Genomic DNA, 100,772 nt, shown 5'->3' with positions numbered 1-100,772 from the left:
CTGCACCACATCGTCCACAAACGTAAAATCACGCCGCATATCACCATTAATGCCACTGTTGCAAACGGCTTTATCTCTATCGGTGGCAATTGTAAATGATTGTCTGTGTGCGCAAGTATTTTAAGTCACCGTTGTGACCTTTTTTGCAACAGCCGCCTGACGCCCCAATCCCGGCATCAGAATTTCTCCATGATTGCTTTTCAGCGCGTGCGGCTTCCAATCCAGCATAATGCGACTTATGGTCCCTATCGTCTGCCTATATGATCGCGGACGGAACTCGCCATATCTTCTTTTGTCCCATTCCAGGGTGGGCGCGACCCTGCTATTTCATGAAGCCAAGTCGTGATCGGAAATGAAGAACAATACAGAGAAGAAAAATACAGAAATGAAGAACGCTGCAAATGTAGAGATAGCCACAGATGTGGAGAATTCCGGTGTGAGCGGGCAAATGCGCGGATCTACGCGGCAGGGCGGCCCGGCGCAAAAATCAATGGGTTTGCATCGTATGCGAATGTTGATCTCCGCCCTGGCAATCGCGGCGATGAGCGCTGTTTGGTTCAACGTTGCGCCCGCCTCAGCCCAGGAACCGCAGCAATTCGGAGACTGGATCTTGCGCTGCGAATCTCGCGGCATCGACAAAGCCGATATCTGTTATCTCCACCAGACGATCAATTATTCGAAGGACGATGTGTCGGGCATGTTGCTCGACGTTAAGATTGGCGCACTCGGCGAAGGAAGAGAATTGTTTGCCCTGCTGATGCTACCGTTGGGCGTGAACTTCCAATCCGGGGTGGTCCTACAGGCCGATGCCGGCGATCCGACGCCCGTCACCATCCAGACCTGTACCAATGAGGGGTGCCGTTCGGTGGCCCCGGTATCCACCGACCTGCTCTGGGGATTTCGTCAGGGCAAGGTTCTCAAGGTCGGCTTTATCCCGTTTGGCGGCACGCAGGTGGTCGTGGTGGAAGCCTCTTTGACCGGCTTTACGGCCGCCTATCGTATGCTCGAGCTTAAAACACAATAAACTAACTTCAGGCCGCGCCGAACGGGCGCTCTGTCTTAAGCGACAAGCAGGGCAGTCCGAGAAAAATTGTTGAGGGCCGTCTCGGTCAATTGCCTGATCACGAGACGGCGTTGCTCCGTATCGGCAATCTCTTTACCGTCGAGTTGAACGCCGAGAGCCCCCTTGCCGACTTGCTCAACCATGATTTGGCAAAGATCGTCGAGGCTGCGGGTGCCGTCCAAATATTCGATCAGGGTACGGGTGAAATGGTCGAGATTGATTTTCTCGTGCCGCGCATTGGTCGCCCAGCCCTGTTGCGATGTCTGATATCGCGCCAATCGCGACGCCGCGGGCGTCTCTGATATGTCGGAAACATAGTCGCCCTCTTCCGTGTTCAAGGAAATAAACCCCTTGAGGACCAACTGCAGGCCAATTTGTTCAAGCAGCCCACGCAACGCTTCGCGGTCGGTACCGGCAAAATTCTTTGTAATTCTATTGATCAAAACGTCGCTTTTGATCCGCCGCGGACTTTCGGACAACTGGCTGAACAAAACAGCCGCGTCTCTGGTGTGAGCAGTGAAGACCACCGTACCGACGGGATCACGAAAACGCGTGTCAGCGGCCTCGACCTTAACGTCTTCCGGGTCCGGCGTGATCGAACTCGACAGATAAAAATCGTGGATCAGTTCGCTTCGCAAATTGCGGTTTAGCGCAGTCGCTGAGGGGCAGACGATGCTGGACCGAAACCGTCGGTTGGTGATGAAATCCATATACTGTTCTTGGCGCAGGATGTCCGTCACTGCTTTCAGTTTTTCAGCGGCATTTGCCGGCATATTATCGACATACATTTGGGTGATATTGCTATCGCCTACATATTGCAGGCCGTGCTGCTCTAAAGCCGCCGCGAATTCATGGAAATAGAATGGGGTATTTTCGGCTTCCATGTGATCGTGCGCAATGTAGGCGACCGTTTGTTCGCTTAACATAGTGATTTCATTGTCAATGACGGCGCGGTAGGCGCTGCCTTCTGGGTTGTTGTCACGGACAAAGCGCAACAATTCCATGGCCTGACTGACTTTCTCAACCGGGTCTTCGAACAAATTGGCTTGGTAGAGCATCATCTCACGCAGGCTGCGGACCATGTTCCAACCGGGCAACGCATTGTAGCTGATAACGGCGAGACCGTTCTCGACCAAATGGGTCCGGCAAATTTCGAGAATTTGTTTGCGGGCGTCCTGATCGACCCAGGAATAGACACCGTGGCAGATGATATAATCGAACTTATCCAAGGGCGGGATGTCGGCGAACGGGCGGGCGATAAATTCAATGTTTTTTAGACCGAGATCCGAGACCGACTTGTCTGCCATCCCGATCTGGCGCTCGGAAGCATCGATGCCGGTGTACCGGCCGTCCGGATATTGAAAGGCCAGAGGGATCAGATTGCCGCCGCTGGCACAGCCCAATTCCAAAACCCGTGCGGTGCGAATATTAGGCGCCGAGACACCAAAAAGAGTCCCGACGGTATAGATATTGGCCGGCCGCGTCGCCGAATAAGGGAAGCTTTGATAGGGGACCGCGTCGTAGGTGAATGGGGTAGCAGAATTCATGAGTCCTAGCTTACCGATCGGCGCTCATCGCAATGAGGCGCATGTGATTGAACCGTTATTAAAACTCAAGCTAAATCCAGGCCCGGTCATACTCCGTGATAGCCCCGGTACCAGGCAACAAAGCGTGGAATTCCTTCGTCAATACTGGTTTTTGGTTCGAACCCGTGGTCACGCCTGATTGCGTCGATGTCGGCATAGGTTTCCTTCACATCTCCGGGCTGCATCGGCGCAAGTTCCTTTTGGGCGCTCCGACCAATCGCTTTTTCCAACAGCTCGACATAACGTAAAAGCGGCTCTGAGCGGTTGTTTCCAATGTTGTAAATACGGTGTGGTGCTGATACGCCGGCGCCAGAAGGCGGTGCATCTAATACCGTGAGAACGCCCTGCACCACATCGTCCACAAACGTAAAATCACGCCGCATATCACCATTGTTGAATATTTTTATTGGCTCACCAGAAAATATCGCACGGGTGAATATATAGGCGGCCATATCCGGCCTGCCCCAAGGCCCGTACACGGTGAAAAAACGCAAGCCCGTCAGGGGAATTCGGTACAGATGAGCGTAGACGTGGCCCATCAGTTCGTCGGCCTTCTTGCTCGCGGCGTAAAGCGATACAGGTGAATTCACAGGATCCGATTCCGAGAACGGCAGCGCCGTGCTGCCGCCATAAACGGAACTCGAACTGGCATACACCATATGCTCCAAATTCGGCAGCTGCCGGCAGATTTCAAGAATATTGAGCTGGCCGACGATATTGGTATTCACATAAGCGGCGGGATTGATAAGCGAGTAGCGCACGCCCGCTTGGGCGGCCAAATGAAGTACCGCACGCACGTCGCCAGCATCTGCAACCGCATGATTTAGCCCATCGACATCACATATATCCACCAACGCGAATTTGAAGCCGCCATGCTGCTGCAGCCGTGCGAGCCGCGCCTTTTTGAGCGCGACATCGTAGTAATCGTTGAGATTGTCTATACCAAACACGCTGTTGCCGCGTGCGAGAAGGGCCTCGCACATGTGATATCCAATAAATCCGGCGGCACCGGTGACGAAAATGGTCATCATTTCTCAATTGAAACAGGGGCTGATGCGAACGACGTGACGCGGCACGCGGATGGGTTCCGGTGTCACGCCACGCGCTAGGGGAAATCAACATACTTGCCGCGTAAAATCCAGTCCGACGGACAGGTAAATCCGCAGATTTATTGACAGCGGCCCGATTTCGCGCGAATAGCTCGTGGTCACCTGTCTCGCCCTCCGCAAATATTTGCGCCCAAGTTTCGGAGAACTTTATTGTGAGCCGCACATGAGCGCTATCGCCATCATCGGCCTCGGATATGTCGGCTTGCCGCTCGCTGTCGCTTTGGCGGAGAAACATGACGTCATCGGATTCGATATTGATGCGGGGCGAATTAGCGAATTGAACAGCGGGTATGACCGCACCGGTGAAGTTTCGCCCAAAATCCTCAATCAGGAGCGGGCCAAATGGCATACGAATTCCAATGCCATCAAAGGCGCAGAATTTTTCATTGTGACCGTGCCCACGCCGGTGGATGAAAATAACGAACCTGACTTGACCGCCATTATTGCTGCCTCTCAATGCGTCGGCAGGGAACTTCAGCCGGGCGCGATCGTGATCTACGAAAGCACCGTTTGGCCCGGCCTAACCGAGGAAATTTGCGCGCCTGAACTGGAGCGCGCTTCGGGGCTGAAATGTGGCACGGATTTTCATCTTGGCTATTCTCCGGAACGCATCAATCCCGGCGATAGCCAGCACACCCTGCGCACCATCACAAAAATTGTCGCTGGAGAATCGCCGGAAATCACGCAGCGGATCGCGGCGCTATATGGCTCAATCAATGACGGCAATATCCATATCGCGCCAAATATTCGCACTGCCGAGGCGGCGAAAGTCATCGAAAACGCCCAACGCGATATCAATATCGCTTTCGTCAACGAAATCGCGCAAATCTGCCACAAGCTCGATATTTCGAGCGCCGATGTGCTTGAAGCCGCTGGGACCAAGTGGAATTTCCTTAATTTCACCCCGGGCCTTGTCGGCGGTCATTGTATCGGCGTCGACCCTTATTATCTGGCGCATCGCGCCAAGCAGGCCGGCTACCCGCCAAAAATGATTCTCGCGGGCCGGGAAATTAACGACGGCATGGCCGAATTTGTAAGCAGCCAAATTTCTACTCGTCTGCCCGCGTCAGGAGCAAAAGTCCTGGTGCTCGGCCTAACCTTCAAAAAGAATGTGCCTGATCTGCGCAATTCCTTAGTGGCCAGAGTGGTCCACATGCTGCGGGCGAAAGGTCACCTCGTCGAGGTGCACGACCCTCATGCCAACCCCGGTGAGGCGCAAGCACTTTACGGCATCGAGCTGTTGGCGAATCTGCCCGACACAGCGCCCTACGATTGCGTCGTCGGTGCCGTGGCGCACGACGATTACACTATGTTAAATGCACCGCGCATCACCGGCCTGTTACGTGACGGCGGCTTGCTCGCCGATGTCGCTGGTATGTGGCGAAGCCTGACACTTGCCCCAGGGCTGCAGCGCTGGCAGCTTTGAGTTACAGTACGTCCACCCGCGCCAAAGGGGATACTCATGACACATGCTGAAAAAGACAATTCCGCGCCTGGTTTTGCCAAGCACCCGGGCTACCGGCTGGAACTGATGCCGTGCGCAAAACGGGTGCGGGTAAAATTTGGCGGCGAAACGATCATCGACAGCACGAATGCAGTACTGATGCTGGAGAACACCTACGTCCCCGTCTATTACTTTCCCTGGCAGGATTTTAAAGCCGAGTTTGCTGAGAAAACTACGCATCGCAGCCATTGTCCATTTAAAGGGGATGCCTCTTATTGGACATTGAAGGCAGGCGGCAAGACGGCCGAAAACGTGGTGTGGGGCTATGAGTCGCCTTATGACGAAGCGCAACAAGTAACCGGGCACGTGGCGTTCTATTGGAAAACCATGGATGGTTGGTACGAAGAAGATGAGGAAATACTTGTTCATGCGCGCGACCCGCATGTGCGGCTGGATATTTTGAAAAGCACGCGTCCGTTGCGGATTGAAATTGGCGGCATGGTCATTGCCGAGAGCAACCGCGCGCACTTTCTTTTCGAGACCGGCCTGGCGCCACGTCATTATATTCCGCGCGACGATGTGCGTATGGACCTGCTGAAGCAATCTGAGCGGCGAACGCGATGCCCGTATAAGGGCGAGGCGCAATATTTTTCATTTTCGAACGGTAGCAAAACCACCGACGACATTGCTTGGAGCTACGCCGCACCCTTGCCCGAAGCCGCGCCGATCGCCGACCATATATGCTTTCACAAACGATATGCGGACGGCATCTATGTAGATGGCGAGCGCCTGGACGTCTCACCTCCAGATTGAGAGCGCACGGGGTACGCTTGAGCACCCCATAGTCGAATTAGGCAGGCTGAATCAAACGGCTCGGAGCAATCCACCAATCGCCATGCTGCGCGCGCAGGATTTCCGCAGCCACAACAGCTTCGCCCGCGTCCTCGAACAAAGCAAAACAAGTGGCGCCACTACCGGACATTCTGGCGAGATGGCAGCCGGGTAGCTCACCCAACGCATGCAATACGTCGTCGATCACTGGCGCCAGCGCCTTTGCGGGAGTTTCGAGATCGTTCCGTCGCGCCGCCAATAATTCGGCGAAGGCGCCGACATCCTTCGGCGCTTCAGTAAAGCGCGCAGGAGCAGAATATGCGCCGCTTCGGGCACGAAACACATCCGGCGTCGCCACAGACACGCCGGGATTAGCTAGCACCAACGCGCAATCCGGCAATGCCGGCGCCGCGTCCAGCTTTTCACCGATACCGCCCGCAAAGCATGTTCTGCCGTGCAAGCACATCGGCACATCGGCGCCCAGAGAAAGCGCCAGAGTTTGCAGCGCATCCGAACTAATATTCAAGCGCCATAGTGAAATAAGAACGCGAAGCGCGGCCGCCGCATCGGAAGATCCGCCGCCGATACCTGCGGCAACAGGAAGCTGCTTGTCCAGGGTGATGCGCGTCGCAGGCTTAATATTTGCCAATTCAGCTAAGCACCGGGCTGCTTTTTCAACCAAATTTTGCCCGCCCGCTGATTTCAAATCAGCCGCAAACGGGCCATTCAAATGTAGTGAAAATTCTTTCGCCGGAGCTGCCGAAACTCGGTCAAACGGCGCCGCAAAAGCGATCAGGCTATCAAGCTCATGATAGCCATCGGCGCGTCGTCCGGTAACGTGAAGATAAAGGTTGAGCTTGGCGGGCGCTTCGGACGAAAAAAACCGTTCGGTGCCGCCCGTCACTGCGTTTCTTCGTGAGTGTCCGACAAGCCCTCTTTCAGCTTTTGCCGAATGAGAATAACCGCTTCCTCTTCGGCACCTAGGACCAAGGAGCGTTCCCACTGGAACCTGGCTTCATTTCGCCGGCCGACTTTCCAGTAAATATCGCCTAGATGGTCAGTAATGATGGGATCGTCGGCACGTAATTCCACGGCGCGCTCAAGTTGCTTTACGGCATTTTCAAAGTCACCCAATCGGTATTGCGCCCAGCCCAGACTGTCGACGATATATCCGTCAGTCGGGCGCAGCGCCACGGCGCGCTCTATCAAACCCATGGCCCGTTCCAAATTAATGCCCTGCTCGACCCAAGAGTAACCCAAATAATTCAACACCAGGGGCTGATCGGGTTGCAATTCCAGTGCATGAAGAAAATCCGCTTCGGCGCGCGGCCATTGTTTGGTGCGCTCCAACATAACGCCGCGCGAGTAGAAAAGCGTCCAATGCCGCGCATCGAATTCAGCGGTGCGACTGATCGCGATATCGTAGAACTTAACGGCTTCGTCAAAGCGTTCGTTTCGCCGTAACACGTCGGCCAAGGCGATCGCGGCGTCGGCGCGATTTATATCTGCGTCAACCATTTCGCTGAGTATATTCACCGCGTCGTCAACGCGCTCGACACTTGCCAAATCCGAGGCGGCGCGTAGCCGCGCTGACCAGGAATAAGGACTGCTCTTGGCAATGCCGCTGTAGGCCTTTATCGCGTCCTCGTAACGTTCCAGCACATCGAGGATTTCACCCACCAGGAGCCGGACGACGGAAAAATTAGGCCTGAGATGAAGCGCGAGATAGGCGTAAATCAAACCGGTATCACCGGCACTTTCGTTTGGAAGCGCGCTCGCCGCACCGAATAAAGCTTCGGCCATGCCCTCTTTGGCCGTCGAAACAATCGGCTTGGGGCGCACATCTGAATTGATCATGGACAGTATCGGTTCGAGCCAAGGTGAATCCGGGTGATTCTCGCTGTAACCCTGATAAACCGCATTTGCCTCATCGATACGCCCAGCACGCCGCAACGACGTGGCATAGGCGACCACCACCCGTAGCGTCCCGCCAGGAACTGCCGTCAAGGCAAGGCGATATTTCTCAGCCGAGAGGTCTTGCTGGCCAGCTATATCTGTCATCAGCGCGCCGTGATAGGCGTGATACATTTCGAAGTTCTGTTTGGCGGACAAAGGTTCGAGAGCGGAAAGCGCGGCATCGAAATTGCCACGGCCCAATTCCACCCATCCCTCCAGAATAGGTGCCATCAACTCGTAGATACCGTCGCGATCTAAATCCCTTACCCTCAGCAACGCGGCATCAAGGCGGCCATCCGCAACCGCAGCGACAATCAAAATCAGCTGACCGATCTTGGATTTGGGATCGAGCTCGACCAAATGCCTGGCCAGCGGTATCGCTTCATCGATTTGCCCGTTCTGAACGGTAAGGGCCAGCGCTCGCTGCACGAGAGCGCGGTTCTCATAGTCCTCCGCCAGCACTCGCCGATAAAATTTTGCCGCCGAGGCAACGTCGCGCTCTTCGTAGGCGAAGCGGCCAGCGAGATAATTGCCGGGCAGGTCGCTATAGCCGGGATGTTCTGTGCTCGGTTTTGGCGGTGCCGGATCAGGCGGCGTTTCAGCACCGGCATAGCCAGCCCCGGCGAATATGAGCGCTGCGAAGACGATCGCCGCTCGGGCAATCGTTCTAAAGAAGTTTCCGCGCCGATAAAGGCGGTATGAATGCATAGCCGTCATGAAAGCACTGTGCCGCGAAGTTTTTTTTCGGATCTGATCACCACCGCAGTCTAGCGTATCTCAGGCCTTACCGCCAACGCCCCTGTTCCGCACGAGCCAATCACAAATTCGCGCGCCAAACCGAATTACATGTTCGGATAGGTCGGTCCGCCGCCGCCTTCGGGGACCGTCCAATGAATATTTTGGGTCGGATCCTTGATGTCACAGGTTTTACAATGCACGCAATTTTGCGCGTTGATCTGCAAGCGTGGAGCGCCGGCGGTGTCCTCGACAATCTCGTAAACCCCGGCCGGGCAATAGCGCTGCTCCGGCGCATCGTAGAGCGCCAAATTATGACTGATCGGAACCGAATCGTCTTTCAGTTTGAGATGGCCTGGCTGGTCTTCTTCATGGTTGGTATTGGAGATGAACACGGAGGAGAGTTTATCGAATGTGAGCTTGCCGTCCGGTTTGGGGTAATCGATCTTGCGGCTTCGGGCGGCAGGTTTCAGGCTCTTGTGATCCTCATGATGGCCGAGGGTCCAGGGCAACACGCCACGGGTCCACAATTCGAATCCGCTGACCAATGTGCCGACGAGCAATCCCCAATGGAAGGCGGGGCGGCAATTCCTTACCTCTTTCAGCTCTTTGAAGATCCGAGATTTGCGAACGGCATTGGTATAGCCGGTTAATTCCTCTTGCCCGTCCGATCCCGCGCGCAAACTGTCAAACGCGGATTCAGCGGCCAACATGCCCGATTTCATCGCATTGTGGCTGCCTTTGATCTTCGGCACGTTCAGGAAGCCGGCGCTGCAACCGATCAGAGCACCGCCGGGGAAAGTCAGTTTGGGAATGGATTGCAATCCCCCCTCATTGATGGCGCGAGCGCCGTACGCAATGCGCGTACCGCCGCTGAGATGCCGTGCAATGGCGGGATGGGTCTTGACCCGCTGAAACTCGTCAAACGGAGAGAGATATGGATTTTCATAGTCGAGCGCGATGACCAGACCAATGGCCACCAAATTCTCTTCCAAATGATAAAGAAAGGTGCCGCCGTAGGTTTTTGAATCGAGCGGCCAGCCAAAACTATGCTGCACCAGTCCAGCACTGTGTTTGGCAGGGTCGATCTGCCATAACTCCTTGATTCCGATGCCGTAAGTTTGCGGCGCCACGCCGTCGCGGAGGCCGAATCGATCCATCAATTCCTGACTGAGCGATCCGCGCGCGCCCTCGGCGAATAGGGTGTATTTTGCGTGCAATTCAATGCCGGGCTCAAACGTCGATTTCTCAGTACCGTCTTTGGCGATACCCATATCGCCGGTAGCGACGCCTTTTACCCGGCCATCGTCATGAAAAAGCACCTCATTGGCAGCGAAACCTGGGTAAATTTCGACGCCGAGTTCTTCCGCCTGGGCCGCCAGCCAGCGGCAGAGATTACCCAAACTGATGATGTAATTGCCTTTGTTGTGCATTTGCGGCGGCAGCAGGAAATTTGGCAGCTTGAACGAGGCAGAGCGGCGTAAGAACAGAAAAATGTCCTTCTTCACAGGTGTGTTGAGAGGCGCGCCTTTTTCTTTCCAGTCGGGAATCAACTCGTCCAGTACCTGCGGCTCAAATACGGCACCCGATAGAATATGTGCGCCAACTTCCGAGCCCTTTTCGATCACCGTGACGTTGACGTCGTGATTTTTCTCCAAACCGAGTTGTTTGAGTTTGATGGCCGCCGCCAGGCCAGCCGGCCCGGCACCGACGATCACGACATCATATTCCATCGATTCTCGGGTCATGATTGGTTTCCGCTGCTGTGTCCGAACTTCACTTATGCGGCGATCCATCCCTTCGGTCAATTGCTGCCAGTACATGCATCGATCTGCTAAACTTGGATCCGTGAATCATACGGAAAACATGCGCGCCCTCCTCCAATGGTACATCGCCGCGGGAGTCGATGAGGCGCACGACGCCGAGCCGCGCAACCGCTTTGGCCTGCGTAGCCAACCCGAGATAATCGTTGAGCCGGAGAATTCAGCGCCACCGGCCGTTCCCGCCACGGTTGCCGTATCGAAGACCGCGCAATCGCACGGCGCCGCGGAGATCGCCGCCGCCTGCCGCACGCTGAGTGAACTGCGTGCCGGCATCGCCGCTTTCGACGGCTGCGCACTCAAACGAACGGCAACCAACACCGTCATTGGTGACGGCAACGAATCAGCGGGGCTCATGGTGATCGGCGAAGCGCCGGGTGCGGAAGAGGACCGTCAGGGCGTGCCATTTGTTGGCCCCGCCGGGCAATTGCTGGACCGTATGCTGGCAGCCATCGGACTCGATCGGAGCACAGTCTACATTAGCAATATCCTGCCGTGGCGGCCCCCAGGCAATCGCTCCCCGACGGCCGAAGAGATCGCCTTGTGCCAGCCCTTCATCGAACGCCAAATCGCGCTGGTTCAACCGCAAATTTTAGTTTTGGTAGGCGGAATCTCGGCCAAGGCTCTGCTAGACAAACGCGAGGGAATTACCCGCTTGCGCGGCACGTGGCGCGAAATCACGCCGGCTGGCATGACGCAACCGATCCCAACCATGGCGACTTTTCACCCCGCCTATGTGCTGCGCCAACCTTCGGCGAAACGCGAAGTGTGGCGCGATTTGCTCGCCATTCAAAAAAAACTGCGCGACCTCGGCCGATAAGGGGTTGATACCGACCAACCGTGATATTTGCCGGTTTTTGGCAAGTGATCTATAAAACTGCACTCAAGTTGACGATGATCACTGGCCGGGCGGCCGTGATCAGGAGCACGAAGGAGGCCTAAAAAGGTGCCGGGAAAAACCGGCGCGGGGGATTCTTTCTTCAGGACGTTCGGCATCATGTTGGGCGCTTGTCTGGCAGTATCGGCGTTGCTCTCGACGCCGGCCTTCGCGCAGAAAATCACTAATGCGACGGTCGAGATGGAAGAATTCCACCTCGCCGCCTTGTCGCAACCGACTCCACTGGACGCAGGGGCTATTGTCCTGCCCCCAGTGCTCGGCGAAAGCGACAGACAGCTCTATCGGCAGATATTTGCGCTGCAGGAGAAGGGCAATTTGGACGCCGCTGCCAAGCAAATCTCAGAGCTTAATGATAAGATATTGATGGGCCACGTATTGGCACAGAAATACCTTCACCCCACTGCCCATCGCTCGAAGTTTAACGAGCTGAAACTCTGGCTTGGCGAATATGCCGACCACCCCGATGCCCGCCGGCTCTACCGCCTAGCAATGAAACGCAAACCTGCCAGCGCCAAATCGCCCAAGTTGCCTGTTACGACAAAGGGGGCTGGGCTGTCCTCCGGCAAAAGCCAATACGCGTCGCCGCGCATTCCAGGACGCGGTATCAGCCGCGATCAACGCAATCGGCTGTTAGATTTGCAGCGCGATATGCGCGCGCGCATTCGTAGCGGCTGGCCGACCGGTGCGCGCCAAATTCTTGCCTCTAAACCTCATTCGGCGCTCGCAAGCGAGGCGGAGTATGATGCCTATCAGGCGCGCATTGCGTGGAGCTACTATCTCAACAACAAGGACGCGTTAGCCTTAGAATTGGCATCCGCTAGCGCCGAGCGCTCACGACAGCTTGTGCCCGGCGCGGATTGGACCGCTGGCCTCGCCGCGTGGCGACTGGGCCGGCTGGAAGAAGCCGTGGGCCATTTTGCCAAGCTCGCCCAATCGCTCAGTGCGTCGCCTTGGCTGATAACTTCGGGCGCCTATTGGGCGGCGCGCGGCGAGCTCCGCTTACGTCGCCCGCAGCATGTCTCGTCCTGGCTGAGGATTGCGGCTCAGGACCCGCGCACGCTTTACGGTCTTCTCGCGACCCGCGCCCTCGGCCTCAAACCGAATTTAAACTGGCGTTCATCCATATTAACGGAAGCCCATCTGGCCGTGCTGGACAACAGCGCGGCTATGCGGCGGGCGCGCGCGCTCGCCGAAGTGGGGCAGGGCGAACGGGCAGAACGGGAAATCCGGACACTTTGGCCGCGTGCCACCTCTGCATTGGCCAGCGCTATTTTGCCGCTGGTCGATCGGCTCGGATTGGCTGCGGTTCAAATTGCGCTGGGTACAGAATTAGGCAAGATCGACGGAGAGACCCACGACGCGGCGGCCTTTCCAGTACCCGGCTGGCAACCCGAGGGCGGCTATTCGGTTGACCGGGCTCTCATATTTGCGCTCATCCGCCAGGAATCAAAATTCAGGGCATCGGCAAAAAACCGAAGCGGCGCAACGGGATTAATGCAGTTGATGCCGGCCACAGCACGTTTCGCCGCACAGCAAGAGCGCATCAAGGGTGTGAATAGCCACACTCTCTTAAACCCTGAACTGAATATCGCCCTTGGCCAATCCTATGTGCAGCATTTGCTCACTCAAGATATGATAGACGGTAATATTTTTTTTCTCCTCTGCGCCTACAATGCAGGACCAGGAAATTTGAAAAAATGGCTGCCGAAAACCAATTTTGACGAAGATCCACTGCTCTTCATCGAAAGCATCCGTTCGCGCGAAACTCGCCAGTTTATTAGGCGCGTTATCGCTAATTATTGGATTTACCGCATGCGCCTGGGGCAGCCGACGCCATCTCTCGACGCCACCGCTTCGGGGCTGTGGCCAGGCTATGCGCCGCAGGAAAGGAGCTTCGCTGACAATGAGTAAAATATCCGGAGACGGGGAATTTCTGCCGGTCAATATCGCGCTTTTAACGGTTTCGGATTCGCGCACGCTTGCCGATGATAAATCCGGCGATGTGCTAGAGGCGCGGATAACTGAAGCCGGTCACAATTTGGTTGCCCGGCTTATCGTCAAAGATGAGCAGGCGCTTATTTCCGCACAATTGCGAATCTGGATCGCTAATCCTGAAATCGATACCGTGATCGCCACCGGCGGAACCGGGCTGACTGGCCGGGACGTCACGCCGGAGGCCTTCGCCGACGTCTATGAAAAGGAGATCAGCGGCTTCGGAGAATTATTCCGCCAGCTCAGCTATGAAACAATCGGCACCTCGACGATGCAATCGCGCGCCACCGGCGGCCTCGCCGGCGGCACTTACCTCTTTGCCTTGCCCGGATCGCCGGGCGCCTGCCGCGATGGCTGGGACAAAATCCTGAAAGCCCAACTCGATAGCCGGCAAAAACCTTGCAATCTGGTGGAACTGATGCCGCGCCTGCAAGAGCATCTCACCTGACGGGCAATTGACGGGCGATGAGGTGGTTAAGGCGAATATTTTTGTCGCCAACGCTGCTTATTTCAACATCATCAGCGGTGTTTATCCGCGGTATTTTCCGCATGAAGCGTCGGTTGCCGCTTTAGGCTTCGGCCAGCGCCCGTTCGATAGCGGGGACCGCCAGACCTAATTGTTTTTCCCGCGCCAACGCCAACAGGCGACGCAACTCCTCTTCGCCGTCCCGGTTGCCGCGTCCCCAATCCGCCAGAGCCCGCGACCAGGAGATATAGAAATTGCTCCATGGGACGGGTTCCGCCCGAGTGTAGGCTTCCAGCGCATTGGCGAAGCGTTCCGCGTCGGCCCACTCACCGGCGTTCAATGAGGCCTCCATGGCGTCGCGGTAAAACCAGAAATAATTGTGACTGACACAGCCGCGGGCGAGCACCGCTTGCGCTTCTTCAAAAGCAGTGTGTCGCTTGTCAGCGTCACCGCACAGGAATGCAAAAATGCCGAGGGCCAGCGGACCACAAAACGTAATGCCGGTTTCGCGGGAGATCTCTACGCCGCGTCCGGCAAGTTTGATGGTTTCGACCTTCTGCCCTTTTTTGGCCAGAATTCGCGCCTTGAAGGCAAGACACCAAGGCTCGAAACGGCGCACCGATGCGCGCGATAATTTCAGGCGCCTTCTCGATATCGCGAAGCGCACCCGCATTGTCGCCCAAATCCAATTTGGTATCGCAACTCATCAGCCCGATGACGTGCGGTCTTTGCAGGCCCAAGCGATCGGCCAAGCCAGGCACGGCAGCTGACGCCATCATCCGCAGCCAATTCACGGGCGCTTTCGAAGGCCTGTGTCGCTTCATTGATTTGGCCAAGTGTGTGCAGCATATCGCCCCTCAGCCAAAGCAATTCAAACGCGATGTCTGCTGCCGCAATGGTCGCAAAAACGGTGCCCGTCGGGATTTTCGCCCTGGCATTCGGCGCATCTCATACTTCGGCCTCTTGGCGCTGGCGCGCGCGCCACATCGCATGGTCAGCGCCGACATCTATATCGCTCAGCATATCCACCATGGCGACGGAGTAACTCTTCGGCAAGTTCGCCACCGTGTCGGCAAGAGCGCGAGGGCTCGACCAGGCAACATTGGCGAAGGGATTGGCACGGAGCGCACCGGGCGAAAGGCCAACCAGCCAAAAGCCGCCATCCTCGGCCGGTCCAAAAACCGCATCGGCGCGGCCGAGGGCGGCGAATGCCTTGGCAATGTGGCACGGCATCAGATCGGGGATATCGCTGCCCACAAGCACGGCCGGACCGGACGGCGCTCTCTCCAAGGCGCGCTGCATACGCTTGCCCAAATTTCCCGCGCCTTGCTTGACCACCGGGCAAGAGAGCGGCCAAAAGCGCTCGCGGCCATCAAAGGAATCGGGCGTTACGACGAGTTGGCAATGCCAACGGGGGTCACGCGCGAGGCGGAGGATGAGCCGGCGCGTGGTACGCCGATAAAAGCTCCAGGCTTCCGCGCCGCCGATGTCGCGCCCAAGCCGGCGCTTGACTTGCCCCAAACGGGGCGCTTTGACGAATATCAGGAGTGTTCGCGCCATCGCGAGGCTTAGCCGTAGAGCCGAACCAGAAAGCTCGATTTCACGCCCAGGAAAAACAAGGTGAGGCATACCAGATTGCGCGCCGAGCGGCGGATATATCCGGAGCGGCGATAGCGCTCTGCCGAAGTGAATGCCGCGGCGCCAAAATGGACGAATCGCCGGCGCCCGATGCGGCGCGCAATATCGACATCTTCCATAAGCAGAAGTGGACGAAAACCACCGACCACATCGTAAAAGCCGCGCCCGATCAAAAGTCCCTGATCACCATATGGCAAGCCCAATGCCCGCGACCGCCAGGCCGCTATGGTTTCTAGACGCCGCGCCGCCGGGGCGCGATCATTAAAACGCAGGCGAAATACGCCAGCGTGCTCGGCACTCTCGGCAACGGCCATAAACGCCTCAGCTTCGATCCGCCAATTTTCGCCTAAGATGGTGTCGGCATGTAGGAACAGCAGCCAATCGCCGCGGGCGGCATCGCCGCCAGCCGCCAGTTGCGCCCCTCGGCCACGTGCAACGGAAATAAGTTTGACGCCTTTCGCCTCAGCGATGGCGCAGCTGGCATCGCTGGACGCGCCATCGGCAACAACCACTTCGTAGTCAACGCCAACGAGTTGCGACTGAAGACTGTCTAGTGTCGCGCCTAACGTCGATGCCGCGTTAAAGGTGGGGATCACGACACTGAGCAATGCCCTCTCCATTCGTAAATCTAGCCGGCACCATGCCCGGAATCGTGGTCTGCGTCAAAATGTTCTTTATTTGTTCTATACCTTGGCTATGATGCGCTATGGGCAGCCTAGTCTATTCAAATAACCGAGATTCGGCAGGCAATCCCGTGGTGCGCGAGGCGCGCAAAGGGCGTGGTGCCGCGAGCAATAAGGCGGGACGCTACGAACGCCATGCCGGCGAGGCTTACGACGATGGCTGGGGCAGTCTTGAAGAGCCGCTAGACAAGCTGCAGACCATCGTTCAAGCGGATCACAGCCGTACCGCGATAACCCGCAACACCTCGCCAGATCTTGGATTTGATCGTTCGATCAATGCCTATCGTGGATGCGAACATGGCTGCGCTTATTGTTTCGCCCGGCCCACGCACGCCTTTCTCGGCCTCTCTCCGGGACAGGATTTCGAAAGCAAGATCTTTGCCAAGCATGACGCACCTACGCAATTGGCGCGGGAGTTGTCGAACCCGAGATATCAGTGCCGGATGATCGCGCTTGGCACCAATACAGACCCCTATCAGCCGACCGAACGTCGCCTTGAAATCACGCGCGACGTCCTTTCCGTTCTTTCGCAACATGAACATCCGGTGGGAATTGTCACCAAATCCGCCTTAGTAACGCGTGACATAGATATTCTGGAATCGATGGCGCGGCGCAATCTGGTCAAAGTTGTGCTCTCGGTTACCACGCTGGACAGCGAATTGGCACGGCGCTTGGAGCCGCGCGCCGCGACCCCCGCAAAACGCCTTGCCGCTATCCGCGCTTTGAGCGAGGCGGGAATTCCCACCGGCGTCAATTTTGCCCCTGTCATCCCGGCGCTCAATGAAAGCGAATTGGAGGCCGTCTTGGAAGCAGCCGCCAATGCGGGAGCGCGCGAAGCCGGATACATCCTGTTGCGCTTGCCGCTTGAAATCAAAGAATTGTTCGAGGAATGGTTGCTGCTGCATGTACCGAAGCGCGCCAACCACGTCATGAACCGAATTCGCGACATGCATGCCGGACAACTTTATCGCGCTGGCTTTGGATTGCGCCAGACCGGTTCAGGCCCGAGCGCCGAACTGCTCGCCCAGCGTTTTCGCTTGGCAAAGAAGAGGTGTGGACTGAACAACCCTGCTTTGCGACTCGACTCGAGTCGTTTTTGTCCGCCACCAAAACAAGGCGATCAGCTTACGCTATTGTAACTCAATAATTTAAAGGCGAAGGCTAACTTTTGACATAAATATGTGGCACGATCTGCCTCATATGCTGGTCCATTCCGAACTTGGCCAATTGGCCGTCGTCGCCTTGGCAGCTCTTTTGTGCGGCCTCGGTTTCGCGCGCTTCAAGCAACCCGCCATCGTCGGCTATATCTTGGCTGGCGTCATACTTGGCCCCAGCGCCTTGGGACTGGTGGAGAATCGCGACTGGGTCGCGATGCTGGCCGAGCTCGGCGTGCTTCTGTTGCTGTTCGTCATCGCCATGAAGCTATCCTTGCGCGCCTTTCGCACAATCTGGAAAGTCGCCCTCATGGCGGCGGCGATGCAAATTGCCATCGCCACCGTGATCACCCTCGCTCTCTCAAGACTTTTCGGCTGGCCGCTGGAACTCGCGGTGCTGCTCGGTTTCGTCGTCAGCCTATCGAGCACGGCGGTGGCCATAAAAATGCTGGAAGAAATTGGAGAACTGCGGAGCGAGACCGGCCGCATCGTGGTCGGCGTCTTGATAGCCCAGGATCTGGCAGTGGTGCCAATGCTGTTGCTCCTGAACGGCATGGCGGCAGAAGGCGGCTTGGATTGGAGCACGATTCCGGTATTTTTCGCCGCCATCGGCTTGCTTGCGACGCTCATCTGGTATCTCAGCCGGCGCGAAAAGCTGAACCTTCCGTTCAGCGCCCTGGCTCAGCAGCACCGGGAGATTGTGCCCCTTGCGGCGCTTGGCTGTTGCCTGGCGCTCGCCGCGATTTCAGATTTCATAGGACTTACCGCGGCCTTTGGGGCCTTTATCGCCGGCCTCGTGATAGGCTCGACACATCAGCGCCGCGAAATGATCCGCGCCACCGAACCGATTCAGGGCGTCCTCGCGATGGTCTTCTTCCTGTCGATCGGACTGCTCATCGATCTTGCATATATTTGGGAGAATTTGGCCACGGTGCTCGTCCTTCTCGTCTTCGTGCTGTTGGTGAAATCGGGCGTGAACGTGGTCATCCTGCGAATTCTTGGCGAGCCTTGGCCGCGCGCTTTTTTGGCCGGTATTTTGCTTAGCCAGGTCGGCGAGTTTTCCTTCGTGCTTGCTGGCGCCGGCGTCGCCCTGGCGGCGGTCGGAATCGAAGGGCACCGATTAATCGTCGCGGTGATCGCGCTTAGCCTAATGGTGAGCCCGATCTGGCTGATGACAGCGCGGCGCTTGCAACATCTGACGGCAGGCGGAATTTGGCGCCTAGACGATTTGCTGCTCGGCATCTATGAAAAAGAGGCACGTTTGTTTGCACGCGGTTCCAGATTTGTGGCGCTGGCAGGCATGTCCATGTTCAAGCGAATGCGCGCTTATTCATGGCGCTCGGGAGTAATTTTTGTTGGCCTGACGCGCTTGAGAAACCGTCTCCAGGCATGGCGCGCGCGCCAGAACCCCATTAGTGGCGACGAAGCCGCAGCGCTCAACGGAGAGGTACTGCCGCCGAGGCGCCCAGCCGAAAAACGCCGTGCCTGATTTCTGTCTCGAGCGCGAATTGGGCGGCAGCGTCGCCGGCATCGATGAAGCTGGTCGGGGGCCGTGGGCCGGTCCTGTTCATGCCGCGGCGGTGGTTTTTCCGGCAGCCGGCCCTAGCGCCGCTCTGGCCGCGCGGGTGAACGATTCAAAACAGCTATCCAAAGCCCAACGCGAAGCGGTTTTTCCCGAACTGTTGCAAGCCGCGCTGGTTGGGCAAGGCCAAGCCAGCGTCGCGGAAATTGACGAATTAAATATTCTCGTCGCCACACATCTTGCCATGGCGCGCGCCGTGAATGCGCTTACCCTGCTGCCGGACGCGGCGCTGGTCGACGGCAATCGTGCCCCCGCCCTGCTTTGTCCCGTTCGATGTGTGGTCAGAGGCGACGCCAAGAGTTATTCCATCGCCGCGGCTTCCATCGTCGCCAAGGTAACGCGGGACCGATACATGACCGAGCTTGCCGCTCGCCATCCGGGATATTATTGGGAACGCAATTTCGGCTATGGCACTAAGCTGCATCGCCAAGCATTGGCACGGCTCGGCGTGACGCCGCACCACCGCCGGTCTTTCAAGCCGATCCGGATGCTCTTGGAAGAGTCTGCCGAATCAAAGGCTTGACGTGCCGAGTCTCGGTGCGCCATGGTGCCGCCCATGAACAATGAGAAAACCGAAATGGGAGATGAAAGCGGGCGCCTTCTGGTTGGCGACTGCTGCCGGGAAATGTCGCGACTAGAGGCAAACTCGGTCGACCTGATCTTTGCCGATCCGCCCTACAATCTTCAGCTCGGCGGCGAGTTGCTGCGCCCTAACAATAGCCGCGTCGATGGCGTCGACGACGCGTGGGACAAATTCGAGAACTTTGCGGCCTATGACCAGTTTACGCGCAACTGGCTGCTGGAAGCGCGCCGCGTACTTAAGGGCACGGGCACGCTCTGGGTAATCGGCAGCTATCACAATATTCACCGCATTGGCACGGCACTCCAGGATATCGGCTTCTGGCTGCTCAACGACGTGATATGGCGCAAGACCAATCCGATGCCGAATTTTCGCGGGCGGCGCTTCACCAACGCGCAGGAAACGCTGATCTGGTGCGCAAAAAGCGCTGAGGACAAAGGCTACACATTCAATTACGACGCCATGAAATCGCTCAACGAAGATATCCAGATGCGGAGCGACTGGCTGCTGCCGCTATGCACCGGGGCCGAACGGCTGAAACGCGATGGCCGCAAGGCGCATCCGACGCAAAAACCCGAAGCACTTTTGCACCGGGTTATTCTCGCTGCCAGCAAACCGGGTGATGTCGTGCTCGATCCGTTCCTCGGCTCCGGCACCACTGCCGCCGCCGCAAAGCGTCTTGGACGGCGCTGGATCGGAATCGAACGCAGCGCCGAATATGCCGAGATTGCTCTGCAGCGGATCGCCAGTGTAACGCCGGTCGCCGACACCGACCTCGAAACCATGCGGGCCAAGCGCAGTCAACCGCGGGTGCCGTTCGGAAATTTACTTGAGCGCGGCCTGATCGCACCGGGCGAGACGCTGTACGACCGCCTGAAGCGTGTCAAAGCGCAGGTACGCGCCGACGGCAGCCTAGCGCACGGCCCGCTCACCGGTTCGATCCATCGGATCGGCGCTCTGGCCCAAGGTGCCGAGGCATGTAATGGCTGGACCTATTGGTATATCGCTGATGAAAACGGCGCCCTCACCTCTATCGACCGCCTGCGCGACCAAATCCGCGAAGAGATGAATTAGCCGCTACTTTGCGCGTGGCGAATTACTTTTCGGCTGAGCGTGGATAGCGCCTGATCGGCGAATTGCTCCGGCGCGCACCAAATGCCCTCGACGGCCGTGCGGCCATCTGCTTTGCCGGCGTAAACGGTGATCTCAAGTCGAAAATGCGTGAAGCCGTGGGCAACCATGCCGGGCAGCGCGCGCCAACGCGCCTCGACCGGTGCTTCGCGCCGGGCCGAGCGCGGCTGCCACGGGGTTTCGCACCAAGCGCTTGTCGGCACCTCCATTAGGCCCCCCAGCAGGCCGTTTTCGGGCCGTCGGCGAAGCAGGATTCGACCGTCGCCGCGCACCGTCCAAAAGGCCATGCCGTGGCGAAGCGGGCGCTCGGGCCTCGGTGTTTTGCGCGGCAGTATCTCTTGAACACCTGCGCCAAAGGCGCGGCAAGCGCGCTGCCACGGACAAAGGGCGCAAGCCGGTTTCCTCGGCGTGCAGATCGTCGCGCCGAGATCCATGATCGCCTGGGCATAGTCGCCTGGTCGTTTGGCGGGTGTGATCTCCGCTGCGAGCCGGCGCAATTCCTTCTTGGCCGCCGGCAACGGCGCTTCAACCTGGCGAAGGCGCGCGATCACCCGTTCGACGTTGCCGTCCAGTATGGTGGCGGGACGCTCAAAGGCGATCGCCGCGATTGCCGCCGCCGAATACGGGCCAATTCCCGGCAACTTCAAAAGCGCCGCTTCCTCCTGTGGAAACTTACCGCCATGATTCTGCACGATCTGCTGCGCGCAGCGCAGCATGTTCCTCGCCCGGGCGTAGTAGCCGAGACCCTGCCATGCGTGCAGTACATCGTCCATCGGCGCGGCAGCGAGGTCGAGAAGGCGCGGCCAGCGGCCGAGGAATCTTTCGAAATAAGGCCCGACCGTGGTGACTGTCGTTTGCTGCAACATGATCTCGCTGAGCCACACGCGATAGGGATCGGGGCGCACGCCAAGCGGCGCCCGCCACGGCAAATCCCGGCCTTGAACGCCGTACCAGGCAAGCAATTCCGCCGCCAGGGCCGCTGGTTTCAACGCGCCGCGCCCAATTGACGGCGCGCCAACGATGGGCTCAACAGTAAAATCATTGTGGATTCCAAAATAATCCTCTGGGCGCTTATAGTATGCCAATGACACGCCCGTCGCGTCCCGTGGCTTCCGCCCTACACAAGGTAACGGAGAAAATTTACCGCAAGCGCGGCTTCGCGTCCGCGGGCGTGCTCGACAATTGGCCGGCCATTGTCGGCGAGAACTTGGCGCGCCATTCGATGCCCGAACGTCTTGGCGGCGACGGGACATTGCGTCTGCGCGTTGACGGACCGCTGGCCACCGAGCTCAAGCATCTGGAGCCGCAGATTCTAGAGCGTATCGCCAGTTATTTCGGTTATCGCGCGGTAAATCGGCTGAGCCTGATTCAGGGGCCGCTCGAAAAGCCTCCGGTGGAAAAATCCAAGCCGGCGCGCGTCCTCGACTCGGATTCGGCGAAAACACTCGCTGATACCATTCATGGGACCCAGAACGCAGAAGTTAAGCAGGCTCTCGCACGCCTCGGCGCGGCTGTGCTGAGCCAGCCGGACGATACCTAACCCATTGAATTCACGGCGCTCAGAGGTCAGGCGTGCGTCCCAGGGCAGATCGACCATGCGGCCTCCACGCTTGAGACAGCGTGAGCGCCACTTTATACTGGGGCGTTCGGCCTAATTGAGGTTTGCCATGATCACCAGACGATTCTTGATAGCAGGGATGGCCGGTTTTACCGGTACTGTGGCGGCGGCGCCCCTGCTGCATTTGGCGTCCTTGCCGGCAGCAGCGAGCAGTTGGGAGAAAGCCGGCGACATGGCCATCGGCGCGCCTGAGGCGCCGATCTCGGTCATCGAATATTTTTCGCTTACTTGCCCGCATTGTCGCGATTTTCATACCGAGACGTTTCCGCGTTTGAAGACTGAATATGTCGACACCGGCAAGGTGCGGTTTATCGCCAGGGATTATCCGCTAAATCGGCCCGCTTTAGACGCCGCCATTCTCGCCCACTGTGCCGGACCAGAGCGCTATTTTGCCTTCATCGAGACACTGTTTAATACATTCGATAATTGGACTCGGGCAGCCAACTACCTCAACGCACTCGGCCAGATCGGCCAATTGGGCGGCATCAGCGAAGCGCAGTTCCAGGACTGCCTTGACGACCAGACTCTTGAGACCAAGATATTCAGTTCCATTCTCGAAGCTCAGGAGAGTTACGATATAAAGTCCACGCCTTCCTTCGTCATCAATGGTCAAAAGCATGAGGGCGGCATGCGCTTTGAGGCCTTCGCCAAGACTCTCGACCGCTACCTGCCCGAATCCTAGCAGGCAGCACATGTTCATTTTTTTCCACTGAGCGGAACGCCTAGCCGGTGCATTTTACCAAGCTCAAATTGGTCGGCTTCAAGTCCTTCATCGAAACCAACGAACTGGTAATCGGGCCTGGTACCACGGGCATCGTTGGACCGAATGGCTGCGGTAAGTCGAACCTGGTCGATGCGTTACGTTGGGTGATGGGCGAAACTGCGCCGAGCCAAATGCGTGGCACCGCCATGGAAGATGTCATCTTCAACGGCACCGACTCGCGCGCTGCGCGCAATTTCGCTGAGGTCGCGTTGCTGGTCGACAATGCCGAACGTACCGCGCCCGCTGCCTTCAACGAAGACGAAGAAATCGAGGTGACGCGGCGCATCGAACGTGGCATGGGCTCGGCTTATAGCGTCAACGGGCGGGAGTTGCGGGCACGTGACGTACAATATTTGTTCGCGGATTTCGCCAGCGGCGCACATTCCTCCGCGCTCGTGGGCCAGGGGCGTATCAGCGACATCATCAATGCCAAGCCGACGCAACGGCGCGGTATTCTCGAGGAAGCCGCGGGCATCAGCGGCCTACACGCGCGACGTCACGAGGCGGAATTGCGCTTGCGCGCGGCCGAGACCAATTTGGAACGCCTCCAGGATGTCGTCGGCGCCCTAGATACTCAGCTTCACGCACTCAAACGTCAGGCGCGCCAGGCCAGCCGCTATCGCCGTATTGCGGAAAACCTGCGCAGCGCTGAGGCGCTGCTGCTGCACATCCGTTGGAGCGCCGAACAGCAGGCGTTGGAAGCGCGGGCAGCGGAGCTAAACGGTGAAACGGAGCGCGTTGCGGAATTGACCGGCCTCGTCGCTGCGGCGACCAGCGCACAAAATAGAGCATCAGAAGCGCTCCCTGGATTGCGGCAGCAGGAAGCGGCCCAGGCCGCCGCTCTCCATCGCCTCGCCGTGGCGCGCGACCGTTTGGATGAAGAAGAACGCCAAGCTGGCGAACAGCGACGAGAAATCGAAACCAGATTAGCCCAAATTGCAGCGGATTTGACGCGCGAAAGAACCCTTGCGGAAGATGCTGAAAATGCCGTCTCGAGGGCCGATGAACAGCGCAAAGAGCTGTTGCGGGCGAGCGACGATTCTGCAGACGCAGAGCGAAATGCAAAAACCGCGCACGTCGCGTCGAGCGCCGCAGTGGCGGCACTCGAGGAACGCCTGACGCAGCGCACAGAAGAAGTCGCCGCTGACGAGGCGCGCCGCGCAAATCTCCAGCGCCGCTTGGAAGAACTCGACGCCCGGCAGCAAACATGCGCGACGCGAAAAATCGAGGTCGAGGGTGAGCTTGCCGAACTCGGGAAACGCAGCTCTCATCAGAACGTCATCGCCGCAACCGAAGACAGCGTTGCCAAAGCGCGCACGGCCGCAGCTGAGGCGCGTCAAGCGCTTGGCGCTGCCGAGGCTGCCCGCGAGACGGCAGTGGCAGATGAGTTGACGTCGCGAGATACGCTGCAGACGGACGATGCCAAACTTTCTCGCCTTCATGCCGAGGCGGCGGCGCTCACTGAATTACTCGGCCATGGCGAGGCTCGCCATGGCCCCGGAATCGTCGATTCGCTTGACGTCGAGCCCGGCTACGAGGCCGCGCTCGGGGCCGCGCTTGGCGATGATTTGGAAGCACCGGAAAACGGTGAAGCGGCCATCCACTGGACGTCTTTGGCGCCGCTCGATGAAAATCCGACGCTTCCGGATAACGTTAAACCGCTTGCTGATTTCGTCCGGGGGCCCGCCGCCCTCGCCCGCCGATTGGCGCAGGTGGGCGTTGTCGAAAGCGGCGGCGCGGAATTGCAGAAAGCGCTTCGGCTTGGCCAGCGCTTGGTTGCCAAAGATGGCGCGATGTGGCGTTGGGACGGCTTTACCGTGAACGCCGGTGCGCCCACCGCTGCGGCAAGCCGCCTCAAACAGCGAAACCGCTTGGTCGAGCTGGAAAAGGAATTGCTGGCAGCGGATCAGATCCGGCAAGAGGCCGAGAAGAACTTCCAAGCAGCGCGGGATTTCCTCCAGGAGGCGGTAAAACAGGCGACATCGGCGCGGAACAATTCAGAAAGCGCGGAAGAAGCCCTCAATCAGGCGCGCGACCGTTTGGCTGAATTGATCGGCAAGGCCGTGGCGGAAAATTCACGCCTGACAGCGCTCGCTGAAGCGGCAGAACGCCTTGGCGATGAATTGATTGAGACAACGCGTGCCGCCGACGAGACTAGAGAAGCCCTTAGCGGCGCCGCATCGTCTGAAGACGGGCGAGCGGAAATCGCGCGCTTACGTGAGGAAATGGCACAGTTGCGGGCAACTCACGAGGAACACTCCCGTGCACATCACCGCCTCGCTAGCGAGGCTGCCCAGCGCGTGCACCGAAAGGACGAACTGGACCGCGAAGTAACAGGCTGGAGTGAACGGGTAACGGGCGCTCGACAAAGGCTTTTAGAACTCGCTACACGACGCGACGAAGCTGACCGGCAACTCGAAGCGCTGGCCGACCGACCAGATGAAATCACACGTCGCCGCTCCGGCTTATTGGAGCAAATCGCTACCTTAGAGGGCGAGCGCAACACCGCTGCCGAGGCGCTTGGCCATGGCGAGAATGAGCTAGCGCAGCGCGATGGCGCGCTCAAAGAGGCCGAGCGGACTCTCGCGTCAGCCCGCGAGGAGCGCGTGCGCATTGAGGGTCTGCTGGAACAGGCTAGGCAGGCGATGAATATGGTGGTCTCACAAATCAGCGAGCGCCTGTCTTGTCAGCCGGAAGAGGCGTTGGCGCTTGCCCAAGTAACCAACGAAGAAAATTTGCCCGAAGCCGATGAAGTGGAAGCGCGCATTCAGCGCCTCACGCGTGAGCGTGAAAACATTGGCGCGGTAAATCTGCGCGCTGAGGAAGAGGCAACGGAACTTGATGAGCAGATTACCACATTGATCAACGAACGGGCCGATTTGGAAGCCGCCATCGCACGCCTTCGCCAAGGTATTTCGAGCCTCAACCGAGACGGCCGCCAACGCGTCACTGCGGCCTTCAAGCGCATCGATAACCATTTTCGCGAGCTCTTCACCCGCCTTTATGGCGGCGGCCACGCCTATCTCGAATTGATTGAATCTGACGATCCCCTGGAAGCAGGCCTTGAAATCATGGCCAGCCCGCCGGGCAAACGGCTGCAATCCCTGACCCTGCTATCGGGCGGCGAAAAGGCACTGACTGCTCTCGCCCTGCTGTTCGCGGTCTTTCTCACCAACCCGGCGCCGATCTGCGTTCTCGATGAGGTCGATGCGCCGCTCGACGACAGCAATGTCGATCGATTTTGCACGTTGGTGTCGGAATTAGCGGAAAAGAGCGGCACCCGTTTCTTGGTTGTGACCCATCATCGAACGACGATGTCGCGGATGGATCGGCTGTACGGCGTGACCATGGTAGAGCGCGGCGTGTCGCAGCTTGTTTCCGTCGATTTGACGCAGGCCGAACAGTGGCGCGAAAGCGCCTAACCAGGCACTGATAAATTATCATTTTGTTCAAATATATCAATTTGTTACCCGCTTTTTGGAAGTGGTTGACAGGCTCGGGGGCAAACACTATGGTTCACCCGCTTTTTCGATTGCGGGCTCGTGCATGGGTGGAGTTCGAAGGCTGGTTTTCATGAGCGATGACAAACCACCGCCTTCGCTTGAAGAACTCGATTCGCGTCTCAAGAAAATCCAGGGAGAGCGGCAGCGTCCAGAAGGGTTGGGTATGCCGCCAACCCGGACGGGACAGTCCCTGCATCTTGGAATCGAAATGGCGGCGACGTTGATGGTTGGGGCCGGCATTGGCTGGTTTCTCGATCGTTGGCTAGGTACGACACCATGGCTGTTGATCATATTCATGTTTCTGGGTATTGGAGCGGGATTGAGCAACGCCTTTAGATTGGCGAGAAGATACACCGCGGAAGTGACGCGGCGCGAACAAGACACTGGCGGCAAGCCGCCACGAAAAGACGAATAGGGGAGCGGCAAGCCCGTGGCATCGGCAGAAAACGCGGAACATCACGGTCCGCTCGATCAATTTACGATCCAGCGTTACGTTGAAATTGACCTCGGTGGATTTGACGCTTCGTTCACCAACTCATCCTTGATGATGGTGGTGGCGGTGGTCGTTATTTTCCTGCTCACGACATTGGGCATGGGGCGCGGGCGCCTGGTGCCTGGACGTCTGCAGTCGGTCGTCGAAATGCTTTATGAGATGGTCGCCGGCATGCTGGGCGACATCGTTGGCGGACGCTCTGCCAAGAAATTCTTTCCGTTTGTGTTTAGTCTTTTCACCTTCCTTCTGCTCGGCAATCTGCTCGGCCTAATCCCCTACAGTTTCACGTTTACCAGCCACATCATCGTCACCCTTACCTTTGCGCTCGTGGTCTTTGTTGGCGTGACAATTCTCGCGATCATCATTCACAAGCACAAATTTCTGACCTTCTTCCTGCCTCCGGGCGTGCCGATGTGGATGGCACCGCTCTTGGTACCGATTGAGATCGTCTCTTATATCGCCCGGCCCATCAGCCTTGCGGTCCGCCTGTTCGCCAACATGATGGCGGGGCATAGCATTTTGCATGTGTTCGGCGGCTTCGTCTTCGCACTTGGATTTTTCGGATTTTTGCCTTTCGCTTTCATCATCGCGCTTTACGGACTGGAAATTCTCGTCGCCGTTCTGCAAGCCTATGTGTTCGCGATCCTGACCTGCCTCTATATCCGCGATGCAATATTTCTGCATCACGAGTAACCACCGACAACTTACACGTCGCTTACAAAACACAATCAAGGGAACGAAATCATGGACGCTGAATCAGCAAAACTTCTCGGACAGCTCATCGGCGGCGGCTTGGCCACCATCGGTGTGGCGGGCTCCGGCGTGGGCATCGGAATTATTTTCGGCAATTATGTTTCGGCTGCCGGCCGCAACCCGGCCGCCGCGCCTAAGTTGTTCGGCAACGTGCTGCTCGGATTTGCGCTGACAGAAGCCATCGCGCTGTTCGCGCTCGTGATGGCCTTCATTATCCTGTTCGGCAGCTGAGGCCGCTTGATTCCCGGCGCCGGCGGGCAAGCTCCGCCGGACCGGTGACTCATACGGAGAGGTAATATGCCACAGCTTGAAATCCCTGATTATGCGCCGCAGATCTTTTGGCTGATCGTAACCTTCGTTGTTCTCCTCATTCTCATGTGGAGTCTGGCATTGCCGCGCATTGGCCGTGTCCTGGAACAGCGCCAAAAGCATATCTCGGATGATTTGGAACAGGCCGAGAAATTCAAGCGAGACTCAGAAGACGCGATCAAGTCTTATGAGGCATCGCTTGCTGAGGCACGCTCCAAATCGCATCAATTGCTGGCGGAAACCCAAGCCCAGCTTGACGAGCAGGCGAGCGCACAGCGCGCCCGCTTAGATGCTGAATTGGCGACTAAGCAGGCCGAGGCTGAGCGCCGTATCCGAGAGGCTCGCCAGCAGGCACTTTCGAGCGTGCGCCAGGTGGCGGCGGAAGTAGCGCGTGCGGCGACGCACCGCCTGATCGGCGTGGAGCCGAGCCAGGCCGACGCCGACGCCGCGATCGACGGAAAGGCCTGAAGCCATGGGCAAGCTCAAACGCATGGCCCGGGTGCCGGAGAATTGGCTGCTGGTTGGTGTCTTTGCCTTCGTGATCGCCGGTTACTCGATCACCGAAGACGCAAATTTCTGGATCTTAATCGCCTTTGCCACATTCGCCGGCGTATTCGGGCGCAAGGCATGGGCTGCAATCAAGAAAACGTTGGACGGACGGCGCGACAAAATTCAAGCAGAATTGGACGAGGCTCAACGCCTGCGAGAAGAAGCGCAAAGTTTGCTGGCGGAGTATGAGCGCAAGCGTCGCGAGGCCGAGGACGAAGCCAAGCAAATGGTCGAGCATGCCAAAGTAGAGGCAGAGCGTCATGCCAATAGCGCCAAGCAGGCGCTTGAGGAGACCATGCGCCGGCGTGAGGAAGCAGCGATGCAACGCATCCAGCAGGCCGAAACTGACGCCCTCCGCGAGGTGCGGGAAACCGCCGCCAGCTTAGCCGTCGCGGCCACCGCGCAGTTGATTCGCGAAAACCTCGACGAGGCCCGAGCCGACGCCATGATCGAGCGCTCAATCGTGGAAATGAGCGAAAAACTGCACTAATCCGAGAGACGGATAACAAATAAAAAAGCCCCGTCTGAGCGATCCGGCGGGGCTTTTTTATGCCCTATCTCAATAGGCGTTGGCGATCGGCAGCTCCTCAGACGGAAACAACGTGATGACGCGGCAGCCGTCATTGGTCACCACGACCTCTTCCTCGATGCGTGCGCCCGAGAATCCGTCACTTGCCGGGCAATAGGTTTCGAGCGCAAATACCATGCCTTCCTTGATCTCCATTGGATTGTCGAGCGACACCAGGCGGCTGATGATCGGCCGTTCATGCAAGAACAGGCCAAGGCCGTGGCCGAATTGCAGGCCGAAACATTCCATTTCATTGGCAAATCCAAGCGTCTCAGCGGTCGGCCAACATGACGCAACCTGGTCCGTGCCCACTCCGGGCCGGATCAAGGCGATGGACGCATCGAGCCATTGCCGCGCTTGCTTGTAAGCGTCGCGCTGCGAATCGCTCGCGCGGCCAACATTGATGGTGCGGTAGTAGCAGGTCCGGTAGCCCATATAAGATTGAATGACATCAAAGAAGGCTTGGTCCCCCGGGCGGAACAGGCGGTCGGTGAAATTGTGCGGATGCGGATTGCAGCGCTCACCCGAGACCGCGTTGATCGCCTCGACGTGATCAGAACCCATCTCGTAAAGCCGCTTCGTCGCGCTGGCGACGATATCTGCTTCACGTATTCCGGGTTTCAACTCTTCAAAGATCTGATGATAGACGCCATCGACCATGGCGGCTGCCTGGTTCAACAGCACGATCTCGTCGATGTTCTTGATCTCACGCGCATTCAACATGGTTTGCTGCGCGTCGCGCACTTCCAGGCCAACCGCCTGCAACTCAAAAAATAGCGGTGGCTCGATGATGTCGACACCAAGCGGCATATCCGCCACGCCATGTTCGATCATGATCGCTTTGATTTCCTCCGCAGCACGGCGCATCAGGCCCGCTTCCACCGGCACCGCACCTCTCAGCCCGAGCATCCCGGCGTGGCAGCAGCCGGGATCAAGCCACGGCATATGTATCCGGTGATGGGTCGCAGCCGAGCCGAAATCCCAAATATGTGGATCGCCATTGCCGGTCAACAACGCATAGCGGCTCATCTTGTCGCGCGACCATTCGCCAATGACCGTGCCACTGATATAGCGAATATTGTTGGCGTCGAGGCAAAGAATGGCGCCGAGATCCGATTCCGCGAGCGCCTGCTTGGAACGGGCTAGGCGGTAATTGTGCAGACGGCGGAAATTCACCCGCTCTTCGAAATCAACGGCGCTATGGCCAGGTGCAGGAATCGCACGGTTCCAATTAAATCCGGGATCTATATCCTCGGCCTTAATAACCGTGGGTTCGGCATATGGAATTTTCATCGCCAATTCATCCTTGCAGCTGACTTACACAAAACTATCACCAGCCGGCGTTAGTCCGGCGTGGCACTCAGCATGGTAAAAAATTCAAGCACGACCTCACCATCGAGAAGCTCATCGGTCCGACTGAGCAGCGGGACTAAATGGGGCTTGGTAAGATGAGCGTCCAAGTCTTTTTTAGAATGCCAGTTCTCGTAAAACATGAAGCGGCGAGGGTCTTCAGTGCTGCGGTGAAGATGGTAATTGATGCAGCCCGCCTCCTGGCGCGTCGGCCCGACCAACGACAAGAGCGTGTCCACAAGCTCCTGCTCCTTGCCGGGTTTGGCCTGCAAATGGGCGACCAGAGTCACTCTTTCGGACATGTTCCGTTCTCCTCAAGCGGCCCGGCTCACTGCCCTCTATCCGAGGGTGGTCTGGCCAATGCCAGGATTATTCATTCCGCAGCGTTTTGGTACGTCTCAATCGGTGGGCAGGCGCAAATTAGATTGCGGTCGCCATGAACCTGATCGATACGCCCAACCGGCGGCCAATATTTTCCCTCGCGCAAGGAATCGACGGGAAAGGCTGCCTCCTCCCGGCTATAGGCATGCGGCCAATCGTTGGCAACAACCTCTTCCAGTGTATGCGGCGCGCCACTTAGCGGATTATCCGCCAACGTCCATTCCCCGTTCTCGATCCGCTTGATCTCACCGCGAATAGAAATCATGGCTTCCACGAAACGGTCCAGCTCGGCGCGAGGCTCGCTTTCGGTTGGTTCGATCATCAGGGTGCCGGCCACCGGGAATGACATGGTGGGTGCGTGAAAGCCGTAATCCATCAGGCGTTTGGCAACATCATCAACGCTTACGCCAGTGCTTTCCTTGAGCGGCCGGAGGTCGATGATGCATTCATGCGCGACCCAACCGTTTTCTCCGCGGTACAACACGGGATAGTGGGGGCTCAGCCTACGCGCAATGTAGTTCGCGCTGAGGATGGCGGTCTGGGTTGCTTTCTTCAGGCCGGCACCGCCCATCATGGCGATATAGGCCCACGAGATCGGCAGGATACCAGCCGAGCCCCAGGGCGCTGCGGATACCGGACCAGAAACGGGTGAGACAGCCAGCGGATGGCTGGGCAGATGTGGCGCCAAATGCGCGCGCACTCCGATTGGCCCGACGCCGGGTCCACCGCCGCCATGAGGAATGCAAAATGTTTTGTGCAAGTTCATATGCGCGACGTCGGGGCCGAAAGCGCCCGGCAGACTGACGCCCAAAAGCGCATTCAAATTGGCACCGTCGAGATAAACCTGCCCGCCTGCGGCGTGAATTATCTCGCAAATATCCACGATCGCCGCCTCGAAGACGCCATGCGTAGAAGGGTATGTCACCATCAGGGCGGCCAAGCGCTCGCGATGTTCCGCCGCCTTGGCGCTGAGGTCGGCGACATCGACATTGCCGCTTTCATCGCAGGCGACGACCACCACTTTGAGGCCGGCCATGACCGCACTCGCTGGGTTGGTGCCATGCGCTGAACTGGGAATGAGGCAAATATCCCGTTCGCCCTCGCCGTTGGCCGCGTGGAAATCTCGAATTGCCAGAAGACCGGCATATTCTCCCTGGCTGCCAGCGTTGGGCTGAAGCGATACGGCGGCAAACCCGGTCACTTCACATAACATGCGTTCCAGACCCTCGATCATTTCGATGTAGCCAGGTACCTGATCAAGCGGCGCGAACGGATGAATTCGACCAAAGCCCGGCCAGGTAACCGGAATCATCTCCGCCGTCGCGTTCAGTTTCATGGTGCACGAACCGAGCGGAATCATGGAATGATTGAGTGTGATGTCTTTGCCTTCGAGACGATGCAAATAACGCAACATCTCGGTTTCGGAGTGATGGGTGTTGAATTGGGGATGGGCGAGAATCTCGGATTGGCGGCGAAATTCCTCAGGCACGCCGCCGCCACTCGTTGACTCCAAATCCGCGACGCCGAACCCGGGCGCACCATTCGGCGAAAAGATCTCAAACAGCGCATTAACGTCCTCCGGAAGCGTCGTCTCGTCGAGCGAAATTCCAAGCCTGTCGCCACCGATGCGACGGAAATTGATGCCCGCTTCGGCGGCTCGCGCCAACACGGCCTCCGCCTGACCCGGAAGATCCAGCGTCAGCGTGTCGAACCAGCTTTTGTTGGCAACGGAAATGCCAAGGCGGCTGAGGCCCGATGCTAAAATGGATGTCAAGCGATGCACCCGCGCTGCGATGATGCCAAGCCCTTTGGGACCGTGATAAACCGCGTACATTGCCGCTATGACGGCAAGCAAAACCTGCGCCGTGCAGATGTTGCTGGTGGCCTTCTCTCGGCGGATATGTTGCTCGCGGGTTTGCAGCGCAAGACGCAGCGCCGGCCGACCGCTCTTGTCCACGGATAGGCCGACGATGCGGCCTGGCAAGGATCGGCGATATTTCTCATGGGTGGCAAAAAATGCCGCGTGCGGCCCGCCAAATCCCATCGGCACGCCAAACCGCTGAGCGCTGCCAACGACGATGTCGGCGCCGAATTCACTCGGCGGGGTGAGACACACGAGACTGAGGAGATCGGCCGCGACCGTCACCAGCATGCCCTTTTCATGCGCAGTTTCGATGAACGCCCTATAGTCGTTGATCGCCCCTCCGCTCGCAGGATATTGCAAGAGAGCGCCGAAAAAGGCGCCGTGCTCAAACGCCGTTCGGTGATCGCCGACGATAATCTCAATGCCGGCTGAGCGGGCGCGCGTCCGTAAAACAGCGATGGTCTGAGGGTGGCAATCTTCGGAAACGAAATACGCCTGGCCACTTCCCTTCGTGATCGCCCGGCTCATATGGAGGGCCTCGGCGGCGGCTGTCGCTTCGTCCAACAGCGACGCATTGGCGCAGTCCATGCCCGTCAAATCCATGACCATGGTCTGGAAAATCAACAGCGCCTCGAGGCGGCCTTGGCTGATTTCCGGCTGATACGGCGTATAGGCGGTGTACCAACCGGGGTTCTCCAGAAGATTGCGCAAGATAACTGGCGGCGTGAAGGTATCGTAATACCCCATACCGATCATCGATTTGGCGACCACATTGCGCCGCGCCAAGCCCGCGAGCTCCGCGAGCACATCTTGCTCCGTGCGGGAACCAGCAAGGGTGCTGGGAAATTCACCGCGGATGGCCCGCGGCACCGCTTGATCGGTCAATGCATCTAGAGAATCGAGCCCAAGACCATCCAACATATCGGCGATATCTGCTTCGCTGGGGCCGATGTGGCGATGAACGAAAGCATCCTTCGCTTCTAAGGTGGCTAAGTCCGGCGTGCCATCTGTCATCTTTCGTTCCCTCGGTATCTCTCTTGCCTGCTCACTCCAGCCCGGCGATAAGTTCCCGGTAGCTGGCCTCGTCCATAAGAGCTTCTAGTTCCGCCGCGTCGTCGAGTTTGAGTTTGAAGAACCAGCCTTGGCCGGTGGCATCGCTGTTCACCAGCGCTGGGTCATCATCGAGCGCATTGTTAACTTCAATGATCTCACCGCCAACGGGCGCATAAATCTCGCTCGCGGCTTTGACCGATTCGACGACAGCTGCTTGGGCGCCGGCAGAGAATTTTTGTCCTATTTCCGGCAACTCCACATAGACCACGTCGCCCAACTGTTCCTGGGCATAGTCGGAAATTCCGATCGTGGCGGTATCACCCTCAACGCGAAGCCATTCATGGTCTTTGCTGAATTTGAGATCGCTCATGGCCTTCTCCCCTGTCTAAATCTTGTGATAGCGATGTGCGGCAAAAGGCAGTTTGACAACGCTGGCCGGGATGGTTTTGCCGCGCACCTGGAGGCCAAGGGCGGTGCCGGATTTGGCATGCACCGCGTCGACATAACCCATCGCCACCGGGCCGCCCGTGCTCGGCCCGAAGCCGCCGCTTGTAACGACGCCGATAGGCTCTCCGGCAGCGCTCAATATTTCCGTGTTTTCGCGTGCCGGTGCGCGGCCCTCAGGCAAAATACCAACTCGCCGGCGTTTGGGGCCGTTGGCGATTTCGTCGAGAATTCTCTGTTCCCCTGGAAAGCCGCCTTCCTCACGCCGGCGCTTTCCGATCGACCACAGCAGGCCGGCTTCCACTGGGGAAGTCGTTTCATCGATATCATGGCCATAAAGGCAAAGCCCGGCTTCTAGGCGAAGCGAATCGCGGGCGCCGAGCCCGGCCGGCAAAACCTCGGGTTCGGCCAACAAGATATTCCAAACGTCGATTGCGGCCTCGGCATAAACGGATATCTCAAAACCATCCTCGCCGGAATAGCCGGACCGCGTCACGACGGCATCCGCGCCGGCGATTTCCATCGCCGCGGCGTGCATAAACCCGAGATTCGCGGCCATTGGCGCATGGCGCGCCAATGCAGCCGCGGCTTGCGGGCCCTGAAGGGCGATCAACGCCTTGTCAGCATGCAACGCAACATCGACCGACCCCTTAAATCCGGCCTCCAGCAGCTCCAGATCAGCATCTTTACAGCCCGCATTCACCACCAACATCAATCGTCCATCCGCATTAGTGACAATGAGGTCGTCGCGAATTCCGCCCTGATCGTTTGTGAATTGGGTATACCTCAGCGCCGAGGGCGCCAGGCCGATGATATCTCCCGGTACCAGCTTTTCCAGCGCATGCGCCGCTCCCTCGCCCCAAATACTGATCTGGCCCATGTGGCTGACGTCAAACAGGGAGGCACTGTCGCGGGTATGAAGATGTTCAGCCAGAATTCCGGTGGAATAGTTGAGCGGCATGGAATAGCCGGTAAAAGGCACCATTTTCGCACCCAGTGCGACATGCCTGTCATGCAATGCTGTAGTTTTAGCCGGTTCGGTTTGGGATCCGTTCGTCTGACTCATCGACAACTCCAGCTACGAAAAAAAAAGCGCCGCAATCCCCGAAAGGATCGCCCGGCGCCCCCTCTGTCTCCGTACCTGAAAGATTGACCAACGCGGACCGGTAAACTGTCCTGCGGCTTTCCCCTTCGGTGAGGCCAAAAACCCAATTTGGATCTTCGCCTGCTTTCCAGAGTCACATCCCCTTGCGGTCCCTGCTGCCTGAGAGTTTTTGGGACTTTTGCTCCTTCGGCGTCTGGCGGTCTCCCGACCGCCAAATCTCTCCCGCGAGGTTCAACTGTGTCGACCAGACAAGCGCGAGTTTAACGCTTGAACCACGCCGGTCAACTAAGTCATTCACCGCGCTCGCTTTTCAAGTCCTGAAGCTGTGTTGGCGTGAGTTGCAGGCCAATGAAAGTTCTGTAAGCCGAGCCATTGGCGCCCACCGGAAAGGGGATGGTTTGCGACAATTCCTCAACCGCCTGGGCGCGCACGGTGTTGCCTTCAAACTCCATCTCCAAAGTGAACAATTTTTTGGCGAGAATGTGCCGATACGGATTGGTCACGGCGACGAAGTAAGGCACCTCAATCTGGTTCTGCTCGGCGGCAGGGCCACGCTGGGCAACAAACAACACATTGACGCTAACTGCGACGCTGTTGCCGTCATCGTCAAAATCATAACTGCACTCGTACGCGATATCCCCGATATGAACATCAAACGCGACATCTGTCAGGTCCCGCCCCGGGCCCGGGCGATAGAACGTAGCTTTTTTTGCCTGATCCATGATCGAGACTTGTGGGCACGGCGGTGGCGGATCGCTGAACAATCCGCATGCGGACAGAACAAGGGAAAGAGCGATCAATGCCGAGAGCGGCGCCCCTGCGCCCGCGGCCAGACGGCGTATGGCTGAACGCGTGAACGACAAAGTCTAGAGCTTTCCGTGCGTGCCGTCGCAAAATGGTTGGCCGGCGGTGTGCTTGCAGCCGCACAGCCAATGCGTTCCCGCTTCCTCGGCCGTGAATACCAAAGGCTCAATGTCCGTCGTCGAATGCGCGCCGTCGCAGAACGGTTGTCTAGAGCTCAATCCGCACCGACACCACGCATATTTCTTGCCCGCTTTCAGCTCGACTTCGTAGGGTGCTTTTTGGGCGATGTTGACTTCACTCATGTTCGTCAGGGCTCCCGATTGTCCGATTACCGCGTGCGTCGTGCGTCTACGAATGTAGCTATAGGCTAGGGCACGTACAAGAGCGTGCCGTCGACTAACGTTCCGGCCAGATGGGCAAAGAGCCGGGTAAACTTACTCCATGCGCCAGATTGCTCCGCCCCCCAAACCATGCGCTCGGGGAGGAACGGCAAGGGGTGCTGCGGATTGAAGGAGATGGGGCTATTTCCGAAACCGATTCACCGATTGTGCAAAGCACTCTAAGATAGCGGCGCTTGCACGACGCCACGCGGCGCGTTATGCCGTTCGGCGAACATCAAACAATCATTAAGAACCACCCATGGCCGTCTACACCGTTGTTTCGGATCAGGAACTCGCACTCTTTCTCGCCGATTACGATATCGGCCGGGCCGTCTCATTCAAAGGGATCGCAGAAGGGGTGGAGAATTCGAACTATTTTCTGCTGACCGATCGGGGACCGTACATCCTTACGCTCTATGAGAAACGAGTAGCGCCAGAGGATCTGCCGTATTTTCTCGGATTGATGGAGCATTTGGCGCGACGAGGACTGGCCTGTCCGACACCAATTCATGGTCGCGACGGAGCGGTACTGCGTGAGCTGTGTGGCCGACCTGCAGCAATAACTAGTTTTCTCTCAGGCGTATGGCCGCTCCGGCCGGCGCCGTCGCATTGCGGGCCGCTCGGAGAAGCGCTCGCAAAGATGCATGTCGCCGGCCTCGATTATCCAGCGCGGCGCGAGAATGCGCTGTCGGTGGCCGGCTGGCGTGCACTGTTCGCCCATTCGAAATCACGCGCCGACGAGGTTGCGCCGGGCCTCTCCGCCGAATTATCCGAGGAACTGGAAGAACTGGCGGCGCGCTGGCCGCGTGATCTGCCGGAAGGGGTCATTCACGCTGACCTTTTCCCGGACAACGTATTTTTTGACGAAGATAAGCTATCCGGTTTGATCGATTTTTATTTCGCGTGCAATGATTTCCTGGCCTACGATTTGGCCGTCTGCCTCAACGCTTGGTGCTTTGAACCCGACGCCAGCTTCAATGTCACCAAGGCCCGCCTCATGACCAATGCCTATCGCAAAGTTCGTTCGTGCAGCGCAGCAGAGTTGGATGCCTTGCCCCTGCTGGCGCGCGGCGCCGCCTTACGCTTTCTGCTTACCCGTCTTTACGACTGGCTCAACCAAGTCGATGGCGCCATGGTCAAGCCCAAGGACCCCATGGAGTATGTCAAGAAACTGCGCTTTCACCGGGGCCTCACAGGGCCGGGCGCCTACGGCATCACATGACGGTGCACGGCAAATCTTCCGGTGAGGGCGGCACGCGCGTGCGAATTTATACTGACGGCGCGTGTAGCGGAAATCCGGGGCCAGGAGGCTGGGGCGCAGTCCTCCTCTACAATGGCCAGCGCAGAGAAATCTGCGGCGGACAAGCTGACACCACCAACAATCGCATGGAGCTCGAAGCAGCGATCCATGCACTTGAAGCGCTCAAACGGCGGAGCACCGTCGATCTATTTACCGACAGCCGCTACGTGATGGACGGCATAACCCGGTGGATCATCGGATGGAAAGCCAAGGGTTGGCGCACCGCCAGCAGAAAGCCGGTAAAAAACGTGGATCTGTGGCGACTACTCGATGTGCAGGTCGGCGAACATGACATGACGTGGCACTGGGTCAAAGGGCATGCCGGTGACCCGGAAAATGAGCGCGCCGACGAACTCGCGCGGCGTGGCATTCCCGGGCCGGCAAAAATTTAACGCACCACCAACTTGGTCAGATCAGAGTTGGCCCAGCATGTGCTCAGCGCTGCTCACATCCATTTCAGAAGGGTTGCTCTCGACATTTAGCTGACTGAGCTTGCCATCATCGACAATCATGGAAAAACGCGTCAAGCGTTCACCCAGCCCAAAGCCACTACCGTCCAAAGTAAGGCCGGTGGCGCGTGCGAACTCGCCATTGCCGTCGGCGAGCATTTCAACCGCGTCGCCAACACCCTGTGCTTCGCCCCAGGCCTTCATGACAAATGCGTCATTCACCGAAACGCAGGCAACCGCGCTGACCCCTTTGGCCTTGAGCGCATCCGCATTGCCGATATAACTCGGCACATGTTTCGCCGAGCAGGTCGGTGTGAAAGCGCCCGGGACCGAAAACAATGCCACTTTCCGGCCCTTGAAATAGTCGTCGCTGGGAACGTCGACAAGACCATCCGCGGTTATTTTCTTGAAGTTTACCGAAGGCACCTTGTCACCGATTTTAATTGTCATCTTCTTGCTCCCTGCAAAACGTTACAACATGAATATGGAATATGTCGGCTTCCGCTATGCCGGCTCAGTACCCGAGCGCGGCAGGGCGTTAATATGCTGGCCGAAACGCTGGATGGCAATTACCAAAAGACGTCTGCCACGAGGTAAAAACACGCATTTCCTCGAGGAAACTATTGTCACTTATATAGTGAATTGAGACACTGACGGATGTTGCTTTATCAGGCCGGTCCGGGCTGGAGAATATTGGCATGAAAGTGCCATCGCTTTTTTTCGAGGGCCAACTTCTCGTGGCCATGCCGACCATGCCAGACCCGCGATTTGAGCGGTCGGTTATTTACGTATGTGCCCATTCAGAAGACGGCGCGATGGGAATCGTTGTCAACAAGCCTCTAGAATCTTTGAGTTTTTCGGAACTTTTGGAGCAATTGGAAATTGAGACGTCCCATGTTGACGAGCGCATTCGCGTACATTTCGGCGGACCGGTCGAGGCCGCACGCGGCTTCGTCCTGCACTCGTCTGATTATTTTCATGACGCCACCATGGTGGTCGATGACGAGTTCGCCCTGACGGGGACCGTCGATGTTTTGAAAGCCTTAGCGGAGGGCAATGGGCCGCGCGACAGCCTGTTGGCGCTCGGCTATGCGGGCTGGGCGCCCGGTCAACTCGACGAAGAAATCCAGAATAATGGGTGGTTAACCGTTCCCGCCGATGAAGAAGTCGTTTTTCACCTGCAAAATGACATGAAATGGCAAACGGCGGTCGCGCGATTGGGTGTAGATATATCCAATCTTTCCGCCGAAGTGGGGCATGCCTAGGAAGTCTTTCATGTGCTGGCGCTCAGAAAGGACGGCGCCACTCTTCGTCGATCACGGCGAACAGCAAATGGTCGCGCCAAGCACCGTTTATTTTCAGATATCTTCTCGCATACCCCTCACGGCGAAAGCCACAGCGCCGCAACAAGGCCTGGCTTGCATCGTTGTTCGGCATGCAGGCCGCGTCAATGCGGTGCAGTCCGAGGCTGGAGAAACAGTGGCCGAGCACACATTTTAGGCCTTCGGTCATATAGCCGTCGCGCGCGTAGGGCTCGCCAATCCAGTACCCGACACTGCAACTCTGAGCGACACCGCGCTGGATACTGCTTAGGGTGATGCCGCCCATCAGGGCCTCGTCGGAACGGCGAATGAGAAAATAGGAATAGCACACATCGTCACTGGCATCGCGCTGTTGACGGCGCAAACGGCGGCGAAAGGCGGCGCGGCTATGTGAATCGCTGGCCCAGGCCGGCTCCCACGGCACCAAAAAATCTCGCGACGCGGTGCGCAGCTCTGCCCAAGCCTGCCAATCGCGCTGTTCGGGCGCGCGCACCCGCACGTTTGGGCCGAGCAGATGGGAATCGTCCCGCTCCGGGCGCGCTGTCCGGAGAACCGACATTAGGCAAATCGCTCCGCGACTCGGTCATAACTTTCAAGACCGGAAACCGGTCCGAGCGCTGCGAGGCTCGGCCGGCTGCCACGAAAAATTCGCACGGCTACCCGCACGACATCCTCGGCGGTGATTACGTCTATTTCCGCGACCATTTCTTCGATTGGGACGGAGCGGTTAAAAATTAGCATTTGCCGCCCCAGGCGCTCGCAGCGCGACGAGCTGGATTCGAGCGACATGAGAAGACCCGATTTCAGCTGAGCGCGGGCGCGGTCGATTTCTTCCGATGTCACTTTTTCGCACACCTTCTGCAATTCATCGGAGATTACCGGCGTGAGCTCAGCCAGTTTATCGGGGCCAGTGCCGCAATAAACGCCGAACACGCCACCATCCGTATAGGACGAAGCGAAGCTGAAGACCGAGTAGGCTAACCCGCGCCGTTCGCGAATTTCTTGGAACAGGCGCGACGACATGCCGCCCCCCAACAGAGTTGAGAGCAACTGAGCCGTATAATAATCCGCATCGCCATACGCGATCCCGTCGAAGCCGAGCACCAGATGGGCCTGCTCCAATTCCCGGCTTGTTCGTACATCGCCGCCTTCATATTTGGCTGTGAGATCGTCGGTCGATCCGGCCGTCGGCAGGTCGATAAAAGCGTTTCCCGCCATTTCCACCAACACGTCATGTTCGAGCCGCCCGGCGCCGACGACGACCATGCGCTGAGCGTTATAGTGCCGGCCCATATAATCGGCCAGGACATCGCGCGAATAGTTCTCGACCTGCGCAGCCGGACCGAGAATGGTGCGCCCGAGCGGTTGGTCCGGATAAATTATTTCTTGAAATTGATCGAAGACGACATCATCGGGCGTATCATGGGCTTGGGCGATTTCCTGAATAACCACCTCGCGTTCACGCGCCAATTCGTCTTCCGCAAACGTCGAGTGCTGAAGAATATCGGCCAAAATATCGACCGCGAGCGCGGTATCTTCCTTCATCACCTTGGCGTAATAGGCGGTCTGCTCACGCGAGGTATAGGCGTTGACGTGGCCACCAACCGCCTCGATCTCCTCAGCAATGGCCAAAGCACTGCGGCGCTTCGTGCCTTTGAAAGCCATATGCTCCAGCAGATGAGACACGCCGTTTATGTCAGCGCTTTCGTAACGCGCGCCGACATCGACCCAAACGCCAATGGATGCCGTCTCAATATGCGGCATTTCCTCACTCACCACGCGCAAGCCGTTTGCCAGGGTTGAAATTTGTGTCGTCACGCAACGTTCCCTTCATGTTGGCCCGCTGCTGTAGCACGGACATATGCTTTCACCGCGGCCAAATCATTTGGCAGTTGCGTCACCTGCTCCGGACGCCGGAGCAAATCGGTCAACGCCGCCGGCAACGCCGGGCGGACACCAGTCGCCTGCTCAACCGCATCGGGGAATTTAGCCGGATGTGCGGTCGCAAGACAAATCGTCGCGGATTGGCCGCCTTTACCTTCACGCTCTTCTGCAGCATCCATTGCGGCGGCCAGGCCGGCCGCACTGTGCGGATCAATCAACATGCCGCAATTCCGCCAAGTTTCTGCCATGCATTGAAGCGCGCGCGCATCGTCTACCCGACGGGCAGAAAACAGGCGGTGGGCGTCTTGGAGTTTTTCTGGCGCCACATCGAAGCCGCTATCCGAGTCCAGGCTTTCGATCAAAGCCCGGACCTCGGTTCCGTTTCGGCCCTGGAGTTCAAACAACAGGCGCTCGAAGTTGCTCGCCACTTGGATATCCATACTCGGGCTTATGCTCGGGATGACCTCACTTTTTCGATACCCGGCGCCGGCAAAAAATCGCGCTAAAATATCATTGGCGTTTGTCGCCACGAGCAGATTTTGGATAGGTAGGCCGAGCCGGGCAGCAACGTAGCCAGAATAAACATTACCGAAATTTCCCGTTGGCACGGCAAACGAAACGGGGCGCGCCGGCGAACCCAAGGCGAGAGCGGCATAGGCGTAATAAATGGTTTGCGCCATGATTCGTGCCCAATTGATCGAATTTATCGCGGCCAGATTGAGCGAGTCGCGGAGCGGCAGATCGGTGAACATTGCTTTTACCAGGGCCTGGCAGTCGTCGAACGTCCCCTCGATGGCAACATTGTGCACGTTTGGAGAATCGACGGTGGTCATCTGCCGGCGTTGCACTTCCGACACACGGCCATGCGGATGCAGAATAATAATGGAGAGAGAGTCACGCCCACGACACGCTTCGATCGCGGCGGACCCAGTATCGCCGGACGTCGCGCCGAGAATGGTCAACCGTTGTCCGCGCCGCGCCACGACGTGATCAAACAGGCGACCAAGAAATTGCAGAGCATAGTCCTTAAACGACAATGTCGGCCCGTGGAACAACTCCATCAGCCAGAGGCCGTTACCGAGTTGGCGAAGGGGCGCCGTCGCCGGATGATCAAATGCCGCATAGCTTTCTCGAGCAATAATTTCGAGCGCCGCAGGTTCCACCGCGTCTCCCACAAAGGGTCGCGTCAATCGGGCCGCGAGATCGGCATAATCGAGTGCGGCGAGCTCATCAAGTTCGCCGCTTGAAAATGGCGCTGGCCAGCTTTTTGGAACAAACAATCCGCCGTCGCGCGCAAGGCCGACGAGCAGCACATCTTCAAACGACACCCCAGCACCGCCTTCGCCGCGCGTGCTCACATAACGCATGGGCGATATCTCACGGGCATGATCAAATTGATGCCAGACTGTACGCCGCACATGGCCGAGCGCAAGCGGCAGTCATCAGCCAAGATAACGCGCCTGTAGATGAGCCTTAAAGGCATCGGTGCTGAGCGGGCGGCCGGTCGCGCGTTCTATAAGTTCATGGCTGGAATAGCGCGATGCCTGACTGTGAACGGCGCCGCGCAGCCAGGTCAACAAATCAGCAAATTCGCCCGCGGCAAGCCCTGATCGTAGGCCTGCGATACCGTGGCAGGCGCTTTCGAAAAGCTGGGCCGCGATCAAAGCACCCAAGGTATAGCTCGGAAAATAACCGATATCACCCCCAGCCCAATGGATGTCTTGGAGACAGCCTTCACCGTCGTTGCGCGGCGTCAAACCGAGAAATTCCCGCATGCCCTCGCGCCAGGCGTCGGGCAGGTCGGTCGCCTGAAGATCGCCTGCTATCATTGCTTTCTCGAGGCGGTAGCGCAGCATGATGTGCGCCGGATAGGTGACCTCATCGGCGTCGACCCGAATAAAATCAGGCGCCACGATGAGCGCCATTCGTTGCAGATTGTCGGGTGCGAATGCGGGGTCGGCCTCAGACCCGTTCGCAGCGAAGGCCTCGCGCATCAGCGGCGCGGCAAAACCGATAAACTCGCCGCCGCGGCAAACTTGCATCTCCATTAGCAGGGATTGGCTCTCGTGCAGGCTCATGCTGCGCGATTCCCCGACCGGCTGCGTCCGCCACTCTGCCGGCAACCCACGCTCATAAAGCGCGTGGCCGGTTTCATGCAACACGCCCATCAGCGAAGATGTAAAATCGAGTTCGTCATAGCGCGTGGTGATGCGGACATCTTCCGCAACGCCGCCACAAAAGGGATGATGGCTTTCGTCCAACCTGCCATGGCCAAAATCGAATCCGATGCGCTCCATAAGAGTCCGGGAGAGTGCACGTTGCTGTGCAACGGCAAACGGGCCGGTGGGACGGAGCGGCGCTGTTTCATGCGCCTGCTTGTCCAAGACCTGGGCCAGAAAGGCGGGCAAAAAACCCGCCAGATCATCAAAAATGACGTCAATCTCCGCGCATGCGAAACCCGGATCATAGCCGTCGATCAGGGCATCGTAGGGGGCAAGACCGAGCGCCGCCGCTTTGGCCTCAGCCTTTTCCCGGATCAAGCCGAGGAGCGGCTCAAAAGCTTTCTGAAAGGCCGGGAAATCGTTCGACGCACGGGCCTCGCGCCACACAAGTTCGCAAGTTGAGGCCGCAGTGCTGGACGCCGCCACCAAATCTGCCGGCAGCGCATTGGCATGGGCCCAGCGATGGCGCATTTCGGAGAGATTGGCGTCCTGCCAAGGGCCCAGGTCGGCGCGCGCTAACTCCGCCGCGCCGAGCAAATCGCCTAGTTTTGGATCGGTCATCAATTCGTGACGGATAACATCGAGCTCTGAAAGCTGCGCGGCGCGCGCCTCGGCACCGCCCGCCGGCATGATCGTCGCCCAATCCCATTGCAGCACAGCCGCCGCGCCGCCCAAATTCGACATACGCTGGAAGCGCTGCTCAAGCTGTTCGTAAGCGCTCAAGAGGCTTTTTCCACGGCGCTGTGACGCGCCCGGCGGCGCGCATTTCGTAACATCAGAAAGGTGATCACACAAAGGCAGACGGCAAGCGCATACCAAATGACAACATATTGCAGGTGTTCGTTGCGCAGCTCAGTTCTGGTCTGGCCACCGATCGGGTAGCCACCCGGATTGGCCGCCGCGCTGGCATCAATGAGATAGTCGCGCGGCTCAAGGCCGACATGGCCGTACAGCGACGGCAGGTCGATCCAATACCAGAAATTCTCTTCCGGCACGTTGTCAGGGGTCATCCAGCCGGGAATATTGCCGCCGGTTAGCAGCCCCTCAATACGCACCATGCCGTCTATTTGAGCTGCGATGCGTGTTGCCGGGTCCTTGCGGTCTAGCGGGACCCAGCCACGATTAACCAGAACGAAGCCACCATCGCTTCTTTCGAACGGCGTGATGACATGGTAGCCGGTGTTTGAGTTGTAAGAGCGCGCCGCCAGAAACATTTCCTGCTGATGCAGAAAACGGCCTTCCAGCCATACCGGGCGATACAACATGGCAGCCGCATCCGCTACCATTTCGGGTAGCGCCACGGCCTCAGAACTTGCGCGAATGTGGCGGAATTCGTTGGCCTCGTTCTTCCACATGAGGCGCTGCACCTGCCAAGAGCCGAGCGCCAATAAAATCAACACGCCGGGGATGGCAACAAAAATCACCCAGCGTCGTGCCATTGGCACAGAAGTCTCATCCCGCGTCGTCAAAACCTGAAATCCTGTGTTTGAATTGTAGCGCGATCAAAATCGCTTTTGCCGGCCGAAGAGCCCCGAGGCAGCCGCCAAGAATGGCCGGAGCCCAGATCACGAGATGCACCCAATAGGGCGGCTGATAGGAAATTTCGACCCAGAGTGCCAAACCGACGATGATGGCACCGACAATGAGCACGACAAATACCGCCGGGCCATCGCCTGCGTCATGCTTGCGCAGCTCGAACCCGCACTTGGCGCATGTCTCGACAACCTTTAGATAGCCCGAATAAAGCCGGCCCTTGCCGCAATTGGGGCAGCGGCACAACAGGCCGGCACGAAGAAAAGAGACCGGGATTGGTGGCAAAGAAGCCATGCCGTGGCATTTCCCTTAACGAAAAAATTTCGGAGCCCTGCGTCGCTGTTGGCATTCTATGCCAACAGGACAACGCCCGCGAGCCTCATTCGGCCCCCGGGCGTCGTCTCTTAACCTGATACCGCCCTTGGTCAGGGCAGCGGCAGCGCGCTCAGGCGCCGCCCCACCAATAAACCCAGATGAATAGGAACAACCACACCACATCGACGAAATGCCAATACCACGCCGCCGCTTCGAAGCCGATATGTTGATCGGGCTTGAAATCACCACGGATTGCACGCCACAGGCAAATGCCGAGGAATATCGCGCCAATGGTCACATGAAAGCCGTGGAAGCCGGTCGCCATGTAGAATGTCGACGAATAAATTCCATCGCGGAACCCGAACGCGGCGATGGAATATTCGTATCCCTGAATGACGAGGAAAATAACGCCGAGCAGGACCGTAAGCGCCAACCCCCAGATGAACTGTTTTTGATTGTTGTGCCGCAATGCGTGGTGCGCCCAGGTCACCGTGGCGCCTGAGGTCAACAGGATCAAGGTGTTAAGGAAAGGCAATTCCCAGGCATGCATGGCCTCAACACCGGGCGGCGGCCAGGTGAATTCGATCGCCTCAGTCGGCATGATCGAGGCATTAAAGAAGGCCCAAAAGAAAGCCGCGAAGAACATCACTTCGGAAGCAATGAACAGCACCATGCCAAAGCGGATACCGCGGGTGACGACAGGTGTGTGACTGCCTTGATCCCGCCCCTCGCGAATCACATCGCGCCACCAGAAAAACATCGTGCCAATGGTCAACGCGAACCCAAGGGCCATCAGCCAAATTTGGTCGCTATGGAAATAGAGGACGGAGCCACCCAACATCGTTCCGGCAGCCAGCGCTCCGAGCACCGGCCACGGGCTCGGTTCGACCATATGATATTCGTGGCCTTTGGTATGTGTGGTGTCGCTCATATCGTCACTCCATGGTCAAATTCCGGCGTCAGCCGGGATCATGCCAATTCCGTTTCAGTTTTGTTTCGTCGCGCCGCCAATTTCGCGGCTCGCCAGTTGCTCTTCTTTTTGTTTTTCGAAATAACTCTCCAACGCTTCTTCGCCTTGATTAAAAAAGGTGTAAGAGAGAGTAATGGTCGTCACATCGTCCATGTCGCGATCGTTAACTATATCTGGATCAATAAAAAAGGTGACCGGCAGCTCAGCGCTCTCGCCGGGCCGAAGCACCTGCTCCTCGAAGCAAAAGCAATCGATCTTGCTGAAATAAATCCCAGCTTTTAGCGGCGTGACGTTGAACACGGCGCTGCCCAAAATGGTTCTCTGGGACTCATTGGTGGCCGTGTAAAAGGCCAGCTCAACCTCACCGACACGTAATTCAACCTCGCGCTGGGACGGCTTGAAACGCCACGGCACATCGCTGGACACATCCGAGTTGAAGCGCACCGCCATGACGCGCTCCCCGATCGACGCGGGCGCCGCTTCCGCTATTTGCGTCGTACCGCCGAAACCGGTCACGCTGCAGAACATTGCGTATAGCGGCACCGCCGCAAACGAGAGCCCGACCATGCCGCAGGCAACGCCGCCGAGAACGACCAGCATCATGCGCTTGCGTTTATTAGAGAGCGCCATCTCAATCTCCCATCCTGGCGAGGGTGATGAAGAAAAACAGCACCACCAGCCCGAGTAACACGCCAGCCAATGCATAATTCCGCCAGCGGCGGCGGCGATAATACTCTTTGTCCGGCATGGGCTGATCCATCGATCTAGAAAGCCACCGGCACGCTCTGATCGACCAACAACAAGACGAAGATCAAAAAGAGATACAGGATCGAAAAAGGGAACATGCGACGGGCGCTACGCTCGCCGGTATCGCGAATGACGCTGATGGCGTACCCCATAAACACCAATCCGAGTGCCAGGGCGCCGGCGCCATAAACCACGCCCGAAAGACCGATCACACACGGTAACAAGGTGACCGGCAGCAACGCCACGGTATAGGCCAGCATTTGCCAAGCGGTCGATTTGCGGCCGGCAACCACCGGCATCATCGGCACACCGGCTTTGTCATAGTCGCCGCGCTTGTAGAGCGCTAGAGCCCAGAAATGGGGCGGCGTCCACAGAAAGATAATTGCAAACAGAACTACCGACGCCAGCGTCACGTCGCCACTCACGGCTGCCCACCCGATCATCGGCGGAAACGCACCGGCGGCACCACCGATAACGATGTTTTGCGGCGTGCGGCGCTTCAACCCCATGCTGTAAATGACGATGTAAAAAAAGATGGTGAAGGCAAGCAGGCCCGCCGCCATGCCGTTGACAGCCAACGCCATAATCGAAACAGAGGCCACAGCCAGAGTAATGCCGAATCCGAGCGCGACGTTTGGTGCCATGCGGCCCGCCGGTATCGGCCGGTTCTGGGTCCGCGTCATCAAGGCGTCGATATCGCGGTCGTACCACATGTTGATAGCGCCGGAAGCGCCAGCGCCAACCGCGATACAGAGAATAGCGACGACGGCAAGCACCGGGTGCAGGTTGCCGGGCGCCAGCAACATGCCAACCGCACCGGTAAATACAACAAGCGACATGACGCGTGGCTTGAGAAGCGCCACAAAATCACCAAGCGCGATCGCTTCGCCGTAGTCCTCTGACTCAGCGCTTACTGCTGGGTAATCTGTGGCCGTCACCCGATCAAACCTCCCGCACTGCGGATTTGATCAACGGACACGCGGCAGTACTTCGTGGGTGTGGAAAGGCGCCGGAGATTCGACCGTCCATTCCAGAGTATCTGCGCCTTCGCCCCAGGGGTTGGCTTCGCATTTTTTACCCCGGGTCAGGGTGTAGACCACAATGAAGAGGAACAACAGGATACCGACCGCCGAGATCAGGGATCCGATCGAGGCAACCATGTTCCAGCCAGCAAAGGCGTCGGGATAATCCGGAACACGGCGCGGCATGCCAGCCGCACCAAGGAAATGCATCGGGAAAAACGTCACGTTGACGCCGATGAACGAGATGAAGAAGTGAATCTTCCCGAGCGTCTCCGGATATTGCCTACCGGACATCTTGCCGAACCAATAATAGAATCCCGCGAAGATCAGGAACGCCGCGCCGATCGACATGGTGTAATGGAAATGCCCGACCACGTAATAGGTGTCATGTAAGGCGACATCGATGCCGGCGTTGGACAATACGATGCCCGTCACGCCGCCAACGGTAAACAAGAAGATAAAGCCCAGAACCCACAGCAACGGCGTCTTGAACTCTATCGAGCCACCCCACATCGTGGCCAGCCAGCTGAAAATCTTGATGCCTGTAGGCACCGCAATCACCATCGTTGCGGCAATGAAATAGGCCCGGGTATTTACGTCCATCCCGACTGTGTACATGTGATGCGCCCACACCACGAAGCCGACAAAGCCGATCGCGACCATCGCGTAGGCCATGCCGAGATAGCCGAATACGGGCTTTCTCGAAAAAGTCGACACAATATGGCTGGCAATGCCGAAGCCCGGCAGGATCAGAATGTAGACTTCCGGATGGCCGAAGAACCAGAACAGATGCTGGAATAGGACCGGATCACCGCCGCCGGCCGGATCAAAGAACGTCGTGCCGACATTGCGGTCGGTCAGCAACATCGTGATGGCGCCCGCCAAAACCGGCAGCGAGAGCAACAGCAGGAATGCCGTGACCAGAATCGACCAGGAGAAGAGCGGCATCTTGTGCAGCGTCATGCCTGGCGCCCGCATGTTCAGAATTGTGGTAATAAAATTGATAGCGCCGAGGATCGAAGAGGCACCGGCGAGATGCAGCGCAAATATCGCCATATCCATCGCTGGCCCTGGCTGTCCGCTCGTCGACAGCGGAGCATAAATCGTCCAACCGCCGCCGACACCGGTCGAACCTCCCGCCGTACTCGGCACGAAAAGTGAGCCCACAAGCAGCGCACCGGCCGGAACCAACAGCCAGAAACTAATATTGTTCATGCGCGGAAACGCCATATCAGGCGCGCCGATCATCAACGGCACCATCCAATTGCCCATACCGCCGATAAAGGCGGGCATGACAAAGAAGAACACCATGATCAACCCGTGCGCCGTCACAAAGACGTTAAAATAATGCGGATTGTCACCGAAAATCTGCATTCCCGGTTCACTGAGTTCGATGCGCATCATGATCGAAAGCGCCGCACCGATCACGCCCATTATCATGGCAAAGACAAGGTACATCGTGCCGATGTCTTTATGATTGGTGGAATAGAGCCAACGGGTAATGCCCGTCGGCGTGTGATGGTCCGCGTGCGCGCCGTCTACAGTTTTGCTGCCATAAGACATAAAATAATTCCTTCCCTAGCCGCTTAATCAGTCGACCGTAGATGCGCTACCGTGACGCCTTCATTGCCGCTATTGCCGGCATATTCTTCCTGGGCGTACGCTGACCACTCGGCGTAATCTTCTTTCGAGACCGCTTCGACCCGTATCGGCATGAAACCATGGTCGCGGCCACAGAGTTCCGAACATTGGCCGTAATAGGTTCCCACTGCGTCAACGCGGAACCAGCCTTCATTAATTCGTCCCGGTACGGCGTCGATCTTGATGCCGAATGAGGGGATGGTCCAAGCGTGGAGGACATCATCCGCTGTGACGAGAAGGCGAATATTTGTATCGATTGGGACGACGACGGTTTCATCGGTTTCAAGCAGTCTGAGCTGCCCTTCCGATAGTTCATCTTCCTGTAGCATGACCGCGTCGAACGTAATGTCTTCGCCCAAGTCGGGGTATTCGTAGCTCCAATACCATTGATGGCCAATCGCCTTGATGGTCATCTCCGCTTCCGAAGTTCGATCCATGAAATAAAGCAAGCGGAACGACGGAATCGCGATCGCCACAAGAACGATCACCGGAACAACGGTCCAGAGCACTTCGATAAGAGAGTTGTGGGTGAATTTTTGCGGCGTTGGGTTTCTCTTACGGTTGAAGCGCACAAAAATGTAACCCATCAGGCCCATGACAATCGCCGACATGACGATACAGATCCAAAGCATGATGTCGTTCAAGCTAACGATCCGCTCCATTGTCGGGCTGTGCGCGTCCTGAAACCCCAACTGCCAGTCCTTAGGCGACTGCGCCATGCTCGCGCCGGCACCAATCAAGGTCGTCGAAAAGAAGACCGCAAACGCGATCAGTCTTGTTTTAAGCATCATCGTTTTCCTTCACCCCAACCATGGCGTGAGCAGCCATTTTGCTTGGCGTCGGGCCGAGGGAGGTCATTCCGAATCCCCTGACCGGCGCGGCCAGACTATAATTGGAGTAGGCCCTGGATGTAAGCCATTACAGGCCCTAAATTAGCGATATGGGCTAAATTTGTTCAATTGGCGCCGCCAATACTCATGGTAGCGCGATGATGAAGTCTTATGCGGTTGATATTAAATGGTTATTAGGCGTAGCGACCGTGCGAAGCTGAGACAAAATGCAGCCGCAATAAATTACACCTGCGTCGAATTGTCGCGCTTTTACGCCGCGTATGCTTCATAGCGGTAGCGAAACCAGTAAAAAATAGCCCGCCGCGCTTGGCGTGCCGTGATTTCACTGCCATATGAACGGCTATTGAAGCCATGATCAGGACACCGCCATGAGTGTATTCGACGTCACCGACGATTTGTTTTTCAATCGCGCCGGACTCGACAAGACGCGCACCGAAAGCATCGTCGAAAATGCGCTCGCCGGCATGGATGATGGCGAATTGTTTTTGGAATACCGCCAAAGTGAAGGCTTGTCGTTCGACGACGGCCGCCTCAAAAGCGCCAGCTTCGATACCACACAAGGCTTTGGGCTGCGCGCGATCGCCGACGAGGCGACCGGCTATGCCCATGCTTCTGAGCTTAGCGAAGAAGCGATCCGGCGCGCCGCCGAAACGGTCAAAGCCGTACGCGCGGGCTATTCGGGCGTTGCGGCAGAGGGGCCACAGCCAACCAACCACTCGCTTTATTCAGAATCAAATCCTCTGACCGCAACGCCATTCGAGGAAAAGATCGCGCTGCTCAGCGAAATCGACGCTTATGCACGGAGCAAGGATCCTCGTGTTGATCAGGTCATGATCTCGCTCACCGGAGAATGGCAAGCGGTGCAGATTATCCGCTCGGATGGGCTGAGGGCGGCGGATATCCGCCCCTTGGTACGCCTCAATGTATCGCTCATGGTGAAGGATGGCGAACGACTGGAAACCGGATCTCACGGCGTCGGCGGGCGCTCGAATTATGAGAGCTATATTACGCCGGCCAACTGGCGGGCGCAGGTCGACGAAGCTCTGCGCCAAGCATTGGTAAACCTGGAATCGGTGCCGGCACCTGCCGGAGAGTTTCCCGTGGTTCTCGGACCGGGCTGGCCTGGTATCCTGCTGCATGAAGCCATCGGCCACGGGCTCGAGGGCGATTTTAACCGCAAGAAAACATCTGCTTTCGCCGGGCTTTTGGGCGAACGCGTTGCGGCGGAAGGCGTGACAGTGATCGATGATGGCACAATCGGTGAACGGCGCGGCTCGCTAACTATCGATGATGAAGGCACACCGAGCGGCAGCACCACTTTAATAGAGAACGGGATTCTGCGCGGCTACCTGCAGGACCGCATGAACGCTCGCCTCATGGGCATGGAGCCAACCGGCAACGGCAGACGCGAAAGTTTCGCCCACGCGCCTTTACCGCGCATGACCAACACTTTTATGCTGGCCGGCGAACGCGACCCTGAAGAAATTATAGGCGCCACCAAGCGCGGCATCTACGCTCGTAATTTCGGGGGCGGCCAGGTTGATATCACATCGGGAAAATTCGTCTTTTCGGCCTCTGAGGCATACCTCATCGAGGACGGCAAAATCACCGCGCCACTGAAAGGCGCCAGCCTGATCGGCAGCGGCCCGGACGTACTGAAGCGGGTGAGCGCCATCGGCAATGATTTCGCCCTCGACCCAGGTATCGGTACGTGCGGAAAGGCGGGCCAAGGCGTGCCCGTCGGCGTCGGACTGCCTACAATATTGGTGGATGGTATTACCGTCGGCGGCACGGAGACCTAGCCGAGGCCGTCAATCCAGCATCACCACCTTACCCGTGGCGGCCGATTCTTCGGCCGCCAACGTGGTGCGCACCGCAGCCATGGATTCTTCCGGCGTGATGATGTCGGGCCGCCGGCCTTCGTTGACGCAGCGCACGAAATAAAGAAATTCCTCGCGCAGCGCGCCGCCCATGACGCCATTCATTTCCGGCCAATAGGTCGTATCAGGGCTTCGGAACCCGTCGGCGTTACAGATACCGAAATTGGGGAAGGTGTCCTGAATATGAATAAACCCGTCCGAACCGATAATCGACATTCGTTCGTCGATGTCGAAGGGGGTTTTTTCCGGCATGCACCAGACAGACTCAAGGATGGCGCTGGCACCGGAAGCGAAGCGATACATTGTCTGCCCGACATCGGGATATTTGCGCCCGCGCAGGTCGACCGTCTGCGCATAGGCGCTGACGATACGATCACCGGTCAGCCACAGCATTAGATCCGTATCGTGAATCGTATCGCCAATGATCGGGCCAATTTTATCGAGCATTTCCGAAGTCCAGGCGGCCGGAATATTACGCCGGGCTGTTAGCGACAAAATCTTGCCCAAGCTGCCGCTGTCAATCTCCCGCTTGGCGGCAATATATCGGGGATTGAAGCGGCAAATGTGGCCGACCATCAGATTTCCGGGCGCCTTAGCTGCGGCTTCGCAAATACGCCGGCAATCCTCGACGGTGTGCGCCATCGGTTTTTCTAAAAAAACATGTTTTCCCGCGTGGAGCGCAGCCAAGGCCGGCTCGGTGTGCTGATCCCACATCGTGGTGATGCTCACCGCGTCGATATCCGGGTCCTTCAACATCTCACGGTAATCGGTGAAAGTTTTCGCCACACCGAATTTTTGTGCGAGCTCGTCGAGACGTGGTTTCGTTCGCGTGCACAGTGCCGAGAGTTCAAGCCCCGGAATGCCGGCAATGGCCTGGCAATGTATTTCGCCAAACCAGCCCAGGCCGATGACGCCAATGCGGACAGATTCCATGACGACGCCGCGCTATTTCACGTAGTCGACGAATTCTAGGAAGCTCACCTCGCCATCCTTATCCGCGTCCATTCTGGCGAACCGGCGGTCGGCATATCCATCCCATTCGCCGCGTTCCATACTTTTGTCTGCGTTTTGGTCGATGCGCGCAAAAGATTTTGTCCGACGTTCGGCGCGGCGCTCAGACGGCTGACGGCCGCGATCTCTAAATTCCTCTAATGTAAGTGCGCCATCGCCATCGCCGTCCATCGTGTTGAAACTAGAGATGCGATAAACGGTATATTCAAAACCCGCCATCACACCGTCTTCATTCGTATCAATTCTGTTGAAACGCGCGCGAAACCGCTCTTCGTCATCTTCCGCCTGTTGTGCGGCGGCCGGCTGAACTAAGTTGGGCGTGACAGTCCAGGTTCCGAGAATCAGCGCCGCCGCTAGCGGGAATAATGCGAACTGGGTTAGTTTCATTTTTGACCTCCGATTCATTCCGATTGTCTTTCAATCGGCTGCATACCGTGCCAATTGTGATCGACCCGACGATAAGAGCAACACAAATTCTTGAACTTTCCTAAATTCACGACAACTTTTTAAAAATCACGACGCCGTGGCCCTTTATCCGACCTCTTCACTCGCTCGCCCGCGGCTGTGGGGTGTCGCAAAATCGACAATCGGACCCTTGGGTATGATGCCCAGCGGATTGCGCAAATCGCTGGCCGAATAATAGCCCTGTTTGTAAGCCTCAAGATCACATGTTTGGGCGATGCCCGGCATCTGATAAAGCTCGCGCGCATATCCCCATAAGTTAGGATAATCTTGAAGCCGCCGGAGGTTGCATTTGAAGGCGCCGAAATAGGCCACATCAAAACGCATTAGCGTCGGAAAGAGACGCCAATCCGCCTCACACGGATAGGCACCGCATAAGTAACGGCGAGAGGACAGACGCGCCTCCAACATGTCCAACGCTTCAAAGAGATCGTCAAAAGCCTCTTCATAGGCTTCCTGGCTGCGCGCGAATCCAGTCCGATAAACGCCGTTATTTACGCTTAGGTAAATGCGCTCATTCAACGCATCAATTTCCGACCGCAAATCCGCCGGATAAAGATCAGGGCCACGCGCGCCAGCATCGTCAAAGGCGCTGTTCAGCATGCGGATAATTTCGGCTGATTCATTGTTGACGATTGTTTGAAGTTTCTTGTCCCAAAGCACCGGCACAGTCACCCGCCCGGAAAAATCTGGATCGGCGGAACTGTATATTTCGTGCAGTGCAGCGCTGCCGAAAAGCGAATCGCAATGGCCATGCGGTGCGGCAGCAAACACCCAGCCTTCGGGGCTGCGCTTGGGCAGAACGGTATCCAGAGAAATGATATTTTCCAAACCCTTTAAGACACGCACGATCATCGTGCGGTGCGCCCACGGGCAGCTGACCGCAGCATAAAGGTGATAACGCCCCGATTCCGCGGCAAATCCACCCTCTCCGCCATCAGGTCCAGGTGCGCCGTCAGGCGTGATCCAGTTGCGAAAAGTGGAGACGGAACGGCGGTACTTTCCCTTCTCGGCGGAACCGCTGACCGGCTCCTCAACATGCCACTCGCCTTCAATCATCACACCCATCGTTCAGACCTCTCTTAGAAACGCCCGGCGCGGTAATCGTTGATCGCCTGCTCAATCTCTTCGCGCGTGTTCATCACGAAGGGCCCGTATCGCACAACGGGCTCACCTATGGGTTTGCCAGCGATCAGCAGCGCCTGTCCGCCTTCGGGCCCCCGGCCCGCAGCCGCACCGCCTCTCCACCGCCAAGGACGGCGAGCGTGTGATGCGGCACGTCAACCGCGGAGGCTTCGGCGGCGCCGTCTGTCGAATTGACGACCGCGACCGCGCCTTCGAAGACGTAACAAAGTGCTGTATGACCATCCGGGATGGGCTGAAGATGCTCCGTCTCCGCCGGCAAGCGGATATCAAGATAGATAGGCTGCACCGCGACGCCCTCGATCGCGCCAGAGACGCCGCCAACATCGCCGGCAATGACGCGGATGCGCGCACCACCGTCGCTGTCGATCTCGGGAATTTCATCCGGCTCTAGGTTCTGATAGCGCGGCACACACATTTTTTCCGACGCCGGTAGATTGACCCAGAGTTGAAAGCCGCGCATCAGGCCATCTTCCTGTTGCGGCATTTCCGAATGCACGATACCGCGCCCGGCCGTCATCCATTGTACGCCGCCAGGGGTGAGCGTGCCGCCAGCGCCGGTGCTGTCTTCATGGCGCATGAGACCGTCGAGCATGTAGGTGACGGTCTCAAATCCGCGATGCGGGTGATCGGGAAAGCCGCCGATGTAATCGGCGCCGTCTTCCGAGCCAAATTCATCAAGCAGTAGAAACGGATCGAGACTGTCCAACACGGGCCCGCCAATGGTGCGGTTCAGTTTCACGCCGGCGCCATCGCTGGTGGCAATAGCCGGTACCAAATTGCTCACGCCGCGCAAATTCATCGCATGACTCCAATTACTCCCACGCGCAATCCCGCGCTCTGCCGCATTCTCTTGGAAGCACTCTATCAAGAGGCCAGTTTAGCCGCTATCTCGGCGACGTGACGACCTTGAAAGCGGGCCAGAGAAAGTTCGTTTTCGCTCGGCTGGCGGGCGCCGTCACCGCCGGCAATAGTTGAAGCGCCGTACGGCGATCCACCGGTGACCTCATCGATACGAGTCTGACCCGCCGCCGAGTAGGGCAAGCCGACAATTACCATGCCGTGATGCAACAGGGTGGTGTGGAATGAAAGAATTGTACTTTCCTGCCCGCCATGTTGGGTGGCGGTCGAGGTAAAGACGCTGCCGACCTTGCCGATCAATGCGCCTTTCGCCCACAAGGCACCCGTCTGATCAAGGAAATTGCGCATTTGCGCGGCCATATTACCGAAGCGCGTCGGCGTGCCAAATATGATGCCATCGTAATCGCCAAGCTCGCCGGGCTCCGCAATTGGCGCCTCTTGATCGAGCTTCATGCCGCCCGCGCGCGCCTGTTCATCGGGCACCAATTCCGCAACTCGTTTAACGCTCACCGACACCGAATCAACTGACGCCGCGCCCTCGGCGATGGCGCGCGCCATATTCTCCACATGGCCGTAGCCGCTGTAATAAAGCACCAGAATATTACTCATCGAGCCTCTCCCGAATTTGAAACTATTAATAATCGTTGTGAGATGGAAGGTAGGTTGTCTCCTGTGGCAATAAAATACCCATTAATTTCACATCATTGTTTCCAAAATGGCTATAATAGCTCTCATGGATCCTCTCTCTGGCCTCGCCATATTCGCTGCCGTGGCGGACGCCCAAAGTTTTACGCGCGCCGCCGAGCGCCTTGGTATGTCGAAATCATCGGTCAGCAAGAGCGTTTCGCGTTTGGAGAACCGTCTCGGCGCTCGGCTCCTCAACCGCACCACGCGGCGGCTTAGCCTGACCGAGATGGGGCGCGCATTTCACCAACGCTGCAGCCATATTGTCGAAGCGGCCGAGGCTGCGGAGCTGGCCGTCAGTCGATTGCAGGATTCGCCACGCGGCACGCTCAGGATCAATGTCCCAGTGAGCTTTGGATTGCGCCATCTCGGGCCGGCATTACCGGCATTCATGGCGATGTATCCGGAAGTCCGGATGGACATCGATTTCATGGACCGCCGAGTGGATCTCATTGAGGAGGGTTACGATTTGGCGCTGCGCATCGGAGCGCTGAGCGATTCATCGCTTATCGCGCGCCGACTTGCCCCCAATCGGCTGCTCGCCGTTGCGGCCCCAGACTATCTAAGGCGTCATGGCACGCCGTATCACCCGGCAGCCTTGGCGAGCCACAATTGCCTGACCTACACCTATTCACCGAGCCCCAACGAATGGCGCTTTCAGCATGATGGGCAGCCGCTCGGCGTGCCGGTCTCGGGCACATTACAAACCAATAACGGGGACGTGATTCTGGAAGCCGCGTTGGCGGGGATCGGCATTGCGCTGGCGCCCAGCTTCATCTGCGGCGACGAATTGGCCAGCGGAAGGCTGCGGCGCATCCTCGCAGAGTTTGAGCCGCCGCCCCCTGGTATTCATGCGATGTATCCGCACAGCCGCCATCTCTCAAGCAAAGTGAGTGCCTTTGTCGAATTTCTTGCGGGCCGCTTCGGCGAATTCCCCTATTGGGATCGCGCCTGGACGGATTCGGCCCAACATTATCCCTGACTGTCGAACAGCCGGCCGGCGATTTCGTCCATCCTATCGGCCTCGACGTTGGCGAAGGAAAATCGCAGATAGGATTCCTGCTCGGGTCCGAAAAAATTGCCGGGGAGACACAGCATATTATATTTGTCCGCTAGCCTGCGCGCCACTTCACTAGCGCCTTTGCCCTCATGGGGATGGCGCATATAGGCGAAAAACGCGCCGGCGCTGACAACTTGATACTCCAGATCATTGCGCGCAAAGGCACGGTGCAGGGCCTCGAGACGCGCCAGGCTGAGGCGGCGTTTCTCGCGCTTCCAGCCTTCCAGATTTTGCAAGCCGAAAAGCGCCGCAGCCTGGCCAATCGCCGGCGCGCAAATCGCGGCGCAGTCCATTGCCTTGGCGATCTCCGCCGAGATCTCCGGCCCTGCCACCAACCCGCCGACCCGGTGTCCGGTGATGGCATAGACCTTCGAGAAGCTGAACAGTTGGATCAATGTTGACTGCCAGCCGGGCTCTCGTAGCAGCGTATGCGGGGCATCTTCGGTAGGGAGAAAATCCTTATAGGTTTCGTCCAGCACCAGCGCGATGCCGCGATCTTGCGCCAAATCGTAAAATTTTCGAATCACTTCGGGCGGATAGATCGCACCGGTCGGATTGTTGGGGCTGACGAGGATGATGGCGCGTGTCCACGCAGTAATTTTACGCGCCGCCTCTTCGACATCAGGAATGCCGCCCTCGGTGGCCTGAAAGGTTAGCGGGACGGCGTGCACGCCCAGCATGTTCAGCCACATGTGGTGATTGAAATAAAAAGGCGCGGGCAAAATTACTTCATCGCCCGCTCCGGCCAGAGCCATCAGGGTGAGGCAAAAAGCCTGGTTGCAGCCGGCCGTGATGCTGACCTCGGCCGCCGTGACGTTGGCGCCGTAAAATTTACCGAGATCGGCAGCGAACGCGGCGCGTAATTCTGGCGTGCCCTGAATGGGCGTGTAGCGCGACAATTCGGGCCGGTGGATGATTTCTGCCAGATGCTCCAAAAGCTCGGGCGCCGGCGGATAGCTCGGCTCCGCTTGGGCAAGGTCAATGAGCGGCCTGTCGTCCGGGAACGTTCGGCCTGCAATCCAACTCCACGCTTCGGAAATGGGCGGCGGCGCAACGGCGGAAAAAAGTGGATTGACGGGATAACTCATGTTCGTTTCCAATCCGCAATCACAGGCGTTCTATCAGTAGGCATATTCCTCAAATAGCGGATCGACACTCCTGTTCCAACGCGTTTCATAGGCGTCGAGCAGGTCTTCCGCCGGTGTGCGACCCGTTTCAACAATTTGTTGGAGGGGCGTTAGATAGCCTTGCTCATCAGAATCGTGATTCCCCGCTACCGCGCGGCGCCGCAACCCGTCGCGGGCGATGCGCACCGCATCGCGCGCTATATCACCGATCGTGCGCCCGCCCAGCTCCGTCTTAAAGCCGTTCTGCGCGACATCCACATGCGCGCGTAAAATTTCGTCATGCGACCATCCCTGGCATAGCGCCTCCGCCTCTGACAGGGCCGTGCTGTCGTAGAGAAGCCCCACCCAAAGCGCCGGCAGGGCACAAAGCCGGCCCCACGGCCCGCCATCAGCGCCGCGCACTTCCATGTATTTTTTGATGCGCACCTCGGGGAAAATCGTCGTCATATGATCTTCCCAATCCTTGATCGTCGGGCGCTCGCCTTCCAAACCGGGCAACTTGCCGGCCAAAAAATCGCGGAAGGAGCGGCCCGATACATCCATATATTTACCGTCGCGGAGTACAAAATACATCGGCACATCGAGCACATAATCAACATAGCGCTCGAAGCCCATCCCATCCTCGAAGGCGAACGGTAGCAGGCCGCAGCGCTCCGGATCGGTGCGCGTCCAAACATGGCTGCGATAGCTCAAATAACCGCTCGGCTTGCCCTCGACGAAAGGCGAATTGGCGAACAACGCTACGGCGGCTGGCTGCAATGCCAGCGAGACCCGCAACTTGCGCACCATATCTGACTCGCTATCGAAATCGAGATTGACCTGCACGGTGCAAGTGCGCGTCATCATATCGAGCCCGAGATCGCCCTTGGTCGGCATGTAGCGGCGCATGATCGCGTAGCGGCCCTTGGGCATCCACGGAATATCCTCGCGCCGCCATTTTGGCTGGAAGCCGAGCCCGAAAAACCCAACACCCAAATCCTTGGCGATGCTTGCTACTTGATCAAGATGGGTATGCACTTCATCGCAGACGCGATGCAAATTTGGCAGCGGCGCACCCGACAATTCGAACTGCCCGCCAGGCTCCAATGATACAGAAGAGCCATCTTCCGCGGTCAACGCGATGACGTTCTCGCCCTCCATATAGGGCTTCCAGTTGTACCGCTGCAGTCCTTCCAGCATCGCGCGAATGCCAGCCGGGCCGTCATAGGGCAACGGCCCAAGGTCTTTTAAATTATAGCCGAATTTTTCGTGCTCCGTGCCAATCGCCCATTGGGCCCGAGGTTTGCAGCCGGATTCAATATAAGCCACGAGGTCGCGTTTCTCGATGGCCTCCTGGTGGGGCGGACGGGCGATATCGTTCATGGCGTTTGAAACCAGTAAAGATTGCTGCGGCGTTTTCCTGCGCGCCTCCTGATACGACGAATAGGCTAAGGCCGCAAGGTTATGAAATGGGGTCTGAACTCCCGGCGCGCAAGTCCCCAACGGTCGCTTGCCAAAGACTGAGCGCCGCGAGGGCTGCGGTCTCAGCGCGTAAAATGCGCGGGCCGAGCGATACCGGAACGCAAAACGGGTAGGACCTGAGGAGGGTTCTTTCCTGCGGCGAGAAACCGCCTTCGGGGCCCACCAAGATGGCCCACAATACGGGTGGCGCGGCGCTCAAGACTTCAAGCCCCGGTGGCCCACCTGCCTCGTCACAAAACAACAGCCGCCGCGCAGATGGCCAAGCGCCCAACAGCTTTTCGAGCGACGCGAGCGGCCGCACCGGCGGCACCTCCATCCGGCCGCATTGTTCGGCAGCCTCGACGGCGTGAGCACGGTAGCGGTCCAACTTGATACGCCCGCTTTGGGTGTGGTGCGAGAGTATGGGCCAGAATTCCGAAACGCCCAATTCGCAGGCCTTTTCAATCAGCATCGCCGAGCGCGCCGGCTTAAGGGGGGCAAACAACAGCACGGGGCCTGTCGCCGCTTGTTGCGGCCGCGTCTGTGTTTCCGCCACCAGCGTACACGTATCGCGGCGCATCTCGGCAATGGCGGCGCGCCACTCACCGTCTCGCCCGTTGAAAATGGCGAGTGTATCGCCCAACTTGAAACGCATCACATTGCCGAGATAGTGAGCTTGGGCACGCTCCACCGGCAATTTGGCGCCAGCGGCAAAGGGCGCGTCGACATATAAACGCACGCGGCGCCCTTTCCCTGGTTGCTTATTGCTATCCACTGTGCCGCGGCCCTGTCTTGTCTCGTGCGCGCGCTCAAGATATCACCATTCCTCATGATCGCACGCCCCTCCCCGCAACAATCGGTGCCGCCGCCCGGCGCGAGCCTTATTCTCGCAATTCTGCCGCGCCGCTTGCGGCCGTTTGCGCTGCTCGCGCGCCTCGACAAACCGATCGGCACCTGGCTTTTGTTATGGCCGGGCTTATGGAGCATCGCACTCGCGGCGCCAGCGTTGCCGGATGTGCGGCTGCTGGCGCTATTCGCCGCCGGGGCCCTGGTGATGCGCAGCGCCGGCTGCGTCTATAACGATATTGTCGATCGCGATTTCGATGCCCGCGTCGAGCGCACGCGAAACCGGCCTATTGCCTCCGGCGTGATCAGCGTCAAAATGGCCGCAGCATTTCTTGTCCTGTTGCTGGCGCTCGGCCTGGTCATCCTGCTGCAGCTCAACACATTCGCCACCATTCTCGGCGCTGTTTCCCTCGTGCTCGTTTTTACCTATCCGTTCATGAAACGCATAACCTATTGGCCGCAAGCCTTCCTTGGCCTCACCTTCAACTGGGGTGCCTTGTTGGGATGGGCAGCGGTGGAGGGCGGGCTCGCCTGGCCGGCCGGACTGCTTTATGCCGGTGGCATTGCTTGGACGCTCGGCTACGACACCATCTACGCCCACCAGGACAAGGAGGATGACGCCCTGATCGGCGTAAAATCTTCTGCGCTGGCGCTTGGCGATAGGACAAGACCCTGGCTATGGGCTTTCTATCTATTGGCCGTGGCAGGCTTCGCCGCGGCGGGCGCGTTGGCGAACATCGCTTGGCCGTTTTATGCCGGCCTCGGTGCCGTGGCGCTGCTGTTCGTCTGGCAGGCGGTTGCGCTGAAAATTAACGACCCGGGAAATTGCCTGGCAAAATTTAAGCTAAATTTTTGGGTTGGCGCCGTGCTGTTTGCCAGCATCGTCGTTGCACGCGCCATCGGGTGAGAACGTCGAACCTCCAGTGAGCACTTCGCGATGCGGGTGATCGAAGGGCATAGCGTGGGCCCGTAGTGCCAAGCTGCGCTCCCGGCGCAAAGCGGGGTCGCTGGCGTTTTCTGCCACAACGTCATGCAATCCCCGTCCTGGCGCCAGGCGATCACCGGCAAGAATTTGTGCCGTTTCTTGTGCCGCCTGAGCGAACCGCCGCCCCTCGGCTGTGATGGCCGCGAGCGCAAGCGGGCTTCCGGTCGGCGCGAAATAGCCATGGCGCGCCCAGTAGCTTTGCACCGAGCCTAATGTGCCGATTTCCTCGACTTCCAGGGTAAGGCCGCCAAGCCGGCCGAAGACGTAGCTTTGGCCGGAAAGTTCTGTTTCGTGCATGCGCGATAGTTGGCGGTGGTCGAGATAGGTGACCGCGATTTCGACGACCGTTCCGTGACATGGCGCGGGCGTCGCCGGAATCGCCCCGTAACTGGAAAAATGACAGGCATAAACGATATCGAAATCATGAAGCCGCGCTTTGAACACCGGGAACACCGTCCCCGGTGCCTGGGCGGCAAATTTATGCCGCAGCCTCGACGGCGCCGCGTTGGCGCCATAAGCCAGCACGGCGGTTCGCTCGTGCATCGGCGCGGCGCCTCTTTGTAAAAGCGAAACGTCAACACCGTCTTCGCCGGATTCAAACAGCGGAATGGTGTCACCATCTACGAATAGATATGAATGGGTGGGACGGGCGAAAGGATAATCCAGGGCAACGGCGACCATGTCGGCCACCGCCTTAGTCATCGTTGGCGCCGACAATCATGTGGCCGCGTTTGGCGGCGATTTCACGATCTACCAATCCGATAGCGAAACGGATGTAGTCGGCCAGCGCTTCGAGCCGCCGTTTGCGGCTGAGGCTGGAAAAATCAGGATCGGATTCCATCCGAGTCTCAATCTGAGAGAGGCGGAGCGGCATGGCAGCGAGAATTTCCCTAACCTCGTCGATGCGATCGTTGACTTCGCTCAAGCTGGCAACCGCACGCACATCTGCGCCGCCCGACGCGTCAGTGATTTCCTTGAAGATGCGTTCAAGGCGGGTGCGATAGGGAGCAAGCTGCAACATGTTCAGAGTATGGCCTTGATCGAAGTGGAGAGATAGTCTCTCTATTCGCGCTTCAACGCATCGTGAATCATCACCGGAATAGAATGGCTTACAACTCTTTGCGCGACTTCATGCAGCACCTCGAAACCGAGGGCGCCTTGGCGCGCGTTCGGGCGCCGGTTTCGCCTGAACTGGAAGTCACGGAAATTCAAACCCGCTTGCTCGCCGAGAGCGGCCCAGCCGTGTTGTTCGAAAATGTCGTGGACGCGGAAAATAAATCCTATGGCATGCCGATGCTGGTCAATCTGTTCGGCAGCGTCGAGCGGGTCGCCATGGGCATGGGGCGGACGCCGGAAACCTTGCGCGACATCGGCGAGATGCTCGCCTTTTTACGCCAGCCCGAACCGCCGGGCGGCTGGCGCGAAGCCTTCGAGATGCTGCCGCTCCTGCGCCGAGTCATGACGATGAAACCAAAATCTGTCGGCGCCGGCGCCTGCCAAGAAGTGGTGTGGACGGGCGATGATGTGGATCTGCATCGTCTGCCGATTCAAACCTGCTGGCCCGGCGAACCGGGACCGCTCATCACCTGGCCACTTGTGGTAACCCGCGGCCCGGGGACGGCACGCGAGGATGATTACAATCTCGGCATTTATCGGATGCAGGTGACGGGGCGCAACACCACGTTGATGCGCTGGCTGCGCCACCGCGGTGGGGCCGCGCAGCATCGTCGTTGGGCCGCTGAAAAGCGTGAGCCCTTGCCGGTCGCGGTCGTCATTGGTGCCGATCCGGGCGTCATCCTCGCCGCCGTGACGCCGGTACCCGATACGCTCTCGGAATATCAGTTCGCCGGCCTCCTGCGGGGCCGCAAGGTTGAGCTGGTCAATTGCAAGACTGTCCCGCTTGCCGTACCGGCGGAAGCTGAAATCGTCCTCGAAGGCCATGTCAGCCTGGATGATTACGGCCCGGAAGGCCCGTTTGGCGATCACACCGGCTATTACAACTCGGTCGAGGAATTTCCGCGTTTCACCATCTCCGCCATTACCATGCGCCGCGATCCGATATATCTCTCAACTTTCACCGGCCGGCCGCCGGACGAGCCAAGCATTCTCGGTCAGGCGTTGAACGAAATCTTCGTGCCGCTCTTGGTGCAGCAATTTCCCGAGATCGTCGATTTTTGGCTGCCACCTGAAGCCTGTAGCTACCGGATCGCCGTGGTTTCAATCAACAAGGCTTATCCCGGCCACGCCAAGCGCGTGATGATGGGCGTGTGGTCCTATTTGCGCCAGTTCATGTATACCAAGTGGATCATCGTCGTGGACGCCGACATCAACGCGCGCGATTGGAAAGATGTGATGTGGGCGGTATCGACGCGCATGGACCCTGCGCGCGATATCACGTTGGTGGAAAACACGCCGATCGACTATCTCGATTTCGCCTCGCCCGAGAGCGGGCTGGGTTCCAAAATAGGCCTCGATGCCACCAACAAGCTGGCGCCCGAGACCAAACGCGAATGGGGTCAAAAAATTCGCATGAGTGACGAAATCATCGAAACCGTAACCCGGAAATGGCCAGAATATGGCCTCCCAGGCTCCGGCAAGCCGATCTGGAAGTGACGCCCGCAGCGCCTTCAGATGGGGCGGATGGGGCCTTACCAGCGGCCGCGCGACTATTGAAAAATGGCCGGTTTGAAGATGCGGTACGAATTTGTCTAGAGGTCGTCAAACAGACTCCGGAAAACGCTGCTGCGTGGAGTCTCTTGGGCAACGCACGCGTGGCCCAAAAGCAATATACGAAGGCCATCCGCTGCTACGGACGCGTCCTGACAGTAGCACCTGATTCCGCCGAAGTGCTCAACAATCTCGGCGCCGTGCATCAGCTACGCGGTGACTCAAAACCCGCCGCCGAATGCTTCCGCCGCGCCCTCACGCTGAAGCCCGGCTACGCCCAGGCGCATTGCAATCTCGGTGTGGCGTTGCGCAAACTCGGTCGCCTAAACGACGCCATTGCCTGTCAGCGCCGCGCCATCGACATCGCGCCCGACTACGCCAAAGCCCATTACAATCTTGGCAACGCCCTAAAGGAAGCAAGTGAGAGGAACGCTTCCATTCGAGCCTACGAGCAGGCAATCGCACTCGATCCCGGCCATGCGGAGGCGCACAATAATCTTGGGACAGTCTTAGAAAGCCAGGGCGATACGGTGGAAGCACTTGCCAAATTTTCCCGTGCGATGGCACTGGACGAGACCTATGTGGAAGCGCATTACAATTACGCGCTCTTGCACCGCTTCGAAGCGGGCGACCCCACACTCAACAAGCTCCAACAACTCGACCGTGGGGAAGGCCAGAGCCCACCCAACAAGAACCGCCTCGCCTTCGCGCTGGCCAAGGCGAGTGCCGATCTCGGCGATCATGACACCGCGTTCACGCTCTATGCGCATGCAAATGCCGAGCGGCGACAACGGTCTAATTATGACAAGTCGGCGGCGGCACACGAAGTTGAGACGATAATTGCCGCCAATATCGAGATTCCTGAAATCGTTTTTCCGGCAGAAACCGGAAGCGCGCCGATTCCGATCTTCGTTCTCGGGCTTTCACGCAGTGGTAAAACTCTGGTTGAATCGCTGCTCGCCAGCCAGGCCGATGTCTTCGCCGCCGGCGAGAGCGAAAATTGGCAGCGGCTGAGGCAGGATGCGAAAAGAAAGGGGTCCAATCAGGCCACGCCAGAGCGCCTTGGCGCCGCCTACCGCCAGGAGATGCGCCGCCTTTCGGGGACGGCGCAATATTTCGTTAGCACCCTCGATACCAACATATTCTCACTCGCGGAGATCACCACCGCGTTACCCGAGGCGCGCCTCGTCCTATGCTTGCGCGAGCCCCTCGACAACGCGCTTTTGATGTATTTTAAGCGCTACGAGCAGGGCCATGCTCACGCCTATGATTTCGAGGACATCGCTCACTTTATGGCGCAAAGGGCGCGGCTCCAGGCCCATTGGCGCCGCCTTTATGGAGACCGACTCATGACGCTCGAATATGAATCGCTCACGCGCGGTGGTGCGGCCGTCGCGGCGCAAATTGCCGCGCATGTCGGCCTCCGATTCGATCCCGCTGCCACGCTGCCGGAGCTTCATAGGGAAGAAATCGGCGTCTGGAAATGCTATGATAGGCACATGGACCCGCTTCGTGCCGCGCTCGCCCGTTATCGAGGAACGATATGACGAGGAAAACCGCTTTCGTCAGCGGCGCCTCGGGATTTATCGGGGTCAATCTGGTCAAGCAGTTGGAACTGGCGGGGTGGGAAGTTACCGCGCTGCACCGAAAGAGCTCCGATCTCGCCTATCTGTCGCGCTTTGCGGCACGCCGCGTGATCGGCGACATCACCGACGCCGCCGCGCTCGACGCTGCCATGCCGGCGGGCGTCGACGCGGTGTTTCACGTTGCCGGCAATGTTAGCTTCGATGCCGCAGGCGATGCAGCGCAAACCAGCGACAATATCGACGGTACCCGCAACATGGTCACGACAGCGCTCAACAAAAAGGCGCGGCGTTTCATACAAACCTCGTCAGGCGCGAGTTGGGGGCTGTGGGACAATATCGAAATAAATGAGGATTCGCTTTCGAATGTCGATGACATTCCGGTCAATTATTTCCGCACCAAAAAACTCGCTGAGGATGCGGCGCTGGCGGGTCTCGAGCGCGGCCTCGATGTCGTGGTCGTCAATCCAGCCTATGTGGTGGGGCCGTTCGACCGTGTGATCTGGGGGCCTTTCGTCCAGGCTGTCGCCCAGGGAAAACTTGAAAAAGTAGGCACCGGCGGCGCCGCATTTTGCCATGTGGAAGAAGTGGCGCGCGCCCATATAGCGGCATTCGAGAAAGGTGTGCGCGGCGAGCGATATCTCCTGTCCGGCGCCCAGGCTAGTTTTGCGCAAGTAGGAGAAACAGTGGCCAGCCTGGTCGGCGGCAAGGCGCCGCGCGCGTCTTCTGAGCGCGATCCCGGAATAACGCCTGAATTGTTCAACGTGATGTCTCTTAACCAGCTTATCGATTGCTCCAAAGCGATACGTGCACTCGACTTCAAGCCGGTCGCCCTTAGGACCATGTTCGGCGACCTCTGCGCCTGGATGCGCGAAGAAGGCTTGCTCGATCCGAAATAGAGCCCTGGCGCGGATGGGCAGGCGACACTATATAAGAACCCGGCAATTAAGAACCCGGCGGCGCGCTTCGGCCGCGTTGCCAAGATTTTACGCTCACCTCGAACGATAGGGCTGACTGAATGACCGCAATTGGCGATCCCACTTCCCTGCTCGGCGCATTGTTGGAAAAAGCCAAGAAGGCCGGTGCAGACGATGCAGACGCCGTGATCATGCACGGCATCTCGTTGGGCGTCAGCTATCGCCTCGGCAAGTCAGAGGATCTTCAACGCTCGGAAGGGCGCGATCTTGGCCTCCGCGTGCTGTTAGGCCGTCGCCAGGCGATGGTCTCCACAACGGATTTCGCCGAGGATGCCCTTGATACGCTGGTCGAACGCGCCATCGCCATGGCGCGGGCGGTGCCTGAAGACCCTTATTGCGGACTTATTGATCCCGAACAGCTGGCGCGCGACTGGCCTGACCTGGAGCTTGCCGATACGCGCGAGCCCCAAGCTGAACAATTGATCGACTGGGCGCGCCGCGCCGAAGAAGCAGCGCGTGCCATTCCTGGCGTGACGAATTCCGAAGGCGGCGACGCCGGATGGAGCCACAGCAGTGCAGCGCTTGCCACCAGCGGCGGGTTCTCTGGTGGTTATGAAACCTCGCGCTTCTCGTTTAGCGCCTCCGTCATTGCCGGTGCCGACACTGGCATGGAGCGCGATTATGATTGGTCTTCTGCTTGCTTTGAGGAAGACCTCGACAGCCCGGAAGAAGTCGGCAAGCGCGCAGGCGAACGCGCCACCCGCAGACTCAATCCGCGGAAGGCGGCCTCGGGGGCGGTCCCGGTGGTCTATGACCCGCGCGTCTCCGGCGGCCTCATCCGTCATCTCGCCGGCGCCATCTCCGGCCCGTCCGTGGCGCGCGGCACGAGTTTTTTGAAAGACCGGCTGCATCAATCCGTTTTCGCCCCTGGAATCCAAGTGATCGACGATCCGCACCGCAAGCGCGGCCTGCGCTCACGCCCGTTTGACGGCGAAGGCGCACCGACAACCCGCCGCCATATCGTTGAAGATGGCGTGCTCGCCACCTGGCTCCTCGACTCACGCTCAGCGCGGCAGTTGAAAATGCGCTCCACCGGCCATGCAGCACGCGGAACCGGCGGGCCGCCATCGCCATCGCCGTCCAACCTCTATCTCGCGCCCGGCGAATTGAATCCGCAGGCTCTAATAGCGGATATTGAGAGCGGCATGTACGTGACCGAGCTGATCGGCATGGGGGTCAATGGCGTCACCGGGGATTACAGCCGCGGCGCCGCCGGATATTGGATCGACAAGGGTGAGATCGCCTGGCCGGTAAGTGAGTTGACTGTGGCCGGCAACCTGAACGACATGTTCGCCCACCTCACGCCGGCGAACGATCTAACTTTTCGCCATGGCATCGACGCGCCAACGCTACGGATAGACGGCATGACCGTCGCCGGACAGTAAGCTAAACTCATCGACATGAGCACCGAGCCCGTCGAACCGGGCTGCGCCGATCACGAATTGCTCTTGCGGGCTGTGCGCGAGGCTGGTGCCTGCGCCCTAAAACGCTTTCAAAAAGAGCAACGGGTTTGGCGCAAAAGCAAATACCACCCTGTGTGCGAAGCCGACATCGAAACCAACACGGTTTTGCAGGAAATGCTGATGGGTGCGCGACCGGACTATGGCTGGCTCTCGGAAGAATCGGAAGACAATCCGCAGCGCCTAGAGTGCCGCCGCATTTGGGTGGTCGATCCCATTGACGGCACCAACAGCTACCTCAAGGGATTGCCGGAATTCGCCGTCTCGGTGGCTCTGATCGAGGACGGTGCGGCGCTGCTGGGTGCGGTGTTCAACCCGGCGCGCGATGAATTTTTCGAAGCCGTGAAGGGTGGCGGAGCGCGACTTAACGGCGACATTATCTCGGTAACCGCCTGCGCCGATGTGGCGCAGATGAAAATACTCGCCAGCCGCTCCGAACATAGTGAGGCCGGCTGGACCGAGCGCTTTCAAGCCGGAAATGTCCATGCCATAAGTTCCATCGCATATAAGCTCGCGCTCGTTTCTGATGGGCGCTTCGATGCTGCCGCGAGCGCCTGGCCCAAAGCCGATTGGGATATCTGCGCCGGCTGCCTGCTGGTGAGTGAAGCAGGCGGCAGCATCACCAGCATTGCCGGCAATCAGCTCATCTTCAATCGGGAGCGCCCCCTCCACCCAACCTGCCTGGCGAGCAACGGCCACCTCCATGATGATCTGATGGCAGAACTAGGCGATTGGGCAGAAAAATGAGATGGCCCCGCGATTGTTCGTATTCCGCCTGCCGTGATATAAATTTCTCTCAGATTCAAGCGCTTAGGATTTAAATCCGCTGAAGACTGAGAAACCGGTGACCGACAATAATTCCCAACCGCACGCGCAGGGCACGCGTGGCCTGCTCACGCGCCTGGTGCGCGAGTATATGCGCCCCTATTGGCGGCGCGTGTCGTTGGCTATTTTCTTCATGATTATCGCCGCTGGCGGCAATGCAGCACTGGCCCGTCTTATGAAGCCGGTGTTTGATGACGTATTCGACAAACATGACCGTGACATGCTGCTCCTGGTGACGGTCCTGGTGATTGTGGTGAGCCTGGTGAAGGGTGCCGCGACCTATGGTCAAACGGTGCTAATGGCCTTTGTCGGCCAGCGCATCATCGCCGACTTACAGACCAAATTGTTCAGTCATGTGATCCAATTCGATCTCGCCTTTTTTCATGATACCGCATCGGGCAAATTGGTCTCGCGCATGACCAACGACATCAATCTGATGCGCAATGCCTTGGCGAATACGCTAACCGGCCTGATTAAGGATTCGCTCTCGCTCGTCTTCCTCGTCGGGGTGATGTTTTGGATGGATTGGAAGCTAGCGTTATTGGCCTTTGTCGTCTTTCCCATCGCGGTTTTTCCGATCGTTCGCATTGGCCGGCGTATGCGCAAGGTCTCTACTTCGGCAATGGATGAGCTTGGCCGCTTTACAGTGCGGCTCAACGAGGCGTTTCAGGGTGTGCGTCATATTAAGGCCTACAATATGGAAGCGTTCGAGGCCGAGCGCACCGGACGCCAGATCGAAAACGTCTTCCGTCTGATATATAAGGCGCTACGCACGCGCGCTGGCGCGTCGCCAATTATGGAAACACTGGGCGGTGTGTTTATCGCGGCGGTTATGTTTTATGGCGGCTCGCAGGTCATCGACAATGCGCTCACAACCGGCGAGTTCTTCGCCTTTATCACTGCCATGCTGATGGCCTATCAGCCGCTCAAGGCGCTGGCCAACCTCAACGTTAATTTACAGGAAGGCTTGGCGGCAACGCAGAGGGTATTTGGGATTCTTGACTCCGAGCCGCGAATATTTTCGAAGCCCGGCGCACCCGATTTGTCCGTGCACGGCGGGGAGATAACTTTCAACGATGTCTCATTTAGCTACAACAACGGCACGGCGGCGTTGAACGGCGTGTCGCTCACCGTACCGGAAGGGTGCACGGTGGCGCTAGTCGGCCCGTCGGGGGCGGGGAAATCGACCATTCTAAATTTATTGCCGCGCTTTTATGACGCTGATACGGGCCAAGTAACCATCGACAACACTGACGTGCGCAGCGTCGACCTTACCTCTCTGCGCAACGCCATCGGCCTGGTGAGCCAGGAAACGGTGCTGTTCGATGACAGCGTGCGCGCCAATATCGCTTATGGCCGCCTGGCGGCAAGCGCGGCGGAAATCGTCGCCGCCGCCAAGGGCGCGGACGCGCACACCTTTATTGAGAAATTGCCCGAAGGTTATGACACGCTGATCGGCGAACATGGCGCCAAGCTCTCCGGCGGCCAACGCCAGCGCCTCTCTATCGCCCGCGCCATGTTGAAGGATGCACCGATCCTGCTGCTCGACGAGGCGACCTCTGCGCTCGACCCAAAAACCGAGCAACAAATTCAGCAAAGCTTGCGCCTCCTCATGCAGGGCCGCACCACCCTCGTGATCGCCCATCGGCTAACGACAGTGCAGGAAGCCGACATCATCTACTTTATTCAGGACGGACGCGTCGTCGAATCCGGTTCGCACCAGACCCTGATGGCCAAGGACGGCGCCTACGCTAAGCTTTATTCGCTCGAGCTGCTGCCGGCGAACCAAATGGCTAAAGCGAGCATCGACGACGTGGACGACTGATCGTGCGCCCGCTGAAGCGTCTCACGCGCTCTTCGGCATTCCAGACGCTGCTAGGTTGGCTGGCGGCGAATTACATCCGCTTCGTCTATATCACCAGCCGTTGGCGCGAAGAAGGGCGGGAGCCGGCAAATGAATTGATGCGCGACGGACGGCCTTATATCGCCGCCTTTTGGCACGGTCGATTGCTCATGGCACCAACCGGCTGGCGCAGCCGGGCACCGATCAGCACTTTGATCTCTCAACATCGAGACGGCGAGATGATTGCCCGCACCCTGCATCATTTCGATATCCACACCGTGCGCGGCTCGACCACGCGCGGCGGCTCGAAAGCACTACGGGAATTGCTGCTGGCAATCAAGAATGGCCGCAATGTCGCGATAACGCCGGACGGGCCGCGTGGGCCGCGCATGCAGGCACAATCCGGCATCATATTGCTGGCCCGGCTTTCCGGTGCGCCGATCGTCCCTGCAACATATTCGGTCTCGCGCCGCAAACTCGCTTCGAGTTGGGACCGTTTTGTCATTGCGTGGCCGTTCAGCCGCGGCCTCTTTTTGTGGGGCGCGCCGATCCATGTCGCCCGCGATGCTGACGATGAAGCGCTCGAAACCGCCCGACAGAGTTTGGAAACGACTCTTAACGAGTTGACCGCGACCGCTGATCGGCGTGTCGGGGTGGACCCGGTAACGCCAGACAAGGCCGTCGCGACATGATTGGGGTTTTGGCAACACCCGCTGTCTATCACAGCTTCAGCCGCCTCGCCGCGCCGGCCATCGATATCTGGCTGGCGCACCGACGTCGCCAAGGCAAGGAAGACAAAGCGCGCTTCGCGGAGCGTTTGGGCCATCCCGGGCGGCCGCGACCGGCCGGGTGTCTCGCCTGGGCGCATGCCGCCAGTGTTGGCGAATCGCTTGCCGTTCTGCCCCTTGCCGAGCGCCTTAAAGCAGAAGGGCTGAATGTGCTGATCACGTCAGGCACCGTCACTTCAGCGCGAATTCTGGAAAAACGCCTGCCCGACGGTATGGTGCACCAATATGTGCCGGTCGACAGGCCGGCGCCGGTGCGCCGCTTTCTCGATCACTGGCGACCGGATTTGGCGATTTGGGTTGAATCTGAATTATGGCCGAACCTGGTGCTGGCCGCCGCCGCCCGAACCATTCCCATGGTCATGGTGAACGCCCGAATGTCTGAACGCTCGGCCCGGCGTTGGCGCCATATGCCGCGCTTGATCGCGCCGCTCCTTGGCGCATTCAGCGCCTGCCTTGCGCAAAGCGAAGAAGACGGTAACCGCTTGCAGGCACTGGGTGCCAAATCGGTCACCCTCGCTGGCAATATTAAATATGATGCCGCACCGTTGCCGGTGGACGAAGCTGCGCTCAACAAACTCCGGCGCGAAATCGGCGAGCGGCCGCATTGGCTCGCGGCCAGTACGCATCCTGGCGACGAAGCTGCCGTCGCCGAGGCGCATATAGCGCTCGCCGGAGCGATCCCCGGCCTCCTCACGCTGATCGCCCCGCGCCATCCGGAACGCACCGCCGAGTTTGCGGAAGTGTTGCGCGCCCAGGGTCATGCCGTCGCCACGCGCAGCACCGGCGATGTCATCGAGGCGGAGACGGATATTTATGTCGCCGATACGTTAGGCGAAATGGGACTTCTCTATCGCCTGGCAGGACCGGTTTTCGTTGCTGGTTCATTGGCCGCGCACGGCGGGCACAATCCGGTTGAGGCGGCACTGCTGAAGAATGCACTCCTCGCCGGGCCCGACATGCGCAATTTTGACGATGCCTGCCAGGCGTTGGAAAGGGTGGGCGCGCTCGAACGGATCGAACGGGCCGATGCCCTCGCCGGTGCGCTCGAGCCGCTGCTGCGCGATCCAGAACTGTGCCGGACACAGGCCGAAGCAGCATATTCGGCGGCCTGCTCGTTGGGCGGCGCCAGCGACACCGCGATGGTTGAAATCATGCGCCTTCTCGACAACAGCCGGAGGCGCGCTCATGCGCACGCCTGAATTTTGGAATCCGGGCAGGAGCGGCGGCGTCCATGCAAGCCTTCTGACGCCACTCGCATGGGGCTATAGCGTTGCCGGGCAAGTCAGGCGCGCCTTCGTCTCACCTCAGCGAGTCGAGGTGCCGGTGATTTGCGTCGGCAATGTGATCGCCGGCGGCGCCGGTAAGACCCCAACAGCGCTCGCCCTGGCGAAACTCATGCAGGAATGGGACATTGCGCCGCATTTCCTCACGCGCGGCTATGGCGGCACGGCACACGGGCCGATGCGGGTTGACCCCAAGCGCCACAATTCCCGCACCGTCGGCGATGAACCGCTCTTGCTTGCGCGCCAAGCACCGACTTGGCTGTCGCGCAACCGGCCCGCCGGGGCGCGCGCCGCTATCGCCGACGGCGCCGAGGCGATTGTCATGGATGACGGCCTGCAGAATCCATCGCTTATCAAGGATGTATCGTTGGTTGTCGTGGATGGCGGATTCGGATTCGGAAACGAGCGGCTTATTCCCGCCGGCCCGTTGCGCGAATCGTTATCCCAAGGCCTCGCGCGAGCTGACGCCATCGTTCTCGTCGGCCCCGATGAGGTGGGGGTTGTCGCGCGTCTTGGCAACTACAGGGCGCCAATTCTGCGCGCCGAACTGACACCGGCCTTGCAGGCGCTTAAGCTACGCGAGCGCGCCGTGGTCGCGTTCGCCGGAATAGCACGACCGGCGAAATTCTTCCGCACGCTGGAAGCCATCGGCTGCAAGATCATTCGGCGCATCCACTTCGCCGACCACCGCCGTTACACACCCGATGAGATTATGACACTGGTGGAGTATGCCGGCGCTCAGGGTGCCATTGCCGTCACCACGGAAAAAGATTGGGTGCGCCTCCCTGAGGAAGCGAAGGCGATGGTGCAATTCGTCGCTGTGACGCTCGAATGGCAGGACCCGGACGCCGTGCGCGAGTTGCTCTTACCAGCCCTTACCGGCGGCGCAGAGTCTGATGGCTAGGCGCCCGATTGCCAAACATCTGCGCTACGCTGTGGAAGGCGCGATGGTGGCCGCCTTGTTCGCCTTGTTCCGTATTATGCCGCTGCCGCTCGCTTCGAGCCTTGCTGGCACATTGGCAGGTACGCTGGGGCCGCTGCTGCCGCTCCACGCCCGCGCCCGGCGCAATCTCCAGCGCGCAATGCCGGAGCTTCCAGCGCTCGAGGTGGAACGAGCGCTCGGCGAAATGTGGCGCAACCTTGGCCGTGTTGTCGGCGAATATCCCCATCTCCGGAAATTTCGGGCGCATACGCCGGACGGGCGAATCGAAGTGGTGGGCGTGGAACATCTGGCAGCGGCAAAGAAAGAAGCCCGCGGCGCTTTGTTTTTCACCGGACATCTCGGCAATTGGGAGGTCTCCGGCCTGCCCCTGATCCAATACGGCATTCCCATCGCATTCGTCTACCGGGCGCCCAACAATCCCTTTGTCGATCGTCTGATTTCTCGCATCCGCGGACGGGATATCACCGAGAACGCCATCGCCAAGGGCGCATCCGGCGCGCGTGAAATGGTGCGCCGGGTAAGGGACGGCGGCTATACCGCCATGTTGGTCGATCAAAAAATGAATGATGGCATTGCGGTGCCTTTTTTCGGGCGCGATGCCATGACCGCGCCGGCGCTGGCGCAACTGGCAATCAAATATGATTTGCCGGTATGGCCGGTGCGTACGGAGCGTCTGGAGGGGTGCCGCTTTCGCGTTACAATATACCCCAAGCTGGACCTACCGCGCTCGGGCGATGTGTCGGGTGATGTTGCCGAGGCCATGCGCCTGGTCAACGCCGTGCTAGAAGGCTGGATTCGCGAGCGCCCCGGCCAATGGCTGTGGCTGCACAACCGCTGGCCTAAAGACACCTGAACTATTCCTGCGGCTGCTGCGGCCCGACCAGCAAAGCCGGGTCCAAGCGCCGCTCGAACCAGTTCATGCGCCAATCGAGATGCGCGCCCGTGACGCGCCCGGTGGCGCCGATCGCCCCGATCACCTCGCCCTGCGCTACCTGTTGTCCGACGGCGACATCGACACGGCTCAAATGCAGAAACGACGAGCTTAGCCCATGGCCGTGATCGAGAATGATGGTGCCGCCGGAATAATAGAGATCGCGCTCCGCTAAGCGGATCTCCCCTCCGGCGGGCGCGCGCACCAGTGTCCCGGTAGGTGCCGCGATATCGACGCCAAAATGCGGTTGGCGCGGTTCACCGTTTAGAATCCGCTGGCTGCCATAGACTCCCGATATCGGCCCCTGCGCCGGCCAGACGAACGGCGCAAACAAATGCATGTCCGCTGTATCAAAGGCGCGCGCCTGACGTACCTTGGCGCCCTCCTCGCGAATGCGATTTAAAATCTCGGGCGGCGGTGTGACCATTTTCTCCGGCAAGCCGTCGATATTCTGAATTTGATAGTCGCGCGCTGCAACGGCAAGACTGCGCGTCTCCTGTTTGCCACCTGGATAGGACACAACCAGAACCGCCTCGGGCGGCGCATCGCGACCGAATCCGAACATGAAATAGCCCTCAGGCGATAATCGGAGTTGGCGTCCGTCGAGCGCAATCAGCGTTCCCGGCGGCGCGGCACCGCGCACCAGGCCACCCTGAATAAAATTGCCGTCGAAGCGAATTTCTTCGGCGCGAAGCGGCATCGCAAACGCCAAAATAAGGAAAACGAAAGCCGCCGCGACAACGCTCTGCCTCACAGCAGGGAGCCCTGTTCGCCATTCTCCTCACCGGTGCCGCGTTCTTCCTTGCCGGCTTTGGGCCGGCCTGCAGCCACTGCCGCTCCGTCGCCGTCATGGAAGTTGAGGACCAGATCCATGCCCGGTTTGAGCGCGCCGGCGGACGTTACCGGCCGCGCCTTGGCATCCCGTACCAAAACAAAGCCGCGTTCCAACACGCGCTGATAGGAGAAATTGTTGAGCAGGCGATAGAGCGTTTCTTTGCGCTCCTCATGCTGCGCGAGCTTCTGCCGTATGGCCCGTGCCATGCGCTCACGCAACTCGCTGACCTGTCGGACGCTTTGCTTGATGTGCATATCGAGTGCGCGGGGCTGCAATCCGGCGGCGGCACGCGCCAACTCGCGCTGCTTTTCCGCCAGAGTTTCGCGCGGGCGCGGCAATTGATAGCCCAGCTTGGCGACATGGTCGTGTCGGGTGCGCAGCGAATTGCGCGCCGAATTGGCGAGGCGCTCACTCCAATCGTCAAGACGTTGTGCTGCCGCGCCGATCAGCGAGGACGCGTCGGGAAGCCCCCGACCCAGACCTTCCAAATGGGTGCGCCGTTCGTTGAGGAGGCGTGCGGTCGCGGATATCAACCGGCGTTCCTGGCCCAACAGGCTCTCGATCAATTCGACCCGCACCGGCACGGCCATTTCCGCCGCCGCAGTCGGTGTGGGCGCTCGCCGATCCGCCGCCAAATCAATCAAGGTGACATCGGTTTCATGGCCAATCGCGGAAATTAGCGGAATTTCGCTTTCCGCCGCAGCCCGGACAACTTCTTCTTCGTTGAATGCCCAGAGATCTTCCAAGCTGCCGCCGCCGCGGGCGACGATGAGAATATCAGGCCGGGGCGTCGGTCCGCCCGGCGCCAATGCGTTAAAACCACGTATGGCGGCGGCCACCTGCGCGGCGGCGGCCTCGCCCTGCACCAGCACCGGCCACACCAGCACATGGCGCGGGAAGCGCTCGGCGATGCGATGCAGAATATCGCGGATGACGGCGCCTGTCGGCGAGGTCACGACGCCGATGGTCACCGGCAAATAGGGTAGTGCTCGCTTGCGCACCTCGTCGAAAAGACCCTCCGCGGCGAGCTTCTTCTTACGATCCTCGAGAAGCTTGAGAAGCGCGCCTTCGCCGGCGATTTCTAGACTCTCTACCACCAACTGGTAGCGCGAGCGCGAAGGATAGGTGGTGAGCTTGCCGCTGGCGATGACTTCCATGCCGTCCTCGGGTTGCATGCCGAGCCGCCCCGCAGTGCCGCGCCAGCATACCGAATCGAGGACCGCTTTATCGTCTTTCAAGGAGAAATAAAGGTGACCAGAAGCGGCGCGCTTGAAGCCGGAAATTTCGCCTCTAACCCGTACCCAGCCGAAATTCTCCTCGACAGCGCGCTTCAAGGCGTTGGACAATTCGCCGACCGAATAGGCCGGGATGTTGCCACCAACGCTGCTTTCCTCGACCTGCTCGTTCATGCTCGACCGTTCTCTATGCTGTGCTACAAGAACCTATTGCAAAGGAGAGGACAGTATATATGAAAGTTCTCGTCATAGGCTCTGGCGGGCGCGAGCATGTATTGTGCTGGAGCCTGGCAACATCTCCTGAAATCGAACGGCTCTATTGCGCACCGGGCAATGCCGGTATCGCCGGGCAGGCGGAATGCGTGGCGCTGGATGTCATGGATTTTGACGGCATCTTGGCCTTTTGCGCAGAGCGCGGCATCGGCTTCGTCGTCATCGGACCCGAAGCGCCGCTGGTCGGCGGCCTCGCAGACAGGCTGGAGGCGGCAGGCATTGCCGCTTTTGGGCCAAGCGCAGCTGCCGCTAGGCTGGAAGGCTCCAAGGGCTTCATGAAGGACCTCTGCGCCGCCGCCGACGTGCCTACTGCCGCCTATGGACGATTTACATCGTTCGACGCTGCCAAGAACTTTATCGAGAACCAAGTTGCGCCAATGGTGATCAAGGCGGATGGCCTCGCCGCCGGCAAAGGCGTGATTATTGCGGAAACTGTTGCCGAGGGCGTCTCGGCGGCGCGCGACATTTTCTCCGGCCAGTTCGGCGCCGCTGGCAGCGAGGTGGTGGTTGAAGAATTCCTGCCGGGCGAGGAGGCCAGCTATCTCGCCCTGGTCGATGGTGAATATGTACTGCCGCTTGAAACGGCGCAGGACCATAAAGCGGTGGGGGAAGGCGACAGCGGCCCAAATACCGGCGGTATGGGCGCCTATTCACCAGCACCAGTGATGACCCCGGAACTCTGCGAAAGGGCACGCGCGGAAATTGTCGAGCCGCTGGTCCGCGCGATGGCGGCGAACGGCGCGCCGTTCAAGGGCGTGTTCTATGCCGGGCTGATGATAGCCGACGGCGCGGCCAAATTGTTGGAAGTGAATGTCCGCTTCGGCGATCCCGAGTGCCAGGCGATCCTGCCGCGTTTAAAATCCGACCTGTTCACTGCCCTGCGTGCGGCGCGCGATGGACGGCTCAGCAACATCGAACTCGAATGGCATGATCAGGCCGCGCTTTGCGTCGTAATGGCGAGCAACGGCTATCCCGGCGCCTATGAGAAAGGCAGCGTCATCCGGGGAATCGAAGCTGCCGAAGCGGCAACAGGCGCTACCGTCTTTCACGCCGGCACGAACTTGACGGGCGGCGAAATCACGGCCATAGGCGGGCGGGTGCTCGGCGTCACTGCGCTCGGTGATGACATTGCCAAAGCCCAGGCCATTGCCTACCAGGCGGTCGAGCGCATTGACTGGCCGGGCGGATTTTACCGCCGCGATATCGGCTGGCGCGCCGTCGGACGGTAGGAATTTCGCCATGGCAGCGGAAGCAATAATCGATTCGCACCATCATATATGGCGAATGACGGACCTGCCGTGGTTGCGGGCCCCGATGACGCCGCGCATTTACGGCCCCTATGAAGCGATCCGGCGCGACTATCTACTGGCTGAATTTCACCAGGAGAGCGCGCCCCTGGGAGTCGCCGGATCGGTCTATATCCAGTGCGGCTGGCCGCCAGAGAACGCCGCCGGTGAATCCCGCTGGGTACAGTCCCTTGCCGATCAGAGTGAGAAACCGCTGGCCATTATCGGCTGGGCAAATTTGGCCGATCCAGAAATCGATCGGCTGCTCGACGCGCACGGCGAATCCCGCAATTTTCGTGGCATACGGCAAATGCTTAATTGGCACGCCAATACGCAATACCGCGCCGCCGGCATCGATGAAGCGACGATGACAAACAAAGCCTGGCTGCGCGGCTTCGCCGCAACAGCCGAGCGCGGGCTGATTTTCGAGCTCATGATATTCCCCGGCCAAATGACGCAAGCGGCAAAGCTCGCGCGCGACTATCCTCATGCCACTATCGTGTTGGAGCATGGCGGCTTGCCCGCGGATGAATCGGCGGCGGGCTGGGCGGCGTGGCGCACGGGCATGGCCTTGATGGCGGCGGAAAACAATGTGGTCGCGAAAATATCTGGCCTCGGCATGTTCAATCACCGCTGCACCGCCCCGTCCGTGGCGCCGGTGTTGCGCGAGATGGTCGCCATGTTCGGCGCGGAGCGCTGCATGTTCGGCTCCAACTTCCCGGTCGACAAGCTGTGGGTGTCCTACGCCGATATGATCGCGGCATACCGAGAAGCCGCAACTGACTTGAGCGAAACGGAGCGGCGCGCCATTTTCCACGACACCGCGGCCAGAATATATCGCCTATAGAATCATCGCCGCGTGGCAAAGAACCGCCGCAGCAATTCGGCCGCGCGCGTCTCTTCGATGCCGCCGTAGACTTCTGGGCGGTGATGGCAGCTGGTTTGCGAGAAGATTCGAGGGCCGTTTTCCACGCCGCCGCCTTTAACATCGGAGGCGCCAAAATAGAGTCTGCGAATGCGGGCAAAGGAGATCGCCTGGGCGCACATCGGGCAAGGTTCGAGCGTGACATAGAGATCACAATCGCCAAGGCGGGGAGAATTGCGCTTGGCGGAAGCGGCGCGAATCACCAGGAGTTCGGCATGAGCGGTCGGGTCGAAATCACACTCGACCCGGTTGCCGGCAGCAGCCAGCACCTCGCCCGACAGGCCGTCGACCAGCACGGCGCCAATCGGAACCTCACCCGCCGCCGCCGCCGCTTCCGCTTCACCGATCGCCCGTTCCATGAATTTTCCGCGATTTTCGTTCATAGCGTGAAAGTCGGCGCTGAGCACGAAATCGTCAAGCGCGCGCGTTGCGCCGACGTGCGACCGGCCCTACATTCCCGCTCATGAATGCACGCCGCAACAAGCCCGTCATTGGTCTGACGCTAGATTTCGAAGACCCGGGCGGCTATTCCAAATTTCCCTGGTACGCCATGCGGGAAAATTATTTCAGCGCCGTCGCGCGCGCCGGCGGCCTTCCCATTGCGCTGCCACATGAGCCGGAGCAGACCGCAGAATATCTCGCTCTGATCGATGGCCTCGTGGTAACCGGCGGAAATTTCGATGTCGACCCGGCGCTGTTCGGCGCCGCGGAGCGACATGATAGCGTCTCCACCAAGGACCGGCGCACCGCGTTCGAACTCGCCATTACCCGCGCGGCGCATGCCGCCGACATGCCGGCGCTCGGCATTTGCGGCGGCCAACAGCTAATGAATGTGGCGCTCGGCGGCACCCTGATCCAGCATATTCCAGATGCCATCCCGGACGCCCTTGCCCACGAACAGCCCAACCCGCGAAACGAAGCCGGACATGCCGTCGCGCTCACGCCGGGCACCATGCTGTACCAGATAACCGAACGGGCTGAGATGCAGGTCAACAGCGCCCACCATCAGGCGGTTGACGCCGCCGCGCCAGGATTGAAAGTCAATGCAGTGGCACCCGACGGGGTGATCGAGGGCATCGAAGACCCGGCACGGCGCTGGTTTATCGGCGTGCAATGGCATCCGGAATTTGCCATCGACGCCGGCGATGTGCGCCTCTTCGACTCCTTTCTTGCGGCCTGCCGCGGATGAGCAAAACCTCACCTATGCCGGAAACCGCTGGGGGAGAGCGCATCGCCAAGCATTTGGCGCGCGCCGGACTATGTTCCCGGCGGGAAGCCGAACGCATGATCGTCGCCGGCCGCGTCGCCGTCGATGGCCGCACATTGGAAACACCCGCATTCCTGGTGACCGCGAAGAACGCGATCACAGTCGACGGCAAGCCCATCGACGCCGCCAAACCAGCGGAGCTATGGCGCTACCATAAGCCGCCCGGCCTCATCACCAGCCACGAGGATCCGCAAGGGCGGGCGACGGTATTTGGCAGCTTACCGCCGGAATTGGGGCGCGTGATTTCGGTCGGGCGTCTCGATCTCGCCTCGGAAGGGCTGTTGCTGCTGACTAATGACGGCGGCCTATCGCGGCTGCTCGAGCGATCGGATTGGCTGCGCCGTTACCGAGTGCGGGTTTATGGACGCCCGGATGCGGCGCGGCTGGCGACGCTCGCCAAAGGTGTCAAAGTGGAGGGCGTGAGCTATGGCCCGATCACAGCGACGATCGATTCGACAACCGGCAGTAATGCCTGGCTGTCGATCGGTCTCAGCGAGGGCAAAAATCGCGAGGTGCGGCGCGTTCTCGAGCATTTGGGACTGCAAGTCAATCGCTTGATCCGCACCGCGTATGGCCCGTTCCAACTGGGCTCCTTGAAGCGCGGCGTAGTCGCGCGCATTCCGCCCAAAGTGGTGCGCGAGCAATTGGCGGGGAACGATGCGCATCGTCGGCGGTAGCCGCCGCGGGCGGCGCCTGAAAACACCCGAAGGGCGCGCTCTCCGGCCAACGTCGGAGCGCGCGCGAGAGGCGTTATTCAATATTCTCGGGCACCGTGACTTTGCGGCGCCGCCGCTCAAGGGCGCGCGCGTGATCGATCTCTTTGCCGGCACCGGCGCAGTGGGGCTGGAAGCATTGTCGCGTGGCGCAGCCCACCTGACAGCAGTGGAGAGCGATGGTGTTGCACTGGCTTGTCTCAGAGAAAATGTGCAGGCGCTGGATTTTCACAGCAAGGCACGCGTGATACACGGCGACGCAACAAGCCTGCCGCCGGCGCCGGAACCCTGCGCCTACGCCTTTCTCGATCCACCTTATCGCGGCGGCAAGGCAGAGCCGGCACTTCTATCTTTAGCCAAAAGCAACTGGCTCGTTGATGGCGCCATTGTGGTTGCCGAGACAAGCGCCAAAGAAGTCTTGGCGGCGCCCGACGGCTATCAAGAAATCGACCGCCGGCGCTACGGCGCGGCGGAAATAGTGATTCTCCAATATCGCCCGTTACCGGCGGCCGAATAGGCGTTCGATATCGGCGAGCTTAAGCTCCACATAAGTGGGGCGGCCATGATTGCACTGGCCGGAATGCGGCGTCGCTTCCATTTCGCGTAGGAGCGCGTTCATTTCTTCGGCTTTCAGCCGCCGCCCGGCGCGCACACTGCCGTGGCAGGCCATGCTCGAACAGACATCGGCCAATTTTTCCTTGAGCGCCACACTCTCACCGAATTCGGCCAACTCTTCAGCGAGATCCCGCACCAAGCCCTTGACGTCGCCTTCGCCGAGCATCGATGGTGTCTCTCGAATAATGACGGCGCCAGGGCCGAAGGCTTCGAGGATGAGGCCGAGGTCGGCGAGTTCCTCGCTACGCGCGATGAGGCGCGCCGCGGCGCTCTCTTCCAATTCCACGACTTCCGGCAACAGCAGAATTTGGCGGAGTACAGCGCCAGCATCTAGCCCGGCTTTCATTTGTTCATAAACCAAACGTTCATGGGCGGCGTGCTGATCAACGATGACGATGCCGTCGCTCGTCTGGGCGATGATATAGGTGGCATGCACTTGCCCACGCGCGACGCCAAGCGGGAAATCCTCTCCCGCGTCCTCAGCCGCGTCAAAGCTATCGGCGGTAGGCGTCGAGAGCGGAGCCTGATATTCCGATGAGACATCGGAGAGGCCGCGCAGCGCAGGCGCCGCTGTGCTCGGATAAGCGCTGGGGAGTGGATATCTGGCGCCACCGGTATGAGCTCGGAGTGCAGGCTGAAAGCTGCCGTCCCCCGGCCGGATTGCGCCCAGCGCGGCGTGCGATACCGTCGTCGCGGCACGGTGTCCGGCCTCGGCCAAGGCGCGCTTGAGCGACCCGACGATCAACCCGCGTACCACGCCGGCGTCACGGAAGCGCACTTCCGTCTTGGCCGGATGCACATTGACGTCGAGGCCGTCGGGCGAAAGTTCGAGAAAGAGCGCCAACACCGCGTGACGCCCGCCGCCGAGAAAATCGTGATAAGCGCCACGTACCGCACCCACCAGCAATCTATCGCGCACGGGACGGCCATTGACGAATAGATATTGTTGGCGCGCGGTGGCGCGATTGAAGGTCGGCAGGCCGGCATAGCCGGTGAGCCGCACCCCCTCGCGCTCGGCATCCACAGCTAAGGCATTGTCGGCGAAATCTCGGCCGATCACCAAAGCTAAGCGGGCCAGGCGGCTGTCCAATAAGTCCGCGGCAACCGGCGCTCGCAATACTTCCCTGTCGCCATTAATGAGAGTAAAGGCGATATCGGGGCGGGCCATAGCGAGACGCGAGAGCGTATCGGCGATATATCCCGATTCTGTGCGCTCCGTCTTGAGGAACTTAAGCCGCGCCGGCGTTGCATAGAAGAGATCGCGCACGCTGACCGTGGTGCCGGGCGGATGAGCCGCCGGGACCGGCTTCCCTGCCAAGCCGCCCTCAATGGCGAGCGACCAGGCGTTTTCCGCTCCACTTTCCCGGCTGATGATTTCGAGACGACTCACCGCCGCTATGGAGGGCAAAGCCTCACCGCGAAAACCAAGCGTTGAAATATTTCCGAGATCGTCATCGCGCGGCAGTTTTGAGGTAGCGTGGCGGGCGATGGCGAGCGGCAATTCTTCGCGCGACATGCCGCAGCCGTCATCCGAAACTTGAATCAGCCCGCGCCCACCTTCACTGACCCGCACCTCGATTTGCCGCGCTCCGGCATCGATCGCGTTTTCCACCAATTCCTTGACCGCGGAAGCGGGCCGCTCGACGACTTCTCCGGCAGCGATGCGATTAATCACGCCATCCGGAAGAAGGCGGATGCTCATAACCGACCATGCCGAAGATTATCGCGCGCCAATACCTTGCCTCTTTCGACCGAGGGTTGATTAAACGGATCGATATTCGAACATAACGCAATAATTACCGTTTCCAACATGAAATGCATCATCAAGGCGCCTAGAGCGGCTTCGTCAAGAATGGGCAGGACGATTTCGCGTACCGGACGTCCGGCTTCGCCCAGCGCATCGCGCGTGGCGGATGCCTCGGCGGCCATCAATTCATCTAGGCTCTTGCCGGCGAGATAATCCGCACCCGCCATGGCCGCCAACTTTTCGGTGATGCGCGGACCGTCGAACGAGGCTCCGACTGTAATCAGGGTAAATAACTTATCTGCAGGTCCGTCGAGATAGAGTTGTAGCTGGCTGTGCTGATCGACCGCCCCGCGCGCGACCACGGGCGTTGCGCCTTGTCCGTCCTTGCCGAGCGATTCGGCCCACAACTGGCGCTGCCAATGTGCCAGGGCAAGCAGTCGGTCGTCATAGGGCATGTAGACGGTGGCTGAAAGACGTTGCGTCATTGCCAAGGCCAGTGCCGCGCCCACGGCGGGCGGCGCCTCGGCTGGCTCAGCCACACTCAGTACCGTCTCCAATATTTCACTCGCGCCCCGCCGCAATGCGCCGGCGTCGAGTCCGGCGATCAAGGCCGGCAGCACGCCAACCAGGGAAAAAACCGAAAATCGCCCGCCCAGTCCCGGGTCATGATCCAACACCGTAATGCCCAACTCGCTGGCGACACGGCGAAGCGGATTGTCACCCGGCCCGGTGATGAACAAAAACCGATCCGCTCTCGCATGGTCTAGGGCGAGCAATGTTTGGGCCAGGGTCTCGGCCGTAGCGCCCGATTTGGATATGACAATAAAACCGGTCTCCGCCTCACCCGCCAATACCGCCTCAAGTCGTGCGCTATTGGGGTTGTCGAGAAAGACGATCGGCGTGGCGTCCGCGTTTGTGGGAGCGGCAAGTGCGATCACCGCCTGGCCGCCCAGCGACGCCCCACCAACCCCGATAACGGCAATTTTTTTGAAGCGCTCGCACAACCGCCCTGCCACCCGCTCGAGCATGGGCAAATCATTGTTCCGGTCGGGATAGAGAAGAAACGGGTGTGAGCCGGCGGCGTGCCATGCCGATATTTGCGCGAGAGCCGGCGCTGTTCGCGCCAAGGCGGTGTCATAGTCTCCCGGCGTGACACCGAACTGGCCTATTTCGTTCGCAAAGCAATTTGTAATTTGATGCTCGTATCGCACGGCTGCACCAGCGCGCCTCAAGAGCCGTCCGGCGCCAGGTCTTCAGGGTCTCCGACGACGACGATTCGCATGCGCGTCGGATCAAGAAGGCGTCGCGCCACGCGGCCGATATCATCGAGCGTGACCCCCTCCATATAGCTGTTGCGCCGTTCGAGATAATCGATCCCCAAGGCGTCAAACTGCATTCGCGCGAGGAATCCCGCAACTTTGCTGCCGGTATCGAGGCCGAGCGGAAAGGCACCTGTGAGATATTGTTTGGCTGCGGACAGCTCCTCCGCGCTGATGCTGTTTTCAGCCAGACGGGCGATTTCGGCGCGGATGATGTCGAGCGATTGCGCCACGCCGTCGTTGCGCGTTGCGACACCGCCCATATAGAGGGCGGCATGCTTGAGCGGCGCCAGATAGCTGTAGACGGAATAGGCCAAGCCGTGCTTCTCGCGCACTTCTTGGTAGAGACGCGACGTAAAGCCGCCGCCGCCGAGAATATAGTTCATGACATAAGCAGCATAGAAATCATCATCGTCGCGCTTCAATCCGGGCAGGCCGAACATCACCACGCTTTGCGTGAGCGGCATGCGAATTACTTTTATGGCGCCGGTCGACGGAAACACCACTTCTGGCACTGCGGCGGGATGAGCCTCAGCCGGCAGCCCGGCCAGAGCGATATCCACAAGGCGCGCGATCTCGTCGGGCGACACATCGCCGGAGGCGCCGACGATGAGATTATTGCGCGCAAAGCGCCCGTGCGCCCACTCCTTCAGATCGGCAGATGTGATCGCACGAATCGCCTCTTCCGTGCCGTTGGCGCGTTGCGCATAAGGGTGATCTTGAAACACATCGCCAAACCAGTTGCGCGCCACGATGGTGTTGGGGTCGAGTTCCTGCTCAGCCAAAATGTTTAGAATCTGACGGCGCACCCGTTCGACCGGCTCCACCTCGAAGCGCGCATCGCCAAGTGCCAGGCCAAGCAGACGAAAGGCTTCATCACGGTTTCGCGTCAGTGTTTGCAAGCTAACACTGACAAGATCGCGACTGGCATTGCTGTTGAGATGTATCGCCCGGTTGATGATCGCCTTTTGAAAGGCCAACGAATCCAACTCTCCAGCGCCCTCATCCAGCAGGCCCAAGGCGAAATTGGCGAGGCCTAATTTTCCCGGCGGGTCCATCGCTGTGCCGCCGCGAAACCCGAGGGAGATCGATATCACCGGTATATTGGGCTCCTGCACATACCAAATTTCTATTCCAGCCGGTGTCACGATGCGCTGCACTTTGGCGATTGGTGCCGCAACCAGCAGAGCGGGAAGGGCGCAAACGAAAAGGCTAAGAACGAGCCCCAGAGTGATCCTGCGCAAGCCTGCAGATAAAGAAAACATCAGCTAGCCCTCGTCGCTCGGCAATAGGATGCCTGTCACGGACAGCTCCAACCGTAAAACCGCGCGCGCCGCCGCCATAACTCGTTCGCGCGTCACCGTCGCCACGCGCTCGGGCCAAGTTTCGACATCTTCAACCCGCAAACCGACGCTCAAGGCGGTACCGAATATGTTGGCCACCGTCTGGGGACTGTCTAACGCATAAGCTACGACATCTTGCATTCGGCTTTTTGCCGACGCCAATTCCTCGTCGCTCGGACCGTTCAGAAGCAATTCGTCAATCACTTCATCTAGCGCAACTTCGACTTCTTCGATCGACACACCCGGCAACGCGTTCGCGTAAATATAGAAACGCGACGTATCGAGCGCTAGCGGCTGATAGGAAGCGCCCGCCCAGGCCGCCAGGGCGCGTTCGACCACGATCGCTTGATAGAGCCGGCTGGTGGACTTGCTGCCAAGAATTTCTGCGAACACTTGGAGCGCCTCACTGTCAGCATCGTCCCCACTATGGTTGGGTGCGAGATAACTGCGAGTGAGGGACGGCTGGGCCACCTGCGAGTCTTTGAGGCTCACCCGGCGCGGGCTAATCTGTGGCGGCTCCTTTGGGCGCTGGCGCGGCGCGGCACCGGCTGCCGGAATAACGCCGTAATATTTTTCTGCCAGCGGTTTCAACTCGGCCGCCGAAATATCACCGGCAACGACCAAGATAGCATTGTCCGGCGCGTAATAGCGCCGATAGAAGGCGAGCGCGTCTGCCCGATCGAGAGTCTCAATTTCATGCCGCCAACCAATGATCGGCGTGCCATAGGGGTGGCGCAAAAACTGGGCCGCGCCGATTTGCTCAGCGAGAAGAGAGGAAGGTTGGTTGTCGGTGCGGGCGCTCCGTTCCTCGAGAATGACATCGCGCTCGGGACGCACGACTTCCTCATCCAGCACAAGACCACGCACACGCCCGGCCTCGAGTTCCATAACGATTTCTAACCGGTCACGTGCGACGCGTTGAAAATAGCCGGTATAATCCCATGAGGTGAATGCGTTTTCCTGGCCACCATTGAGCGCCACAATTCGTGAAAAATCGCCCGGCGCCAGTTTGTCGGTACCCTTAAACATGAGATGTTCGAGAAAATGCGCGATGCCCGATTTACCAACCGGATCGTCGGCCGAGCCAACCCTATACCACATCATGTGAACGACGATTGGCGCGCGGTGATTTGGAATCACGACCACCTGCAGGCCATTATCGAGTTCAAAATATTCCGAATTAAATGGGCCGGCGGCTGACGCACGCGGAAGGAAGAGCAAGAGAGCAGAGAGCGCGAGCGCAAGCGCGACGCACATTGTTCGCCCGACGCCCAAAGTTCGCCCGACACCCAATCTTGCGCGCCAAACTGTAAATCGATTCAGGGGCGCAACCCGCACCGGCTTAGAATATTCCTTCGAACAGCGCCTGGTCCCGGCGTTCAATAACCGGCGTGTCACCGGTATTGGGCGGTAATCCCAGCGCGGCGTTTTCGTTCAGGCGCTGCGCCTCTTCCTCAGCGTTAATTGATACACCGAGCGGCTGTTCGGCCTGCCAAAAGAGGAGGGATTCGAAAAAGCCCTCGCCCTCCTGTGCGTAGATGGTGAATTCCTCATTGATCTCGCGCTTGATATTTGGATTCGTTTCCAGCGCGTCGGCCCGGCGCAACAACGCGTATTCGCCTTCACTTTCCAAGCGGGGAGAAGCGCCGTCAGTCTCGTTTTCGCGGCTAAAAACGGCGTTTTCCGCCTGCGTCCGGAGGTTCTCTTCTTGAGGACGCTGAGCTCCTGGACGGGGGGGGCGCAAGCTATAGTCGGGCGGCAGCGTGAGGGGTGCATTGCGAACAACCGCGAATTCGTCGAGAGATTGCTTACCGAAGCCAAGCGATTTCCCGACGCCGCCGCATCCCGCCATACCGCCCACAGCAACCATAACCGCGAGAGTCGGTAGAAACGCTAGAGTCCGGGCGGATTTTGCAGCCCTGCCGGTTAATTTCAGCATGCTCTCTATTTAGGCTTTTTCGCCGTTCCGAACAAGCCGTCGATCAGCATTATCGCCACGCCAACCGTTATCGCCGCATCGGCCATATTGAAGGCCGGCCAGTGCCAGGTGGAAACATGGAAATCAATAAAATCGATAACCCAGCCGAGCCGCAGCCGGTCTATTACGTTGCCGAGCGCGCCGCCGATGATGAGGCCGAGCGCGACTGCCGGCCAGCGGCGCGACACCCGGCTCATCCACAGACCGAGGCAGAGACAAATGATCAGCGCGAAGGCCGATATCAGCCAGACGCCGGTATTGCCTTCACCGCGGAACAGGCCAAAACTGATTCCACGGTTTTCCACCGGCACAAGATCGAGGAATCCGAGCAGTTCGACGCGCCGTGGCGGCTGCCAAAGGCTGTCATGGGCGACCAATTTCGTGATTTGATCGAGAAGGAGCGCCAGCACCGTGACCGGCAAACCAAGGCGGATCATGCCCGCCTCCCAAACTCCCGATCGGTGCTCATGGCGCGCCTATTCCGCCGCCGCCTGATGCGCTTCGACCGCGTCCGTGCAACGGGCGCAAATTTCCGCATGTTCCGGCCCCTTGCCGACTTCCAGCAGTACCTGCCAGCAGCGCGCGCATTTTTCGCCGTCCGCGACACCAATTACGACCTTCACACCGGCAACTTCTTCAAGTTCAAAGGCTCCGTCCGGCGCATCGCCATCTGAGAAGTGCGCGTCTGAGGTGATAAACAATTCCGGCAGGTTCAGCCCATCACAGCAGCGGCGATACGCTTTGGTGGCGTAAACGACTGCCTCTGCCTGGAGGCTAGAGCCGATCGTTTTGTCGGCACGTTTGATTTCCAGAGCACCGGTGACGACACGACGCAGGGTCCTGAGTTTAGCCCATTTGTCAGCCAGCTCATCATCGCGCCAGGCATCGGGAGGCGTAGGAAAATCGTGCAAATGCACACTGTCTGAATCGCTAGGATGGCGCAGCAGCCACGCCTCATCCGCTGTAAAACAGAGAAACGGCGCGAGCCATGCAGTCAGGCATTCAAATAAATGATCAAGCACCGTGCGGGCAGCACGCCGGCGTGACGCACTTCCGGAATCGCAATAAAGCGAATCCTTGCGCACATCGAAATAAAACGCGGAAAGATCAATCGCGCAAAAATTATGCAGCGCAGTGAATATGCCGTGAAAATCGAAATTCTCGCAGCTCAGGCGGATCTCCTTATCGATTTCCCACAAGCGGTGCAGCACCCAGCGTTCCAACTCGGGCATTTCGCTCGGCTCGAGTTTTTCTGCATCTCCGAAATCCGCGAGATTGCCCAAAAGATAGCGCAGCGTGTTGCGCAAACGGCGGTAGGCGTCCGTTTGATGGCGCAGAATGTCTTCTGACATCCGGAGATCCTCCGAATAATCAGAGGCCATCACCCAGAGGCGCAGAATGTCGGCGCCATAGCGGTCGATTATCTGTTGTGGCGCCACGACATTGCCGGTCGATTTCGACATTTTCCGGCCTTCACCGTCGACCACGAAACCGTGCGTCAGCACGGCTTCATAGGGCGCGCGCCCGCGCGTGCCGCAGGATTCCAGCAACGAGGAATGAAACCAGCCACGGTGCTGGTCGGAGCCTTCAAGATAGAGAGACGCGGGCCACAACTGATCGTCACGGGCTTCCAGCACGAAGCTGTGGGTAGAGCCTGAATCGAACCACACGTCCAGGATATCTGTCACTTTTTCAAAGTCATCGGCATCATAGTCAGGCGCCAGAAAGCGTGAATCCTCGCTCACGAACCAGGCATCTGCGCCTTCACTCTCAACGGCTGCTGCAATGCGCTCGAGGACCTTTGTATCGCGCAGCGGCTCGCCGGTTTTCTTGTCCACATATACGGTGATTGGCACCCCCCAAATACGCTGGCGGGAGACTACCCAATCGGGCCGGTTTTCGATCATCGAAGCGATTCGGCGCTGGCCGCCGGCCGGCACCCAGCGCACTTCATCGATGGCGGCCAACGCCTTTTCGCGCAAGCCTCGCGTGCTCATGCTGATGAACCATTGCGGCGTATTGCGAAATATCAACGGCGCTTTGGAACGCCAGGAATGCGGATAGGAATGGACCAATTTTCCACGCGCTAGCAGGCCACCGGCCTGCTGCAATGCGCTAGCCACTGGATCATCCGCCTTATAGACATGCTGTCCGGCAAAAACCGGCACATGACTGAAAAACGTGCCGTCACCATCGACCGTCTGCGGCACTTCGATCGCTGACTGCGGGCCGCCGTCCTGCCCACGGCGGGAATTGTAAGCCATGACCGCTTCAAAATCCTCAGCACCATGGCCGGGCGCCGTGTGGACGAAGCCGGAACCTTGTTCAGTGGTCACATGACTTGACGGAATGAGCGGCACAGCGAAATCGAAACCGTCTTCTTTCAGGGGATGGGCGCAAATCGTCGCCGCTAGATCCTCAATGTTGATGTCTTGCACAACGCTGCGCCAGGACGTGATGCCGCACTCTGCGGCAATGTTGTCCATCAACTCGCCGGCGACGACGAGCCGCTCGCCTTTTTGCGCGAGGCTGTCCTCCGCGACTTCCTGAACTTCGACGAGATGATAGGCGATGCCTTCGCCGTAACAGATGCAGCGGTTGCCGGGGATGGTCCAGGGCGTCGTCGTCCATATCAGGACTGTGGCGCCCGAGAGCTCGTCCAAGCGGCTTTTAACGATGGGAAAGCGCACCCAAATGGTTGTCGACGTATGATCGTGATATTCGATTTCGGCTTCAGCCAGCGCCGTTTTTTCCACCGGTGACCACATCACCGGCTTTGAGCCCCGGTACAGACTCCCGTCGAGTAGAAACTTGCTGAGCTCACGCACGATCTGCGCCTCGGCGGCGTAGCTCATGGTGGTATAGGGATTGTCCCAATCGCCGGTTACGCCGAGGCGCTTGAATTCTTCGCGCTGCACGTCGATCCAATGTTCAGCGTGAGCGCGGCATTCCTGGCGGAACTGCACGAGAGGCACCGCGTCCTTGTCGCGTCCTTCCTTGCGGTAACGCTGCTCGATCTGCCATTCGATGGGCAAGCCGTGGCAATCCCATCCCGGCACATAGAGCGAATCCTTGCCGAGCATTTGCTGACTGCGCACCACGACATCCTTGAGAATCTTGTTCAACGCCGTACCGAGGTGGATATGGCCGTTGGCGTAGGGCGGACCGTCATGAAGAACAAATTTTTCCCGGCCAGCCGCGGCTGCCCGCAACCGGCCGTAAATGCCAAGCTTTTGCCAGCGCTCCAGCATGTCGGGCTCGCGCTCCGGCAATTTCGCCTTCATCGCAAATTCAGTGCGCGGCAGGAATACGGTCTTACGGTAATCGACGCTCATGATATGGCCTATTGGACAGCAGATTCTGTTGCGGGATTGACTGCGGGGGTAACGCCGTCCGGGCCATTGTCTGCCGACAATAAATCCCGGGCGCAAGCAGTATCGCGCGCTATTTGCGCTATTAAAGCATCGAGGCCGTCAAAGCGGCGCTCCGGCCGGACGCGGGCGACGAACTGCGCGCGCAGGCGTTGGCCGTAGAGATCGCCGTCGAAATCCAGTACATGCACTTCAAGCAGCAATTCATTCTCATCAAAAGTTGGGCGGCGCCCGAGATTGGCAACGGCGGGCCACCATACCAGCCCGTCACCAGCACCGCGATCGATGCCGACCCAAAGTGCATAGACGCCATGCGCCGGATGAAGTGTGCCAGCAACGGCTAGATTGGCGGTGGCGAATCCAAGCTTGCGGCCACGGTGCTCGCCATGTTGGACGCGACCTTCGATCTCCCACGGTCGACCGAGAATTTGCGCCGCACCGACGACATCACCTGCACGAAGCCGGGCGCGCGCTTCACTCGCAGAATATTTGCCCTCATCGGTGCCAGCGACGCTCACTTGGGTGACGCGATAGCCGCCAGATACGGCATGCTCCTGCAACAGCGCAAAATTACCGCCGCGCTGGCGGCCAAACGCGAAATCATAGCCCACAATCACATGACTAACGCCGAGCCCATCTACGAGCAGCCGGTCGATAAAATCAGCGGCCGTCAGCGCTGCCATGTTTTGGTCGAATTTGAGAAGATAGAGAATATCGACGCCAAGTTTCGCGATCTCGCGCAACTTGATACGGAAGGGCGTGAGCCGGAACGGTCCATCCGTTTGCCCGAGGACTTCGCGCGGATGGGGTTCGAAGGTGAGAATCGCCAGCGGCGCACCCGCTTCCTGCGCGATGCGCCGGGCATCAGAGATGACCGCCTGATGGCCAAGATGGACGCCATCAAAATTACCAATTGCGACGACTGCGCCTCGCCCTTCGGCGGGAACTTCACGCCAATGCCTATAGATGCGCATGGCCGCGCCAGCTCCTGATTCTGAACCATTTAGAGAGGATTAAAGCGGCGCCGAGGATAGGCGCTCGGCCGCTTCTTGGCCAGACATTAACCGGCGTCTGTCAAAGCTTGTAGTTGGGCGCGGGTGGGCACCAAGATAAGAGCTTCGCCGCGGACAACTTCAATCTCGCCCACCTGGCACAGCGTTTCCAGACGGGCACGGCGTTTCTCAGGTATCAATTCAATCACCGTGGCGCTCGCCACCACCTCTTCGCCGACGCGCACCGGTGCCAGGAAGCGGAGGTTCTGGCTCATGTAAATACAGCCCGGCCCGGGAAGCCGCGTACCGATGACTGTCGATATCATCGCGGCTGTGTACATGCCATGAACGATTGGGCCTTTGAATATGGTGCGCTCGGCGAACGCCGGGTCCAGATGCAGCGGATTTACGTCGCCCGAAACTTCGGCGAAATGTTCGACATCGGCCTGGCTGATGCGCCGGCGATATTCGCCGCGCATTCCTATTTCAAGATCCTCGAAACCATAGCTCGTCAGGCCGTCACCGTTGGATGTTTGGAGCATTCCGCTTCCTTTTCTCGCTTGCGAGCGTTTTGTTGAGATATCCGGGTTTATTTGTGCAGTGCAATAAGTGGGTTATAGCGCGCCAACTAAACCAGCCGCAAGCTCCGGATTAGCTCATATTTTAGCTGTAACCGCTCGTTGTGCGACGCACAATCGAACAGCCAGAATTGACATGCAGACGCGCAAAATTTAGAGATCGACGCAAAGGAGAACCGCATGATCACACTCAACGCCATTCTCAAGGCCAAGCCCGGCTGCGCGCAAAAGCTGGAGCAAGCTCTGGCGGAAATCGGCGAGTATGTCAGCGTCAACGAACCCGGCACCATCGGCTTCTATGTGGGGCGCGATAGCGAGGACCCCCTTAGATTCAATACCTATGAACGCTTTGTCGACCATCAGGCGATGGACGCTCATAACGGATCGGCCTACCGGGTCGAATGGGGCGCAAAACATGGCGCGCTGTTCGATGGCGACGTCACGCGCTATATCTGCGAGGAATTCTTCAGTAAATAATCGTCACCGAACTTTAGTAGCAACACGACTGGGAGGTCATCATGGCTAAGTTTCCTACGGTCCGCACTCCGACCATTGAAGAAGTGCTCGACATCGCCGATGCCTATGGCATGTCCGTTTCGGTCGAGGAGGCAGAATCCTACCAAGGCCTCATGGCCGGCACCATCCAGTCCTATCACCGCCTCGATGATTTGGTTGAACCCAAATTGCCGGTTAAATATCCGCGCACGCCGGGCCGGCGCCCGACCGCCGAAGAGAATCCCTACAACGCGTGGTATTGGAAAAGCGAAGTCAAAGGGAAGGCGCGCGGGCCCCTGGCCGGCAAGAGGATCGTGTTAAAGGACAATATCAGCCTGGCCGGTGTGCCGATGATGAACGGCGCGTCGGTGCTTGAAGGTTATGTTCCCGATATCGACGCCACCGTGGTGACACGAATTCTGGATGCCGGCGGCACGATTCTCGGCAAGGCAGCAAATACCTATCTTTGTTTCGACGGCGGCAGCGCGACGCCAGCTACCGGCATGGTCGAAAATCCCTACAAGAAAGGCTATTCCTCGGGCGGCTCATCGGCCGGGAGTGCAGTTCTGGTCTCCATCGGCGAGGCCGATATGGCAATGGGCGGCGATCAGGGCGGCTCGATCCGCATTCCCGCCTGTTGGTCCGGCATTTACGGCCACAAGCCGACGCACGGATTGGTGCCCTACACTGGCGTTTTCCCGATCGAACAGACCCTCGATCATACTGGCCCGATGGCCAACAATGTGACCGACATCGCTACTTTGCTGCAAGTCATTGCCGGATCTGACGGTTACGACCCGCGCCAGATCGGCACCAAGACACAGAACTATACAAAGGCGCTTGGCAAGGGCGTCAAAGGCATGACCATCGGCGTCCTCAAAGAAGGCTTCAGTCACGCCAACAGCGAAAAGATGGTCGATCAAAAAGTCAAAGCCGCGACCGAGCACTTCAAGAAACTCGGCGCCAAAGTAAAACAGGTTTCGCTGCCGATGCATTCATACGGCATCGATATCTGGAATGCGGTGGCGGTCGAAGGCGCGACCGAGCTGATGCTCAAGGGAAACTGCATGGGCACCAACTGGGAGGGGTATTACTCAACCTCGCTGCTTGACGCCTATGCGCATGGCTGGCGCTCCCGTCCCGACGATCTTTCCGTCACGGTCAAACTGGTGATGCTGCTCGGTCAGTATATGCACCATAATTACCATGGCCATTACTACGCCAAGGCGCAAAATCTCAGCCGCAAGCTGCGTGATTCCTATGACGCGCTTTTCGAGGAAGTCGATATTTTGGCGCTGCCAACTTTGCCGCAGCAGGCGACCAAACTGCCGGAGCCCGACTGCTCGTATGAGGAATATTGTGATGCGGCGCTCAATATGCTGGCCAATACCGCACCTTTCGACTGCTCAGGCCATCCTGCCATGAGCGTGCCGTGCGGTATGAACAACGGCCTACCGATAGGCATGATGTTGGTCGGCAAGCGCTATGACGACGCCAGTGTAATTCAGGCCGCGCACGCCTTCGAACAGAGTGGCGATTGGAAGAAAATGTAGCTGGTCCGAGGACGGCCGATGGGGCAGCCTACGGGGCAAGACATATGACGCCGAGCGCCATGAGCCGGCTTGCAGCGCGGCGGTGGATTGCCACCGCCGCGTTTTTTCTTGTCGTCTTCGCGCATCTGCATGTCACTGCCGCTGACGATCTTACGGCCGACAATTTCGAAGACCTTCTGGAACCTATCCGTCTACATCATAATGTACCGGCGCTGGCTGCCATATTGATGCACGGTGATCGCGTCGCCGGACTCGGCGCTGTTGGCTACCGCAAATCCGGCGAGACCAAATCGGCCAGCAGCGAAGACCTTTGGCATCTCGGCTCAATCGGCAAATCAATGACCGCAACCATGGTGGCCCGGCTTGTCGAGCGCGGTCTACTGTCCTGGGATCTGCAAGTCGGCAAGGCGTTGGGCGATGCCATACCAAATATGCATTCCGCTTACCGCGATGTCACACTGGAAGATTTGCTGTCCCACCGGAGCGGCCTGGTCGGCGCCATGACAACGCTTGAGATTTGGAACGGCAATCTGTGGCGCAGCACAAAATCCAAGACTGATCTCCGCATGGAGATCGCTTCGGAAGCGTTGGCGCTGCCGCCGGAAGCGCCGCCGGGCATCGCTTTTCATTACAGCAATGCCGGCTATGTCATTGCCGGTGTGATGGCCGAGCGCGCGGCGGCAGAGCCTTGGGACGAGCTCATGCTGCACGAATTGTTCGAGCCCCTCGGCATGAATAACAGCGGCTTCGGCGCGCCAGGCACGGTCGGCGAACTCAACCAGCCCTGGGGTCATTATGAGGGCCGCTCGCGAGTCGTTCCCATCGAACCAGGATTAGGCGGAGACAGCCCGCCGGCACTTGGTCCGGCCGGTACCATCCACGCGTCTCTCCACGATGTTGGACGATATATGTCAGCCCATTTGCTGGGCGCACGCGGGCGTGGTTGGTTCTTGCAGCCGGAAACATTCGCTGCATTGCACCGGGCGCGCGAAGGCCAGGATTACGCTCTCGGCTGGGTGGTGGTGGCGAGTCCATTGGCCGGTGGCCTCGCGCTTACCCATGCCGGCAGCAATTTAAACTGGTACTCGGTGGCCTGGATCATGCCGGTTTTGAATATCGCTCTTTTCGTGGTTACCAATCAGGGCGGCGAGGCGGGATTCCAAGCGGTTGACGAAGCGGTTGGCGCCCTCATGCAGTACGCCGGCGAGACGATCCCCGGCGTCGCGCGGTAAGATCTGCCGCTACGCCCCGACCACCACCGTCGCCTCGACCTCGCAACGGATGTCCGGCGCGTAGAGAGCCTGGACACCGAGCAGAGTGGCCGAAGGCGGCGTGATGCCAGCGAACAATTTGTGATTAGCGGCGTTTACCACAGCGCCATCTTCCGGAACGTAATTTGCGACATAGGTGTTGAGGCGGACGATGTCTGCCGGCGTGGCGCCGGCTGCCGCCAAAATTTTCTTGATATTGACATGCGCTTGGGCGAGCTGGCTGGCAAGATCCGGGCCGGCAATGTTTCCGTTTTCGTCCCAGCCCACCTGGCCTGAAAGAAAAACCGTTTTACCACCCTCGACAGCCACCGCATGGCTCAGGCCAAACTGCAGATAAGGCGCCATATTGTCCGGATTAATATGTGTCAATTTCGTCATTGTTATCATTCCCTGAAAAGTTGGAGCTCCCTGAAATAACGATTGCCTATGCCGTCTCCTGTGCGCTCACGGACAATTCGGATATCATCGTCTCACGCATTTTGAATTTTTGCACCTTGCCGGTGACGGTCATGGGAAATTCGTCGACGAATTTGACGTAACGCGGAATCTTGTAATGGGCGATCTGACCCGTGCAAAAGGCACGAATTTCTTCTGCATTCGATTGCACGCCCTCTTTCAGGCAAATCCAGGCGCATAATTCCTCGCCGTACTTTTCATCCGGCACGCCGATGACCTGAACATCCTGGACCTTCGGGTGGCGATACAGAAATTCCTCGATCTCGCGCGGATACACATTTTCCCCGCCACGGATCACCATATCCTTGATACGCCCGACGATTTTGCAGAAGCCCTCCTCGTCAATGGTCGCCTGATCGCCGGTATGCATCCAGCCCGCCGCATCGATTGCTTCCGCGGTTATTTTCGCGTCGTTCCAATAGCCCAGCATAACCGAATAGCCGCGGGTCAGCAGCTCACCTGGTAGGCCAGGAGCGACAATAAGGCCGTCCTCGTCGACGATCTTGACTTCAACATGCGGATGAACGCGGCCCACGGTCGAAACCCGCCGCTCAATAGAATCGGCGGCCGAACTTTGGAAGCTCACCGGGCTGGTTTCGGTCATGCCATAGGCGATCGTCACTTCTTTCATATTCATATCGCTGATCACCCGTTTCATGACTTCGATCGGACAGGGTGAGCCGGCCATCGTGCCGGTACGGAGACTAGAGAGATCGAAATTGGCAAATTCGGGATGATCCAACTCGGCGATAAACATGGTGGGCACACCATAAAGCGCGGTGCAGTGCTCGGCTTCCACAGCGCGGAGCACTTCCAGCGGATCGAATCCTTCGCTCGGATAAATCATCGCCGCGCCATAGGCCGCGCACATCATGTTGCCCATCACCATGCCAAAACAATGATAGAGCGGCACCGGGATACACACTCGGTCGTTCTCCGTGAGACCGAGGGCCTGGCCATTGTAATAGCCATTGTTGAGAATGTTGTGATGGGTGAGGGTTGCACCCTTGGGAAAGCCTGTCGTGCCGCTGGTGAACTGGATATTGATGGCGTCATCAAACTGAAGCTGGGTTTTCAATTCTTCCAGCCGCTGCCGCTCCTTGTCCCCGGCACGCGCGGCAAGTTCTGAGAAATTTAACATCCCCGGGCTTTTCTTCTCACCAAGCCTGATGACGGTGTTCAAATGGGGCAGCTTCTCACTCTTGAGTGCGCCTGGCGCGCACCGTTCTATTTCCGGCGCCAATTCGCAAATCATATCGAGATAACGGCTGGATTTGAAGGACTCCGCCGATATCAGCGCCTTGCATTCCACTTTATTCAGCGCGTATTCGAGTTCCGATAGGCGATAGGCTGGGTTGATGTTGACCAGAATGAGCCCCGCCTTGGCAGAAGCGAATTGACACAGGGCCCATTCCGAATTGTTGGGCGACCAGATGCTAATACGATCCCCTCGCTCGAGCCCCAAGGTGAGCAGCCCCGCCGCCAGCGAATCAACTCGCCGCTTCATCTCGTCGTAGCTCCAGCGCACGTTCTGGTGACAAACGACGAGCGCGTCGCGATCGCAATAACGCTCTGCTGTTTCGTCGAACTGTTGGCCGATGGTCTTGCCCAGCAACGCCACGGCACTCGCGCCGTGAACATAGCTTTGCGTCAATTTTTCCATTCATCTTTCTCCACACGGGCCGCAACAGCCTAGATCCACCGATGAAATGTATCGTAAGAGAGCCGCGCTTGTCAGTAATCGATTTTTGCTGCTGTGTCGGTAATTTTTAGTCTCCGCGGTGCGGCTGGCCGCAAGCCTGCGGGCTCGGATTGACGGCACGCGAAAATGAAGCGTTAATAACGTGAACGACTGTATGCTGGATGGGGCGCGCCAGCTATCTACGGTTATAGGGAATGGATGTCGCGTGAATCAAGATTCGACCGAGAGCCTTTCGCGCGTGCGCCTGCTGGAGGATTTAACCAGCGAGGCGATCAAATCGCTTGAGAAACGCAGCCGTTGGCGGAGATACGCTCGCGACGAACAGATTCTTGACCGCGACAGCGAATCCCGGGATGTCTTTCTTGTCGTCAAAGGCAGCGTCGAAGTGATCAATTACTCTCTTTCGGGGCGCGAGGTCGCTTTCGGGCATGTGCCGGAAGGTGGCTATTTCGGCGAATTGTCGGCGATTGACGGCGGGCGACGCTCCGCCAATATCGTGGCCGTCGAAGACAGCCTGGTCCTGGTTGTGCCGCCCGACATCTTTACCGAAATTCTTACCCACAACCCGCCGGCGACCATGCAGGTTCTGCGCCGTTTGGCGCATATCATCCGCACCGCGGACGACCGCATCATGGATTTGAGCACGCTTAAAGCTGTTCAAAGAGTTTATGTCGAGTTGATCCGCCTCTCTGAGCCGGATGAAAAATCCGACCAGTGCATTGTTCGCCCGCTGCCGACACAGCGTGATATAGCACGCCGCGCCAGCACATCACGTGAGACGGTAGCGCGAGTCCTTGGTCAATTGGCAAGAAGCGGAATAGTCGAGCGCAAGGGCCGGACACTTCATATCCTCAAAATGGACCGGCTGACGGAAATGACCGACGCCCTTGAGGGCGACGAAGAATCGCTGCGATAGATCGGTTCGGCGGAAAGCCCCCACCGCCCGCCCCTGTGATTTCGATCACATGAAATTTTGTCACAATTGCGTAACATAAATCTGTCGGGTTTGGCTCGCTGCGGTCGACCCTAACAGACGCCAAGTTGGAACAATGGGGATAGCGGTATGAGCGGTCTCAAAGACATTTCGATCGTAAGCGTCCGGGGAACCCGCCCTATTTGACGGCGTCGATTTCTGCGAAGGTTTCTGCCTGATGGTGG

At 58.7% G+C, this 100,772-nt stretch carries 94 protein-coding genes, 1 pseudogene and 2 riboswitches; of the genes and pseudogenes, 43 read left to right on the top strand and 52 right to left on the bottom strand.

The annotated features are described in order from the left end of the window. Positions 1-385: 385 nt before the first annotated feature. The gene (locus tag O3A94_05035; protein ID MDA1355618.1) at positions 386-1,024 is read left to right on the top strand and encodes an invasion associated locus B family protein; all 639 of its coding nucleotides are present in this window, start codon (positions 386-388) and stop codon (positions 1,022-1,024) included. A 35-nt stretch (positions 1,025-1,059) separates the two neighbouring features. Here the strand turns inward: O3A94_05035 and O3A94_05030 are convergent, their stop codons facing one another. Beyond that, positions 1,060-2,610 (bottom strand): methyltransferase regulatory domain-containing protein, encoded by a 1,551-nt coding sequence (locus O3A94_05030; protein MDA1355617.1) that lies wholly within the window; start codon positions 2,608-2,610, stop codon positions 1,060-1,062. Between the two features lie 86 nt (positions 2,611-2,696). Next, positions 2,697-3,677 (bottom strand): GDP-mannose 4,6-dehydratase, encoded by a 981-nt coding sequence (locus tag O3A94_05025; protein ID MDA1355616.1) that lies wholly within the window; start codon positions 3,675-3,677, stop codon positions 2,697-2,699. 244 nt (positions 3,678-3,921) lie between these two features. Here O3A94_05025 and O3A94_05020 point away from each other — a divergent pair, with 244 nt between their 5' ends. Next, complete coding sequence (locus tag O3A94_05020; protein ID MDA1355615.1) at positions 3,922-5,184, top strand: nucleotide sugar dehydrogenase; 1,263 nt, start codon at positions 3,922-3,924, stop codon at positions 5,182-5,184. A gap of 36 nt (positions 5,185-5,220) precedes the next feature. Continuing rightward, the gene (locus O3A94_05015) at positions 5,221-6,015 is read left to right on the top strand and encodes a DUF427 domain-containing protein (protein ID MDA1355614.1); all 795 of its coding nucleotides are present in this window, start codon (positions 5,221-5,223) and stop codon (positions 6,013-6,015) included. A gap of 37 nt (positions 6,016-6,052) precedes the next feature. Here O3A94_05015 and O3A94_05010 read toward each other — a convergent pair whose 3' ends face one another. The 3 genes from O3A94_05010 to O3A94_05000 form a co-directional block, all read right to left on the bottom strand. After that, on the bottom strand, positions 6,053-6,937 hold the full coding sequence (locus O3A94_05010; protein MDA1355613.1) for a 4-(cytidine 5'-diphospho)-2-C-methyl-D-erythritol kinase: 885 nt from the start codon (positions 6,935-6,937) through the stop codon (positions 6,053-6,055). Further along, positions 6,934-8,706, bottom strand: a complete 1,773-nt coding sequence (locus O3A94_05005) for a tetratricopeptide repeat protein (protein MDA1355612.1) — start codon at positions 8,704-8,706, stop codon at positions 6,934-6,936. The genes O3A94_05010 and O3A94_05005 overlap by 4 nt, the downstream gene beginning before the upstream one ends. Positions 8,707-8,831: 125 nt before the next feature. Further along, a complete protein-coding gene (locus O3A94_05000) occupies positions 8,832-10,472 on the bottom strand; it encodes an electron transfer flavoprotein-ubiquinone oxidoreductase (GenBank protein ID MDA1355611.1) in 1,641 nt (546 codons plus the stop codon). Between the two features lie 118 nt (positions 10,473-10,590). Here O3A94_05000 and O3A94_04995 point away from each other — a divergent pair, with 118 nt between their 5' ends. From O3A94_04995 to moaB, 3 genes are all read left to right on the top strand, one after another. Next, entirely contained in the window at positions 10,591-11,364 is a 774-nt protein-coding gene (locus O3A94_04995; protein MDA1355610.1) for a uracil-DNA glycosylase, read from the top strand. Between the two features lie 126 nt (positions 11,365-11,490). Beyond that, positions 11,491-13,353, top strand: coding sequence for a lytic transglycosylase domain-containing protein (locus tag O3A94_04990; GenBank protein ID MDA1355609.1), 1,863 nt, complete (start codon positions 11,491-11,493; stop codon positions 13,351-13,353). Continuing rightward, on the top strand, positions 13,346-13,882 hold the full coding sequence (gene moaB, locus O3A94_04985; protein ID MDA1355608.1) for a molybdenum cofactor biosynthesis protein B: 537 nt from the start codon (positions 13,346-13,348) through the stop codon (positions 13,880-13,882). Before O3A94_04990 ends, moaB begins: the two co-directional genes overlap by 8 nt. A gap of 121 nt (positions 13,883-14,003) precedes the next feature. Here moaB and O3A94_04980 read toward each other — a convergent pair whose 3' ends face one another. The 3 genes from O3A94_04980 to O3A94_04970 all read right to left on the bottom strand — a co-directional run bounded on the left by O3A94_04980 (position 14,004) and on the right by O3A94_04970 (position 16,146). Continuing rightward, positions 14,004-14,573, bottom strand: a complete 570-nt coding sequence (locus O3A94_04980) for a hypothetical protein (GenBank protein ID MDA1355607.1) — start codon at positions 14,571-14,573, stop codon at positions 14,004-14,006. 275 nt (positions 14,574-14,848) lie between these two features. After that, complete coding sequence (locus O3A94_04975) at positions 14,849-15,460, bottom strand: TIGR04282 family arsenosugar biosynthesis glycosyltransferase (protein MDA1355606.1); 612 nt, start codon at positions 15,458-15,460, stop codon at positions 14,849-14,851. 8 nt (positions 15,461-15,468) lie between these two features. Continuing rightward, positions 15,469-16,146, bottom strand: a complete 678-nt coding sequence (locus O3A94_04970) for a TIGR04283 family arsenosugar biosynthesis glycosyltransferase (protein ID MDA1355605.1) — start codon at positions 16,144-16,146, stop codon at positions 15,469-15,471. A 98-nt stretch (positions 16,147-16,244) separates the two neighbouring features. On the opposite strand from O3A94_04970, the gene O3A94_04965 reads away from it, so the two are divergent. Genes O3A94_04965 through O3A94_04950 form a run of 4 tightly spaced genes read left to right on the top strand, consistent with a single transcriptional unit; the run spans position 16,245 to position 20,611 of the window. Continuing rightward, on the top strand, positions 16,245-17,360 hold the full coding sequence (locus tag O3A94_04965; protein MDA1355604.1) for a PA0069 family radical SAM protein: 1,116 nt from the start codon (positions 16,245-16,247) through the stop codon (positions 17,358-17,360). A gap of 40 nt (positions 17,361-17,400) precedes the next feature. Then, entirely contained in the window at positions 17,401-18,864 is a 1,464-nt protein-coding gene (locus O3A94_04960; GenBank protein MDA1355603.1) for a cation:proton antiporter, read from the top strand. Further along, positions 18,857-19,480 carry a ribonuclease HII gene (locus O3A94_04955; GenBank protein MDA1355602.1) on the top strand — a complete coding sequence of 208 codons (624 nt, stop codon included), beginning with the start codon at positions 18,857-18,859 and terminating at the stop codon, positions 19,478-19,480. Before O3A94_04960 ends, O3A94_04955 begins: the two co-directional genes overlap by 8 nt. 33 nt (positions 19,481-19,513) lie before the next feature. Next, the gene (locus tag O3A94_04950) at positions 19,514-20,611 is read left to right on the top strand and encodes a site-specific DNA-methyltransferase (GenBank protein ID MDA1355601.1); all 1,098 of its coding nucleotides are present in this window, start codon (positions 19,514-19,516) and stop codon (positions 20,609-20,611) included. Here the strand turns inward: O3A94_04950 and mutY are convergent. Further along, a complete protein-coding gene (mutY, locus tag O3A94_04945; GenBank protein ID MDA1355600.1) occupies positions 20,608-21,753 on the bottom strand; it encodes an A/G-specific adenine glycosylase in 1,146 nt (381 codons plus the stop codon). The two genes, O3A94_04950 and mutY, sit on opposite strands and share 4 nt — an antisense overlap. On the opposite strand from mutY, the gene O3A94_04940 reads away from it, so the two are divergent. From O3A94_04940 to O3A94_04905, 8 genes are all read left to right on the top strand, one after another. Beyond that, positions 21,747-22,208, top strand: a complete 462-nt coding sequence (locus O3A94_04940; protein MDA1355599.1) for a DciA family protein — start codon at positions 21,747-21,749, stop codon at positions 22,206-22,208. The two genes, mutY and O3A94_04940, sit on opposite strands and share 7 nt — an antisense overlap. 127 nt (positions 22,209-22,335) lie before the next feature. Beyond that, positions 22,336-22,968, top strand: coding sequence for a DsbA family protein (locus O3A94_04935; GenBank protein ID MDA1355598.1), 633 nt, complete (start codon positions 22,336-22,338; stop codon positions 22,966-22,968). A 47-nt stretch (positions 22,969-23,015) separates the two neighbouring features. Further along, positions 23,016-26,471 carry a chromosome segregation protein SMC gene (gene smc, locus O3A94_04930; protein MDA1355597.1) on the top strand — a complete coding sequence of 1,152 codons (3,456 nt, stop codon included), beginning with the start codon at positions 23,016-23,018 and terminating at the stop codon, positions 26,469-26,471. A gap of 151 nt (positions 26,472-26,622) precedes the next feature. Beyond that, a complete protein-coding gene (locus O3A94_04925; GenBank protein MDA1355596.1) occupies positions 26,623-26,967 on the top strand; it encodes an AtpZ/AtpI family protein in 345 nt (114 codons plus the stop codon). Between the two features lie 15 nt (positions 26,968-26,982). Next, positions 26,983-27,738: a F0F1 ATP synthase subunit A gene (locus O3A94_04920; GenBank protein MDA1355595.1), complete on the top strand. Its 756-nt coding sequence runs from the start codon at positions 26,983-26,985 to the stop codon at positions 27,736-27,738. 51 nt (positions 27,739-27,789) lie between these two features. Then, complete coding sequence (locus tag O3A94_04915; protein ID MDA1355594.1) at positions 27,790-28,029, top strand: ATP synthase subunit C family protein; 240 nt, start codon at positions 27,790-27,792, stop codon at positions 28,027-28,029. Positions 28,030-28,095: 66 nt separating this feature from the next. Further along, entirely contained in the window at positions 28,096-28,575 is a 480-nt protein-coding gene (locus O3A94_04910; GenBank protein MDA1355593.1) for a F0F1 ATP synthase subunit B', read from the top strand. A 4-nt stretch (positions 28,576-28,579) separates the two neighbouring features. Continuing rightward, positions 28,580-29,146 (top strand): F0F1 ATP synthase subunit B, encoded by a 567-nt coding sequence (locus O3A94_04905; protein ID MDA1355592.1) that lies wholly within the window; start codon positions 28,580-28,582, stop codon positions 29,144-29,146. 69 nt (positions 29,147-29,215) lie between these two features. Here the strand turns inward: O3A94_04905 and O3A94_04900 are convergent, their stop codons facing one another. The 7 genes from O3A94_04900 to O3A94_04870 form a co-directional block, all read right to left on the bottom strand. Continuing rightward, positions 29,216-30,517: a M24 family metallopeptidase gene (locus tag O3A94_04900; protein ID MDA1355591.1), complete on the bottom strand. Its 1,302-nt coding sequence runs from the start codon at positions 30,515-30,517 to the stop codon at positions 29,216-29,218. A 50-nt stretch (positions 30,518-30,567) separates the two neighbouring features. Then, positions 30,568-30,876, bottom strand: coding sequence for a putative quinol monooxygenase (locus O3A94_04895; GenBank protein ID MDA1355590.1), 309 nt, complete (start codon positions 30,874-30,876; stop codon positions 30,568-30,570). A gap of 71 nt (positions 30,877-30,947) precedes the next feature. After that, positions 30,948-33,833, bottom strand: a complete 2,886-nt coding sequence (gcvP, locus tag O3A94_04890) for an aminomethyl-transferring glycine dehydrogenase (GenBank protein MDA1355589.1) — start codon at positions 33,831-33,833, stop codon at positions 30,948-30,950. Between the two features lie 31 nt (positions 33,834-33,864). Continuing rightward, positions 33,865-34,242 (bottom strand): glycine cleavage system protein GcvH, encoded by a 378-nt coding sequence (gene gcvH, locus O3A94_04885; protein MDA1355588.1) that lies wholly within the window; start codon positions 34,240-34,242, stop codon positions 33,865-33,867. Positions 34,243-34,257: 15 nt separating this feature from the next. Further along, a complete protein-coding gene (gene gcvT / locus O3A94_04880) occupies positions 34,258-35,382 on the bottom strand; it encodes a glycine cleavage system aminomethyltransferase GcvT (GenBank protein ID MDA1355587.1) in 1,125 nt (374 codons plus the stop codon). A gap of 61 nt (positions 35,383-35,443) precedes the next feature. After that, a riboswitch (glycine riboswitch) is annotated at positions 35,444-35,554 on the bottom strand. Positions 35,555-35,557: 3 nt separating this feature from the next. Further along, a riboswitch (glycine riboswitch) is annotated at positions 35,558-35,656 on the bottom strand. A gap of 55 nt (positions 35,657-35,711) precedes the next feature. Next, positions 35,712-36,143, bottom strand: coding sequence for a hypothetical protein (locus tag O3A94_04875; GenBank protein ID MDA1355586.1), 432 nt, complete (start codon positions 36,141-36,143; stop codon positions 35,712-35,714). Between the two features lie 144 nt (positions 36,144-36,287). Then, positions 36,288-36,527 (bottom strand): CDGSH iron-sulfur domain-containing protein, encoded by a 240-nt coding sequence (locus O3A94_04870; protein ID MDA1355585.1) that lies wholly within the window; start codon positions 36,525-36,527, stop codon positions 36,288-36,290. 337 nt (positions 36,528-36,864) lie between these two features. Here O3A94_04870 and O3A94_04865 point away from each other — a divergent pair, with 337 nt between their 5' ends. Further along, complete coding sequence (locus tag O3A94_04865; protein MDA1355584.1) at positions 36,865-37,827, top strand: homoserine kinase; 963 nt, start codon at positions 36,865-36,867, stop codon at positions 37,825-37,827. Continuing rightward, the gene (gene rnhA / locus O3A94_04860) at positions 37,824-38,297 is read left to right on the top strand and encodes a ribonuclease HI (protein MDA1355583.1); all 474 of its coding nucleotides are present in this window, start codon (positions 37,824-37,826) and stop codon (positions 38,295-38,297) included. The genes O3A94_04865 and rnhA overlap by 4 nt, the downstream gene beginning before the upstream one ends. A gap of 21 nt (positions 38,298-38,318) precedes the next feature. On the opposite strand, the gene O3A94_04855 is transcribed toward rnhA, so the two are convergent. Beyond that, positions 38,319-38,804, bottom strand: coding sequence for a peroxiredoxin (locus O3A94_04855; protein ID MDA1355582.1), 486 nt, complete (start codon positions 38,802-38,804; stop codon positions 38,319-38,321). A gap of 248 nt (positions 38,805-39,052) precedes the next feature. On the opposite strand from O3A94_04855, the gene O3A94_04850 reads away from it, so the two are divergent. Then, a complete protein-coding gene (locus O3A94_04850) occupies positions 39,053-39,619 on the top strand; it encodes a YqgE/AlgH family protein (protein MDA1355581.1) in 567 nt (188 codons plus the stop codon). A gap of 22 nt (positions 39,620-39,641) precedes the next feature. Here O3A94_04850 and O3A94_04845 read toward each other — a convergent pair whose 3' ends face one another. The 11 genes from O3A94_04845 to coxB form a co-directional block, all read right to left on the bottom strand. Then, the gene (locus O3A94_04845; protein MDA1355580.1) at positions 39,642-40,235 is read right to left on the bottom strand and encodes a GNAT family protein; all 594 of its coding nucleotides are present in this window, start codon (positions 40,233-40,235) and stop codon (positions 39,642-39,644) included. Then, positions 40,235-41,494: a pitrilysin family protein gene (locus O3A94_04840; GenBank protein MDA1355579.1), complete on the bottom strand. Its 1,260-nt coding sequence runs from the start codon at positions 41,492-41,494 to the stop codon at positions 40,235-40,237. The genes O3A94_04845 and O3A94_04840 overlap by 1 nt, the downstream gene beginning before the upstream one ends. Next, the gene (thrC, locus tag O3A94_04835; protein MDA1355578.1) at positions 41,491-42,927 is read right to left on the bottom strand and encodes a threonine synthase; all 1,437 of its coding nucleotides are present in this window, start codon (positions 42,925-42,927) and stop codon (positions 41,491-41,493) included. Before thrC ends, O3A94_04840 begins: the two co-directional genes overlap by 4 nt. A gap of 75 nt (positions 42,928-43,002) precedes the next feature. Next, on the bottom strand, positions 43,003-44,505 hold the full coding sequence (locus O3A94_04830; protein MDA1355577.1) for a carboxypeptidase M32: 1,503 nt from the start codon (positions 44,503-44,505) through the stop codon (positions 43,003-43,005). Beyond that, positions 44,502-45,221: an SURF1 family protein gene (locus O3A94_04825; protein ID MDA1355576.1), complete on the bottom strand. Its 720-nt coding sequence runs from the start codon at positions 45,219-45,221 to the stop codon at positions 44,502-44,504. The genes O3A94_04830 and O3A94_04825 overlap by 4 nt, the downstream gene beginning before the upstream one ends. A 13-nt stretch (positions 45,222-45,234) precedes the next feature. Further along, on the bottom strand, positions 45,235-45,609 hold the full coding sequence (locus O3A94_04820; GenBank protein ID MDA1355575.1) for a DUF983 domain-containing protein: 375 nt from the start codon (positions 45,607-45,609) through the stop codon (positions 45,235-45,237). Positions 45,610-45,760: 151 nt separating this feature from the next. Then, positions 45,761-46,561 carry a cytochrome c oxidase subunit 3 gene (locus tag O3A94_04815; GenBank protein MDA1355574.1) on the bottom strand — a complete coding sequence of 267 codons (801 nt, stop codon included), beginning with the start codon at positions 46,559-46,561 and terminating at the stop codon, positions 45,761-45,763. A 54-nt stretch (positions 46,562-46,615) separates the two neighbouring features. Next, the gene (locus tag O3A94_04810) at positions 46,616-47,230 is read right to left on the bottom strand and encodes a cytochrome c oxidase assembly protein (GenBank protein ID MDA1355573.1); all 615 of its coding nucleotides are present in this window, start codon (positions 47,228-47,230) and stop codon (positions 46,616-46,618) included. Positions 47,231-47,364: 134 nt separating this feature from the next. After that, positions 47,365-48,228, bottom strand: coding sequence for a heme o synthase (gene cyoE / locus O3A94_04805; GenBank protein ID MDA1355572.1), 864 nt, complete (start codon positions 48,226-48,228; stop codon positions 47,365-47,367). A gap of 87 nt (positions 48,229-48,315) precedes the next feature. Beyond that, complete coding sequence (gene ctaD, locus O3A94_04800) at positions 48,316-49,932, bottom strand: cytochrome c oxidase subunit I (protein ID MDA1355571.1); 1,617 nt, start codon at positions 49,930-49,932, stop codon at positions 48,316-48,318. A gap of 23 nt (positions 49,933-49,955) precedes the next feature. Then, the gene (gene coxB / locus O3A94_04795) at positions 49,956-50,801 is read right to left on the bottom strand and encodes a cytochrome c oxidase subunit II (GenBank protein ID MDA1355570.1); all 846 of its coding nucleotides are present in this window, start codon (positions 50,799-50,801) and stop codon (positions 49,956-49,958) included. Between the two features lie 428 nt (positions 50,802-51,229). Between coxB and tldD the strand changes: the two genes are divergently transcribed. Further along, the gene (tldD, locus tag O3A94_04790; GenBank protein MDA1355569.1) at positions 51,230-52,663 is read left to right on the top strand and encodes a metalloprotease TldD; all 1,434 of its coding nucleotides are present in this window, start codon (positions 51,230-51,232) and stop codon (positions 52,661-52,663) included. A gap of 9 nt (positions 52,664-52,672) precedes the next feature. Here the strand turns inward: tldD and O3A94_04785 are convergent, their stop codons facing one another. The 5 genes and pseudogenes from O3A94_04785 to wrbA all read right to left on the bottom strand — a co-directional run bounded on the left by O3A94_04785 (position 52,673) and on the right by wrbA (position 56,827). Next, on the bottom strand, positions 52,673-53,674 hold the full coding sequence (locus O3A94_04785) for a Gfo/Idh/MocA family oxidoreductase (protein ID MDA1355568.1): 1,002 nt from the start codon (positions 53,672-53,674) through the stop codon (positions 52,673-52,675). Between the two features lie 12 nt (positions 53,675-53,686). Then, positions 53,687-54,139 carry an EF-hand domain-containing protein gene (locus O3A94_04780; protein MDA1355567.1) on the bottom strand — a complete coding sequence of 151 codons (453 nt, stop codon included), beginning with the start codon at positions 54,137-54,139 and terminating at the stop codon, positions 53,687-53,689. A 144-nt stretch (positions 54,140-54,283) separates the two neighbouring features. Further along, positions 54,284-55,282 (bottom strand): glutathione S-transferase family protein, encoded by a 999-nt coding sequence (locus tag O3A94_04775; GenBank protein ID MDA1355566.1) that lies wholly within the window; start codon positions 55,280-55,282, stop codon positions 54,284-54,286. 14 nt (positions 55,283-55,296) lie between these two features. After that, a pseudogene (locus O3A94_04770) lies at positions 55,297-56,159 on the bottom strand (pirin family protein). 65 nt (positions 56,160-56,224) lie between these two features. Continuing rightward, positions 56,225-56,827, bottom strand: coding sequence for an NAD(P)H:quinone oxidoreductase (wrbA, locus tag O3A94_04765; protein MDA1355565.1), 603 nt, complete (start codon positions 56,825-56,827; stop codon positions 56,225-56,227). A 124-nt stretch (positions 56,828-56,951) separates the two neighbouring features. Between wrbA and O3A94_04760 the strand changes: the two genes are divergently transcribed. Continuing rightward, entirely contained in the window at positions 56,952-57,884 is a 933-nt protein-coding gene (locus O3A94_04760) for a LysR family transcriptional regulator (GenBank protein MDA1355564.1), read from the top strand. Here the strand turns inward: O3A94_04760 and O3A94_04755 are convergent. The 3 genes from O3A94_04755 to O3A94_04745 all read right to left on the bottom strand — a co-directional run bounded on the left by O3A94_04755 (position 57,875) and on the right by O3A94_04745 (position 61,268). After that, positions 57,875-59,050 (bottom strand): aminotransferase, encoded by a 1,176-nt coding sequence (locus tag O3A94_04755; protein ID MDA1355563.1) that lies wholly within the window; start codon positions 59,048-59,050, stop codon positions 57,875-57,877. The two genes, O3A94_04760 and O3A94_04755, sit on opposite strands and share 10 nt — an antisense overlap. A 33-nt stretch (positions 59,051-59,083) precedes the next feature. Further along, on the bottom strand, positions 59,084-60,451 hold the full coding sequence (locus tag O3A94_04750; protein ID MDA1355562.1) for a glutamate--cysteine ligase: 1,368 nt from the start codon (positions 60,449-60,451) through the stop codon (positions 59,084-59,086). 79 nt (positions 60,452-60,530) lie between these two features. Beyond that, positions 60,531-61,268 (bottom strand): 16S rRNA (uracil(1498)-N(3))-methyltransferase, encoded by a 738-nt coding sequence (locus tag O3A94_04745; protein MDA1355561.1) that lies wholly within the window; start codon positions 61,266-61,268, stop codon positions 60,531-60,533. 90 nt (positions 61,269-61,358) lie between these two features. On the opposite strand from O3A94_04745, the gene ubiA reads away from it, so the two are divergent. Then, positions 61,359-62,282 carry a 4-hydroxybenzoate octaprenyltransferase gene (gene ubiA, locus O3A94_04740; protein MDA1355560.1) on the top strand — a complete coding sequence of 308 codons (924 nt, stop codon included), beginning with the start codon at positions 61,359-61,361 and terminating at the stop codon, positions 62,280-62,282. Here ubiA and O3A94_04735 read toward each other — a convergent pair. After that, positions 62,220-63,062 carry a hypothetical protein gene (locus O3A94_04735; protein ID MDA1355559.1) on the bottom strand — a complete coding sequence of 281 codons (843 nt, stop codon included), beginning with the start codon at positions 63,060-63,062 and terminating at the stop codon, positions 62,220-62,222. The genes ubiA and O3A94_04735 overlap by 63 nt on opposite strands. Next, entirely contained in the window at positions 63,055-63,381 is a 327-nt protein-coding gene (locus O3A94_04730) for a hypothetical protein (protein ID MDA1355558.1), read from the bottom strand. Before O3A94_04730 ends, O3A94_04735 begins: the two co-directional genes overlap by 8 nt. A gap of 83 nt (positions 63,382-63,464) precedes the next feature. Here O3A94_04730 and O3A94_04725 point away from each other — a divergent pair, with 83 nt between their 5' ends. From O3A94_04725 to O3A94_04680, 10 genes are all read left to right on the top strand, one after another. After that, the gene (locus tag O3A94_04725) at positions 63,465-64,973 is read left to right on the top strand and encodes a UbiD family decarboxylase (protein MDA1355557.1); all 1,509 of its coding nucleotides are present in this window, start codon (positions 63,465-63,467) and stop codon (positions 64,971-64,973) included. Continuing rightward, the gene (locus tag O3A94_04720; protein MDA1355556.1) at positions 64,925-66,574 is read left to right on the top strand and encodes a tetratricopeptide repeat protein; all 1,650 of its coding nucleotides are present in this window, start codon (positions 64,925-64,927) and stop codon (positions 66,572-66,574) included. Before O3A94_04725 ends, O3A94_04720 begins: the two co-directional genes overlap by 49 nt. Next, positions 66,571-67,509 (top strand): NAD-dependent epimerase/dehydratase family protein, encoded by a 939-nt coding sequence (locus O3A94_04715; GenBank protein ID MDA1355555.1) that lies wholly within the window; start codon positions 66,571-66,573, stop codon positions 67,507-67,509. Before O3A94_04720 ends, O3A94_04715 begins: the two co-directional genes overlap by 4 nt. A 119-nt stretch (positions 67,510-67,628) precedes the next feature. Next, positions 67,629-68,972: a TldD/PmbA family protein gene (locus O3A94_04710; protein ID MDA1355554.1), complete on the top strand. Its 1,344-nt coding sequence runs from the start codon at positions 67,629-67,631 to the stop codon at positions 68,970-68,972. A gap of 15 nt (positions 68,973-68,987) precedes the next feature. After that, complete coding sequence (locus O3A94_04705) at positions 68,988-69,794, top strand: 3'(2'),5'-bisphosphate nucleotidase CysQ (GenBank protein ID MDA1355553.1); 807 nt, start codon at positions 68,988-68,990, stop codon at positions 69,792-69,794. Positions 69,795-69,963: 169 nt separating this feature from the next. After that, on the top strand, positions 69,964-71,697 hold the full coding sequence (locus tag O3A94_04700) for an ABC transporter ATP-binding protein (protein ID MDA1355552.1): 1,734 nt from the start codon (positions 69,964-69,966) through the stop codon (positions 71,695-71,697). Positions 71,698-71,699: 2 nt separating this feature from the next. Beyond that, positions 71,700-72,407 carry a lysophospholipid acyltransferase family protein gene (locus O3A94_04695; GenBank protein MDA1355551.1) on the top strand — a complete coding sequence of 236 codons (708 nt, stop codon included), beginning with the start codon at positions 71,700-71,702 and terminating at the stop codon, positions 72,405-72,407. Beyond that, complete coding sequence (locus tag O3A94_04690; protein MDA1355550.1) at positions 72,404-73,702, top strand: 3-deoxy-D-manno-octulosonic acid transferase; 1,299 nt, start codon at positions 72,404-72,406, stop codon at positions 73,700-73,702. Before O3A94_04695 ends, O3A94_04690 begins: the two co-directional genes overlap by 4 nt. Further along, positions 73,689-74,690 carry a tetraacyldisaccharide 4'-kinase gene (gene lpxK, locus O3A94_04685; protein MDA1355549.1) on the top strand — a complete coding sequence of 334 codons (1,002 nt, stop codon included), beginning with the start codon at positions 73,689-73,691 and terminating at the stop codon, positions 74,688-74,690. Before O3A94_04690 ends, lpxK begins: the two co-directional genes overlap by 14 nt. Further along, positions 74,683-75,582: a lauroyl acyltransferase gene (locus O3A94_04680; GenBank protein MDA1355548.1), complete on the top strand. Its 900-nt coding sequence runs from the start codon at positions 74,683-74,685 to the stop codon at positions 75,580-75,582. Before lpxK ends, O3A94_04680 begins: the two co-directional genes overlap by 8 nt. 1 nt (position 75,583) lies before the next feature. On the opposite strand, the gene O3A94_04675 is transcribed toward O3A94_04680, so the two are convergent. Continuing rightward, positions 75,584-76,414, bottom strand: coding sequence for a M23 family metallopeptidase (locus O3A94_04675; protein ID MDA1355547.1), 831 nt, complete (start codon positions 76,412-76,414; stop codon positions 75,584-75,586). Beyond that, positions 76,411-77,904 (bottom strand): exodeoxyribonuclease VII large subunit, encoded by a 1,494-nt coding sequence (gene xseA / locus O3A94_04670; GenBank protein ID MDA1355546.1) that lies wholly within the window; start codon positions 77,902-77,904, stop codon positions 76,411-76,413. The genes O3A94_04675 and xseA overlap by 4 nt, the downstream gene beginning before the upstream one ends. A gap of 59 nt (positions 77,905-77,963) precedes the next feature. Here xseA and purD point away from each other — a divergent pair, with 59 nt between their 5' ends. Together purD and O3A94_04660 are read left to right on the top strand one after the other, a co-directional pair. Continuing rightward, positions 77,964-79,232: a phosphoribosylamine--glycine ligase gene (gene purD, locus O3A94_04665; protein ID MDA1355545.1), complete on the top strand. Its 1,269-nt coding sequence runs from the start codon at positions 77,964-77,966 to the stop codon at positions 79,230-79,232. Positions 79,233-79,242: 10 nt separating this feature from the next. Beyond that, positions 79,243-80,136 carry an amidohydrolase family protein gene (locus O3A94_04660; protein ID MDA1355544.1) on the top strand — a complete coding sequence of 298 codons (894 nt, stop codon included), beginning with the start codon at positions 79,243-79,245 and terminating at the stop codon, positions 80,134-80,136. Between the two features lie 2 nt (positions 80,137-80,138). Here the strand turns inward: O3A94_04660 and O3A94_04655 are convergent, their stop codons facing one another. Further along, positions 80,139-80,597 (bottom strand): nucleoside deaminase, encoded by a 459-nt coding sequence (locus tag O3A94_04655; protein ID MDA1355543.1) that lies wholly within the window; start codon positions 80,595-80,597, stop codon positions 80,139-80,141. Between the two features lie 80 nt (positions 80,598-80,677). On the opposite strand from O3A94_04655, the gene O3A94_04650 reads away from it, so the two are divergent. From O3A94_04650 to rsmD, 3 genes are read left to right on the top strand one after another with little or no spacing between them, the layout of a single operon-like run. Then, the gene (locus O3A94_04650) at positions 80,678-81,403 is read left to right on the top strand and encodes a gamma-glutamyl-gamma-aminobutyrate hydrolase family protein (protein ID MDA1355542.1); all 726 of its coding nucleotides are present in this window, start codon (positions 80,678-80,680) and stop codon (positions 81,401-81,403) included. Then, positions 81,400-82,158 (top strand): pseudouridine synthase, encoded by a 759-nt coding sequence (locus O3A94_04645; GenBank protein ID MDA1355541.1) that lies wholly within the window; start codon positions 81,400-81,402, stop codon positions 82,156-82,158. Before O3A94_04650 ends, O3A94_04645 begins: the two co-directional genes overlap by 4 nt. Next, positions 82,139-82,711 (top strand): 16S rRNA (guanine(966)-N(2))-methyltransferase RsmD, encoded by a 573-nt coding sequence (gene rsmD / locus O3A94_04640; protein ID MDA1355540.1) that lies wholly within the window; start codon positions 82,139-82,141, stop codon positions 82,709-82,711. Before O3A94_04645 ends, rsmD begins: the two co-directional genes overlap by 20 nt. Here rsmD and mutL read toward each other — a convergent pair. The 9 genes from mutL to O3A94_04595 all read right to left on the bottom strand — a co-directional run bounded on the left by mutL (position 82,694) and on the right by O3A94_04595 (position 94,101). Beyond that, complete coding sequence (gene mutL / locus O3A94_04635) at positions 82,694-84,511, bottom strand: DNA mismatch repair endonuclease MutL (protein MDA1355539.1); 1,818 nt, start codon at positions 84,509-84,511, stop codon at positions 82,694-82,696. The genes rsmD and mutL overlap by 18 nt on opposite strands. Then, complete coding sequence (locus tag O3A94_04630) at positions 84,508-85,767, bottom strand: glucose-6-phosphate isomerase (protein ID MDA1355538.1); 1,260 nt, start codon at positions 85,765-85,767, stop codon at positions 84,508-84,510. Before O3A94_04630 ends, mutL begins: the two co-directional genes overlap by 4 nt. A gap of 17 nt (positions 85,768-85,784) precedes the next feature. Further along, positions 85,785-87,140, bottom strand: a complete 1,356-nt coding sequence (locus O3A94_04625) for a pitrilysin family protein (protein ID MDA1355537.1) — start codon at positions 87,138-87,140, stop codon at positions 85,785-85,787. 3 nt (positions 87,141-87,143) lie between these two features. Further along, positions 87,144-88,475, bottom strand: a complete 1,332-nt coding sequence (locus tag O3A94_04620) for a pitrilysin family protein (protein ID MDA1355536.1) — start codon at positions 88,473-88,475, stop codon at positions 87,144-87,146. Positions 88,476-88,560: 85 nt separating this feature from the next. Further along, entirely contained in the window at positions 88,561-89,070 is a 510-nt protein-coding gene (locus O3A94_04615) for a DUF3035 domain-containing protein (GenBank protein ID MDA1355535.1), read from the bottom strand. Between the two features lie 92 nt (positions 89,071-89,162). After that, the gene (gene lspA, locus O3A94_04610; protein ID MDA1355534.1) at positions 89,163-89,633 is read right to left on the bottom strand and encodes a signal peptidase II; all 471 of its coding nucleotides are present in this window, start codon (positions 89,631-89,633) and stop codon (positions 89,163-89,165) included. A gap of 39 nt (positions 89,634-89,672) precedes the next feature. Next, positions 89,673-92,531, bottom strand: coding sequence for an isoleucine--tRNA ligase (gene ileS / locus O3A94_04605; protein MDA1355533.1), 2,859 nt, complete (start codon positions 92,529-92,531; stop codon positions 89,673-89,675). Between the two features lie 8 nt (positions 92,532-92,539). Beyond that, on the bottom strand, positions 92,540-93,541 hold the full coding sequence (locus tag O3A94_04600; GenBank protein MDA1355532.1) for a bifunctional riboflavin kinase/FAD synthetase: 1,002 nt from the start codon (positions 93,539-93,541) through the stop codon (positions 92,540-92,542). Between the two features lie 86 nt (positions 93,542-93,627). Then, the gene (locus O3A94_04595) at positions 93,628-94,101 is read right to left on the bottom strand and encodes a MaoC family dehydratase (GenBank protein ID MDA1355531.1); all 474 of its coding nucleotides are present in this window, start codon (positions 94,099-94,101) and stop codon (positions 93,628-93,630) included. A gap of 216 nt (positions 94,102-94,317) precedes the next feature. Here O3A94_04595 and O3A94_04590 point away from each other — a divergent pair, with 216 nt between their 5' ends. From O3A94_04590 to O3A94_04580, 3 genes are read left to right on the top strand one after another with little or no spacing between them, the layout of a single operon-like run. Beyond that, a complete protein-coding gene (locus O3A94_04590; protein MDA1355530.1) occupies positions 94,318-94,614 on the top strand; it encodes a putative quinol monooxygenase in 297 nt (98 codons plus the stop codon). A 41-nt stretch (positions 94,615-94,655) separates the two neighbouring features. Next, the gene (locus tag O3A94_04585) at positions 94,656-96,185 is read left to right on the top strand and encodes an amidase (GenBank protein MDA1355529.1); all 1,530 of its coding nucleotides are present in this window, start codon (positions 94,656-94,658) and stop codon (positions 96,183-96,185) included. 44 nt (positions 96,186-96,229) lie between these two features. Then, the gene (locus tag O3A94_04580) at positions 96,230-97,417 is read left to right on the top strand and encodes a serine hydrolase (protein MDA1355528.1); all 1,188 of its coding nucleotides are present in this window, start codon (positions 96,230-96,232) and stop codon (positions 97,415-97,417) included. A 9-nt stretch (positions 97,418-97,426) separates the two neighbouring features. On the opposite strand, the gene O3A94_04575 is transcribed toward O3A94_04580, so the two are convergent. Both O3A94_04575 and O3A94_04570 read right to left on the bottom strand, forming a co-directional pair. Further along, entirely contained in the window at positions 97,427-97,834 is a 408-nt protein-coding gene (locus O3A94_04575; GenBank protein ID MDA1355527.1) for a RidA family protein, read from the bottom strand. 46 nt (positions 97,835-97,880) lie between these two features. Next, on the bottom strand, positions 97,881-99,575 hold the full coding sequence (locus tag O3A94_04570) for an AMP-binding protein (GenBank protein MDA1355526.1): 1,695 nt from the start codon (positions 99,573-99,575) through the stop codon (positions 97,881-97,883). A gap of 244 nt (positions 99,576-99,819) precedes the next feature. Between O3A94_04570 and O3A94_04565 the strand changes: the two genes are divergently transcribed. Beyond that, entirely contained in the window at positions 99,820-100,530 is a 711-nt protein-coding gene (locus O3A94_04565) for a Crp/Fnr family transcriptional regulator (protein ID MDA1355525.1), read from the top strand. Positions 100,531-100,772: the final 242 nt, after the last annotated feature.

The sequence above is a fragment of the Pseudomonadota bacterium genome (genome assembly GCA_027624955.1).
Taxonomy (GTDB): domain Bacteria; phylum Pseudomonadota; class Alphaproteobacteria; order UBA828; family UBA828; genus PTKB01.
Note: the sequence above shows the minus strand (reverse complement) of the source record. Positions and strands in the feature narration are given on the sequence as shown.

Coding starts and splice junctions, on each gene's coding strand:
- O3A94_05035 (MDA1355618.1), top strand. CDS start 386: ATGAAGAACGCTGCAAATGTAGAGATAGCCACAGATGTGGAGAATTCC.
- O3A94_05030 (MDA1355617.1), bottom strand. CDS start 2,610: ATGAATTCTGCTACCCCATTCACCTACGACGCGGTCCCCTATCAAAGC.
- O3A94_05025 (MDA1355616.1), bottom strand. CDS start 3,677: ATGACCATTTTCGTCACCGGTGCCGCCGGATTTATTGGATATCACATG.
- O3A94_05020 (MDA1355615.1), top strand. CDS start 3,922: ATGAGCGCTATCGCCATCATCGGCCTCGGATATGTCGGCTTGCCGCTC.
- O3A94_05015 (MDA1355614.1), top strand. CDS start 5,221: ATGACACATGCTGAAAAAGACAATTCCGCGCCTGGTTTTGCCAAGCAC.
- O3A94_05005 (MDA1355612.1), bottom strand. CDS start 8,706: ATGACGGCTATGCATTCATACCGCCTTTATCGGCGCGGAAACTTCTTT.
- O3A94_05000 (MDA1355611.1), bottom strand. CDS start 10,472: ATGACCCGAGAATCGATGGAATATGATGTCGTGATCGTCGGTGCCGGG.
- O3A94_04995 (MDA1355610.1), top strand. CDS start 10,591: ATGCGCGCCCTCCTCCAATGGTACATCGCCGCGGGAGTCGATGAGGCG.
- moaB (MDA1355608.1), top strand. CDS start 13,346: ATGAGTAAAATATCCGGAGACGGGGAATTTCTGCCGGTCAATATCGCG.
- O3A94_04980 (MDA1355607.1), bottom strand. CDS start 14,573: ATGCGGGTGCGCTTCGCGATATCGAGAAGGCGCCTGAAATTATCGCGC.
- O3A94_04975 (MDA1355606.1), bottom strand. CDS start 15,460: ATGGCGCGAACACTCCTGATATTCGTCAAAGCGCCCCGTTTGGGGCAA.
- O3A94_04965 (MDA1355604.1), top strand. CDS start 16,245: ATGGGCAGCCTAGTCTATTCAAATAACCGAGATTCGGCAGGCAATCCC.
- O3A94_04960 (MDA1355603.1), top strand. CDS start 17,401: ATGTGGCACGATCTGCCTCATATGCTGGTCCATTCCGAACTTGGCCAA.
- O3A94_04950 (MDA1355601.1), top strand. CDS start 19,514: ATGAACAATGAGAAAACCGAAATGGGAGATGAAAGCGGGCGCCTTCTG.
- O3A94_04940 (MDA1355599.1), top strand. CDS start 21,747: ATGCCAATGACACGCCCGTCGCGTCCCGTGGCTTCCGCCCTACACAAG.
- O3A94_04935 (MDA1355598.1), top strand. CDS start 22,336: ATGATCACCAGACGATTCTTGATAGCAGGGATGGCCGGTTTTACCGGT.
- O3A94_04925 (MDA1355596.1), top strand. CDS start 26,623: ATGAGCGATGACAAACCACCGCCTTCGCTTGAAGAACTCGATTCGCGT.
- O3A94_04915 (MDA1355594.1), top strand. CDS start 27,790: ATGGACGCTGAATCAGCAAAACTTCTCGGACAGCTCATCGGCGGCGGC.
- O3A94_04910 (MDA1355593.1), top strand. CDS start 28,096: ATGCCACAGCTTGAAATCCCTGATTATGCGCCGCAGATCTTTTGGCTG.
- O3A94_04905 (MDA1355592.1), top strand. CDS start 28,580: ATGGGCAAGCTCAAACGCATGGCCCGGGTGCCGGAGAATTGGCTGCTG.
- O3A94_04900 (MDA1355591.1), bottom strand. CDS start 30,517: ATGAAAATTCCATATGCCGAACCCACGGTTATTAAGGCCGAGGATATA.
- O3A94_04895 (MDA1355590.1), bottom strand. CDS start 30,876: ATGTCCGAAAGAGTGACTCTGGTCGCCCATTTGCAGGCCAAACCCGGC.
- gcvP (MDA1355589.1), bottom strand. CDS start 33,833: ATGACAGATGGCACGCCGGACTTAGCCACCTTAGAAGCGAAGGATGCT.
- gcvH (MDA1355588.1), bottom strand. CDS start 34,242: ATGAGCGATCTCAAATTCAGCAAAGACCATGAATGGCTTCGCGTTGAG.
- gcvT (MDA1355587.1), bottom strand. CDS start 35,382: ATGAGTCAGACGAACGGATCCCAAACCGAACCGGCTAAAACTACAGCA.
- O3A94_04875 (MDA1355586.1), bottom strand. CDS start 36,143: ATGGATCAGGCAAAAAAAGCTACGTTCTATCGCCCGGGCCCGGGGCGG.
- O3A94_04870 (MDA1355585.1), bottom strand. CDS start 36,527: ATGAGTGAAGTCAACATCGCCCAAAAAGCACCCTACGAAGTCGAGCTG.
- O3A94_04865 (MDA1355584.1), top strand. CDS start 36,865: ATGGCCGTCTACACCGTTGTTTCGGATCAGGAACTCGCACTCTTTCTC.
- rnhA (MDA1355583.1), top strand. CDS start 37,824: ATGACGGTGCACGGCAAATCTTCCGGTGAGGGCGGCACGCGCGTGCGA.
- O3A94_04855 (MDA1355582.1), bottom strand. CDS start 38,804: ATGACAATTAAAATCGGTGACAAGGTGCCTTCGGTAAACTTCAAGAAA.
- O3A94_04850 (MDA1355581.1), top strand. CDS start 39,053: ATGAAAGTGCCATCGCTTTTTTTCGAGGGCCAACTTCTCGTGGCCATG.
- O3A94_04845 (MDA1355580.1), bottom strand. CDS start 40,235: ATGTCGGTTCTCCGGACAGCGCGCCCGGAGCGGGACGATTCCCATCTG.
- thrC (MDA1355578.1), bottom strand. CDS start 42,927: ATGCGTTATGTGAGCACGCGCGGCGAAGGCGGTGCTGGGGTGTCGTTT.
- O3A94_04825 (MDA1355576.1), bottom strand. CDS start 45,221: ATGGCACGACGCTGGGTGATTTTTGTTGCCATCCCCGGCGTGTTGATT.
- O3A94_04820 (MDA1355575.1), bottom strand. CDS start 45,609: ATGGCTTCTTTGCCACCAATCCCGGTCTCTTTTCTTCGTGCCGGCCTG.
- O3A94_04815 (MDA1355574.1), bottom strand. CDS start 46,561: ATGAGCGACACCACACATACCAAAGGCCACGAATATCATATGGTCGAA.
- O3A94_04810 (MDA1355573.1), bottom strand. CDS start 47,230: ATGGCGCTCTCTAATAAACGCAAGCGCATGATGCTGGTCGTTCTCGGC.
- ctaD (MDA1355571.1), bottom strand. CDS start 49,932: ATGTCTTATGGCAGCAAAACTGTAGACGGCGCGCACGCGGACCATCAC.
- coxB (MDA1355570.1), bottom strand. CDS start 50,801: ATGATGCTTAAAACAAGACTGATCGCGTTTGCGGTCTTCTTTTCGACG.
- tldD (MDA1355569.1), top strand. CDS start 51,230: ATGAGTGTATTCGACGTCACCGACGATTTGTTTTTCAATCGCGCCGGA.
- O3A94_04785 (MDA1355568.1), bottom strand. CDS start 53,674: ATGGAATCTGTCCGCATTGGCGTCATCGGCCTGGGCTGGTTTGGCGAA.
- O3A94_04780 (MDA1355567.1), bottom strand. CDS start 54,139: ATGAAACTAACCCAGTTCGCATTATTCCCGCTAGCGGCGGCGCTGATT.
- O3A94_04775 (MDA1355566.1), bottom strand. CDS start 55,282: ATGGGTGTGATGATTGAAGGCGAGTGGCATGTTGAGGAGCCGGTCAGC.
- wrbA (MDA1355565.1), bottom strand. CDS start 56,827: ATGAGTAATATTCTGGTGCTTTATTACAGCGGCTACGGCCATGTGGAG.
- O3A94_04760 (MDA1355564.1), top strand. CDS start 56,952: ATGGATCCTCTCTCTGGCCTCGCCATATTCGCTGCCGTGGCGGACGCC.
- O3A94_04755 (MDA1355563.1), bottom strand. CDS start 59,050: ATGAGTTATCCCGTCAATCCACTTTTTTCCGCCGTTGCGCCGCCGCCC.
- O3A94_04750 (MDA1355562.1), bottom strand. CDS start 60,451: ATGAACGATATCGCCCGTCCGCCCCACCAGGAGGCCATCGAGAAACGC.
- ubiA (MDA1355560.1), top strand. CDS start 61,359: ATGATCGCACGCCCCTCCCCGCAACAATCGGTGCCGCCGCCCGGCGCG.
- O3A94_04735 (MDA1355559.1), bottom strand. CDS start 63,062: ATGACTAAGGCGGTGGCCGACATGGTCGCCGTTGCCCTGGATTATCCT.
- O3A94_04730 (MDA1355558.1), bottom strand. CDS start 63,381: ATGTTGCAGCTTGCTCCCTATCGCACCCGCCTTGAACGCATCTTCAAG.
- O3A94_04725 (MDA1355557.1), top strand. CDS start 63,465: ATGGCTTACAACTCTTTGCGCGACTTCATGCAGCACCTCGAAACCGAG.
- O3A94_04720 (MDA1355556.1), top strand. CDS start 64,925: ATGGCCAGAATATGGCCTCCCAGGCTCCGGCAAGCCGATCTGGAAGTG.
- O3A94_04715 (MDA1355555.1), top strand. CDS start 66,571: ATGACGAGGAAAACCGCTTTCGTCAGCGGCGCCTCGGGATTTATCGGG.
- O3A94_04710 (MDA1355554.1), top strand. CDS start 67,629: ATGACCGCAATTGGCGATCCCACTTCCCTGCTCGGCGCATTGTTGGAA.
- O3A94_04705 (MDA1355553.1), top strand. CDS start 68,988: ATGAGCACCGAGCCCGTCGAACCGGGCTGCGCCGATCACGAATTGCTC.
- O3A94_04700 (MDA1355552.1), top strand. CDS start 69,964: ATGCGCCCCTATTGGCGGCGCGTGTCGTTGGCTATTTTCTTCATGATT.
- O3A94_04690 (MDA1355550.1), top strand. CDS start 72,404: ATGATTGGGGTTTTGGCAACACCCGCTGTCTATCACAGCTTCAGCCGC.
- lpxK (MDA1355549.1), top strand. CDS start 73,689: ATGCGCACGCCTGAATTTTGGAATCCGGGCAGGAGCGGCGGCGTCCAT.
- O3A94_04680 (MDA1355548.1), top strand. CDS start 74,683: ATGGCTAGGCGCCCGATTGCCAAACATCTGCGCTACGCTGTGGAAGGC.
- xseA (MDA1355546.1), bottom strand. CDS start 77,904: ATGAACGAGCAGGTCGAGGAAAGCAGCGTTGGTGGCAACATCCCGGCC.
- purD (MDA1355545.1), top strand. CDS start 77,964: ATGAAAGTTCTCGTCATAGGCTCTGGCGGGCGCGAGCATGTATTGTGC.
- O3A94_04660 (MDA1355544.1), top strand. CDS start 79,243: ATGGCAGCGGAAGCAATAATCGATTCGCACCATCATATATGGCGAATG.
- O3A94_04655 (MDA1355543.1), bottom strand. CDS start 80,597: ATGAACGAAAATCGCGGAAAATTCATGGAACGGGCGATCGGTGAAGCG.
- O3A94_04650 (MDA1355542.1), top strand. CDS start 80,678: ATGAATGCACGCCGCAACAAGCCCGTCATTGGTCTGACGCTAGATTTC.
- O3A94_04645 (MDA1355541.1), top strand. CDS start 81,400: ATGAGCAAAACCTCACCTATGCCGGAAACCGCTGGGGGAGAGCGCATC.
- rsmD (MDA1355540.1), top strand. CDS start 82,139: ATGCGCATCGTCGGCGGTAGCCGCCGCGGGCGGCGCCTGAAAACACCC.
- mutL (MDA1355539.1), bottom strand. CDS start 84,511: ATGAGCATCCGCCTTCTTCCGGATGGCGTGATTAATCGCATCGCTGCC.
- O3A94_04625 (MDA1355537.1), bottom strand. CDS start 87,140: ATGTTTTCTTTATCTGCAGGCTTGCGCAGGATCACTCTGGGGCTCGTT.
- O3A94_04620 (MDA1355536.1), bottom strand. CDS start 88,475: ATGTGCGTCGCGCTTGCGCTCGCGCTCTCTGCTCTCTTGCTCTTCCTT.
- O3A94_04615 (MDA1355535.1), bottom strand. CDS start 89,070: ATGGCGGGATGCGGCGGCGTCGGGAAATCGCTTGGCTTCGGTAAGCAA.
- lspA (MDA1355534.1), bottom strand. CDS start 89,633: ATGATCCGCCTTGGTTTGCCGGTCACGGTGCTGGCGCTCCTTCTCGAT.
- ileS (MDA1355533.1), bottom strand. CDS start 92,531: ATGAGCGTCGATTACCGTAAGACCGTATTCCTGCCGCGCACTGAATTT.
- O3A94_04600 (MDA1355532.1), bottom strand. CDS start 93,541: ATGCGCATCTATAGGCATTGGCGTGAAGTTCCCGCCGAAGGGCGAGGC.
- O3A94_04595 (MDA1355531.1), bottom strand. CDS start 94,101: ATGCTCCAAACATCCAACGGTGACGGCCTGACGAGCTATGGTTTCGAG.
- O3A94_04590 (MDA1355530.1), top strand. CDS start 94,318: ATGATCACACTCAACGCCATTCTCAAGGCCAAGCCCGGCTGCGCGCAA.
- O3A94_04585 (MDA1355529.1), top strand. CDS start 94,656: ATGGCTAAGTTTCCTACGGTCCGCACTCCGACCATTGAAGAAGTGCTC.
- O3A94_04580 (MDA1355528.1), top strand. CDS start 96,230: ATGACGCCGAGCGCCATGAGCCGGCTTGCAGCGCGGCGGTGGATTGCC.
- O3A94_04575 (MDA1355527.1), bottom strand. CDS start 97,834: ATGACGAAATTGACACATATTAATCCGGACAATATGGCGCCTTATCTG.
- O3A94_04570 (MDA1355526.1), bottom strand. CDS start 99,575: ATGGAAAAATTGACGCAAAGCTATGTTCACGGCGCGAGTGCCGTGGCG.